Below are 113,947 nucleotides of genomic sequence, written 5' to 3'. Positions count from 1 at the left end.
GTGTAGGCCAGGCGGGCGGGACCGCCTGCCCCGCCGCCGGCCCGCACGTCCTCGGGGACGACCACCACGGGCGGGAACAGGACCGACCGGCCGCAGGCGGCGGGCACCGTCGACTCCAGGAAGGCGCGCAGCTCCTCGGTCTGGCAGAGCAGGAACCGCGACGCCAGCGCGATCTCGGTGAGCTCGGCGGTGGCGGTCGCGGTCAGCTCGCCCACGCTGTGCGGGAAGTCGGTCAGGTAGGTCCACAGGCGGCCCGCCAGCGCCTCCTCCTGGGCGGCCAGCCCCGCCAGGCGGCGCCCGCGCACGACGACGAGGTCGAAGGGCTTGCGCTCGTGGTGCCTGGTCATGAGGGTGACGGCCTGCTCCGGGGTGAGCCCCCTCGGCCCCAGGTCGGGCAGCGCCTTGTCCTCGTAGGGCCGCAGCAGCCGGACCCCGGGCACCCTGGTGAGCGGCTCGGTGAGCCGGTCGGTGCGCACGGGCGCCTTCAGCAGCAGGGTCACCTCGCATCCGGCGGCGGCCAGGGCCTGCGCCATCGACTGCGCCCAGATCGCGGAACCGTCGATGATGTTGAGGTCCACGTCCCCGTACAGGAGTGCGCGCGGAGGCGGTGTGCTCACGTTCTTCCCTTCGGATGCTTTCTCGTTGCCCGTACGGCTCATCCGACGGCGCCGGTCGAGGCGTCGGCCGCGTCGGACACGGGGTCCTCCGCGTCGTCGCCCGTGCCGTGGTCGGGGCCCAGGGCCAGGAGCCGGGTGCCGCGGCGGTTCCACTCCGCCGGGTCCCAGGCGCGCCTCAGCAGCGTGGTGCGGACCAGTTCCGGCACGACCGCGCTGACGAAGACGTACTGACGGTCCGCGGTGTCCGGACGGTCGAAGAAGCCGTGCTCGCCCGGCTCGGCGGCCGACGCGTCGACGGTACCGACCGCGTCCGCGTCCGTGCACTCCACCGCGCACACCAGGTCGGCCAGGCGCCTGCGGCCGACCGGGGCGGTCCACAGGTGCGACCATGGCGCGGTGGCGCGCTCGGCCAGGGCGGCCCAGGGCTCCCCGGCGCGGACGCCGGGCTCGTCGCGGGTGAGTTCCTCTGGGGTGTCCGGGGCGTTGAAGCGCACCGAGCGCACGGTGACGCCCTCGGCCCGCAGCCGCTGGATCCCGGGCAGGCGGGAGGCCGTGCCGGGCACGACCACCTCGGCGGGCCTGAGCGCGGCGGCCAGCAGGTCGTCGGCGAGCCGGTCGGCGTCGGCCTCCCCCGCGGGGTCGGCCAGGACGGCCACGGACCGGCCGCGCAGCGGCAGTTCACGGCCGGGCGTGCCGGGCGGGAAGTCCAGGCCGTCCAGGACCTCGGCGAGGCGGACCGGGGTGGCCTCGCGCAGGAAGACCTGGCGGAGCATGCCCCGCTGCTCGGCCGCGGTGGGCTCCTCGGCGCGCATGCGCGGCACCGTGACGGCCAGGCCCTCCCCCGCGGTCACCGCGCGGGTGCCGCAGGCCCAGGCCCTGCTGTGCAGCCGGGGCTCCTCGGCGGTCAGGGGCGCCACGACGGCGACGTTGGCGGCGCGCAGGGCGTCGGCCAGGCCGCGCGAGTCGGCCTCCACCACGCCCGCGCCCAGCTCGGCGAGGACGCCGGGGACGGGCTCCTCGCGGTGGACCCGCACGAAGACCGTCTCGGGTCCGGGCGTCAGGTCGGCGGCCACGGGGTTGAACAGGTGCAGGGGGACCCCGGCGTCGCCCCGGTGGACCCTGTCGAAGCCCAGCTCGCGCAGCGCGGGCGGCGAGGGGACGTCGTCGAGCAGGACCGTGGGGATGCCTCGGGAGGCGGCGGACTCCAGCACCCAGTGCAGGGCGCGGGTGCGGTCGGCGGCCGCGGGGTCGCCCACGTGGGCCCACGGCGAACCGGGGGCGGCGGCCGAGGCCGAGACCAGGACCAGGTCCACGTCGACGCCGTCCATGACGATCTGGGCGTCGTGCGGGCGCAGCGGCACCGCGCGCACGTAGGGGTCGATCGCCTCCGCGATGGAGGGGCCGACGACCGTGGCGACGACCAGCAGGTCCTCGCTGCCGCCGCTCAGGCCGGTGAGCAGGCGCGACTCCTGGCGCTCGGCGTCGAAGGAGCGGACCGGCTCGGCGCCGCCGCGGCGGCGCTCGGTGTGCCGGGTGTTGCCGCTGCTGCGCCAGAGGCGGTAGAGGTCACGGGGGAGTTTGACCAGGGACCGGCCGGGGCGCTTGGCGGCGGCCGTGAGCGCCTTGCCCACCTGGAGCGAGGTGGAGCCCTCCAGGGCGGCGAGCCGGCTGCGCGCCTCCTGGAGCTGGGCCTCGCGCTCGGCCAGCGCCTGCCGGAGCTGTTCGGTCTGGCTCTGTTCACGCCGTTTCACGGTCTGCCACCTTGTGTTCGGTTCGGTTCGGCGAAACCACCGCGCCGTGCGTCGGGTCCGACTGCCACGTGCGGTGCACCCTACGAGCTCCCGGCCGGGTGCGGATGCCCTTGGCCAGGCGTGTCGCGGACCCGGCGGGGCCCCTGGGGTGCGGGACGGTTGGAGGGACGTGTGCCATGGTGGATCACCTGGACCGCTGCGGGGGAATCGGGGCCGCTCCTCGGCGCGCCCCGCGTGCCTGGACCGGGACCGCGCCCCGTACGGCGCGTTCCCTCGCGCTGGCGTTCCTGGGGGCGGGAACGGGTGCGCGGTGTTCGTGTGTCATCGGGTTCACCTCGACCACTGGGTGAGCACGGAGGCGATGCGCTCCCCGGCGCGGCCGTCCCACAGGGGCGGGGTGTCGCCGATCCGCTCCGGGCCGCGCCCGTGCAGGACCTTGGTGACGGCCTGGAGGAGGTCGGCCTCCGTGACGAGCTGGTTGGTGCCGTGGGTGATGGTGACGGGGCGCTCGGTGTTGGGGCGCAGGGTCAGGCAGGGGACGCCGAGGATCGTGGTCTCCTCCTGGACGCCGCCGGAGTCGGTGACGACCGCGGCGGCGCCGCGGGTGAGCGCGACGAAGTCCAGGTAGCCCAGGGGTTCGAGGAGCCGCACGCGGGGGTGGTCGCCGAGCCCGGCCCGGTCGAAGGCGGCCTTGCCCCGCGGGTGCACGGGCATGACCACGTCGGCGAGGTCGGCGATCTCGTGCAGGCGCTCGGCGAGGCGGGCTACGGTGTCGGGGTCGTCCACGTTCGCGGGCCGGTGCAGGGTGGCGGCGACGTAGCGCTCGGGCAGGTCCAGGCGCTCGCGCAGGGCGTCGGCGTCGAAGCGGTCGAGGTTGCCCAGGAGGGTGTCGATCATGGGATTGCCGACCAGGTGGACGCGGGAGGGCGGGACACCCTCGGCGGCCAGGTGGCCGACGGCCTCCGGGCTGGTGGCGAAGCACACGTCGCTGAGCTGGTCGGTGACGCGGCGGTTGATCTCCTCGGGCATGGTGTTGTCGAAGGAGCGCAGCCCCGCCTCCACGTGGGCGACGGGGACGTGCAGCTTGGCGGCGACCAGGGCCGCGGCCACGGTGGAGTTGACGTCTCCGTAGACGACCACCATGCCGGGCCTGCGCTCGGTGAACTGCTTCTCCAGGCCCACCATGAGCGCGGCGGTCTGGGCGGCGTGGGAGCCCGAGCCGACGCCGAGGTCGACGTCGGGGGTGGGCAGGCCCAGGTCGCGGAAGAACACCGCGGACATGCGGTCGTCGTAGTGCTGGCCGGTGTGCACGACCGCCTGGTGCGCACCGCGTCCGCGCAGGGCGGAGACCACGGGCGCTGCCTTGACGAAGTTGGGGCGCGCGCCGACGACGTGCACGATCCCGGTGTCCTGGCTCCCCAGGGGGGCACTCGTTGCCACGGCTCTCACGTTTCCTTCTGTTGGGGTGGTGTTCCCGCCGTGACCGGCGGGACTGGTGTGGTCCGGCGGCGTTCCTTGCCCGAGCCGTCCCGTCCGTGTCGCCGTGGTGTCACCGTACGGTCACGTCCGCGTGGTTGTGTGACTGACCGTGCATGACACCCAAGCTTCCGAATCCCAGGTTCCGCGTTCGCGCACCCGCTGGCCGCGAGCGGCGACGTTCACCCTCTCGTTGGCCTGGCGACACCTGCGGGCCGAACCGGCCCGGCTGCCGCTGCTGGCGCTGCGGCTGACGCCCGGTCCGCCCCGGCGCGCGGTGCGCGCCCTGGCCTCCCGGGCGGGCGGCCGGGCCCGCGCCTACGCCCTGTGGGACCAGGGCCGGCGCGCGGACGCCCGCGAGGCGGTGCTCGCCGCGGCGAGCGGTGCCTCCCCCCGCCGGGTGGGCCGCCTGGTGGCGTCCTGCCTGGCGGCGGGAGACGCGGCCACCGCCCGGGAACTGGTCGAACAGCTTCCGGAGGGCGCTCTTCGAGAGGCCGCGGAGCATCGGACGGCCCTGGCCACGGGACGCGCTGTCGCCGCGTCCCCGTCCACGTCGCCCGACCGTCACGCCATCACGTTAACCCGCGATCCACGAACGCCGCCCGACGCCACGGTGAACGCTCGGCGACCGGAGGCGTCGGAGGGTGAACGGTGGCGTGTGGCCGGGGACCCCGCGTCACCCGGAGCGGGTCTGCGGGTGCTGCACCTGGTGACCAACGCGCTGCCGCACACCAACGCGGGCTACACCCAGCGCACCCACAAGATCGCGGTCGCCCAGCGCGAGGCCGGGATGGACGTGCACGTGGTCACCAGGGCGGGGTACCCCCTGGTCAAGGGCGTTCCCGACCCGCGCACGCTGGTGCGGGTGGACGGCATCCCCTACCACCGGCTCCTGCCCTGGACCGCGCCCGCCGACGCCGCCCGGGAGCTGGCCGCGGGGGTGCGGCTGGGCTCGGAGCTGGTGGAGGCGCTGCGGCCCGACGTGCTGCACGCCGCGAGCAACCACCACAACGCCCGCCTGGCCCTGGAGCTGGGCCGCAGGTTCGGCCTGCCGGTGGTCTACGAGGTGCGGGGCTTCCTGGAGGAGTCCTGGCTCTCTCGCGACCCCTCGCGCAGCGTGGACGACGCCTTCTACCGAGCCGAGCGCGCGAGCGAGACCGAGTGCATGCTGGCCGCCGACCTGGTGGTCACCCTGGGCGAGGCGATGCGCGCCGACATCGAGGCGCGCGGCGTGCCGCGCGAGCGCCTGCTGGTGGTGCCCAACGCGGTGGACGCCTCCTTCCTGGCCCCGCTGCCCCCGGGTGCCGGGGTGCGCGCCGAGCTGGGGATCGGCGGTGAGGACTTCGTGGTGGGCACCACCACCAGCTGCTTCGGCTACGAGGGCCTGGACACGCTGCTGGAGGCGGTGGCCCTGATGCGCGAACGCGGGGAGGCGGCGCACGCCCTGATCGTGGGGGACGGCCCCGAGCTGCCCGCGCTGCGCTCCCTGGCCGGCTCCCTGGGCCTGGAGGGGGCCGCGCACTTCACCGGCCGCGTCCCGGCCGCGCGGGTGCGCGACCACCACGCCGCGCTGGACGTGTTCGCGGTGCCCAGACGCGACGAGCGGGTGTGCCGTCTGGTCACCCCGCTCAAACCCGTGGAGGCCATGGCGGGCGGGCTTCCGGTGGTGGCCAGTGATCTCCCGGCGTTGCGAGAGATCGTGGAACCGGGAGTGACAGGAGAGTTAATTCCGGCGGGCGAATCGGCGACTCTAGCCGATGTGCTGACAAAGCTCGCTTACAGTCGTGAAAAGCGGATCTCCTACGGCGGTGCGGGTCGCGATCTCGTCAGCGACCGCACCTGGGCCGAGGCCGCATACCGCTACAACCAGGCGTATCGGGTTCAGATTCGCGAAATGACCGAACCAGGCCAGAACCCGTAAGTGTGGACAACACGTGCCTACACTCAGACGTCTAACGCACTGAGCAATGGCAGTTCCCGCTATTTACGCCCGTTCACGAGATGAATGCGAGTGTGACCACGAGTGGATGCCGCAGCCTCCAACCCAGCCCTTGTCTCCGAGCAGTCCGCCGGTGCGGTCAGCGACCTCGTCGTCCTCGGCCTCGGCTACGTCGGCCTGCCGCTCGCGGCCGAGGCCGTGTCCGCTGGCCTGAAGGTCACCGGTCTGGACGTGAGCAGCCGCGTCGTCGACGGGCTCAACAGCGCCGTCTCGCACGTGGACGACCTCTCCGCGGAGGACGTGCGCCGGATGCTGGACCGCGGTTTCACCGCGACCACCGACCCGGCCTGCCTGGCCGCCGCGCGCACCATCGTGATCTGCGTGCCCACGCCCCTGTCGGCGGAGGGCGGCCCGGACCTGGGAGCGGTGACGTCCGCGGCCGAGTCGATCGCCGCGCAGCTGCGGCCCGGCACACTGGTCATCCTGGAGTCGACCACCTACCCCGGCACCACCGAGGAGGTGGTCCGCCCGCTGCTGGAGAGGTCCGGCCTGGTCGCGGGCGCCGACTTCCACCTGGCCTTCTCGCCCGAGCGCATCGACCCCGGCAACCCGACCTTCGGCGTGGCCAACACGCCCAAGGTGGTCGGCGGCCTGACGCAGGAGTGCGGGGAGGCCGCGGCGGAGTTCTACGGCGCCTTCGTGAACACGGTGGTGCGGGCGCGCGGCACCCGCGAGGCGGAGATGGCCAAGCTGCTGGAGAACACCTACCGCCACGTCAACATCGCCCTGGTCAACGAGATGGCCATCTTCTGCCAGGAGCTGGGCGTGGACCTGTGGGACTCCATCGCCGCGGCGGCCACCAAGCCGTTCGGCTTCCAGGCCTTCTACCCGGGCCCGGGCGTGGGCGGCCACTGCATCCCCATCGACCCGAACTACCTGTCGTACAAGGTCAAGACCCTCGGCTACCCGTTCCGGTTCGTGGAGCTGGCCCAGGAGATCAACGGCCGCATGCCCTCCTACGTCATCCAGCGGGCGCAGGAGCTGCTCAACGACTCCGGCCTGGCGCTGTCGCGCTCCAAGGTGCTGCTGCTGGGCGTCACCTACAAGGCCGACATCGCCGACCAGCGCGAGTCCCCGGCCCGGCCGGTCGCGCGCAAGCTGGCCGCCAAGGGCGCCACGCTGACCTACCACGACCCGCACGTGGAGTCCTGGCAGGTCGACGGCGTGGACGTGCCCAGGTCCACCGACCTGGACCGCGCCCTGGCCGAGGCCGACCTGACCATCCTGCTCACCGACCACGCCGAGTACCGGCCCAAGCGGCTGGAGGAGTACGCGCGGCTGCTCCTGGACACCCGGGGCGTACTGCGCCGACCCGACCCCGAGACGGACTCCGCGGTCCCCTCGCAGGTGCGGCGCCACGTCACGCGGGAGGGCATCGAGGTCCTGTGAGCTGAGGGACACGTCCCGACGGGCACGCCGATCCGCGAGCACACCGCGTTCATCGGCGTGCCTTCCGGCGTTCACCTCCCCCCGGCCGAAGGTTCACCCGCTGCACTCCGTGCGGCCACCGGGCTTTCCTCGGCGCGTCTTTCCCGCTGAATACCGTGACGAAGAGCTGATACCGCTCCGACCGGAGCGGCCAGGCCGATCCGCCCGAGAGGGCCTCAGACGGCGACACAGGTAGGTGAACTCGATGCACGCGCTCGTGGCCACGGTGGTGCACCACCCGGAGGACGCACGGATCCTGCACCGGCAGATCCGCGCCCTGTTGGACGCCGGACACAGCGTGACCTATGTGGCGCCGTTCCGCGAGTGCGGGGTGACCCCGTGGTCGGAGCTGCGTTCGGTGGACGTGCCGCGCGCCTCGGGGCGCGAGCGGCTCGCCTCGCTGCGCGCCGCCCGCGCGGTCCTCGCCGAGCAGGCGCCCCTGGCCGACCTGCTCCTCTTCCACGACCCCGAACTCCTGCTGGCACTGCCGTCCAGACGCCCGGTGACGGTGTGGGACGTGCACGAGGACACGGCGGCGGCCCTGCTCACCAAGGCGTGGGTGCCCCGGTCGCTGCGGCGTCCGCTGGGCACGGTGGTGCGCTCCTTCGAGCGGCACGCGGAGCGGCGGATGCGGCTGATGCTGGCCGAGGAGGGGTACCGCTCCCGGTTCCGCATGGAGCACCCGGTGGTGCCCAACACCACCGAGGTGCCGGAGTTCCCGGCGCGCGAGCCGGGCGACGACCGGATCGTGTACCTGGGCCAGGTGTCCGAGGCGCGCGGCGCGCGCGAACTGGTGGAGCTGGGGCGCATGCTGCGCCCGCACGGCGTGCGCCTGGAGGTCATCGGCGGTGCCGACTCCGGGGTGCGGCCGCTGCTGCGCGAGGCCCAGCAGGAGGACGTCCTGCACTGGTACGGGTTCGTGCCCAACGACCGGGCGCTGCGGATCTGCGCGGGCGCCATGGCGGGGCTGAGCCTGCTGCACGACACGCCCAACTACCGGCACTCGATGCCGACCAAGGTCGTGGAGTACATGGCGCACGGCCTGCCGGTGGTGACCACGCCCAACCCGGTGGCGCAGGAGCTGGTGACCGGCCGCCCGGAGGGCCCGTCGGGCCTGGTGGTGCCGTTCGGCGACGTGTCGGCCGCGGCGGAGGCGGTGCTGCGGCTGCGCCGGGACGCGGAGCTGCGCCGGGACCTGGCGCGCACAGGGCACCGGATCGCGCGGACCTCCTTCCACTGGCCGGTCCAGGCGCGCCTGTTCGTCAAGCGCTTGGAGGCGTGGGCGGACGAGGCCTCGGGCGAACCGCTGCCCGTGGTGCCGCCCCCGCGGAGTCGCCAGCGCACTCCCGTGCGTGATTGACCCCACTTCTAGCTCTCTAAGAAATATCTTCCTCGTCAACAAGTGTTGTGGTCCGTGTCGGAGCCGACTCCGCACGGCCCCCCGCCACACCACGAGCACGACCGAGGAAACACATGACCGACGCGCTGGTACTCGACAAGGCGGCCCAGGACCTGCTCTTCCGGGACGCCCGTACCGCGAACAGCTTCACCGACGAGCCCGTGACCGAGGAGCAGGTCCGCGCGATCCACGACCTGGTCAAGTACGGGCCGACCGCCATGAACAACCAGCCCCTGCGGGTCACCGTGGTGCGCTCGGCCGCGGCCCGGGAGCGCCTCGTGCCGCACATGGCGGGCAACAACGCGCCCAAGACCTCGACGGCGCCGCTCACCCTGATCCTGTCCGCGGACTCCGACTTCCACGAGCACTTCCCGAAGACCTTCCCCGTCGCGCCCGACGCCCGGGACAACTTCTCCGGGATGCCCGTCGAGGCCCGCGAGAGCATGGCCCTGCAGAACGCGTTCCTCCAGATCGGCTACCTGCTCCTGGGCGTGCGCGCCGCCGGTCTGGCGGCCGGGCCGATGACCGGCTTCGACGCAGAGGGCGTGCGCCGCGAGTTCTTCGGCGAGGACTCCACGCTGCGGCCCCTGGTGGTCATGAACGTGGGCAGGCCGGGCCCGGACGCGTGGTTCGACCGCCTGCCGCGCCTGGAGTACGACGAGGCCGTCACCGAGGTCTGACCGGCGTCCCCGTCGTCCGCCGGACCTGAGAGGGCGGACGAGCACGGGGCGGAGCACCGTGTGTCAGGGGGCCGGGCGCCGAGGGGGGCGCCCGGCCCCCCGCGCGCGGCCCCGGAGCGCCGCTACCCGTCCCGCTCGGCGGCGAGGAAGACCAGCAGGCAGACGTCGTCGTCGCAGTCCTGGTACTTGACCATGGCGTCCAGCAGGTCGTCGGCCGCCTTGTCCGGGCCGCCCCGCCAGTACGGCGGACCCCCGAAGCCCTCCACCAGGCGCGCGATCCCGTCGTCGATGGACTCTCCGCGCCGCTCGATCAGGCCGTCGCTGTACAGCAGCAGCGCGGCGCCCGGAGGCAGTTCGACGGTGTGGTCGGTGTAGGTCAGCTCGACCGGCAGGCCGAGCATGCCGCCGGACGGCAGGGGCACCGCCTCCGCCGTGCCCTCTCCGTCGCGCCACAGCGGCGGCGGGTGCCCGGCCCCGGCCATCACCACCTCGGGGTCCCCCGGCCGGAAGCGCACGATGACCGCGGTCGCGAACAGGTCCGGTTCGAGGTGGCCCAGAAGCCGGTGCAGGCGCTCCAGCAGCACGGCCGGGCTGCGCTCCTCCAGCGCGTACGCGCGCAGGGCCGTGCGCAGCTGGCCCATCATCACCGCGGCGTGGATGCCGTGCCCGGTGACGTCGCCGACCACGCCGATGAACTCGCCGTCACCCCGCGAGAAGACGTCGTACCAGTCGCCGCCCACGTTCATCCCGCGCGTGGCGGGCAGGTAGCGGGCCGTCATCTCCATCCCCGGGGTCTCGGGCAGCTCGGTGAGCATGGCCCGCTGGAGGGTGGCCGCCGTGTCGCGCTCGCGCTCGAAGCGGCGCGCGTTGTCCAGCGACGCGGCCGCCCGCCGCGCGAGTTCGTCCAGCACGACCCCGTCGTCGGCGTCCAGGGGTTCGGTGCGGCGCAGCAGCAGCACCCCGAGCAGCCCCGAGCCCGTGAGCAGGGGGAGTGCGAGCTGCCCCTCCCCGGCCAGGGCGTCCGCCGGACGGCGCCGGGCCGCGGCCAGGAGCACTGCGTCCGGCACGGCGGCCTCACGCGCGTCGGAGGCGCACAGGCCGCCGTCCTCGTCGGTGAGCCACACCTCGACGGCGTCGGCGCGCTCGGGCACGAGCAGGTCCCGCAGGCGGGCGAAGATCTCCGCCTGGTTCAGGGAGGTCATTAGCCTCGCGCTGGCCGTGGAGAGGAACGTGAGCCTGTTGCGGGCGGCCTCGGCCTGGTCCCGGGCCGAGCGCTCGGCCGCCAGGAGCCTGCGCTGCTCGTCGCTGGCCTCGGCGAGCTCGGCGTGCAGGGCGAGCACGCCCTGGTTGGTCTCCTCCAGCTCGCGCTGGTGCCACTCCAGTTCGCGTGCGCGCTCGGCCGCGACGGCGGCCACCCTCCCCGCGCGCTCGGAGGTGCGAAGCAGCTCGGCAGCCAGGAGTTCGGCGTCGGCTTCCCCGGGGTCCCCGCCCGCCGCGGCCCCCGCGTCGAAGGGCTCGGAGAGGGGCAGGTCGGACTCCCACCGGCTCTCCCCCGCGCCGTCGCGGACGGTGGCGCGCAGCACGAGCCCGTCCTCGGACAGGTCCACCGCCAGCGCGGCCGGACCTCCGGGCCTCGCCGCGCGCAGCGCCCACGAGGAGGCGCCGTCCAGGAACTCCAGTTCGGCCTCGTCCCCGGCGCACGCGGCGTCGAGCACGCGCGCCACGGCGGCGCGGGCCCGCGCCGCGTCGACCGCGCCGCGGACCCGCAGTTCGAGCAGCGGTTGCGTCATCGTCCTCCCCCGTCAGGGCGTGCGGTGTGCGTGACCACGGCGACGCTCGTGTCGTCACGCAGCGGACGGGCGGCGCTGCCCGAGTCCCGGAACACCGCTCCGGCCACGACCGCGGCGTCGTGGCCGCGCAGGGCCTCCACGCCCTCGGGCTTCCATCGTCCCGGCACCCCGTCGCTGTGCAGGATGAGCATGTCCCCCGGGGACCACTCCCGACGGGCCGGGGCGGGCGTGCGCAGGGAGAAGGCCCCCACGATCCCGGGTTGGGAGAGCAGGGTCTCCCAGCGCCCGTTCCGGTACAGGCGCGCACCGATGTTGCCGACCCCGCAGAAGGTGAGGCGGCCCCGGGGCTCGTCGATCCCGGCGATCGCCACGGCCGCCCCGCGCGTGCGCCGCAGCGCCTCGTGCAGCCCGCGCAACAGCGTGTCGGGGGCCCCTCCCCTGCTGCCGGTCACGAAGCGCGCCGCCGTTTCGGAGGCCTCCGCCGCGGCCTCACCGTGCCCGAGCCCGTCCGCGAGCATGACCGTGCGCAGACCCGCGCCGCTGCGGAAGGCCAGAGCGTCTCCGGAGAGCTTGTAGCCGCCCAGGGGGACGTGTACCCCGCCGGTGGCCGCGCGGGCGCCGAACAGGTCGCGTTCGGCGGGCCGGGCGAACCGGGCCACCGCCACCGTCCCCCTGCCCGGGCTGCTCTGGACCTCGAAGAAGTCGGCGGCGCGCGCGCAGGCGCCGAGACCCGCGCCCAGGGAGTCCTCCGAGGTGGAGAAGCCGTCCCTCATGGCGCGCGGGACGTCGGGGATCCCGGGGCCGTGGTCCAGCGCGAGGATCTGCAGGGCCCGGGCCGTTCCCCACGGCTCCCTGGCCTCCTCCGCCACGAAGCGCCCACCGCCGGCGTACCTGCACATGTTGGTCGCCAGTTCGGACGCGGCGAGGGCCGCGGCGTCCGCCGCGGCCCCGTCCAGACCGATGCCGAACGCGGCCTTGCGGGCGGTCCGGGCCGCGTCGGACACGCGCGTGGCGTCGGTGACCGCCAGGTCCCAGACCCTGGTCATCGGGCTCCGCGCCCGTAGGGGTCGGCCCAGGAGGTGATGGTCACCCTGGTCCCCCCCTCGGGGAGGTTCTCGATCTCGAACTCCTGCACGAGGCGTTTGGAGCCGCTCAGGCCCATCCCCAGGCCGCCAGCGGTGGAGTAGCCGTCGGTCAGGGCCCTGTCCACGTCGGGGATACCCGGCCCCGAGTCGACGAAGGACACGCGCACGCCCTGTCCCGTCTGGCCGTGCACGACGCGGATCTCGGTGGAACCGCCCCCGCCGTGCAGGAGCGTGTTGCGGGCCAGCTCACTGGCCGCGGTCACGAGCTTGGTCTGCTGGACCAGGCCGAATCCGGTCCGCTGCGCCAGAGTGCGCACCTGCTGGCGGACCGCCGTCAGGTCGGTGTCCCTGCGGATGGGCACGTGGATCGGCTCCGCGGAGGCCTGGCTCACGTCGTGCCCCGTTCCGGCCGTTCCTTCCGTTCGATGGTGACCCCGAAGCTGGCCGCCGCCTCGGTGACCGTACGGGCGGTGTCCATGCCCGGCAGGGTAAGGCCCAGTTCGACCAGGGTGATGGCCACCGCCGGGCGCATGCCGACCAGGACGGTCCTGGCGGCGAGGAGCCGTGAGGAGGCCGCCACCTCGGCGAGCACGCGCGCGAGGAAGGAGTCGACCATGTCGAGTGAACTGATGTCGATGATGAGTCCGCGCGAACCGGTGTCGGCCACCGCGGCGGTCACGTCGTTCTGGAGGTCCACCGCGGCCTCGTCGGGGAGCTCGCCCTGGATGCTCACGAGCAGCAGTCCGCCGATGTCGAGGACCGGGATGGTGGGAGGGCTGGTCACGTACCTGTCCAATCAGCTCTCGGGGCCCTTGACGGACGGCGCCCTGTTCTGGCGCCGCTCCAGGGCCCACTCCAGTGCGTCGGCCAGGCTGGCCCTGGTGGTGACCGGACCCAGGTCCAGACCGAGCTGGACGATGGTCTGGGCGATGGCGGGGCGGATGCCCGAGATGACGCACTCCGCCCCCATGAGCCGCGCCGAGGCGACGGTCTTCATGAGGTGCTGGGCCACGAGCGAGTCCACCGTGGACACACCCGTGATGTCCAGGATGGCGATGGTGGCCTTGTGCTCGACGATGGCCTCCAGGAGGTTCTCCATCACCACCTGGCTGCGCGCGCTGTCGAGCATGCCGATGAGCGGCACGGCGACGAGGCGGTCCCAGAGCTTGACGACCGGGGTCGCCATCTCCAGGAGCTGCTGGCGCTGGCGCTGGATGATCTCCTGGTTCTCCTGGAGCATGCTCTCGACGACCATGACCCGCAGGGTGGCGAACAGCGTGACGAGCTGGACGCGGATGTCGCACAGTTCGTCGGGGCCCGTTCCGGGGGCATCCGCGACCAGCAGTTCCATCGCGGCCTCCCCCAGGACGCCGACCTCGCGGTCGACCTGCGCGGTGGACAGGCCCGACCTCGCGCGCGAGGCGGTCATGGCGACGAGCTGTTCGCGGACGGAGTGGAAGCCCGGGGCCTCCAGGTCGTCGACGCGTCCGCTGTCGGCGACCACCGCGAGGGAGTCGACGACGGCGTGGCACGCCTCGACGGCCTCGTCCCGGGTAACGGTGAACACCGTCTGGAAGAGGGGCAGGTCGGCCCAGCGCTGGGCGATCTGCTCCCTGCGGCGCCGGAGGAAGGCGGACACGATCCGCGCGCCCGACCCGGAGTGGTCGGATACTCCGTCAGTCATACATCTCCTCGTGGTCCTGCGTGTCGCTGGAAGGGGGGTCCTGCGTTGTTGCCGCGTGGCAATTGTCTACCAGACCTGAGGCGGGCGGGCACGGGGCGCGGCGCCTACCCCGGCTCGCCCCGGCCCCGCCAGTCCAGGCACACCACCAGCGCGTCGTCGAGGGACTCGCGGTCGCCCCGGTACTCGGCCAGGTGGCGCAGGACCTCCTGGGGCGCGGAGGAGCTGGGCACCAGCCTGGTGGCCAGGATGGCCAGGGGCAGGGCCCGGGTGCCGAAGGTCTCGCCCTCGGACTGCCCCTTGGCGTCGAACACGCCGTCGCTGACGAACACCAGCCGGTCGCCCGGCTCGACCCGGAAGCCCTCCGCGGTGTAGACGGTGTCCTCGGCCATGCCCATGGGCAGCTGGGCCTCGAAGGGCATCTGCTCGACCCGGTCGCCGCGCAGGCGGTAGAGCAGGGGCGATCCCGCGTCGACCACCTGCACCTCGCCGGTGGCCAGGTCGAAGCCGAGCAGGAGGACGTCCAGGTAGCGCTCTCCCCGGTAGTGGGCGTAGACGGCCTTGTCGGCGAGGGCGACCTGGTCGGCGAGCGGGATCCCGCTGCGGCGGGCGTTGCGCAGGGCGTTGACCCCGAGGCTGGTGAGCAGCGAGGCGTCGATGCCCTCGCCCATGCCGTTGGTGATGCCCAGGGTCAGGCGGTCCGGCGCGGCCGACCAGTCGAAGTTGTCGCCGCGTATGGAGTAGGCCGGTTCGAGCTGGGCGCCGATGCTGTACTCGGGGCACTCGAAGCCCCGGCCCGGCAGCAGGTCCCACTGGACCTCGGCGGCCAGGGTGAGGCGGTCCCTGCGGCGCAGCGTCCGGTAGACGTCGGTGTCGCGCTCGGCGACGAGGAGTTCGTGGCCGAGCAACGTGGCTACCTGCTCCAGTTCGGCGAGCACCCCGGCGGAGTAGTCGTCCGCCTTGAGCTCGACGGTGAGCACGCCCAGCCGGTCGCCGCGGGCGCTCACCGGGAGGTGGACGGTGACGGCCTCGGCCCCGAAGCTGTCCTCGACGAAGGTCTCCTGCGCGCCGAAGACCCTGCCCACGACACTGTTGAAGACGGAGTACTCCCCCGCGCACTCCCCGGGCGGATCGGGGACGTGGCAGAGTACCTTGAGTCCGTAGTCAGCGAGGAAGAGTTCGGCGGACACCGCCGCGTAGTCTTCGGAGAGGGCCCCACGGAGGACCACCATGAGCCCGTGCGGCTGGGCCTCGCGAAGGGACCGCGCTACGGTCTCGTATCTGTTCACTGGCTCGACCTGTGTTTTCTGTGCCGATTGGAGAAGTATCCCGCACACCGGCACGGGTACGGTCGGCGGGCGCGGAACGGGGCGTTCCGTTATGGTCGTAGAGGTACCCCATTTCCGATGCCGGATGGGTGCAACTCACAGACGCGACGCGTGAGAGTGGAAAGTGAGTCCTGAATCGCAGGAACCGACAGCCGAAGCAGCCCGTGCGGCCTCCACCGTCACCGAACTCATGGAAGTGCTCTGGGGGCGCGGCCGTGAGGTCGCCTCCTCACCGGTCTCTCCTCCGCAGCTCAAGGTCCTCTTCATCCTCGAGGAGGAGGACGGCGTGAACCTGCGTACGGTGACCGAGCGCCTGGGTTCCACCCCTCCGTCCGTCAGCAGGCTGTGCGACCGCCTCCAGGCGGTCGGCTTCGTGACCCGGACGCCGAGTCCGAACAGCCGTCGTGAGCTGAGGCTCTGGCTGAGCGAGAGCGGCCGGACCTTCCTGCGCGACCTGAGAGCCCGGAGGGAGGCCGAACTCAACGAGGTCATCGCCCGCATGCCCCCGCGCAAGCGGGTGATGCTCCTGGAAGGGCTCATGTCCTTCCGCGAGGCGGCGAGCCGCTCCGAGGAACGCTCCGACAGCTCCGAGCAGCCGAACTTCCGCACGGCCTGAGCCACTGGTACGGACCGGGCGGTCGGTCCGGCGCCACGTGTGGGTGGAACCCCGGCGTCCCCGCCCTGCCCTGGGCAGCCGCCACCTCGGGGCGGGCTTCCCAACCGTAAACAATGCCGCCAGAGTCAACTATTGTCAAGCGGCAACAGTTTTCCGACACCGCGCCGAGCCCCGCCCGCAGCCCTGTCCCCGCCGCGTCCCGTTCCGGGGAATCCGTGTCGAAAACACCGGGCCCTCGGCCCCTCGGAGACCGCTCCCCGGGCCTCACCCCCGCTTGGGCCACACCGGCTCGGGAGCTGTCCCCTCCCCCTCCGAACGACCGGCCGGGACCGCGCATGGTTCGTCCACCGCACCCGGGCAAGGAGGCGGAATCCGCGCTCCGGGCGGCGGAGGCCGGACAGTGCAGGACCGAGCGCAGGAAGAAGTACTACAAGACGTACTGCCCGTGCCCGGAGCAGCACCTCAAGACCGTTGAGCTCACGCCCTCCGGGGGCAAGTCGCCTCGAGGACCTGCTGGGGCGGCTGCTTCGGCACGCACGCTGGGAGGAGTGGGCCCCGGGAGCACACACCGCCTCGTGGCCGGCCTTTCCTCCGGAGCACGGAACGGCGCCGACGGTCACGGGGACCTCGACGGCTTCGTCGACGAGTCGGACGACCTACAGGGGTGCGATCCCGGCGTCGTCGATCCCGACGTGGTGCGAGGCCTGGCCGACCGCACGCTCTCGGTGACGACGGGCGTGGAGGCCCGCGGCCCCGGAGGGCGGGCGCCTCCCGCCCGTTCTCCGCCAACGTGCGCGCGGCAACGCACGCGGCCCAGCGCGGAACGCCGACCCGGCCCCGCTTCGCACCGAAGGAGCGCACCCGCAGGACGCGCCACCGCGCCGCGGCCACCGACTGAGCGAAGAGCCCCCTCGACCACTGGGTCCGAGGAGTTCTGGAACTCCGGGACCCGTCGGTCGAGGGGGCTCTTCGCTGTCGCGGCCGGGCCGTCTACGGGCGTCCGGGCCGGCCGGGGCTCAGATGATCGGCGGGCGTCCGGCGCGGGTCATCCTCCACGCGGTCGACCAGCTGATCGGGGTGCGCTGACCGGCCTCCTCGCGCCAGCCCTCCCGGAAGCCCCCGAACCACGAGCGCAGCGCGTCGCGGTCGCGCTCGCGCAGCACGGTCAGCCCGACCCAGGTGCCGAGGTAGGCCGCGGCCAGGGGCCAGGGCAGGTTGCGGCGGGCCAGCCACACCCGGTTGCGGGCGTTGAGCCGGTAGAAGTTCTCGTGCCGGGTCGGCGCCACCGCCGGGTGGTACATCACCGCGTCGGCGTCGTACTCGATCCCGTAGCCCGCGTCCATGATCCGCCAGGCGAGGTCGGTCTCCTCGTGCGCGTAGAAGAAGTCGCCCGGCAGACCGCCCCCGGCCTCGAAGGCGGTGCGCCGGATCGCGCACGCCCCGCCCAGGAACGTGGTCACCACGCTCGACTTGCGGGAGTCGCCCACGCGCAGGCGCGGCACGTGGCGGCGCTGGTCGGGGCCTCCGTCGGGGTCGGCGATGCGGAAGGACAGCGCGCCCAGCGACGGGTCGGCGGCGAAGCGCTCGCGCACGTGGCGGGCCAGGTCCCTGGAGCGGTACCAGCCGTCGTCGTCCAGGAAGAGGATGATGTCGCCGCTGGTCGCGCGCACCCCGTGGTTGCGCCCCTCGGGGATGCCCACGTTCTCCGGCAGGCGCACCCGCGTGACGCCCTCGGGCAGCTCCGGCAGGTCCGCGCCGTTGCCGACGACCACGACCTCGACGTCCGCGTCCTCCTGCTCGAACACGCTGGTGATGGCCCGGCGCAGCTCGGCGGGACGGTTGCCCATCGTCAGCAGGACGCAGGACAGGGTGGGCGCGGACACCTGGGGGCGGCTCCGTTCGGCTCTGGGCGCTGGGGAGACCGTCACCTCCGGCTTCTCCGGGCTCGGTGAGGACGGAATCACGGGTGTGGCCATGGTTGCGACCGTTCAGTGGACGAGACGTTACTGGAAGGTTGACACACGGCCAACGATCGCAGGAACAGACTAACGAAGGAATAAAGGGAAGGTGGACGGGACCGTGGACAGGGTAACCTGCACGGCCCCGTTCGTGACGTCAACGTCATCGGCGCGTCGTTCGTGACGTTCCGACCCGGTTCGGGACGGGGGCGCCCGAACCGTCCGCGCTATTCGAGGCGGCGCGAGGCGAGCACGCTCACGAAGTGCGCGAAGCTCATCAGCACGCCCACCGCGGCGCACGCCGCGACCAGGACCCGGGTGGCCGTCAGGTCGCCGAGGAAGGCGTCCACCACGGCCGCCACCACGACGATCAGGGACAGTTCCACGGCCTGGATGAGGCGGTGCACCATCAGCGCCGAGGCCAGGCGGCGGGCCAGGCTCAGACCGGACGAGCGCGGACGCATCGCCTCGTCCGAGACCTTCTCGGGCAGGCCCGCCTTGGCGCGTGCCACTACCACGTTGTCGGTCTCGGCCTTGATGAGCGCCACGCCGATCGCCGCGGCCATGCCCAGGACCACCCAGCCGCCCGCCTCCAACTCGCCCTGGGCGCGCACGCCCAGGCCGATGAGGAGCGCGATCTCGGACACGTAGTGGCCGATGCGGTCCAGGTAGATCCCGGCCACGCTGGTGCGTCCGGTGTAGCGGGCCACCTCGCCGTCGGAGCAGTCCAGCAGCAGGTACACCTGCACGAACAGCGCCGCCACGATCGCCGACCACAGGCCGCCGAAGGCGACCACGACCCCGGCGAGCACGCCGAAGGCCATCATCAGGTAGGTGATCGGGTTGGGGGGGACGCCGAGCCGGACGAAGAACGTGGTCAGGTACGGGGACAGGTCGCGCATGTAGAGGCGGCCCGCCCAGTGCTCCTCGTTCGTCCTCTCCTTGATGCCGGCGGGCTGGCCGCCCGCGCGGACCTCAGCGACCGACGGCTTCGACATAGTCCTTGACGCTCCGTCCGATCTCGTCCTCGGAGAGGTTCAGGTGTTCCAGGATGGTGAACCGGCCCGGACGGGTGTCCGGGGCGTGGACCACCGCCCGTGCGAACTCCGCCTCGTCGAGTCCGACGTCGGAGGGCACGACGGGCAGCTCGTGACGGATCAGGCAGTCGCGGATCTCGTTCATCCGCGCCTCCGACCAGTCCAGGTGCCGCACCCGCAGGAAGGACGCGTACAGCGCGCCCAGCCCGGCGAGTTCGCCGTGGTTGCTGGTGCCCGGGTGGAGCTGGGTGACCGCGTGCAGGATCTCGTGGCACGCGCCGCTGGCGGGGCGGCTGGACCCGGCCACCGACATGGCCATACCCGAGAGCACCAGGCCCTCGGCCAGCACCGTGAGGAAGGCCTCGGACTCCACCGAGTCCGGGCGGTGCAGGACCGCCTCGGCCGCGACCCTGGCGAAGGTGACGGACATGCCGTCCACCGGCTCGCCGTTGACCCGGCCCGCCAGTTCCCAGTCCTCGATGGCGGAGATGTTGCTGACCACGTCGCCGATGCCCGAGCGCACCAGGTGCGAGGGGGCCGCCCGGACGTAGTCGACGTCGATGACCACGGCGATGGGCATGGTCACGCCGATGGAGGGCTTGCCGCCCTCGTGCTCCAGCGAGCTGACCGGCGAGGCGATGCCGTCGTGCGCCAGGTTGGTGGCCACGGCCACCATGGGGATGCCCGCCATGGTGGCGGCGAACTTGGTCACGTCGATGGTCTTGCCGCCGCCGATCCCGGCGACCGCCTCGTAGGCGCCCGAGCGGAGCTTCTTGCCCAGCTCGGTCGCGGCGTCGACGGTGCCCTCCTCGACGTGGAAGACCTCGCAGTTGGGCAGGTCCAGCTCGGAGGCGATCTGCGCCCCCTGGCCCGGGCCGACGGCCACGGCGATGCGGCCCTCGGTGGCGATCCTGCGGTCGGCGAGCAGCGTCCCGAGGGACGCGACGGCTCCCCGGCGCACGTCGATGGCCAGCGGGGAGGGGAGCATGCGGGCTAGTAGCGGCATGCGATCTCCCTCGCCTTGGCCAGGTCGTCGTGGTTGTCGACCTCGACCCAGTCCACCTCGCCGATCGGCGCCACGGCGACCTTCTCGCCGCGGTTGACCAGCTCCTGGTAGCCGTCCTCGTAGTACAGCTGCGGGTCGCGCTCCCAGGTGGCCTTGAGGGCGTCGGCCAGACGGGCGTCCAGGGAGCCCTCGATGAGGGTGGCGCCGATGTACTCGCCCGCAGCGGTGGCCGGGTCCATGAGCTTGGTGATCGTGCGCAGGTGGCCCTCCTCGTCGAGGGTCACCTTCATCTCCTCGTCAGCGAGGCTTTTCACGCTGTCCACCGCGAGGAGCAGTTCCGGTCCCCGCGCGGCGAGTAGCGTTTCCTCGACGCTCACGGGGTGAACCGTGTCGCCGTTGACCAGGAGGACGCCCTCGGAGAAGAACTCGCGCGCGGTCCACAGGGAGTAGGCGTTGTTCCACTCCTCGGCCTTGTCGTTGTGGCTGAGGGTGAGCTTGACGCCGTGGCGCTCCTCCAGGGCCTCCTTGCGCGCCTCGACCGCCTCCGCGCGGTAGCCGACCACGACGACGACGTCGGTCAGCCCGGCCGCGGCCAGGTTGCGCAGCGAGATGTCCATGATGGTCGTCTCACCGTCGACGGGCACCAGCGCCTTGGGCAGGGTGTCGGTGTAGGGGCGTAGACGGCGCCCCGCGCCTGCGGCGAGAACCATTCCGAGCATGAGGGCGTGTTCCTCCTTAGTCGGGGAGGGCTCTCACGCCTCCCCGTTCGTTCCGGCGGCCGGTTGGCCCCCGTCTGCGTGGCCTGGTCGGGGGATCCGCGGATCCCCCGGGTCCGTGTCGCCCTCGCCGGGGGCGGCGCTGGCGCGTACGTCGGCCACCGGTGTCGCGCTCCAGGTGCGCACGGCCTCGCGGACGAACAGCACCGCCAGGTATCCGGCGAGTATGCCGTAGGCGGGGGCGAGCGCGTGCAGCGCTCCTCCGACCGCGATGACGAGCATGCGGCCGTCCCAGCCGAGGGCCGCGGCGCGCACCCCTGCGGGGCGGGCCGCGCCGACCGCGGGACGGGCCACGTCGTCGCCGTGGTGACAGGCGACCGCCATCAAGAGTACGAACACCAGTGGACCCGGTACACCGGACGCCAGCCCCAGGACCGCCAGGTATCCGTACTCGGTGACGCGCAGGACGGGTGGCACGAGCCAGTCGAACCGTCCGTCGTGGGGATGGCTCGAGGCCAGTCCGGACAGTAGCAGGGCAGCGACCGGTGCGAACAGGGTAATGCCTGCCAGCCGTCCGTGGCCTGCCGCCAGGAGCGTTCCGACGACCAGGAGTCCGGTGAGCGCCGTGAGCAGGGGCGGCGCTCCCCCCGGGGCGATCCGGCCGAGCAGCAGCGCCATGTGACTGTCATCACGGAGAAACCGCAGGTCGGGACGGACCGGGACGTACCGGGCCCGGTCCGAACCCCCGTGCGCGGCGCTCGCGTTCACCGTCGGCTCCGCGCGGGATCGGCGAGTCGGGCGGTGGCCGCGACGACGCAGCCGACGACGAGGGTGACGAAGGCGACGCGCGCGTCCCAGAGCGTGGCGGTCACCGCGATGGCCAGGAAGCGCACGGGTTGGGGGAAGTCCGTGATCCGGCGCAGCGGCGAGGGGGCGGGCAGGTGGGGACGGGCGTCGGCGCCGTCCGAGGCGCGGACCCGGTCGGAGGCCCCGTTCGGCGAGGCTCCGTCGGAGCGGGCCCCCTCCTCGGGGTCTCCGTACGAGGGGGCCCCGTGCCTGACGGCCCCGTTCACCCGGGCGCCGTTGGCGGGGACGGCGTTCACCGCGGGCCCGTTCACGGCCGTCGCGTCGGCACGGGCCCCGGCGGGGGCGCGGACCGGGCGCGAGCCGCCCGCTGTGCCGTCCACCACAGTGGCGCCGAACAGCCGCGCGGTCAGTCCCGGGTCGCTGACGCGCGGCCCCTGGGTCGGGCGGGGCGCCAGACCCCCCAGGAGGCCGCCAGCGGGCCCCTGAGCGGACGGCTGGGGTCTCCTTCGGCCCGGCCCCGGCTCGGGGCCGGCCGGAGCGGACCCGGCCGCCAGGAGCGAGTCGCGCAGGGCCAGGGCGACGAGCGCGCCCGCGGCCCACCCCCAGGCCCCGCCGATCCCGGCTGCCACGGCGCCCGCCGCCAGGCCGAGGTAGACCGCGTACTCGCGCAGCTGCGACAGCATGGCCGCGAGCCACAGGGTGAGGGCGTCGTGCCGGTCGGCCCGCATGCGCTCGCGGACCGCGTCGCAGAACAGGACCGCGCCGAGGAAGGCCGAGCCCGCCAGGCCGCCGACCGCGTCGGCGCGGGAGAACCAGACCGCCGCGCCGACGGCGCCCAAGACGCCGATCCGGGCCATCCCGGCGCGGGTGACGTGTCGGCGTTCGAGCATCCGCGCGGCCAGCCGCGCCACGGTGCCGCTGTGGGCCATGGACGTGTCCTCTCCCAGCTCTGATGGGAGACACCGTTTCTCACTCTTCGTAACGGTTCAATCACTGACACACGCGAGGATCGTCGCGACGGGACGGGGCGGCGCGGCCCCCTGTCCGGACATGCGGTGAAAAGCCGGACGCGCACCGCCGGACGGACTCCGGTGGTGCGCGTCGGTGCGTCAGCGCGTTCGGGGGGCCGGGCGGGCCCGGGCGGCTCAGGCCGCCTGGCCGTCGTCGCCGCCGCCCTTGTCGGCCTCGGCGGCCTCGGCGGCCTTCCTGGCCTTCTCCTCCGCGCGCTTCTTCTTCTCGGCGTCGCGCTTCTTGCGCTCCTCGATCTCCGCCTGGGTGTCGTCGTTGTAGGCGGCGAGCGCGGCGTCGATGTCGGTGTCCAGGGCGAGCCCGCCGTCCTTGACGTAGAGCCCGCGGTTGCAGAACCGGCGCAGGTCCCTCTCGCTGTGCGACACCAGGACCATCGTGCGCTGGTTGGCCAGCATGCGGTCGATGGCCTCGTAGCACTTGCGCTTGAAGGCCTTGTCGCCGACCGCGAGCACCTCGTCGACCAGCATGATCGGGTGCTCCAGCTGGGAGATCAGCGCGAAGCCGAGCCGGACCTTCATGCCGCTGGAGTAGTGGCGCACCGGGGTGTCCACGAACTTGGGCTTGATCTCGGCGAAGTCGATGATCTCGTCGAAGCGCTCGTCGATCTGCTTCTCGGTCATCCCGTGCAGGGATCCGACCAGGTACACGTTCTCGCGGCCGGTCAGGTTGTCGTTGAACCCGGCGCGCAGCTCCAGCAGCGGGGCGACCTTGCCGTGGACGTGCACCTCGCCCTCGTCGGGGATGAGCACCCCGGCGATCAGCTTGAGCAGGGTCGACTTGCCGGTGCCGTTCTTGCCCACGATGCCCACGCACTCGCCGCGTCCGATCTCGAACGCGACGTCGCGCAGCGGCCAGAACTCGTCGCCCTCGGCGTTGGGGTCGCGCTTGGTGCCGTGGATGAACATCTCGCGCAGGCTGCGCTTGCGTCGGCGGTTCACGGCGAACTTGACGCCGAGGCCCTTGGCCTCGATGACCGGACCGGTGGTCCCGGCGCCGTAGGTCGTCTGCGCCATCACAGCTCCTTCAGGACGGACATCTCCAGACGGCGGAACGTCCAGTATCCGATGATCAGCATGAGGACCGAACCGACCACCGACGAGGTCAGCGCGAGCGTGCTCGGGGTGAGTTCGTCGAACCCGGCGAACCACACGGCACGGTGCATCTCGAAGATACCCAGCAGCGGGTTCAACTGGAAAAGTGTCTTCGCCCACTCGGGAACCGTGGTCGAGTCGAGGACCATCGTGGCCGGGAAGAGGATCGCCGAGCCGTAGAACAGGATGCGGGAGGCGATGCGCACCAGGCGCTCGACGTCGCGCAGCAGCACGTTGACCGCGGACAGGAAGAGGGTGAGGCCCAGACCGAAGGCGAACTGGAGCACGACGGCCAGCGGCAGCCACACCAGCACGCCCTCCCACGAGGGCCTGCCGCCGAGGAAGATCACGAAGATGATCAGCACGGGCCAGGTGAGCAGGTATTCGGCGAACTTCGTGCCGACCGTGGCGATGGGGAAGATCTCCCGCGGCACCTTCATCGTGGTGATCAGCTTGGCGTGCGTGATCATCGCGCGGGGCGCCTCGGACAGGATCGCCCCGAAGGTGTTCCAGGGCAGGATCCCGGCCACGAGGAACAGCAGGAAGCCGCCGGGGGCATCCTCCGGCATACCCCGTTGTGCGTTGAGGATGACGCCGAAGACGACGAAGTAGACCCCCGTCAGAGCCAGCGGCTCCAACATCGTCCACGCGTACCCCAGTACGGACTGCTGGTACTTGACCTTCAGGTCGCGCCGGACCAGGAGGCCGACGACCTTCCGGTGCTCCCAGACGGCCAGCGCCCTTGACGCCACCGCCACCTCCAAGGGTTGATGTCTCGTCCGGTCCACGCTGAGGCCGGACGGGCGTGCTCGTACTCGCCTGTGCGCACCGGCCGGGATACGCGGTCCACCCCGTACGGCGTACCGAAACGGGGGAGCGTGTCCGGGCGACCGGGGGATGTCACGGACCGCGCCCGGTTCAACGACCGCTTCCGGGAGGAGGTCGGCACCGGGCACGCCATACAGGCGTCCATAGGTTACCGCTGCGAACGACGGGCTGTGCCACCCCACCTGTCACCAATGCGTGTTTTGTACCTTCGCCCAGAGAGGCCGGAAGAGGCGTGCGGAGGCCGTGCGGGGACGGAGGGCCGTGTGGAACGGGGCGCCTTGCCGGTCGGAGGCGCCGTCGGGCGGGGGTGCGCGGACGGGTGCGGCACCGGCGGAAGCGGTGTCGTGCTGCGGAGTCGCCGGGCGGAGGCGCCGCGCGGCGGACCGTCGGCTAGCCTCGGCCGGGAGGGCACCGGGCCCGTGGAAGCGCGCCGGATCGCGGAGGCGCGGAACCGCGGGCCGCACGTCGTCGTTGGGCGGCACGGTGTACGTGGACAGCACGGCGCTCGGGCGGCACGGTGTCGGCGGGTCCGGAGGAAACTGCGCTCGGAGCGCGTCCGTTGAGGGTGCTGGAGGGCGACAGGCGGGACCCCTGTACATCCAGGAAACCCGAACGCGACCGGGCGCACCAGGGGTATCCGGCCGCTGTGGACGGCGGCCGTGGACGACGGAAGAGGTGGAGCCATGCGTCCGCGCGTGATCGCGGCGGTTCTGGCCGGAGGGGTGGGCGCGCGGATGGGCGCGCCCGCGCCCAAGCAGTTGCTGCCCTTGGAGGGCCGACCCATCCTGGAGCACGCGATCGCCGCCTTCGAGGCGTGCCCGGACGTCGACGAGATCGTCGTGCTCATGGTGGAGGAGTACCTCGACCGGGTCCGGGAGATCGTCGACGCGGCCGGGTTCACCAAGGTCACCGCGGTGCTCCCCGGCGGAGCGACCCGCACCGGCACCTCCCTCGCCGCCCTGGCCGCGATGGGCGGCGCCGCCGACACCGACCTGGCTCTGCTGCACGACGCCGCGCGCCCGCTCGTGAGCCCGGCCGTCATCAGCGCGTGCGTGGCGGCGCTGGCGGAGGCGGGCGCGGTCGGGGTGGCGGTGCCCAGCGCCGACACCGTGGTGCGGGTGGCCCCCGGCGGCTCCGGCGGCGAGGTCATCGCGCAGGTCCCCCCGCGTGCGGAGCTGCGCAGGATGCAGACCCCGCAGGGCTTCCGGCTCGGCGTGGTCCGCCGCGCCTACGAGCTGGCCGCGGCCGACCCGGACCTGGTGGCCACCGACGACTGCGGCGTGGTGCTGCGGTACCTGCCGGAGGAGGAGGTGCGGATCGTGCCGGGAGAGGAGACGAACATCAAGGTGACGAACCCGGGCGACGTGGAGGTCGCCGAGACGCTGCTGCGCCGCGCGCGCGAGCGCGCCGCCCTGTCGGGGGCGGACGCGTGAGCCGGGTCTTCGAGGCGACCGAGGTGGTCGGGCACCGCGGCGCGGGGCGCGGCGTGGTGGACGGCGCCCGGGAGAACACGCCGGAGTCCTACGCCGCGGCGGCGCGGGCCGGGGCGCACTGGATCGAGATAGACGTGCGCCGCACCGCCGACGACGCGCTGGTGCTCTACCACAACGCCGCCCTGGACGACGGCCGCGCGGTCGTGGAGCTGACCGCGCGCGAGTGCGCCGGTGCCGGGCTGGTCGGCCTGGAGGAGGGCCTGGCCGCGATCCCGGCCGGGGTGGGCCTGGACGTGGACGTCAAGTCGGTGATGGAGGACGCGGTCGACGCCCCCTCGCGCCGGACGGTCTCGCTGCTCCTGCCGTACCTGCGCAGGGAGGCCGGGCGGCGCCGGGTGTTCGTCTGCTCCTTCGATCCGGGCGTCCTGCTCGCCGTCCGAGAGGAGGCTCCGGCGGTGCCCACGGCGTGGATGCCGTTCGTGCGCAACCCGCTGGACCAGGCCGTGGCGGGCGCCGCCGGGATGGGGTGCCCGGTGGTGGCGATCGACGCGCGCTCGTTCGGGCTGTCCGGTGACGCTCCCCGCCCGGACCGCCGGTCGGTGGAGTACACCGTGGACCTGGCGCACCGGGCGGGGATCGAGGTCGTCTCCTGGTGCCCGGACCCGGTGGACGCGGCGCGGTTCGCCGAGGCGGGGATGGACGCGGTCGTGGTGGACGACGTCCCCGGGGCGGTGTCCGCGCTCAAGGGCGGCGCCTCCGCGGAGTCCTGAACCGGGTTCCCGTCCCGCCGCGCCGACCCCGCCGACCGGGTTCCGCCGCCCGGTCCCGGGACCGGGCGGGGCCTCAGATCCGGCCGAGCAGCTCGGCCTTCTTGGCGGAGAACTCCTCGTCGGTGAGCAGTCCCCTGGCGTGCAGCTCGCCCAGGCTCTCGATCTGCCGGAAGATCCACTCGGTGTCGGGTCGACCGCTCTCCTCCTCCGCGGCGGCCCCGGCCCGCAGCGCCGGGGCCGTTCCGCCCTCCGCCGCCGGTCCCGCCCCGGGCCCGGCGCCCTCCCCGGTGTCCACGCCCGCGTCCGCGTTCGGAGCCGCGGACCCCGCGGACAGGCTCCGCAGCTGGTCGGTCGAGCGCACCGCCGCGTCCAGCCACCACCTCGGGTCCCTGAGCCTGGCCGCGACGCCGCGCCCGTCCCGTCCCCCGGGCCCCGACGCCTCCGCGGCCCACACGTGGGCGGTGACCGCCGCGGCCATGAGCAGGGTGTCGTAGCCCTCCGCCCCCTCCTCGGCGACGAGGGCGTGCAGGTCCTGCTTGGGCTTGCCGGTGTCCTTGCCGCCGGTGTCGGCGGTGACCAGGCGCATGTAGCCCCACTCCCAGCCGTCGGAGGGCGCCCAGTCGACCCCGGTGATCTCGGAGAGGTCGTACTCACGGCGCTGCGCCCTGCGCTTGCGCCCGCCCGCCTCGCCGCCGGACCAGACCAGGCGCACGGTGGAGCCGTCCAGGGTCGCGGTCCCCTCGGAGGTCTGGATGTGGAAGGGCAGCCGGGGCACCAGGCGCACGGCCGTGTCCGGGGCGGGCGGCCCGCTCTGCTCGGCGGCGAAACGGATCTGGTCGGCCAGGTACTCGGCGACCAGTTCTCCGCTGGCCTGGCCGGTGAGCCGGAAGGGCTGGGACTTCTCCTTGAGCATCGCGCCGACCGCCGCGTAGGGGTCGGTCCGCTCGTGCAGGCGCAGTTGCAGCAGCCACCCCTTCCTGGGGCCCGCTCCGGGCTGGAAGTCGACCTCGGCGATCGCGGCCACGGGGAGTTCGAGCTGTCCGATCCGTTTGAGCAGGGGGTCCTTGAACCAGCCCTGTGCCTCGTACCTGATCGCGACCGTCTCACCGTCGAACCGCCACACGGCCTGGTTGCCGCGCAAGTCGTCCATGACACCCGCTTTCCCTCGCCCGTCCCTCACCCCTGCTTAGCAGAAGGCCCCCTCCCGTACGAGAGGGGGCCGAGGCCGGAAGCGGCCGGAGGGGAGGGCGGCTCAGGTCCGGGCGGCCTGCGCCGTGCGCGAGTCCGAGCCGAGTCCGGGTGGGCTGGTGATGAACCCCGCGCCCCAGGACATGTGCATGGTGGCCAGCGCGAGCGGGATCATCGGCAGGCTGGCGGCGGGCAGGCCGCGGCCGAGCGGCACCGACGCGGCGGTGACCAGGGCCAGGTAGGCGGCCGGGACCAGGAACAGCGGCCAGAGGAAGAAGCCGCCCACCAGCCCGGCGACCACACCGGCCAGGGCGACGGGCGGGGCCAGGTAGCGCAGGTTGATGGTGCCCTTGTGCTGGCGGGAGACCACCCTGCGCCAGCGGCCGTAGTGGAAGTACTGCTTGGCGAGCAACCGCACGTTGCGCCGGGGGCGGTAGGACACCCGCATGCGCGGCTGGAACCACACCGTGCCGCCGGTGGTGCGGATGCGGTGGTTCATCTCCCAGTCCTGGGCCCGCAGGAACGCCTCGTCGTAGCCGCCGACCCGCTCCAGCGCCGAGCGCCGGAAGACGCCCAGGTACACGGTGTCGGCCGGGCCGCCCTCGCCGCCGGTGTGGAAGCGCGCGTTGCCCACGCCCACCTTCGAGGTCATGGCGGCGGCGACCGCCTTCTCCCACGGGGTCGTGCCCTCGGCGGCCATGATCCCGCCGACGTTGTCGGCGCCGGTCTCGCGGAGCGTCTCCACGGCCACCCGCAGGTAGTCCGAGGGCATCATGGCGTGCCCGTCGATGCGGGCGACGATGTCGTGCGAGGAGGCCCCGATGGCGGCGTTGAGCCCGGAGGGGGTCCTTCCCGTGGGGTTGTCCACCACCTTCACGCGCGGGTCGGCGGCGGCGATCCCGTCGGCGACCTCGCGGGTGCGGTCCGAGGAGGGCCCGACCCCGAGCACGACCTCCAGTTCGCCCGGGTATTCCTGGGCGAGGACGTGCTCCACCGCGGCGGCGAGGTGGCGCTCTTCGTTGAGTACGGGCATGACGACGGAGACAGGCGGCCAGGACACGGGCACTTCCCAGGGTCAAGACGTGTCGGGACTGCGTAGGAGGGTGTCGTACGCGCGTCAACGGTACTGCACGACCGCCGCGGCCCCGGCCCGGCTGAGTCCGCCGGGCCGGGGCCGCCGTGGTTCAGGCCTGGTTCTTGACGGGCCTGCCCTCGGCGTCCTTGAACGAGCCGACGATGATCATGATCAGGTCGATGAGCGTCCACACCCCGGCGCCGCCGCAGGTGAGGATCATCAGGACGCCGGTGCCGATCTTGCCCGTGTAGAAGCGGTGGACGCCGATCGTGCCCAGGAACAGGCAAAGCAGGAGGGCCACGAGCCAGCTCCTGCTGGAGACGGCCTCGGGGTAGGGGTGGGTCACTGGAACTCCGTGCTGCGAGAGGGATGTGTGAGGGGAACCGCGAGCGGCTGGTGCGCCCGTGCGGACCCTGCCGGACACGGCAGGGGCCCCGTTCGGCCGTGGGCCGGGCCCGGCGTGGCCGGGCCAGGACATTGTCACCGCATCGGAGCGCGATTTCGGTCACGTGGAGGTACCGGATACGGCTCAGGATGACACCGCCCACGCGGAACCCCCGCGCAGTTCACGGCGTCACAACAAGGAGAGGGACAGGCAAAGAGGAGGACAACACGCCGGGGGTTGACATCCCGCGCGCTTCGGCGAATCGGGTGACAACCTAGAGATAAGGACACCGTTGACCGGTTGGGACGGGGACGCCGATGAGCGATGACAGGGCGGGACGGCAGGGACCCGCGAAGGAGTTCCGCCGCCGGCGCTCGCAGCCCCTCCCGCCCGAACGCTCCCCCAGGTCCGGCCGGGTGACCGTGCCCAGCGCCGCCACGCGTCGGCGCCGCACCGGCCTGCTGGTGATGAGCGCTCTGTCGGCTCTGGTCCTGCTCGCCTCGGGCACCTCGTGGGCGCTCACCGGTTGGATGTCGGGGGCCCTGAACCGGTTCGACGTGTTCGGCGGCCTGTCCGAGGAGGGCCGCCCCGAGCAGACCGGCGGCCTGACCTTCCTGGTGATCGGCTCCGACAACCGGGACGAGATGAGCAGTGAGGCCCAGGAGGACCTGAGCGTGGGCTCCACCCCGGGCCAGCGCTCCGACAGCATGATGCTGGTGCGGCTCAACCACGACCGCGACCAGCTCACCGTCGTCGGCATCCCCCGGGACCTGTGGGTGGACGTCCCCGGCCAGGGCCCCGACAAGATCAACGCCGCCTACGCCCACGGCGGGCCCCAGCTGGCCGTGCGGACCGTGGAGTCGGTGACCGACGTGCGCGTCGACCACTACGTCGAGGTGGACTTCAACGGCTTCGTGGACGTGGTGGACGCCCTGGGCGGCGTCGAGGTGTGCCTGCCCGAGGCGATCCACGACCCCAAGGCCCAGCTGGACATGGAGGCGGGCACGCACCGGGTGGACGGGGCGGGGGCCCTGGCCTTCTCCCGCACCCGCGCCACCTCGCGCGGCGACCTGGACCGGATCGAGCGCCAGCAGCAGGTCCTGTCCGCGATGCTCGACCAGGCCATGAGCACCGAGACGCTCTCCGACCCGGCCAAGCTGACCGACTTCCTGGACAGCGCCCTGTCGTCGGTGACCGTGGACCAGGGGCTGGACACCAGCACCATCAACGAGCTCGCCTACCAGATGCGCGACATCGACCTGGGCGAGGTCACCTTCACCCAGGTGCCCATCGCCGACATGGAGTACTGGACGCCGCGCGGCGACGTCGCCGTGCTGTGGGACGAGCCCGCCGCCCGCGAGCTGTTCGCCGCGGTCCGGGCCGACCGGCCCGTCGACGGGTCCGGGGAGGAGGACCGGTCGGGGTCCGAGCCGCGGCCCGACGACATCCGGGTCCAGGTGTTCAACGGGATCGGCACCGCGGGCCTGGGCGCGCAACTGGACGCCGAACTGGCCGCCGCCGGGTTCCAGGTGGCCTCCCCGGCGCAGAACTGGAGCAGCCTCGACGTCGCCACCACCCAGGTGCGCCACGGCCCCGACGACGCGGCCGCGGCCGAGTACGTGGCCGGGATGATGCCGGGCTCGCAGACGGTCGAGGACAACGCCCTGGGCGGTGAGCTCCAGATCGTGATCGGGTTCGACTACACGGCGTTCGAGGCCCCGCAGACCGCGGACGCCGCCCCGGGGGAGGAGCCATCGGCCACGGAGGAGGCCGGTTCGGTCTCGACCGCGCGGGAGAACGTCTGCGGGTGACGCGAGGGAAGGAATCACCGTGCTGCACCATCTGGCAGGCCTGCTCGGCGGCGTCGCCCTGACCCCCGTGCTGTGGGTCGCCGCGGCCTGGTCGTCCGGCCTGCTCCCCCGGTTCGCCGAGGGGGAGGTGACCGTGGCGACGGTGTCGTCGGCGGTGGTGCTGGGGCTGCTGGGGGCGGTGTGCGCCTACCTGGTGGCGTCCCGGCTGTCGCCGCTGGTGGCCGGGGCCAGCGGCGCCCTGCTCACGGCGCTGAGCCTGTGGCCGGTCGCGCACCCGGCGTCCATGGGGGCGGCGCTGTCCTGGCTGAACGAGGACAGCTTCCTCTACCCCTCGGGCGCGGGTCTGGCCGTGGCGCTCCCGCTGGGGACGCTGCTGCTCTTCTCCGCCGCGATGCCCCTCCGCTGGCGTGCCGCGGGCGACGGGGCCCCGCCCTCCGAGCGCCGGGTCGTGGCCCGCGCCAGCCGGGAGGAGTACCGGCGCGGGGCGGTCGGTGACACGGTCCCCGACGCGGTCCCCGGCGTCCCGGACCCGGCGTGGCCCGCCGACGACCCCGCCGCCGGCCCCGGTGCCGGGTTCGGCGGCGATCCCGGCGGCTTCGAGGACGACCCGGACAAGACGACCACGCCCTTCAGCCGCGGGGAGGACGGCTCCGGGTGGACGCCCCTGGACGGGGGCGGGCGCGGGCGCGGGCCGAGATTCGGTCGGAGGCGCTGAACACGCCCCCGTGGCCGATACGCCGCGCCCACCGGTAGCCTGAGCGCCTGACTGTTCACGCGGCGTTCGGTCGTGCGCCACGCCCCGGCGCGTAAGGTGATGCATCGCGCCCCCGGGCACACCCGTAGGCTGAACAATGTCCGTTTTCTGCCCTCAAGCAGGGTGTTGACCGCCTTCAGCGGGCACAACCAGCGAAACGGGAGCGGACGAAAGCGAGGAAGGACACCACCAGTGGTCGAAGCGGACCGTATGCGCGTCTCCGTCATCGGTACCGGGTACCTGGGTGCCACCACCGCGGCCTGCCTGGCCGAGATGGGGTTCGAGGTCCTGGGACTCGACGTCGACGACGCCAAGATCGACATGCTCCGCTCCGGCAGGGTCCCCTTCTTCGAGCCCGGGCTCGAAGAGCTGCTCACCGCCAACCTGGGGACCGGCCGCCTGCACTTCACGACCTCCTTCGCCGAGGCCGCGGAGTTCGCCGACCTGCACCTGATCTGCGTGGGCACCCCTCAGCGCGACGACTCCGGCGCGGCCGACCTGCGCTACGTCAACGCGGCGGTGGACCAGTTGGCCCCGCACCTGACCCGCCCCACCGTGGTCGTGGGCCGCTCCACCGTTCCGGTGGGCACCGCGGCCACCCTGGCCGCCCGGCTGTCCGCGCTGGCCCCCGTCGGCGAGGAGGCCGAGCTGGGGTGGAGCCCGGAGTTCCTGCGCGAGGGCTTCGGGGTGGAGGACACCCTGCACCCGAACCGGATCGTGATCGGCACCGACTCCCCCCGGGTCGAGAAGGCCGTGCGCGCCCTGTGGCAGCGCCAGATCGACGACGGCGTCCCCTTCCTGCTGACCGACCTCCAGACCGCCGAGCTGGTCAAGGTGTCGGCCAACGCCTTCCTGGCCACGAAGATCTCCTTCATCAACGCCATGGCGGAGGTGTCGGAGGTGGCCGGGGCCGACGTCATCCAGCTGGCCGAGGCGCTGTCCTACGACGACCGCATCGGCGGCAAGTTCCTCGGCCCGGGCCTGGGCTTCGGCGGCGGCTGCCTGCCCAAGGACATCCGCGCGTTCATGGCGCGCGCCGACGAGCTGGGCGTGGAGCCCGCGCTGTCCTTCCTGCGCGAGGTGGACGCGATCAACCAGCGCCGCCGCGCGCGCACCATCGACATAGCCCGCCAGCTGATCGGCGGGAGCTTCGCCGGGCGCACGGTGACCGTGCTGGGCGCGGCGTTCAAGCCCAACTCCGACGACATCCGCGACTCGCCCGCCCTGGACGTGGCCTCCACCATCGCCTCCCTGGGCGCACAGGTGACGGTGTACGACCCGCGGGCGCTGGAGCGGGCGCGCGAGGCGCACCCGGAGCTGAACTACGCCGACTCCATGCTGGCGGCGGCGCGCGGCGCCGACGTGGTGCTGCTGCTCACCGAGTGGGCGGAGTTCCGCGAGGCCAACCCGGAGGAGCTGGCCGGGGTGGTGGCCCGCAAGCGCATCGTGGACGGGCGCAACGCGCTCGACCCCACGTACTGGCGCGCCTCGGGGTGGACCTACCGGGCGCTGGGCCGCCAGTAGCCCCTCCCCCTCGTCACGCACGACGGCCGGGCCCGCGCGGGCCCGGCCGTCCGCTTTTTCGTCCGGAACCCCGATCGCGACGCGTCGACCGTGGTTGACTTCACTCCGTAGTTGCCCGTGTACGCCCGGCACCGTGCCGGGTGTCCGAGGACGGACGGAGTCCCACCCGTGAAGCTTTCCGTGACGGTCGGCACCGCGCTGGCCCTGCTCATGGCGGCCCAACCCGCCCACGCGGTGCCCGCGCCCCCCGCGCCCCCCGCGCCGTCGGCGCCGTTCGCCCCGCAGGAGGCGCGGTGCCCGGTGCTCGACCCGCCGCCGAGCGAGGAGGACCTGGAGCGGTACCTGTGCGGCGACCCCCGCCTGGGCCCCGCCGAGCTGCCCGGGGACGGTCCGGTCGGCGCGCTGCTGGAGGGGTACGAGCGGCTCGGCGGCCTCTCCCCCGACGCGTTCCTGGACCGCTGGGCCGCGCCCGAGGGCTGGGACTACCCCGACCACATGGGCTTCGTGGTGGAGGACGGCGAACCGGTGACCGAGCTGCGGGTCCTGCCCGAGGGGTGGATGCTGGACCGCTTCGGGTCCCCGCGCGGCACGTTCCTGGCCCCGGCGGGGGCTCCGTACGAACGGCGCGCCCTGCCGCCGGACTCGCTGAACACGTGGCCGGACGGGCCCGAGCACAACTACAACTGCTACGAGGTGACCGAGGAGTTCACCGCGCTGGTGGGGCCGATCGCCCCGCACTTCGAGCAGCCCGGCGGCGGCGAACAGGTGCTCGTCCCCGCCGAGGGGGTCGTGGAGGCGCCCGAAGCGGAGTACGCCTCGGTCAACCAGCTCCTGGAGGGCGGCCACCTGGAGCAGCGCCCGGCCGGGGAGTGCGTCCCGGCCGAGGGCTCCGCCGGACGCCCCGACACCGCACCCAGGTGAACGGGCGCCGGTGCGGGCCCGGCGGCGGGAACGGCGATCGGCGCGCCGGGCGCTCCGGCCACGGACCGGCCGGGGCTCCGTCGGCCGGGGCCAGGACCAGGGTGTCGGCCAGGGTTCCGACGACGCCGATCCCGGGAGTGGACAGGGTGTAGCCGCCGACGAACACCGCCAGGTGGGTGAAGGCGAGGTTCAGGAGCCCCGGACCGGCTGCGGCGAAGGACACGACGGCGCTGCCGCTGACCGCGGCGGCGAACGCGGGGCGGGCCAGGAGCGCGACGTCCACGAGCGGATGCGCGGCGCGGCGCTGTCGGCGCACGAACAGCGTCAGCAGGAGGGCTCCGACCGCCGGGGAGGTGAGGGCGTGGACGTCGACCCCGAGGCGCTCCCGACCGTCGACCGGGCGGTCGAGGGCCTGCGCCTCCTCCTGCCCGCCGAGGGCTGAGCGGGCACACGAGGGCCCCGGCACCCGCGGACGGGTACCGGGGCCTTTCGGGCGCCGGCGGGCTAGCGGCCGAAGCCGGTGGGCCTGCCCCCGCTCTCCACCTCGCGGCGCAGCCGCTCGCCCTTGGCGTGGGCCTGCTCCTTCAGCTCCTGCTGGAAACGGGCCATGCGCTCGGTGAGCGCGGGGTCGCCCGCGGCCAGCATCCGCACCGCCAGCAGACCCGCGTTGCGGGCCGCGCCCACGGCCACGGTCGCCACCGGCACCCCGGCGGGCATCTGCACGATGGACAGCAGCGAGTCCATGCCGTCGAGGTACTTGAGCGGCACCGGGACGCCCACCACCGGCAGGGTCGTCACCGAGGCCAGCATGCCCGGCAGGTGCGCCGCCCCTCCAGCGCCGGCGATGACCACCTTCAGGCCGCGACCGGCGGCCTCGGCCCCGTAGGAGACCATCTCGTGCGGCATGCGGTGCGCCGAGACCACGTCGGCCTCGAAGGGGACGTCGAACTCGCGCAGGGCCTCGGCCGCCTCACGCATCACCGGCCAGTCGGAGTCCGAGCCCATCACGATGCCCACCACGGGGCCCCTCGCGTCCCGCCCGTTGGCGCTGTCGGTCACTGTTCGTCTCCTCGCAGGTAGGCGGCGGCGTCTCGCGCGCGCGCCAGCAGGTCACGGTAGTCCTCGCCCATCACGGTGACGTGCCCGATCTTGCGGCCCGGACGCACGTCCTTGCCGTAGAAGTGCACCTTCACCTCGGGGTCCTTAGCCATCACGTGCAGGTAGCGGCGGTAGACCTCGGGGTCCTCGCCGCCCAGCAGGTTGGCCATGACGGTGTAGGGCGCGTTGGTGCGCGGCGAACCCAGCGGCAGGTTCAGCACGGCCCTCAGGTGCTGCTCGAACTGGGAGGTGCGCGCGCCCTCGATGCTCCAGTGGCCGGAGTTGTGCGGGCGCATGGCCAGCTCGTTGACGACCACGCCGTCGGCGGTCTCGAACAGCTCCACGGCCAGGACCCCGGTCACGTCCAGCGCCTGGGCGATCTCGATGGCCAGCTGCTGGGCGCGGACGGCCTTGTCCTCGGACAGGCCCGGGGCGGGGGCGATCACCTCGTGGCAGATGCCGCCGCGCTGCACGGTCTCCACGACCGGGTATACCGCGACCTGCCCGTGCGGGGACCGGGCGACCTGCACGGCCAGCTCGCGCGAGAAGTCCACCTTCTCCTCGACCAGGAGCGGCACCTCCTCGGCGGCGGCGCGGTCCACGACCCCGCGCGCCTCGTCGGCGCCGCCGACGACCCACACGCCCTTGCCGTCGTAGCCGCCGCGGGCCGCCTTGAGCACGACCGGCCACCCGGTCTCCCCGGCGAAGGCGGTGACGTGCTCCAGGGCGGTGACGGCACGCCAGCGCGGCGAGGGCGCGCCCAGCTCGGCCATGCGGGTGCGCATGCGCAGTTTGTCCTGGGCGAAGCGCAGCGCGTCGCGGCCGGGGCGCAGCAGGCCCCCGGCCTCCTCGACCGCGCGCAGGACGGGCTCGGGCACGTGCTCGTGGTCGAAGGTGACCACGTCGTGGGCCTTGGCGAAGGCCAGGACGTCGTCGAGGCCGCGGTCGTCGCCCAGGGAGACGTCACCGCACACCAGCGCGGCGCTGTCGGTGGGGCTGGCCGCCAGGACGGAGAAGTCGACCCCCAGGGCGATGCCCGCCTGGTGGGTCATCCGGGAGAGTTGGCCCCCTCCCACCATTCCCACGCGCGGGACGGTGCGGTTACGCTCGCTCACAGTTCCTCAACTCACATGCTGCTCGTCAACCGCGGTGACGGGACGGCCCCGCGCGGCGGGACCTGGCCGGATCGGCTCGGAACCCGCGGCCGGGGTCCTGGTGCGACCCCCGGCTAGAGTCTAGGGCGTGCGGACGCGGCGGTCCCGGGCCCCCTCCGCCCCTGGTCGGCGACCCGGCCGGGACGGGCCCGCGCGGAGGCGGACCCGACCACCCAGACCACAGGACCGGAGGCGCAGAACGTGCGCGACTTCCCCTCCCGCCATCCCGGGACCGCCAAGCTCGTCCGGGAGGTGGGCAAGTTCGGCTCCGTGGGCGCAGTGGCCTACGCGGTGCAGCTGGGGACGACCAACCTGCTGTGGAGCGCGGCCGGGGCGGGCCCGCTCACGGGGCAGGTGATCGGGACGCTGTGCTCGATCGCGGTGGCCTTCGTGGGCAACCGGTTCTGGACCTTCGGCGACCGGGCCCGGACCGGTTACGGCCGCGAGACCGCGCTGTTCCTGCTGATGAACGGCGTCGGGATGCTCCTCCAGCTGGCCTGCCTGGGTTTCTCGGTGTACGTGCTGGGGTTCGACGGCCCGCTCGCGAGCAACATCGCGGGCAACGTGGTCGGGGTGGGCCTGGGCACGCTCTTCCGGTTCTTCTCCTACCGCACGTGGGTCTTCCCCGAACAGGGCGGCGACGCGGTCCGCGAACCCGGGGAGGCCCCTCTGGACGAGCCGGTCGCCCGGCCCGGAGCCGACGGGGTCTAAGTCTTTGGGCCGCCGCCCCGCTTCACCCCACCCGCCGCCCGCCACCACCCTCATCGGACGCCTGCGGCGCGGTCCTGCTCGCAGCCTCACCTCCGCCACCTCCAGAACCCCGCGGGCGCCCGAACCAACCCCCACAAGCTGGGACCAGCCCAGAAGACGGACCCTAGCGGGCGGCGGCCGCGCTCCTGCGCCGCACCCCGCGGCGGCCCGCCAGCCACACCACGGCCAGCGCGTACAGCCCCACCTGGATCAGGGTCAGCACCAGCACCAGCGGCGTGCCCGCGCCCAGGGGCAGGCCGGAGCCGACCATGACCCCCGTGCCGATCTGCTCCATGCGGCCCTCGAACACGCACAGCGTGAACTGCACGAGGCTGTTGACCACGTGCAGGCTGATCGCCGCCTCCAGGCCGCCGGTGCGCCAGGTCAGCCAGGACATCCCCAGCCCCATCACCGCGAGCGCCGCGGTCGTCCACGGGTCGCCCGGGTGCGTGGCCAGGTACAGCGCCGCGAACAGGGTTCCGCTGGCCAGGATGGCCGGGCCCGGGGAGCGCAGGACCCGCGAGACCGCCGACCGGCCGCGCCGCTCGTCGGGACGGGCGCCGAGCGCGCCCACCAGCTGCATGAGCAGGCCGCGCAGGGTCAGCTCCTCGGCCGCCGACTGCAACGGCACCAGCAGCACGATGGCGGTCATCGCCGCGGCGAACACCTCGGTTCCGCCGGAGGCCTCCCGGGGCACCAGGTCGGGCTGGAGGAGTTCGGCCAGCGGCAGGAAGGCCACGACGCACAGGGCGACCGGGACGACCGCCACCGCCGTGCAGCGGGCCAGCCATCCCCGGCGCAGCCGTCCCTCGACCGAGAACAGGGAGCCGATCCGGCGCCACTGCACGACGCGGACCAGGAAGATGACGATGGGGATGAACAGCGCCGACGACAGGAGCCCGAAGGCCATCTCGGCGATCACGCTCAGGGTGACCGAGTCCGGGGCCAGCCCGCTGCCGTTGACGATCGCCACGATCGTCACCGACAGGATGATGGCCATCCACAGGAAGAAGACCAGCACCGCGAGGACCGCCAGGGTGAGCGGCGTGAACCACCAGCGGAAGCGGGACGTGCGGCCCAGCCTGTGGTAGGACTCGTCCGCGGGGAGTTCGGCGCGGGCGAAGTGGTTCCTGCGCACCGGCCGCGGCGGCGGCCAGGCCCACACGTCCGGATCGGCGGCGGCCACGGCGTAGCCCCCGGGCGGCGTCAGCCTCCCCCCTCCGGGAGGATCCGCCCAGGTCTGCTCCTGCGTGTAGGACCCGGCTGTCCGCCCCTCCGGCCCCTCGGGCGCGGCGGGCCAGGACGAACCAGGCGGTGGCGGCACATTTCCCATCGTGGGCCGAGACTACTATCCGGGCATGTATCGCCAGCGTTAAGGCCACGCCGTTATCGCCTGGTCACGACACGCACAGGGTGGTGCGCACGGCGCCGGACGAGGCCCTCCCCCACTCCCTCCTCCTCCGCGACATCCCTCACACCTTTCTCCCCCGCCCCTTGCGCGACGCCCTCGCCGGGCCGTCCCGGCGGCGGTGTGCGACACGGCCCCGCGGGGCGCGGAATGCGCGGCGCGGCGCCCTCGTTGAACCAGGTGGCCCGCGGGAGCGATCCGGCAGGCCGCCGTCCCGTCCCGCTGACCTACGATTGAGCACATGTCCTCCACACCATCCACCGAGCAGGTGCACAAAGCCCTGGCCACGGTGCAAGACCCGGAGATCCACCGCCCCATCACCGATCTCGGCATGGTCAAGAGCGTCGACGTCGCCGACGACGGTGCCGTGAGCGTCGGCGTCTACCTCACGGTGGCCGGATGCCCGATGAAGGGCCGTATCGAGAAGGACGTGACCGCCGCGGTGACCAAGGTCGCCGGGGTCACCTCCGTGCGCGTCGAGCTCGACGTGATGAGCGACGAGCAGCGCAAGGAACTCCAGACCAAGCTGCGCGGCGGCCAGGCGGAGAAGGAGATCCCCTTCGCCAAGCCGAACTCGCTCACCCGCGTCTTCGCCGTCGCCTCCGGCAAGGGCGGTGTCGGCAAGTCCTCCGTCACCGTGAACCTGGCCGCGGCCATGGCCGCCCAGGGCCACAAGGTCGGCGTCGTGGACGCCGACATCTACGGCCACTCGGTGCCCCGCATGCTCGGCGCGTCGGACTTCCCGACCAAGGTCGAGGACATGATCCTGCCGCCCACCGCGCATGACATCAAGGTCATCTCGGTCGGCATGTTCACGCAGGGCAACCAGCCGGTGGTGTGGCGGGGCCCGATGCTGCACCGCGCCCTCCAGCAGTTCCTGTCGGACGTGTTCTGGGGCGACCTGGACGTGCTGCTGATGGACCTGCCCCCGGGCACCGGAGACATCGCCATCTCCACGGCGCAGCTGCTGCCCAACGCCGAGCTGCTCGTGGTGACCACCCCGCAGCAGGCCGCCGCCGAGGTGGCCGAGCGCGCGGGCGCCATCACCGCCCAGACCCACCAGCGGATCGCCGGCGTGATCGAGAACATGTCGTACTACCTGCCGCCGGACGGCGGGGAGCCGGTCCACCTGTTCGGCGAGGGCGGCGGCCGCACGGTCGCCGACGCCCTCACCCGGACGCTGGGCACCGACATCCCGCTGCTGGGCCAGGTGCCGCTGGACACCCGCCTGCGCGAGGGCGGCGACGAGGGCAAGCCCCTGGTGCTGACCGAGCCCGAGGCCGAGGCCAGCAAGGTGATCGCCTCGATCGCCGACACCCTGGTCGGCAAGCCCCGCGGACTGGCCGGTATGCAGCTGGGCATCTCCCCGGCGGGCCGCTAGGCGGCGTTTTCGGACCTCCGCTCCGCTTGGGTCCGTGTCCGGGCGCCCGGACGGCGCTCCGTGCGGGGCTCGCGGCCCTGAACGGCGACGAGGCCCCCGAGCTCCGTGCTCGGGGGCCTCGCGTGTGTCCGGAGCCGGTCCCGTCGGGCCGGTCAGTCCGACGAGCCCAGCGTGACCGTGGCGGTCTCCCGCTGGCCGTCGCGGTCGTACTCGACCTCGACCTCGTCGCCCGGGCTGCGGCTGCGCAGCATGGCGAGCAGCTCCTGGCCCGAGTTCACCGGGCGCCCGTCCAGGGACAGGATGACGTCGCCCGGCTCCAGTCCCGCCGCGTCGGCCGGGCCGCCGCTCTCCACCGCGCCCCCTCCGTCCGCGATGACCGCGCCCGCGACCGGGCTGTCCAGGTCGATCTCGGCCCCGATGTCGGCGTAGCTGGTCTCGCCGTACTCGATGAGTCGGTTCACGACGCGTTCGACCTCCGCCGACGGGATCGCGAAGCCCAGACCGATGTTGCCCGTGGGCTCCCCCATGTAGCCCATGGTGACGATCATCGAGTTGACGCCGATGACCCGGCCCTCCAGGTCCACCAGCGGGCCGCCGGAGTTGCCCGGGTTGATGGCGGCGTCGGTCTGGAGCGCGTAGAAGCGGCTGGCGTTCTCGCCCTCTCCGGAGCTGACCGGGCGGTTGACGGCGCTGATGATGCCCTGCGTGACGGTTCCGGAGAAGCCCAGGGGCGCGCCGATGGCGATCACCTCGTCACCGACGATGACCTGCTCGGAGTCGCCGAACTGGAGCGGCTCGACGTCGATCGGGTCGGCCAGCGACAGCACCGCGAGGTCGGAGCTGGGGTCGGAGCCGACCACGGAGGCGTCGGAGAGGCTGCCGTCGCTGTACTCCACGACGATGCCGTCCGCCTCCAGACCGGCGGAGACGTGGTCGTTGGTCACCACGTAGTTCCCGTCGATGACGAACCCGGAGCCGCTGCTGGGGACGCTGGGGTCGGCGCTGCGGATGAACACGACGCTCGGGCTGACCCGCTGGGACACACCGGCGATGGTGTCGGGGTCGCGCTGGGGGGCCTCGGGCGGCGGCTCGTTCATGACCGGGCCCTCCTCCTGCGCGGTCTCGCCGCCGGAGGAGCCGTTGAGGAGGTTGCCCGCGACACCGCCCGCGCCTCCGGCGATGAGCGCGACGACGAGCATGCCCGACAGCACCATCCACACCGGGACGCCGCGCCGCGGACGCTTGGGCGCGGTGGGCCGCGGGGCGGTGTGGTGGCCGCTCGTGTGGGGTCCGGGGACGCCGGGGGGCGGGACGCCCGGACCGGGGGCGCCGGGCTGCCCCGAGGGGGCGGCGTGCCCCGCCTGGAAGGCCGCGGCGTAGCCGCCGTGGGCGGCCGACTGGCCGGTGGGACCGGTGTACTGTCCGGGAGCCGAGGGAACGCCGGGGTTCATGGGGCTGCCGGGGTGGGCGCCAGGGTTCATGGGGCTGACAGGACCAGAGGGACCGCCGGGACCGGGGTAGGCGGGACCGGAGGGATTGGCGGAGCTGGTGTGGGCGGCGGGGCCCGAGGGGTCACCAGGGCTGGCGGGGTTGCCGGGGTGGGTGTATTCGGCGGGACCGGAGGGATTGCCGAGACCGGGGAAGCCTCCGGTCACATGGTCGGGCCGGGGGGTGCCGGGCTGCTCGCCCGGTCCGGGGTCAAGGTTCATGGGGTCTCCACTGCCGGGAGGCGGGGTGGGGGCGGCCTGCGCGCCGGGGACTCCCTGTCCGGGCCGCGGGGCCGACCCGGAGTGAGGCGGGGGCGCGGGGTCGCCCCCCTCTTCCTCGGAGGTGTTGCGGGAGGGCGTCGGCGGCGTTCCGGCGGCCCGGGCGGGCCACCGGGGGCGCTCCGGCCGGTCGGGCCACTGCGGGCGCTCCGCGCGGGCGGGCCACCGGGGGCGCTCAGCGGGCGCTCGGTCCGGCGCGTTCGCCGGATCGGGCGCGGCGCGCTCGGGGGGTGTTCCACCGCCCGGCGGGGTCGCCCGGCCGGGCTCTCCCCCGTGTTCCGGGCGGCCGTTTTCCTCGCTCAAGACCTGCTCCGTAAGTCGCTCGGCTGTGGGACGGCACGGGACCGGCCGGGGCCTTAGAGGAACCCCAGCCGGGACAGACCGCGGTGCACCCGGGCCCAGAAACCCGAACCCGGCCCGGGCAGCGCGGTCACGGCGGACGAGGCCAGCCCCGCGGGGGCGTCCGCTAGCACCGTGTAGACGAAGCCGTTCGCCTGCCACATGCTCTGGTACTGGCCCGCGTCACCGCCGAAGATCGTGCCGTGCTGTGGTGTGACGCCGCTTCCCCCCGCCCCGGTTCCGGCGTATCGGTTCGGTTCTGCGGGGGAATGCTTGCTGTCCAGCTTCCCACGTTGGGTGAAAACCGACACCTGGGACAGACCGTCCGAGTAGACGGCGTGCACCACGCGGTGCCCGCCGTGCTCGGTGGACCGGGCGTCGACCAGCCGCAGGTTCCAGGCCAGGTACTCCGGGAGGGGCCACTCCTCGGCGCGCAGGTCCTCGCGCTCGGTCCGGGTGAGGGCGTCGCTCCAGGGGGAGTCGCCGAGCGCCTCCTCCGGCCAGTCCTCCTCCCCCAGTTCGAGCCCGGTGAGGCGGAAGCCGATCGCGTGCTCGCCGCCGGCGCCGTAGACGGTCCTTCCCAGGAGCAGGCCGGTGGCGGTGTCCACCCAGAACCGCCCGGCGACGGTGCCGTCGGCGTGCCTGGCCTCCACCAGGCGGGCCTCCCGGCCGTCGAGGCGGGTGGGGCCCGCGTCCGAGACGGCGTAGGTGTCGCCGAGCATGCTGAGCAGGCGGTCGTCCAGCGACTCCAGGGCCGAGGAGGCGTCCACCACGAGGGCGGACTCCTCGTCTCCGACGGGGGACAGGGCGATGCCGTCGCCGGGCCTGCTCACCACCCGCACGCGCAGCGCGCCGCCCCCGGCGGGCTGTCCGCCCTCCGCGTCCTCCGGTCCGGTGATCTCGCGCACGGCCGAGTAGGCGACCTCGTCCTCCGCGGCGGCGGCGCGGTGCAGCACCGACATCCCGTCGTCGTCCCCCTCGGCCGGGACGGCGGTGGGGTGGGGGTGCGCGGCGGCCGTGAGCAGCAGCGCGCACAGCAGTACCACGACGAGGATCGTGACCGGGGCGGAGGGCGCGGAGGAGGGTTCCTCCGCGCTCACCGGGTGGTTTCGGTGGGGCCGTAGGGGGCTTCGGCGGCGGTGGGCAGAGCGTCGGGCACCGGGATGTTGCGGCTGGTCAACGCGTGCTCGACCGCGTAGTCGGCCAGACGTGGCTCGACCACGGGCGTCTCCTCGGCCTCGCCCCCGGCCACGAACGCGCTGCCGAGCAGGGCCGTGGCCACGGCGAAGCCCGCGACGGCGTAGCGGCCGCCGGGGAAGGCCGGGAACAGGTGAGCGAGGCGGTCGCCGCGGCGGCGGCGCTCGGGCGGCGCGGCGCGCTCCGGCCGTGAGGGGCCGGGCCGCCCGCGGCGGGCGGCGTGCCCCCGCGGCCGGGGGCGCGGCGGCCAGGGCGCCGCCGGGGAAGCCCCCCAGGGGGCGCGAGGACCCCAGGGGCGGGCTGCTGCCGAAACCGGTTCCGCCGATGGAGGGGCCGGAGGGGCCCCGGTCCGAGGACCCGTGGTCGCGGGACAGGCTGGTGAGCCGCCCCATGAAGTCCATGTCGGGCTCGGGCTCGCACAGGCCGTTGAGGCGGCGCTTGAGGCGGCGCATCATGTCGGCCTCGAAGCGGCACGACTCGCACTTGGCCAGGTGGATGAGGGCGCTCTCGTGGTCGACCGGTCCGAGCTCGCCGTCGATGAGCGCGGAGAGCCGCTCTCCGAGGTGGTCCATACTCACTCCGCCTCCCCGTTGATGACGTTTCCGCCGCTGCGCGCCTCGTTGTCGGCGGCCAGGGACCGCCGGTGCTCCAGGGCCCGGCGCAGCTGGGCGCGGCCCCGGTGGATCCGGCTGCGGACGGTGCCGAGCTTGACGTCGAGCGTCGCCGCGATCTCCTCGTAGGAGAGCCCCTCGATGTCGCACAGGACGACCGGGGCGCGGAACTCGGCGGGCAGCGCGTCCAGGGCGGACTGGATGTCGGCGTCGAAGTGCCGGTCGTCGTAACGCTGCGCGGGGGAGGGCTCGCGGCCCTCCAGGCGCTCGTCGGCGTTCTCGGCCAGGCCCTCGAAGCGGATGCGGGCCCGGCGGCGGGCCATGTCGAGGAAGAGGTTGGTGGTGATGCGGTGCAGCCACCCCTCGAAGGTGCCGGGGGTGTAGTTGGCCAGCGAGCGGAAGACCCGGATGAAGACCTCCTGCGTGAGGTCCTCGGCGTCGTGCTTGTTGCCGGTCAGCCGGTAGGCGAGCCGGTACACGCGCGGAGAGTGGGTCCGCACGACCTCGTCCCAGCTCGGGGGTTCCCATGCCTCGAATTCCACGGCAGGGCCGGACTCTGGCACCGCTGCTCCCTTCATCCCGTCGATTCGCCGCCAGGTTGGTCGGGGGGAGTTTGCTTCGTGGCGATCAACGTACGTTCATCCCGTTTCAACGCCCGGGGACGTGGATTAAGTTCCCGCCGCAACGCTCGGAGTTCGGTCCGGTTCAGGCTAGTCTTTTGCCAGGGACATGACCTGGCCGCGACCGACATTCTACGGTGGGTGACCACCCCCTGGTCAGAGCCCCACCAGACACGTGAACGCTGTGGGAGGCCGTTATCGTCAGCCCGGAGGAGACCGCGGCCCGGATCACCTGGGTCCGCGCCGAGCAGTCCCGATTCGAGCAGGACGCCATGGAGGACGAGCCCCTGGCGGACGCCTACGAGGCGGGGAGCCGGTCGTCGGCCCCGCCGGTGGACGCGGCGACGGGCACGGCCCTGCGCTTCCTGGCCGCCTCCATCGGCGCCCGCTCCGTGGTGGAGATCGGCACCGGGTGCGGGGTGTCGGGGATCTGGCTGCTGCGGGGGATGACCCCGGACGGGATCCTGACCACGGTGGACGCCAACGCCGCCTACCAGGACTACGCGCGCTCGGCGTACGCCCGCGCCGGCTTCGGCCCCGGACGGGCCCGGCTGATCCGCGGGACGGCCCTGGAGGTGCTGCCGAGGCTGACCGACGGCGGGTACGACCTGGTGTTCGTGGACGCCGACACGGTGTCCTACCCCCTGTACATGGACGAGGCGCTGCGCCTGCTGCGCCCGGGCGGGATGGCGGTGTTCAACGGCGCCATGGTGGCCTCCAGCGAGCCGGACGGGCCCCTGCGAGTGCCCGACCCCCGCGAGACGGCCGTGCGCGAGGTGATCCGCCGCGTGCGGGAGGGCGAGGAGTTCATCCCCATGCTGATGCCGGTGGGCGAGGGCCTGCTGGCCGCCATCCACCAGGGAACCCGCCAGCGGTGATCAGCCGCGTCGACAGCGCGGACCCCGCCGCCTTCGACTCCTGGTACGCGGCCGTGCGGGAGGCCTCGCTCACCGACCGCGACCCCGGCGTGGTCCCGCTCCCCCACCCGGACTCCCTGCGCGCGGTGCTGCGCGGACGCGGGGGCGAGCGGCGGGCACTGGCCTACTCGGCCCACGGGGAGGACGGCGGGGTGGTGGGCGCGCTCCTACTGGAGTTCGGGGACCGGGACAACCTGCACCTGGCCGAGGTCGACGTCAACGTGCCCGTCCGGACGCGGCGCCGCGGCCACGGGAGGCGCCTGTGGGAGCACGCGGAACGCGTCATGGCCGAGGAGGGGCGCACGACCGCGCTGGCCGAGGTCCAGCTGCCCTCCGGCCGGTCCTTCGAGGACTGGCCCGGCGCACGCTTCGCGCTCGCGCTCGGGTTCGGCGTGGTCCACGAGGAGGACTACTACGTCCTGGGGCTTCCGCTGGCCGCGCGGACGCGCGAGGAGGTCGGCGCCGACGTGCTCGCCCTCGAATCCCGCTACGAGCTGCTGACCTGGACGGACTCGTGCCCGGAGGAGCTGCTGGAAGACTACGCGCGGCTGCGCACGCGGATGGAGGCCGACGTCCCGCTCGGGGAGACGGCCTTCGAGCGGGGGCTCTGGGACCCCGCGCGCGTGCGTGCCCAGGAGGAGCGCCGCCGCGCCCAGCGGTACCGCACGCTGGTCTGCGCGGCCCGGGCCGCCACCGGCGGCCTGGCCGGGTACAGCGAGCTCGCCCTACCCGAGGGGGAGGGCGCCGCCTATCAGGAGGACACCCTGGTGGCGCCCGAGCACCGGGGCAACCGCCTGGGCTCGGCGCTGAAGCTGCGCAACCTGGAGGTGCTGGCCGCGGAGTTCCCCGAGCGGGTCCAGGTCCGCACCTGGAACGCGCCGGGGAACGCCCCCATGCGCCGGGTCAACCTGCGCCTGGGCTTTCGCCCGGTGGAGCGCATGCACGAGTTCCAGCGCGTCCTGCACGGCGGGGAGCCAGGTTCTGCTGTTTGAACCGAAGCGGAGTGCAGGCCCGAAAAACACCGTCTAGCGCCCGGCGAGCCAGCGCAACAGCGTGCGCGTGGCGAAGGCGGTGCCGCCCTTGCTGAGCAGGCCGCTCTCCTTGGTCGACCGGCCGGGACCGGCGATGTCCAGGTGGGCCCAGGGCACGCCGCCGGTGAACTCGCGCAGGAACAGGGCCGCGTCGGTGGCTCCGGCCGGGCCGAACTCGCGGCGGGTGCCGATGTTGGCCAGGTCGGCCACGCGGGACTTGGTGGTCTCGGCGTACTCCTCGGTCAGCGGCATCCGCCACAGCGGCTCGCCGGAGGCCCGGCCCGCGGTCTCGATCTCGGCGGCCAGCGCGTCGTCGGTGCTGTAGAGGGCGCCCGTGCCGGTGCCGAGCGCGACCTTGGCCGCGCCGGTGAGCGTGGCCACGTCCACGAGCACGTCCGGGGCCAGCTCGGCGACCGCGTAGCCCATGGCGTCGGCCAGGACCAGGCGGCCCTCGGCGTCGGAGTTGAGCACCTCGACGGTCGTGCCGCCGTAGGTGGTGAGCACGTCGCCGATGCGGGTGGCGTCGCCGCCGAAGGCGTTCTCGGCCAGGGCCAGCAGACCTGTCACCCGTACCGAGGCGCCCACGGCCGACAGCGCGGACAGCACGGCGAGCACGACGGCCGAGCCGCTCATGTCGGTCTTCATCAGCGACATGTTGTCGTTGGGCTTGAGCGAGAGGCCGCCGGTGTCGAAGGTGATGCCCTTGCCGACCAGCACCACGTGCGCGGTGGGGTTCTGGGGGGTGTAGGAGAGCTGGACCAGCCGGGAGGGGCGCGAGGACCCCCGGCCGACGGCGAGGATCGCGCCGAAGCCGTCGCGCTCCAAGTCCGCCTCGTCCCAGACCCGCACTTGCAGGCCGGCGTCCGCGGCGACCTCGCCGGCGCGCGCGGCCATCCACGCGGGGTCCTTCGTCAGGGACGGGGTGTTGATGAGGTCGCGGGCCAGGGCGGTGGCCGCGGCCAGCCGGGTGCCGCGCTCCAGCGCGTCGGCGAGGTCCCCGGCGCCCGGGTCCACGACCTCGACCGCCGGGGCGGGGCGCTTGTCCGCCGGGGGCTCGGCGGTCTTGAGGCTGAAGGTGTAGGAGGCCAGGAGGGCGCCCTCGGCGAAGGCGGTGGCGGCGTCGGCGCCGGCCCCCGGCCAGGCCAGGGCGACCCGCTCTCTTCCCCGGGCGGCCCGGGACAGGGCTGCGCCGGCCTTCCGGAGGTCGTCGGGGGAACCCGAACCGACCCCCAGAAGGGCCAGCCGTACCAGCCCCTGGTCCCGGGGCACCGGGAACTGGGCCAGCTCACCGGGTTTCCCGGTGAGCGAGTAGTGCGCGAACAGCTCGGTGAGCGGAGCCGGAAGCACCTGTGTCAGGCCGCCCTCGGCGACCCCTTCGACCTCCGCGGGTCCGCCGTCTCCCGAGAGGACGGGAAGGACCAGCAGGTCCGCGGTGGATTCGGCGAGGCTCCCCGAACGGGGCTGGATCTCCGTGGCGAATGGCACAGGCCGCTCACAATCGTTCGCTGTCATGGGGGTCTACGACCTCGGGGGGCCGTCGGGCGTTCCGGCCCGGGTGGGGGAGGGAGAACGTGGTGCCGGACCTAGCCGACGACACCCTTGAGCGCGTCCCGGAGTTCGGTCGCCTCGGCCGGCGTCAGCTCGACGACCAGGCGTCCGCCCCCCTCCAGCGGGACCCGCATGATGATGCCGCGACCCTCCTTGGTGACCTCCATCGGCCCGTCGCTGGTCCTCGGCTTCATCGCCGCCATGCCATTCCCCTTTCTAGGTGTTCCTCGCGGGTGACCGGGGCCGACCCACAGCACCGGCGCCGATCCGCTTGGCCCGTCTCGGCTCCGGAGCCGTAGGCCGGTTCCGCGTGACTCGCGCCCGTGTGGCTTAAGGGACGTGAATCACTCTTCGACCATTATCTCGGAGGTTGGCCCCCGTGTGTGCGCCAGTCGACGGCCGGGCCGCCTCCGGCGGTTTCCACCAACGAGGAAACGTCGGTCAGTAAGGTTATATCGGTACTGGCCGAAACCCGGTGTGCGCACGGAGATCCGTGCGAGCCCCGCCCGGAGGCGGCGGGCCGGACCCGACAGTCCGGCTACACCTGAACAACATCTCCGACGTGGGCTTTCGTCCCCGTGGGGAACTCTTCGCCCCAGGGACCGCGGTCGGACGGCTCCGGAACGGTACCGCCTCCCGGCGGCCGGACCAGCGCCCGCGGCGGGCGGCGATCCGGACGACCGGATCAGCTCAGGGGTCCCGTCGACGTCATCCGGGTGCCCTCATCGGTGACAGAGGACCACTCCGCCCTCAGTCCGCCGTCCGCGACGGGCGACACGGTCAGCTCGGCCTCGTCGACGCAGCGGTCCTCGGGGTCGGCGGTCTCGGTGTAGGCGTAGACGCGCCGGTCGTTGTCGCCAGCGGACAGCACGAGCGTCCCCGAGCAGGCGAAGGTCGTCCAGGCGGTGCTTCCGCGCTCGGCGCCCTCCTCGATCCGCACCTCGGCGTGCCAGTCGGCGACGTGCTGGCCCTCGGTGTTCACCTGGACCATCTCGCCCGCCCAGGCTCCGACGAAGTCCTCCGCCGGGGCGAGGGCCTCCTGCGCGGTCTCTTCGCCGTCGGCCAGCAGGGCCCACGCGGTGGCCCCTCCGCCGATCAGGATGACGGCCAGCGCGACCGCGCCCAGAACGGTGAACTGGCGGCGGCGCCTGCCGCTGTGCCGGGTCGACCTGGGCGGCGGCCACAGGGACAGCTGCACGGGGGAGGCGGCTGTCACGGAGGAAGCGGGCTCTTCGCGCCGGTCGGCGGCTCCCGACTCCAGTTCGGCTGCTGTGTCCATCCTCGCCATCCTCAACGGTGATGCACCCGCTCCGGCGGAGCGGGGGAACGCGGATACAGCGACCGAGGATAGAGCACCCGAACCCGCAGGTTTCGCCCTACAACAGCGCGGGAGCTGTGATGCACGACATAGAAAAAGGCGAAGGCCAGGTCAGGACGGCACCGCCAAACGTGACCCGCGCCACAGGTTTGGGTGCGGGGTCAGCGCTCGTCTCCGCGCGACAGGGAGGCGTCCGAGGCCCCGGACCCTCCCGTCGCACCGGGGCGCTCACCGGTCCCGCCGGAGCTTTCCGCTTCCCCGGAGCCCGGCGCGGACCCGGAACCCGCGGCGGTTCCGGGGTGCCGGTCGAACTCGGAGCTTTCGCCGAACTCTGGCCCCGGTGGGGACCCGGGGTCCCCGGGACCTTTTGAGCGCGCGGCGCTCTCCGCGTCGTCCCCGGCCCCCCGCTCGTCCGCGACCTCCGGGGTGTCCTCGGCCCCGACGCCATCGATGACCTCGGTGGGCGCGGTGGCCCCTGCGGCACCCATGGGCGCGGTGGTCCCCTCGGCTCCCGCGGGCGCGAGGCCCCGGGCGGCGGGGTCCGCCGGTCCGGTCGCGGTTCCGGGCCGGAGGGCACCGCTCCCGAGATCCGCGACCGCGGTGCTCCCGGCCGCGGCGGGGCCGCGCGCGCCCTGCTCGGGAGCGTAGGCGTCGCCGGGCAGGTGCGCCCCGGGGACCGGGCCGGTGCCCGCCGGAACGTAGGAGGGGTCCAGGCGCGACAGGCGCCACTCCAGGTCCTCGATGCGCTCCTCGCGCTCGCGCAGCGTGGCGGTGAGGCGCAGCAGCAGCTCGTCCACGGCGCGCACGTGGTAGCCCCACATGGCCAGGGGCAGCATCAGGCGGCCCAGGTCGAACGCCTTGACGGGCCGGTCTTCGGGCAGGGCGAGCGGGGGGTGGTCGGCCTCGAAGCGGGCGAGCTGGCCGCCCTTGCCAAGCACGACGTAGACGACGCCCACGAGGACGGCGAGCGCGGCGGCGGCGACGAGGACCATGATGAGAACAGGCACGGACACGATCGTGCCACACGCCGCCCGGGCCGGGTACGGCCGTCGCGGTCGGCCGCGGCCGCACCCCGCCGGGGCCGTGCGCCGCGGCCGTCCGCCCGACGCCCCTACTGCTCGGGTCCGGGGTGGACCTCCGACTGCTCGTGCTGGCGGTGGATGTCCAGATGGGACTTGCGGATGATGTCGACCACCTCGTCGAGGTCGTCGGTCACCTGGACCAGTTCCATGTCGTGCGACTTGATGAGCTGGTTCTCCAGCAGGCTGGAGCGGATCCAGTCCCGCATCCCGCCCCAGAACTCGGTGCCGACCAGCACGATCGGGAAGCGGGTGACCTTGTTGGTCTGCACGAGGGTGGCCGCCTCGAACAGCTCGTCCAGGGTCCCGAAGCCCCCGGGCAGGACCACGAACGCCTGGGAGTACTTCACGAACATCGTCTTGCGGACGAAGAAGTACCGGAAGGTCACCCCGATGTCGACGTAGTCGTTGAGCGTCTGCTCGAACGGCAGCTCGATGCCGAGCCCGACCGACAGCCCGCCCGCCTGCTGGGCGCCCTTGTTGACCGCCTCCATCATCCCCGGCCCGCCGCCGGTGATGGTGGCGTACCCGGCCTCCGCCAGCTTGGCGCCCATCTGGACGCCGATGTCGTAGTAGCGGTTGCCCGGGCGCAGGCGGGCCGAGCCGAACACGCTCACCGCCGAGGGCAGTTCCGAGAGGAGGCCGAAGCCCTCCACGAACTCCGACTGGATGCGCAGCACCCGCCAGGGGTCGGTGTGCACCCAGTCCGTGGGGCCCCGCTGGTCGAGGAGGCGCTGGTCGGTCGTGGTGTTGGGGATGGAGTCGCCCCGGTAGGTGAGGGGCCCGGCGCGTCGTACGGTCTCTTCTTCTTCCGTCATGACGTAAAGCTATCCGTGTGGAACCGGCTCACACCTGAACCACACGTTTCACACGGGTGGCCGCGAACGGCCTTTTCGCCGCCCCGGCCGGTGTCGGGACTGGTCACGGACCGGCCGACCGGGGCGCGGCGGGGCTCAGCGGGCGCCCGACAGCCAGGCGACCATGCGCTCCTCGGCCTCGCGGATGCGGGGGATCTCGGCGTACTCGTCCTTGGTGTGGGCGAGCGTCGGGTCGCCCGGGCCGTAGTTGACGGCCGGCACGCCCAGCTCGGAGAAGCGGGAGACGTCGGTCCAGCCGAGCTTGGCGCGGGCGCTGCCCTCCCCCACCGCGGTGACGAACGCCGCGGCCGAGGGCTCGTCCAGCCCGGGCCGGGCGGGGGCGGCGGCGTCGACCACGGCGACCTCGAACCCGTCGAAGACCTCGCGCAGGTGCGCCTCGGCCCCGGCGACGGACAGGTCGGGGGCGAAGCGGTAGTTGACCCGGACCACGCACTCGTCGGGGATGACGTTGCCCGCGACCCCGCCCTCGATGGCCACGGCGTTGAGGCCCTCGTGGAAGCGCAACCCCTCCACCTCGGGTTCGCGCGGGGTGTAGGCGCGCAGGACGTCCAGGACGGCTCCGGCGCCGTGGATGGCGTTCACGCCCATCCAGGAGCGGGCGCTGTGGGCGCGCTTGCCCCGGGTGGTGACCTCCACGCGCATGGTGCCCTGGCAGCCGCCCTCGATGACGCCGTCGGTGGGCTCCATGAGGACCGCGAAGTCCCCCGCCAGCCACTCGGGATGGTTGCGGGCCAGGCGGAGCAGGCCGTTGCGGGAGGCGTCGACCTCCTCGTTGTCGTAGAAGACGTAGGTGACGTCGTGCACCGGCTCGGCGACCAGGGCTGCCGTCCTGAGCTGGACGGCGACACCGGCCTTCATGTCCGAGGTGCCGCACCCGTAGAGGCGGTCGCCGACGACGCGGGAGGGCACGTTGTCCACGATGGGGACGGTGTCGATGTGCCCGGCGACGACGACGCGGCGGGGGCGGCCCAGGTCGGTGCGGGCGACGACGGCGTCGCCGTCGCGGCTGACGCGCAGGTGGGGCAGGGCCGACAGGGCGCCCTCGACCGCGTCGGCGAGGACCTTCTCGTCGCCGCTCTCGGATCGGATGTCCACGAGTGCGGCGGTCAGGGCCGCGGCGTCCGAGGTCAGGTCCAGCATGTGTCGCCCCGTTTCGGTGAGGTTGGAAGCCGTCGGACCGGGGGTGTCCCCCCCGGCCCGGATCACTGTCCCCCCAGTCTGGGGCAACCGGGGGCGCGACCAGAACTCACCGTGGAACGCGACGGGGCGCCCTCCCGCGCGGAAAGGGCGCCCCGGTCGGGTGCGGACGGGTCAGGCGTTGACGCCGTGCTCGCGGAGCAGGTCGTTGAGCGCGAGCTTGTCGTGCTCCTCGCCCTCCTTCAGGCGCCTGAGCACGAGCAGCACCGGCATGCCGAAGTCGCCGCCGGGGAAGCTCTTGGCGCGGTTGGCGGTGACGCACACCGACCAGGCCGGGGCCTCGCCGCGCGGCAGCTCCTCGCCGGTCTCGGCGTCGAATACGCGGGTGGAGGAGGTGAGGATGGTGCCCGCGCCGAGCTTGGCGCCCCTGCGCACGCGGGCGCCCTCGACGACCATGCTGCGGGAGCCGAGGAAGGCGTCGTCCTCGATGACCACCGGGGAGGCCTGCGGCGGTTCGAGGACGCCGCCGACGCCGACGCCGCCGGACAGGTGGACGTTCTCGCCGACCTGGGCGCAGGAGCCGACCGTGGCCCAGGTGTCGACCATCGTGCCGGAGCCGACGTGGGCGCCGATGTTGGTGAAGGACGGCATCAGGACGACGCCGGGGGCGAGGTAGGAGCCCCAGCGGGCGATCGCGCCGGCGACGACGCGGACGCCGTCGAAGCGGGTCTTGAGCGGCATGCGGTCGTGGTGGTAGAAGTCGCCGACGTGCGACTCCTTCATCTCCAGGACCTTGAAGCCGAGGAGGATGGAGCGCTTGGCGCGCTCGTCGACGACGACCTCGTCGGTGGAGGGGTCGACGAAGGCCACGCGGGCCTTGCCCTCGTCGATCTGGTCGATCGCGCCGATGATGGTCTCACGGGCCTCGGTGTGGCCGGGCGTGAGCTCGGCGCGGCTCTCCCAGAGTTCGTCGATGCGGTCGGGCAGCGGGCTGGAGTACGAGCTGGTCATGTGCACACACGTTAGCCGCTCGCTCCGGGTGCGGGGGCACGCCCTCCCCGAGGCGGCCGTCACCTCCGCGCACGGCCAGCCACCGCGGCGGGCGGCGGCTACAATGCGGCCGTGGCGCCGCGTGCGCCCCCGCGCGACGCCCCCTGCCGGTGCGGAGCGCCCACCTGTCGCCGACCCTTGGTTCGCCCGTGCCCAGTAAGCGCCGGAGGCTCTCCGCCTTCGTCAAGATCCTGCTCTCCCTGGTCCTCGTCTGCGGTTCGCTCGTCGCCGGGGCCTACTACGTGCTGACCACGTTCGAGCCGATCGACACGACTCCCCCGCCCGAGCCCGGCTGCCGCCTGACGATGTCCGACGGCCGGTACCCGATGGAGAACGCGCAGGCCGCGAGCGCGGCCACGGTGGGAGGCGTGGCGTTCGGCCAGGACCTGCCCCCCGAGGCCGTGACGATCGCCTTCGCGACGGTGTGGCAGGAGTCGGCGTTCTACAACGTGGAGTACGGCGACCGGGACTCCCTGGGGCTGTTCCAGCAGCGGCCCTCGCAGGAGTGGGGCGACCCGGAGCAGATCCTGGACCCGGTGTACGCCAGCAGCTCGTTCTACGAGGAGCTGGTCGAGGTGGAGGGCTGGAGGTCCATACCGGTCTACGAGGCGGCCCAGGCGGTGCAGCGCAGCGCCGACGGCTACGCCTACGACCAGCACGAGCGCCTGTCCACGCGGATGGCCGAGGTCTTCACCGGCACGCAGGGGGCCGCGCTGACGTGCTGGTACGGCACCGAGGCGCTGGCGGACCTGCGGTCCGGCGAAGCGGACACCGAAGCCGCCCTGGAGGAGATGGAGCGGGTGTTCGGCACCGCACCGGCGGACCTGCCTCCGGACGGGGACGAGGAGCCGCGGACCGGCGACCTGGGCTGGGCGATGGCCCTGTGGGCGGTGGCCCACGCCGAGGAGTACGGACTGACGTCGGTGTCCTACGACGGGCAGCGCTGGCGGGCCTCGGACGGCACGGACGACGCCGAGGACTGGGCGGCGGCCGACGGGGGCGACACCGGGGGCGGCCTGGTCCTGGAGTGACCCGGTGGTCCGGGACGGTTCGCGGGCCCGCTTCCGCGCCGGTCGGCTGACTGACTCGGCGACCGGTGCCGCGCCGGTGGCCGGACGGCGGGGCACGCCGCATGGCACCGGGGCGGGCGGGCCCCCGATACGACAAGGGGACCACACCCCGGTACGCGGCGGCCACCGCCTTCCGTCCGCCTGTGGACGAGCGGCGGGGCGGCGCGGACGGCGACCCGGCCTCAGGCCAGGCGCTCGGCCGCGGCCTCGACCCGCTCGTCGGTGGCGGTGAAAGCCACGCGCACGTGTCCGGCGCCCGCCGGGCCGTAGAAGTCCCCGGGGGCGACCAGCACGCCGCGTTCGGCGAGGTGGGCCACCGCGCCCCAGGCGTCGTGGTCGGGGTGGGCCGCCCACAGGTACAGCCCGGCGTCGGAGTGCTCGATGCGCCAGCCCGCGCCCTCCAGGGCCTCGCGCAGCCTGGCGCGGCGGGAGCGGTAGCGCTCCTTCTGCTCGGCGGCGTGCGCGTCGTCGTCCAGGGCGGCGCCCATGGCCGCCTGGACGGGCGCGGGGACGATCATCCCCGCGTGCTTGCGCACCGCCAGCAGCTCCTCGACCAGCGCGGGGTCCCCGGTGACGAAGGCCGCTCGGTACCCGGCCAGGTTGGAGCGCTTGGACAGCGAGTGCACGGCCAGCAGGTTGTCGTGGGAGCCGCCGCACACGTCCGGGTGCAGGATGGACACCGGTTCGGCGGCGTCCCAGCCCAGGTCGAGGTAGCACTCGTCGGAGGCCACGATCGCGCCGCGTTCGCGGGCCCACTCCACCACCTTGCGCAGGTGCGCGGTACCCAGGACCCGGCCGGTCGGGTTGCTCGGCGAGTTCACCCACACCAGGCCGACGGGGGCGGGGCCCAGGGTGGTCAGGCCGTCGGAGGCCACCGGGGTGGCCCCGGCCACGCGCGCGCCGATGTCGTAGGTGGGGTAGGCCAGCTCGGGGTGGACGACCGTGTCTCCCGCGCCGAGGCCCAGGAGCGTGGGCAGCCAGGCCACGAGTTCCTTGGAGCCCACGGTGGGCAGGACGGCGCCCTCCTCGACGCGCACGCCGTGGCGGCGCTCCAGCCAGCCCGCGACGGAGGCGCGCAGCGCGGGCGTGCCCCAGGTCTGGGGATAGCCGGGCGCGTCGGCGGCGTCGGCGAGGGCCTTGCGCAGCAGGGCGGGAACCGGGTCGACGGGGGTGCCCACGGACAGGTCGACGATGCCGTCGGGGTGCTCGGCGGCCCTGCGCTTGTAGGGCGCCAGCCGGTCCCACGGGAAGGTCGGGAGCCGCTTCGCCACGGGTCGCCGCTCGGCCATCGCACTTACTCCATCCAGGTCGGGTCTGTTGCCACAGGTCACACAGGACCACACGTCACACAGGAATCGCGCCGACCCCCGCCACGGGGGTCGGCGCGAGACGTCGTCCACACCGGACCGCTCTGGCCCGCGCACCCTCTGCGCCATAGGGGTGCCGCGGGCGTCCCCGGCCCCGGAGCGCCGGAACCCGCCCGGCGCGCCGCCGGGCTACTCGGCCTGCGGCGGCAGCTTGGCCACGAGCGGGTGGTCGCGGTCGATCTTGCCGACCTTGGAGGCGCCGCCCGGCGAGCCCAGGTCGTCGAAGAAGTCGACGTTGGCCTTGTAGAAGTCGGACCACTGCTCGGGGAGGTCGTCCTCGTAGTAGATGGCCTCCACCGGGCAGACAGGCTCACACGCACCGCAGTCAACGCACTCGTCCGGGTGGATATAGAGCATGCGGTCGCCCTCGTAGATGCAGTCCACGGGGCACTCGTCAATGCACGCCTTGTCCAGTACATCAACACAGGGCTGCGCGATGACGTAGGTCACGTCGTACTCCTTGTCTCACCCCCGCGTCCCACGGGGGAGGCGGGGATCTTCGCAGACTCCGGGCCGGGACCGGCGTGCGGGCGCCCTAGCCCCTGTTCCCGGGCTCTGCAAGCAATTGGCACAGATGTCGTAGTCCTAGTATGACGGCGGAGAACACCCAGCGCACAATCGGGGGGCATTTCCTTGCACATGGGAGGACGTCTGGTCCACAGGATCACTCCCGCCGACATCGGTCGGCGCGTCTCCGTACGAATACGCCTCCCCGAGGGCGGGTTCACCGATATCGTCGGTGTCGTGGAGTCCTGGGACGACGGCGTCCTGACCGTGCGCCGCCGCGACGGCTCCGCGGTGCAGGTCGCCGAGCCGACGATCGCCGCGAGCCGGGTCGTTCCCCCCGTACCCCCTCGCCGCCGCGGCGGGAATCCGCCGCGAACGCCCTGAGCCCCGTGCGTTCCGGGTTCCACGGAGTGAGGCGGCGTCCGTCCGGCGGGCGTCGCGAGGCGCGCAGGTCGCGTCTGGACAGTGGCATTCTTCGGGCCCTGCGGGGTAGAAAACGCACAGTTCCGCGGCGGGTCCAGCCGGTCCGCCGGGGAACCGACAACGAAGCATCGCGCCCCCCGGCGGCACATCCACGCGGAACGGGCGCCGGTACGCGGGGAGGTGGTGAGCGCCCGTCATGCGCGAAGCAGTAGCGTCCGCCCTCGCCGAGCTGGCACGCCGGGACGAGCGGGCGGCCGACATGGCCCGGTCGGCCCTGGACACGCTGGCTCCGGAACAGGAGATCGAGAGGCTCAACCAGCACGCCGTCCAGCGGTTCTGCTGGTTCGAGCTGCCGGTCCGCTTCCACGACCGCGCCGAGGACCGGCTGTTCGCGGTCAGAGCCCTGGGCAGCCTCTTCGCCCTCCTCCAGCTGCACCGGTACGCGCAGATCTGCTCGGCGCCGGAGACCGCGGCCCTGCTCACCGTCTACGACGGCGACCACGCCGCGGGCCTGGCGATGTACGAACGGCTCATGTGGGAGTCGGGCGTGGAGCCGCCGGACCTGCCCGAGCTGACCTGGGGGACGGCGGTCGGCGACGCCGAGATCGTGGCCCGCGACGAGACCGCGTCGGCGCTGGAGCTGGCGATCACCCTGGGCGACGTGCGCCCCGGCAAGCGCGGGTGGCGGCCCGCCCAGGAGCGGTTCGCCCGCTCCTTCCTCACCCAGCCGGACAACCGGGGACTGAGCCACCTGGACCGCGTCCGCGAGGAGCGGGTGCGCGCCTGGTTGAGCTCGTCCGCGCACCCGCACCGCCAGCGCCTGTGGCCGCTCGTGGGCCAGATCATCGCGGGCGCCGACGTGCCGCGCGGGGCCGAGGCCGCGATGGCGCCGCTCCAGCGGCTGCTGGACCTGGCCGCGGAGGGCATCGCGCTCACCCAGATCGGCTACATCTCGCCGGGCGTGGTGCGCCAGATGTGCGAGGACTTCGGGTGGCGGACCACCCCCGAGCCGCCGCGCAGCGAGACCGACGCCACGCAGCTCATCGCCCTGCACCAGGCGCTGCGGGGGATGCGCGCGGTGCGCAGGTCGGGCCGCCGCCTGGTCCTGACGCGGCGCGGGCGCCAGTTGCGGGAGGACCCCGAGGCGCTGTGGCAGGCGGCCACCGAGACCCTGTGCCGCACCGGGGGCCTGGACCAGGCCGCGGCGGAGACGCTGCTGGGCATGCTGCTGGCGCGCACCCCGCAGGGCAGCGGTTCGCACGCGCGCCGCGGCGAGTCGGACGTGGAGGCGGCAGAGAGGGCGCTGACCGAGTCGGGGTGGGTCCCGGCGGAGCCCCCGGCTCCCTCGGGCAGGCACGCCGCGTCGCACCGGCGCACCGCGGAGGCCGCCTCGGACCAGGTGCGCGCGCTGGTGATGGCGGTGAGCTGGCTGCTGGAGACCCTGGGCCTGCTCACCGACGACGACGGCGCGGGACGCCGGGAGCTGACCGCGCCGGGGCGGGCGTTCGCGATCGCCTGCCTGCACCAGTCGGCGGTGGCGCCGCGGGCCGTGGTCTGACCGGCGGGCCGCCTCCTGCCGCGCCCCCTGATCGGCCACCCGCTGCGAACGGGCGCCGACCAGGGCCTAACCTGGAGCGCGAACCATCCGAGACCAGCAGGAGCACCATGCCCGCGCCCGAGCCGCCGCGCAAGGCGGAGACGACCGACGTGCCCGAGGCCGGCGGGGCAGTCGCCGACCCGTGGGAGCAGATGCCCGAGGACGCCCTCAACCGGCCCGACCTGGGGCGGGACACCGAGGGCGCCGGGGACTCCGGAACCGGCGCCCGTCCCCGGGAGGCCGCGGGGGCGGAGGACGCGAAGGCCCCGGAGGCGCCCCCGGAGGTCGCCGGGGACGCCGCCTCACCGAGCGGCCCCGACGCCGCCCGCCCCGGAAGCTGGGCGGACTTCCTGCCCAGCCCGGTGTTCGTGCTGCTGCTGGGCCTGGCGGGGTTCGCGGGCTGGCTGTCGTGGACCGCCGCGGAGCTGGAGTGGGCCGCCGAGGGCACCAGCGTCACCCCGCTGGTCCCGCCGCTGTTCATCCTGCTCTGCTGGATCGCCTCCCTGGCCGTGCACGAGTTCGCGCACGCGCTCGCCGCCTACCTGGCCGGTGACCGCTCGCTGCGCGGAAGCGCCTACCTGAGGCTGAACCCGTTCGCCTACCGGCAGGCCTTCGCGGGGCTGGTCCTGCCCTCGGCCTACCTGGGCCTGGGCGCCTTCGGCATGACCGGTCCGCCCGCCTACGTGGACTGGGACCGCATCCCCTCACGGGGCCGCCGCGTCCTGGTGGCGCTGGCCGGACCGCTGGCCAGCCTCCTGGTGGCGGCCGCGTTCGCGGTCACCGTGTCCGTCCTGGTGCCCCCGGGCAACGACACGACCAACTGGGCGATCTCGGCGATGGCCTTCCTGTGCTTCGCGAACCTGACGGCCGCCCTGATCAACCTGCTGCCCGTGCCCGGCCTGGACGGCTTCGAGGTGCTGGCCGCTTGGACGCGCGGCACGTGGGTCGCCACGGCCCGGGCCAACGCGCTGTTCGGCTCGGTGGCCGTGTTCGCGGTCCTGTGGTTCCCGGGCCTGAACGACCTGCTGGTGGACGCGGTGTACGGCCTGTTCGACCTGGTGCTGCCCAACCCGGTGTTCCGCGGCATCGCCTTCTACGGCGAGCTGCTCCTCCAGTTCTGGGCCTGACCCGCGGCCTGGCGTCCGCCAGCGGGTGCCGGACGTGTACTGGCCGGAACCGTCACTGACGTGACGCAGGGGGCTCTGAACTGCGATGATCTTGTACTTATAGCGAGTTTGGGCCACCCCGGCCGAGGCCCTCAACAAGTTCCTCGTTGCAACAACCGCTTGACAGCAAGCCGTCGAACCCCGCTATAAGTACAAGATTCACGGCGCGGGGAGCGGGTTCTGGGGTCGCGGTCCTAGCCCTCGCGCCAGGGGCGCGCCTTCGCGGAGGGCCGCGCTCGCCGGTAGCCCCCGGCGGCGGGCGGCGCTTCGGATCCGGGCGCCGCGGCCCTCGGGGAACCGGGCGGCGGGGCGAACGACCAGCTGCGGATCACGGCGAACACCAGCACGAGCATCACCCCGAAGAGGTATGCGTTGTGCATGATGTGGTTCGTGAGCACGATGTCGCCGCCGGGCATGTAGCCGATCATCCCGATCAGCGCGGCCAGGTAGCCGAGCGCGAAGGCCGCCGCCCCCGAGGCGCGGCGGCTGCCCCACGCACACAGGCGGCAAGCGCCGTACAGCAGCGCCAGGAAGGCCAGCAGCCCGACCGCGCCCACGGCCTGGACCGCCGTTCCCGCGCCCCAGTAGAGGGTCAGCCAGCCCGCGCCGGTGGTGGCGAGCATGCTCGCCGCGGCGCCGAGCAGCAGCAGGACCGCGAGGGTCGTCCCGGTCAGTACCGGTGACAGGAAACGGGCGGAGGTCTTGCCCTCGGCGGGCGGGGCGGTCTCAGGTGTGGTGGTCACAGCGACGAGGTTAGACGCTCGCTCCCACCGGCCGCGGTCACAGCCCCGCGAACAGGTCGGTCTCGTACTCCCCGTGCTGGATGCGCTGCGTCGGCCCCACCAGCAGGGTGAAGTACTCCACGGCGTCGATCTCCTGGGCGATGTCGTTGGACAGGGCGAAGCGCTCGCCCTCCACCGTGATCTGCGTGGCGTGGGCGCGCATCGCGAGCGCCTTGGCCGCCCAGTGGTCGGTGGCGTCCACGCGGGTGGTCACCGCCGTCTCGGGGGTGCCGCGGGCGATGTCGGACACCCGGGCGGGCGGGGTGAAGGAGCCGGACTCCTCGCGCAGCCGCGCGATGGACTCCTCGATGCGCGAGACCGGCTGGGCGATCGCGTAGAGCTTGCGGACCTGCCAGGGCGTGCCGGGCATGGACCGCTCCCCCGCCCGGAGGAAGGCCCGGCGCGCGACCCTGTGCGCCTGGACGTGGTCGGGGTGCCCGTAGCCTCCGTGCTCGTCGTAGCTGACCAGCACGTGCGGGCGGACCTCGCGGATGACCTGCGCCAGGAGTGTGGCGGCCTCCTCCACGTCCGCGCCCCAGAACGCCCGGGGGTGCTCGTTGGTGGGCGCGCCCATCATCCCCGAGTCCCGGTAGCGGCCGGGGCCGCCCAGGAAGCGGTGGTCGCGCACGCCGAGCGCCAGACAGGCCTTGTCCAGCTCGCCGATCCGGTGCTCGCCGAGGGTGTCCTCGCGGTCGGAGGCCAGGTGCGCGAGGTCGTCCGGGATGACCTCGCCCTCCTCCCCCAGCGTGCAGGTCACCAGGGTCACACCGGCCCCCTCGGCCGCGTACTTGGCCAGGGTGGCTCCGGTGACGATGCTCTCGTCGTCGGGGTGCGCGTGCACCATCATCAGTCGCCTGTCAGTCACGTAGCGAACGATACCGGTCGCATCCGCCCGACACCTCCCGCACCGCACTCTCCCACCGGAGGGCGTCGGGCCGCCCGTCCGGCTCCCCGCGCGTGTGCGGCATGGGACACAATCGGCCTATGAGCTTTCCTCGCCAACAGGCCCGCACGCAGCGCTTCTCCATCGGTGTCCCCCGCGCGTTCCAGATCTCGCCGGACGGACGGCGCGTCGCCTTCCTCCGGGGACGCGACGGGGTGGACAAGGCCACCTGCCTGTGGGTGCACGACACGGAAGGCGCGGGAACGGACACGGTGGTCGCCGACCCCCGCTCCCTGGGCGCCGACGACGAGAACCTTCCGCCCGAGGAGCGGGCCCGCCGCGAGCGGCTGCGCGAGAGCGGCGGCGGGATCGTGTCGTACTCGGTGGACGAGGCGTTCACCCGCGCGGTGTTCACCCTCTCCGGGCGGCTGTTCTACGTCGACCTGGTCGGCGACGACACCGCTCCGCGCGAGCTGCCCGCCGCCACCCCCGTCGTGGACCCGCGCATCAGTCCGGCGGGCGACCGGGTCGCCTACGTCAGCGGCGGCGCGGTGCGCGTCCTGGACATCGCCGCCGCCGAGCCGGACCACGGCGACCGCCCGGTGGTCGAACCGGACGGCCCCGACGTCACGTGGGGCCTGGCCGAGCTGGTGGCCGCCGAGGAGATGGGGCGCTACCGGGGCTTCTGGTGGGCGCCGGACGGCTCCGCGCTCGCCGTCGCGCGCGTGGACGAGTCCGGGGTGAACACCTGGTACGTCTCCGACCCCGGCAGCCCCGCGCAGGAGCCGACGGCCCTGCGCTACCCGGCCGCGGGCGGCGCCAACGCCGACGTGCGCCTGGCCGTGTTCCGGGTCGGCCCGCACGGGGGCGGGCGACCCGAGCCGGCCTGGATCGAGTGGGACCGCGATGCCCTGCCCTACCTGGCCACGGTCGGCTGGACGACAGGGCCGGACGGCACGCCCACCGTGGTGTTCACCGCGCAGAGCCGCGACCAGCGCACGCTGACCCTGTTCAGCGCCGACCCCGCGACCGGCCTGGCGGTGGAGACGCGCACCGAGTCCGACGGCGTGTGGGTCGAGCTGATGCCCGGCGTTCCCGCCTTCACCGGTGCGGGCGACCTGGTGTGGATCGGCCGCGAGGCCGGGGGCGAGCGCAGGGTCTACGTCGGCGACGCCCCGGTCAGCCCTCCGGACGTGTACGTGCGCGGCGTGGTGGACGTGGACGGCGACCGGGTCCTGTACTCGGGGTCGCCCGCCGGGAACCCCGGGGACGTGTCGTTGTGGCTGGTCGAGCTGGGCACGGGCCTGGCCGCGCCGGTGGAGGTGCCCGGGCACGGGTGCAGCAGGTCCGCGGACTCGGGCGCGCACAGCGGCGTGCGCTCGGGGCGGCTGCGCGGCGACACGCTGGTGGTGCAGCACCGGTCGATGGACTTCCCCGGCGCGCACACGGTGGTGCTGCGCGGCGCGGGCACCGAGACGCGCCGGTCATGCTCCGAGATCGAGAGCCTGGCCGAGGCCCCGGACCTGCCCGAACCGCGCGTGGAGTTCTGGCGCGCCGGTGAGCGGCGGATCCCGAGCGCCCTGGTGCTGCCGTCCTGGTACCGGGAGGGGCTGCGCCCGCTGCCGGTGCTGATGGCGCCCTACGGCGGTCCGCACGCCCAGCGGGTGCTCAACGCGCGCGGGGCGTACCTGACCGCCCAGTGGTACGCCGAACAGGGGTTCGCGGTGCTCATCGCGGACGGCCGGGGCACGCCGGGCCTCGGCGTGGAGTGGGAGCAGAGCGTCCACCTCGACTTGGCCGCGCCGGTCCTGGAGGACCAGGTGGCGGCGCTGGAGGACGCGGCGGAGCGGTTCGACTTCCTGGACGTGTCGCGGGTGGGCATCCACGGCTGGTCGTTCGGCGGGTACCTGGCGGCGCTGGCGGTGCTGCGCCGCCCGGACGTGTTCCACGCGGCGGTGGCGGGCGCTCCGGTCATCGACTGGGAGCTGTACGACACCCACTACACCGAGCGCTACCTGGGCACCCCCGGGGGCGAGCCGGAGGCCTACGGGCGCAGCTCGCTCCTGGCGGAGGCGGCCAAGCTGGAGCGCCCGCTGATGATGGTCCACGGCCTGGCGGACGACAACGTGGCCTTCGCGCACACGCAGCGGATGTCGTCGGCGCTGATGGCGGCGGGGCGCCCGCACACGGTGCTGCCGCTGTCGGGGGTGACGCACTCGCCCTCGGACCCGACGGTCGCGGAGAACCTGATGCTGCTCCAGGTGGAGTTCCTCAAGGAGAACCTGCGCGGCGAGGGGTAGCGCCCGTCCCGCCCCGGTGCCGCGCGCGAGGGCGCGGCACCGGGGGGTTCGGCGGTGCGACCGCCCCCGGAGCCCCTCCGGGTCCTCACGGGCGCCCGGGCGCGGCACGGCGCTCAGCCGGTCCCGGTCCGCGGGGCCGCCTCCTCCTGGCCGGCGGCGATCTCCGACTCCTCGGGCACCTCGATCTCCACGGGTCCGTTGAACTGGAGGAAGCCGACGGTCGTGGAGTACCCGGTCATGAAGGCGCCGTTGACGCCCTCCTCCTCCGAGGACTCGTAGGTCTGGAAGTGCTGCGGGTAGCCGTCCTTGCCGATCCACAGGTCGAAGGTGAGTTCCGCCTCCTGTCCCGGAGCCAGGGCCGACTCCCCGGCGTAGGTTCCGGTGTAGTGGTGCCCCGTGCGCCCGCTCAGGTCGATGCCCTCGGTCAGGTCCTCGGGGTAGTCGGTGACGGGGGGCGCCGACTCCCCCTGGTAGCTGGCCCGGCTCCCCTCGCCGAGGACGGCCCGGAGGGACCCCACGTCGGACGTCCAGCCCGCCCGGGGACCGTCCTCCAGCTCCTCCGGCGCGGGGCGGTAGTAGGCGCCCTCGACCAACCCGACCAGGTTGGAGTCCGTGCGGGCCAGGACGTCGTCGGGCCCCTCGCCGATCTCCAGGGTGACGAAGGTGGCCGGTCCCGCGTAGACGCTCTGGAAGTACCTGGGTTCGGGGTCCTCGGTGTAGGAGTAGCTGGTCGTGCTCCCCGTGCCCATCTCGGCGTCCCTCGTCGCGGAGTAGGCCGTGAAGCTCGACGCGCCGAGGGCCAGCTCGACGGCCTCGCCCAACACCGCCTCCGTGTTCTCGGGATCGGCCAGCACGGCGGGTTCCCCGGTGTCCGCCGCGCCCTCACCGCCGTCCGCCTCGTCCCCGGTCGCGGAACCCCCGTCGGCGGCTCCCCCGCCCGCGGTCTCCCGGCCGTCCTCGGGGCGCACGACCAGCCAGGTGGCGACCAGCGCGGCGGCCAGGACGGCCGCGGTGGCCGCGAGCAGCGGCGTCCGGCCGGACCGGCGGACCCGTCGGGGCGCGGGCGCTTCCACCCCCCGCCACTCGGTGGCGAGCAGGCCGGGGACGACCTCGGTGACCGGGTCGCCCCGGAGCGGCTGGACACGGGTGGCGTTCCAGCCGGAGGTGAGCTCGGTGACCACCTCGGCCGCGGTGGGCCTGCGTCCGGGGTCCTTGTCGAACGCCCGCCGCACCGGCTCCAGGAGTTCGGGCGGCACCCCGTCCAGGTCGGGCTCGCCGTTGCGGACCCGGTGGGACACCACCTCGGCGGACTCCCTGCCGAAGGGATCGCGGCCGGTGGCGGCGAAGGCGACCAGGCCCGCCCAGGCGAACATGTCGGAGCGGTCGCTGGCGGCCCGCCCCTCGTACTGCTCCGGCGCCACCCACCCCGGGGTGCCGAACAGGCCGCCGGTGCGTGTCAGGGCGGTGCCCTCCACCGCGCGGGCGATCCCGAAGTCGAGCACCTTCGGACCGCTCGGGGACAGGATGACGTTGCCGGGCTTGAGGTCGCGGTGCACCACGCCCGCGTCGTGGATAGCGGTGAGCGCCTCGGCGAGGCCGACGGCCAGGGCGAGCAGGACGCCCCCGGAGAGCGGTCCGTGCCGCCGCACGTGCTGGCGCAGGGTCAGGCCGGGCACGTACTCGGTGGCCAGCCACGGAGTGTCCGCCTGCGTGTCGGCGTCCAGGAACGCGGGCGCGCAGGCCGCGCGCACGCGCCTGACCATCTCCACCTCGCGGGCGAAGCGGGCCCGGAAGTCGGGGTCGGCGGCGAAGTGGGCGTGGACGACCTTGACCGCGGCGCAGCCGTCGCCCGGGTCCAGGCCGGCGTAGACGGCTCCCATGCCGCCCGCGCCGACGCGGCCGACCACGTGGTAGCCGCCGATGCGCTCGGGGTCGGCCCCGGTGCGCGGTTCCACGCCGGGGGGAAGGCGCTTCCGATCGAAGGCGGGAGTGGTCGCTGTGGTCAACGTGTGCCCTTCCTGGGGGTCGGGGGTCGAAGGCGGCGGGCGCGGCTCAGGAGAACGGGTCGGACTCCTGGTACGCGCAGCTGTTGACGGGGACTCCGGTGACAAGAGTGGCGTCGTGCGGGGCGAGCCCCGGCGAGTCGGTGAAGCCGGGGTGGGTCTGTTCGCCGCCCGGGTTCGGCGCCACGTGGCAGAAGCCGCCGGGGTATCCGGGGCCGATCCGCTGCTCCTCGTCCAGGACCTCGGCGGGCAGGTAGTAGAAGACGCCGAAGGTGACGGCGCCGACGATCGTCACGGTGAACTCGGCCACGGGGTCGTCCGGGTCGAGTTCGGCGAGCACGCCCCGGCTGCCGGGCCGGGAGAAGTCGAGGCGGCCCTGGTCGGGGGTGATCTGCCTCACCCAGGCGAAGTCGTCGCTGTGGACGTTCAGGCCGCCGAAGTCGGGGAGGTACTCGGCGGTGGCCGTGACGGTGACCGAGTTCGTGAAGCGCTCCCCGCGGGTGAGGGTCAGCCGCAGCTGGTCCAGCGCCTCACCGCTCCCCTCCACGGGTTCGAGCGTGCGGACCAGTTGGGCGCTGTCGCCGGGAACGGGCTCCACGGCCACGGTCCCGGTGGCGTACAGGTCCCGGTACTCGGCGGGCACGTCCTCGCCCGCGCCGCCCTGCAGCGCGCCGTCGCCGTCGGCGGTGCCCGAGGTGGCGGTCCCCCCGTCGGCGGCGGCGCCTCCGGTCGCCGCGGATCCCTCATCCCCGGCCCCGGAGAGGACGGTCAGCCCCGTCCCGGCCAGCACGGCGAGCGCGAGTCCGGCCGCGCCGACCGCCAGCGGCCGCTGGTTGCGGCGCGCCCAGGAGCGCCGGGGCGGGGCGTGGAAGCGCCAGAGGTCGGTCCGGCCGTCGTCGGGGGCGACGGCGCCGGTCCAGGCCCGGGCCACGAGCCCGGGGAGGTCCGCGCCTGGGTCCGTACCGGGGCCGGTGGCACCGCCCCCGGAAGCGCCCGTCCCGCCCCGGGCGGCGCGCAGCAGACCGGCCGTCTCCCGCAGGGCCGCGGCCGCGTCCGGACGCCGCGCGGGATCCTTGTCCAGGGCCCGCTCCACCAGCGCGCGCAGGGCCCCGGGAAGGCCCTCCAGGTCCGGCGGCTCCGACAGCACGCGCGGCACCGTGGTGTCGGTGCCGCCCGCGCCGAACGGGTTGCGTCCGGTGGCGGCGAAGGCCGTCAGCCCTCCCCAGGCGAACATGTCGGAGCGGTCGGTGGCGTCACCGCCCGCGTACTGCTCCGGGGAGGTCCAGCCCGGCGTGCCGACCAGCCCGCCGGTCCGGGTGAGCGCGGTGCCGTCGACCGTCCGGGCGATACCGAAGTCCAGCACCCTCGGACCCTGCGGGGACAGGATGACGTTGCCGGGTTTGAGGTCGCGGTGCACCACGCCCGCGCCGTGGATAGCGGTCAGGGCCTCGGCCACACCCAGCGCGAACGCGGTTAGGGCCGCGCCGGTGAGCGGTCCGTGGGCCCGCACGCGGGCGTCCAGGGTCGGTCCGGGGACGTACTCGGCGGCCAGCCAGGGGACCTCGGCACGGGTGTCGGCGCCCAGGAGACCGGGCACGCAGGCCGCGCGCACCCGGCGCAGCAGGGCGACCTCCCGGGCGAAGCGCTCCCGGAACTCACCGTCGGCCGCGTAGACCCGGTGCACGCACTTGACCGCCACCCGCCGGTCGGCGTCGTCCAGCGCCGCGTAGACCACGCCCATGCCGCCCGAGCCGATCCGGCCCACCACACGGAAGGGGCCGACGCGCCGGGGCTCGTCGGAGGCGAGCGGCCGCACGCCGGGCGGCAGGGGAGGCCGCGCGGAGCCGGGGTGCATGGGCGAGGGGGCTGCGCTCATGTGGCGTGGACGACCTTCTGTTGTCGGGGGGGTCCGGGTGGGGCTGGGGGCACGAACGGCGCCGGAGAGCGGAGCCGTCGGCGGACACCAACCTAGGACACGGCCGCGACGATCGTGGTTCTCGCGCACTCCACCCGAACCACTGTTCTCCCGTCCCCGCCGTTGCGCCCCGCTGGCTCCCGCCCGCACCACCGCCCCCGGCCCCGCATCCCCCGCCGGACCGGTCCGGGCCCCGGGCCGCCGACACGTCGCGACGCTCGGCCCGCCCCGCCCGGACGTTCCCTCGACCCGGGCATAGCCTGGCCGTATGCGTTCCTCCACCGCGCCGCGCGCCCTGGCCGCGCTGCTGGCCGACCTGGTCTGCGTGCTGGCCTTCGTCGTGATCGGCAGGACCGACCACGGGACCGGTACGGCCCTGGCCGAGATCGCCTGGACCGCCTGGCCCTTCGCCGCCGCGACGGTCCTGGGCTGGGCGGTCACCCGTGCCTGGACAGCCCCTGTCCGGATCTGGCCGACGGGGTTGTTCGTGTGGGCCGTGACCGTGGTCGGGGGGATGGCGGTACGCGTGTTCCTCGGGGAGGGCGCCCCGACCAGCTTCGTCATCGTCACCTCCCTGTTCCTCGCCGCGACCATGCTCGGCTGGCGCTGGGTGGCGCTCGTCGTCGCGAAGAGGAGACAGCGCCGCGCCTGAGGGGGAACACTGGGTGGTGGAACACAACCTCCCTCGCGAAGGAGCCCCCCGTGGCCGACCCCGTCACCCTCGCCATCGCCGCCGCCGTCGTCACAGGCGCGGTCGGCAAGATCACCGAAGCGGCGACCGAAGGAACCGTCGCCGCCTTCAAGTCCCTGCGCAAGGCGGTCTTCGCGCGCTTTCGCTCCGACCCCGAATCCCAGCAGGTACTGGACGACGCCCTCCTCGAGCCGGAGGACCCCCAGGCGCTGGCCGCCGTCGCCGAGCGCCTGGAGCGGGCTGAGGCCGAGGAGCCCGCGATCCGCGCGCTGATGGCGGAGCTGCGCGGCGAGGTCGTCCAGGAGGGCGACGGGGCCGTGCACAACAGCATCCAGGGGGACGTCAGCGGCAGGGCGCGCGTGTTCCAGGGCCGTGACTTCCACGGGGACATCCACCTGTAGGAGGTCCCACCGCGGAGCGTTCGTAAGCTGGAACAGATGAACGAGCACCCCGCACCCCAGTCGCCTCCCTCCGGCTCCGTCCGCGGTCCCGCCTCCCCCGCGTCCGCGGACGGAGCCGGTGAGGACGAGGCGCGCGAGGTGGGCGTGGGCCCGTGGGAGGGCCCCTGGCCCGAGGGCGACCACTACGATCCCGACCTGCTGGCGGGCGGCGACCGCCGCAACGTCGTGGACCGCTACCGGTACTGGCGGCGCGAGGCGATCGTGGCCGACCTCGACACCGTGCGCCACCCCTTCCACGTCGCCGTGGAGAACTGGACGCACGACTTCAACATCGGCTCGGTCGTGCGCACCGCCAACGCGTTCGGGTGCGCGGCCGTGCACATCGTGGGCCGCCGCCGCTGGAACAAGCGCGGCGCGATGGTGACCGACCGCTACCAGCACGTCCACCACCACCCCGACACCGAGGCGCTGGTGGCCTGGGCCGAGGAGCGCGGGCTGGCGCTGCTCGGTGTGGACAACCTGCCGGGTTCGGTGCCGCTGGAGACCTATCCGCTGCCCAGGAACGCCGTGCTGGTGTTCGGCCAGGAGGGCCCGGGGCTCTCCGAGGAGGTGCGGCGGGTGTGCCGGGCTGTGCTGTCGATCTCCCAGTTCGGTTCGACCCGGTCGATCAACGCCGGGGCCGCGGCCGCGATCGCCATGCACGCCTGGGTGCGGGCCCACGTGTTCGACCAGCCGGTCCCCGCCGCCTTCTCCGCGGACGCCCCGGCCCCCACCACGGCACTGTCGTGATGGTTCCGTGATCTACCATGGCCGAAAGGCCCCTACCAGAGAGATTCCGGGATGAGTCCGACCGTCACAGCAGCCTCCCGTACCGCCACGATCGACGACGTCGCCGGTGTCGCGCGCGTTCTGGCCAGGTCAGCGCAGGAGGACCCGCTCTTCCGGTGGCTGTTCCCCGACGACGAGCTGCGGATGGCCCGGACGCGCCGCTTCTTCGCCCTGACCGCGGGCTTCGGCTACGTCCCCTCGGGCGACACCCGGGTCGCCGAGACCCGGGACGGCAGCGAGGACGCACCGGTGGTGCGCGGCGCGGCGCTGTGGGCTCCGCCCACCGCCAACCCGGAGGGCCAGCTGGTGTCGCTGCGCACCTGGCCGCACTGGGGTCCCCTGATCGGCCGCACCCGCCTGGCCGCGTTCGTGCGCGTGTTCGCCGAGTGGAAGCTGGCCGCGCCCCAGGAGCCCCACCTGTACCTGGCGGCGCTGGGCGTGGACCCGGCCGCCGTCGGCACGGGCGTCGGCGGCGGGCTGCTCACCTCGGGTCTGGACCGCGCCGACTCCCAGGGCCTGCCGGTGTTCACCCAGACGCTCAACCCCAAGACCGTCGGCTTCTACGAGCGGTTCGGGTTCCGGCTGGTCAGGGAGACGGAGAGCCCCGAGGCGGGAACCAACTACTTCCTGCTGCGCGACCCCTCCTGAGGGCCAGCGGGCCCGCTGGCCCTTCCCGGGGAGCCGCCTCTCACCGAAGGGCCTCCCCTTCCCGGGGAAACGCCCCACCCGCGACGGTCGCCCGCCCTACCATGAGCGGTGATCGGAGCCCCGGGCACAGGGGTACCCCGGCCCAAGGGAAGAGGCAGCCCCCGTGACCCCCACAGCGGTACAGGCGGTCCGCACCGCGACCATGAACGACGTGCCCGCCGTGGCCCGGGTGCTGAGCCGCGCCCTCTACCACGACCCGCTCTTCCGGTGGCTCTTCCCGGACGACGGCCTGCGCATGGCGCAGAACCTCCGCGCGTGCGCGCTGCTGGCCGGGTTCGGGCACGTCCCCGGCGGCCACACCACCGTGGCGGAGTCCCCGGAGGGCCCCGGGCGCGTCCCGGTGGTGCGCGGCGCGGCCCTGTGGACCCCGCCCGACGCGGGGCGGGAGGGAGCGGCGGTCCCGCTGAGGTCGCTGCCGCACTGGTTCAGTCTGGTGGGGCTGTCCCGGCTGCCGGAGCTGACCTGGTACAAGGGCGAGGTCAGGTCGTCGGCGCCGGAGGTCCCGCACTGGTACCTGTGCGTGCTGGGCGCCGACCCCGCGGCGGACGGGGCCGACGCGGGGGCGCGGCTGCTGCGCCAGGGCCTGGCGCGGGCCGACGCGGACGGGGTGCCGGTCTACCTGGAGACGGCGGACCCGGCGGACATCGGCCGCTACGAGGACTACGACTTCCGGGTGGTGCGGACGGTCCGCCCCCCGGCGGCCCCCTCGACCTACTGCATGCTGCGCCCCGCCGCCCCCTGAGGCCCGTCCGCCGGGCGGCCCCGCCTCCTCTGGCGTACCGGCGCACGCGGAGACCGGCCGGGAACGGGCCGCGGGCGGGCCCCGGAGGCGGCGCGGACCGATCGGGGTCTTCTGATCCACCGGGCCCCCTGACAGGATGGGCGCGTGGACATCCGAGGAATCTCCCACCACACCGACGGCGTGTCCGAGGAGGCGGCGGCGCGCGACATGCGCGTCATCCGCGAGGACCTGCACTGCACCGCTGTGATGCTGATCGGCGCCGACACCGGACGGCAGCGGGCCGCCGCGCGCGCCGCGCTGGAGGCGGGCCTGGACGTGTGGGTGCGCCCGCAGCCGGAGAACCCGCCGGTCGCCGAGCGGCTGGAGCACCTGGACGCCACCGCCCGCATGGCCGAGCAGCTGCGCCTGGAGCACCCCGGCCGGGTGACCCTCATGGTCGGCACCGAGTTCTCGCTGACCTCCCCGGGCCTGCTCCCCGGCGGGAGCGAACTCGTCCGCCTCCAGTTCGTCACCCGTCCGTGGCTGCGCCGCCCCTTCGAACGGAGGATGCGGCGCAGGCTCGCCGCGCTGCTCGCCTCGGCCCTGGACGTGGCCCGAGAGCGCTTCGGGGGGCCGGTGACTTACGGAGCCGGGGGCTGGGAGGAGGTGGACTGGTCGGGATTCGACCTGGCCGGGGTGAACCTGTACCGGTCCGGGACCGACGCCGACGCCTACGAACGGCGTCTGGACGCGCTCCGGGACGGTTGCGGCAGGCCCCTGGTGATCACCGAGTTCGGCTGCGGCGCCCACGACGGGGCCGACCTGCGCGGGGCCGCGTCCTTCCTCGCGGTGAACTGGTTCGCCGACCCGCCGCGCCTGCGCCGGGGCACCTCGCGCAACGAGGCCGTGCAGGCCGGGTACCTGGACGCGCTGCTGGGGCTGTACCGGGAGCGGGGGGTGCACGGCGCGTTCGTGTTCACGTTCGCCATGCCGGGCTTCCCGCACAGCGAGGACCCCGTGTACGACCTGGACGCGGCCGGGTTCGGCGTGGTGCGCACGGCCGGGGACGACCCGGCGTCCTGGGAGCCCAAGGAGGCCTTCCACACGGTCGCGCGGCGCTACCGGACCTGAGGGGGCCCGCCGCCCCCGAGGCAGGGACCGCTGATCCGGCCACGGCACGGCCGCCGGTCGGCACACCGCGAACGCCCAGCTGACACGCCGCGGACGGGCGCGGCCGCCGGACCCGCGCGCGGTTAGGGTCCTGAGCCATGACGGGTAGCGAACGGCGGCGGCCGGGGTGTCCCCGCGGGCCCCGGGTCCTCCTCGCGCGGTGCGCGCCCGCCGCCCTGGCGGCGGCCCTCGCACTGGCGTCCGCGGGTTGCACCGCCCCGGCGCTGACCGCGGACGCCTACCGCGACGACGCCCGGCGGACCACCGGGGACCTGCTGTCGGCCGTCCGCACGGGGACGCTGGTCGCGGAACTGGCCGGGGACGACCGGGCGTTCCAGCCCTACCTGGAGGTCAGCGCCGAGGACGCGGAGGACTCGGCCCGCTCCCTCACCGACACCTTCGGCTCCCTCCAGCCGCCCTCTCCGAACTGCGACGGCCTGCGGGACGAGGTGACGGACCTGTCCGACGCCGCCGTCCACGGCCTGTCCGACCTGCGCGTCGCGCTGGGGAGGGAGGACCGCGACGGGGTGGCCGGGGCCGCCGAGGCGCTCCGCGGGACCGCCGACGCGCTGGCGGGACTCCAGGAGGAGCTGCGGTGAGAATCCTCCTGTCCTTCACCCTGGGCATGCTCACCGCCGTCGGCGGGTTCCTGGACATCGGCGACCTGGTCTCCGCCTCCGTGGTCGGCTCCCGCTTCGGGATGTCCCTGGCCTGGGTGATCCCAGTCGGCGTCATCGGGATCATGCTCTTCACCGAGATGGCGGCGCGCGTCACGGCCGTCAGCGGCCGGGCCGTCTTCGACCTGGTCCGCGAGCGGCTCGGCGCCCGCGCGGGCCTGGCCAACCTGCTGGCGTCCTACGTCATCACCCTGCTGACCATGTCGGCGCAGATCGGCGGTATCGCGCTCGCCCTCGAACTGGCCAGCAGCGTCCACTACCTGCTGTGGGTCCCGGTGGCCGGGTTCCTGGTCTGGGTGGTCGTGTGGCGGATGCCGTTCGGGTGGATGGAGAAGACCTACGGGCTGCTCGGCCTGGCCCTGGTCGTGTTCGCCGTCGCCCTGTGGCGGCTGAGCCCCGACTGGGGCGGTCTCCTGGCCGACGCCGCGAGCTTCTCCCCTCCCCCGGAGGAGGAGTGGCCGGTGTGGTCCTACTACGCGATCGCGCTGTTCGGCGCGACGATGACCCCCTACTCGGTCCTGTTCTTCTCCTCCAGCGGGGTGGAGGAGAAGTGGGCCCCCCGCGACCTGGCCACGGCCCGGATCAACATCTTCCTCGGCTTCCCGGTGGGCGGCCTGCTCGCCCTGGCCATCATGGGCTGCGCGGCGGCCTGGCTCATGCCCGCCGACGTCCACGTGGAGGACCTGGGCCAGGTCGCGCTACCCGTGGTCGCGGCGCTGGGCGGGCTCGGGCTGGTCGTGGTCCTCGTGGGCTTCTTCGCGGCCACGTTCGGCGCCGCGCTGGAGTCGGCCCTGGCGTCGGGCTACAGCGTGGCCCAGTACTTCGGCTGGCCGTGGGGCAAGACCCGGCCGCCCGTGCGGGCGGCGCTCTTCCACTCGGTCATCCTGCTGGGCCTGGTGGCGGGCACCCTCTTCGTCCTCACCGGGATCGACCCGGTCAAGGTGGTCGAGTACAGCATCGTGCTGTCGGCGGTGGCGCTCCCGCTCACCTACCTGCCGATCTTCGTGGTCGCCAACGACCGCCGCTACCTGGGCGACCGGGTGAACTCGCGGTTCACCAACATCGTGGGCTCGGTCTACCTGGTCCTGCTGCTCGCGGTGTCGGTCGTCGCCGTCCCCCTGATGCTCTACACGAAAGCGGGGCAGTGAGATGCCGGAGGACCGGGAGCGCGAGTCCGTGTTCCGGATCGGCTTCACCGTGCTGGACCGCCAGATCGTCGACCGCGACGGGCAGCCGGTGGGCAAGGCGGACGACGTCGAGTTCTCCTGGGAGGAGGGCTCCCCTCCGGTCATGACGGCGCTGCTCACCGGCTCCGCCGCCCTGGGCCCCAGGCTCTCGGGGCGCCTGGGGAGGCTGTGGCGCACGGTGTTGAGCAGGCTGCGGCCCTCCGAGCACGAGCCCGTGCGCATCCCGGTGGGCGACGTCGAGGACTTCGCCCCCACGACCCGTCTGTCCACTCCCGTGCCCGAGGGGAGCCGCGCGGCGGAGAGGTGGCTGAGCCGCAACGTCATCGGCCGCATCCCGGGGGCGGGGCGATGAGCGGATTCCTGTTCAGCGAACTGCTCGGCCGCCGGGTCACGGACAGCTCCGGCCGGACGGTCAGCGAGGTCCAGGACGTGGTCGTGCGCCGCGACGGGGAGGTCTACACCGTCCTGGGCCTGGTGCTGGGACGGGGCGCGCTCGCGGGCCGCCTCGGCTACGGGGGCTCGCTGGAGCCGCCCTCCCCGTGGCACCGGGTGCTGGGCTGGATGCGCCGCCACGAGCGCTACGTGGCCTGGGATGACGTCCGGAGCCTGGACGGGGACTCCGTGGAGATCGGCGTCGGATACGGGGACCTGCCCCGGCACTGGCGCGAGCACGAGGGCTGAGCCGCCCCGGAGGGGGCCGCGTTCCCGCCCTCCACCGTGTACCAGAGAGTGATACCACTTCCAGGTATCATTGCGGCATGAACATGCATCTACGCCTGCCCGACGACGTACACGCGGAGATCAGGGAGGTGGCCGAAGAGGACGGCAACAGCGTCAACACCGAGGTCGTCATCGCGCTGAAGGAGTTCCTCGCGGCCCGTCAGACCGAGAGGATCCGCCGGTACGCGCTGGAGATCGCCGAGGAGGACGCGGAACTGCTGGCGAGGCTCGCCGAGTGACGCGCTACCTCACCAAGGCCGATGTCCGCGTGATCATCGAGGTGACCCTTCCGTCCTATGTGACGGTGCGGGACATCGGCCAGCTCCACGCGGCACTGCTGCGCCCGCAGACCACGGCCTTCGGTGACGACGCCTATCCGGACGTGTGGCAGAAGGCCGCCGCCCTCATGCAGTCGGTCCTTATCGGCCATCCCCTGTCGGACGGCAACAAGAGGCTGGCCTGGATCAGCGCCAAGCTGTTCCTCCGCCTCAACGGCCAGAAGGTGGGCAGACCCGACCAGAACGCCGCCTACGACCTGGTCATCGCGGTCACCACCGGCGACCTGGCGGACGTCCCCGAGATCGCCGACCGGCTGAGAGGACTCATGCCTCCCGCTGAGTGACCCCGAAAGCGGCGACGGCCCGCGGCCGGGCCCGGAGGCGCCGGTCTCCGCGTTTTCCCCTCGCCCGGGCCCGGCAGCCGCTACCTTCGTGCCATGGACATGCGCCTGCACATGCACGACGGCCTCCACGCCCTGCTCAGGGAGGTGGCGGAGCGGGACGGCGTCAGCGTCGAGGCCGCGGTGATCACCGCCGTCGAGGACTTCGTCGCGAGCCGCCAGGCGCGCAGGGTCCCGGAGCAGTCCCGGAAGACGGTGGAGCAGGGCACCGAACCGCCCCGCCGTCCGGCGGAGTGACCCCCGGGAACGGCGACGGGCCGCGCCCCCGAAGGAGCGCGGCCCGTGCGGTGCGACAGGGGGCGGCGGTCAGCCGACGCCCTTGCTGAGCGAGCCCAGCAGGTCGCGGTTGAGCTGCGAGATCGTGTCCAGCGGGATGCCCTTCGGGCAGACCGCGGCGCACTCACCGATGTTGGTGCAGCCGCCGAAGTCCTCCTCGTCCTGCTGGTTGATCATCTTCACCACGCGCGAGGACCGCTCGGGCTGCCCCTGCGGGAGCATGCCCAGGTGCGTGACCTTCGCGGCGGTGAACAGCATGCTGGAGGCGTTCGGGCAGGCCGCCACGCACGCGCCGCAGCCGATGCAGGTCGCGGCGTCGAACGCGCGGTCGGCGTCCGGCTTCGGGATCGGGTTGGCGTGGGCGTCGGGCGCGGTACCCGTCGGAGCGCTGATGTAGCCGCCCGCCTGGATGATGCGGTCGAACGCGCCGCGGTCCACGACCAGGTCCCTGACGACCGGGAACGCCTTGGCCCGCCACGGCTCCACCGTGATGGTGTCGCCGTCGTTGAAGCTGCGCATGTGCAGCTGGCAGGTCGTGGTGCGCTCGGGGCCGTGCGCCTCACCGTCGATCACGACACCACAGGCGCCGCAGATGCCCTCGCGGCAGTCGTGGTCGAAGGCGACCGGGTCCTCGTTCTCCAGCGTGAGCTTCTCGTTGAGGACGTCGAGCATCTCCAGGAACGACATGTCCGGGGAGACGTCGGTGAGCTTGTACGTGGCCAGCCGACCCTCGTCGTCCGGCCCCTTCTGACGCCATACGCGCAGGGTGATGTTCACTTGTAGCTCCGCTGCTTCATCTCGACGTACTCGTACTCCAGGGCTTCCTTGTGGAGCACGGGCTTGCTGTCATCGCCGCCGAACGCCCAGGCAGCCACGTAGGCGAACTCGTCGTCGTGGCGCAGCGCCTCGCCGTCCTCGGTCTGGCTCTCGGCGCGGAAGTGGCCGCCGCAGGACTCGCGGCGGTGCAGGGCGTCGATGCACATGAGCTCGCCCAGCTCCAGGAAGTCCGCCACGCGGTTGGCCTTCTCCAGGGCCTGGTTGAACTCCTCGTTGGTACCCAGCACCTTGACGTCGCGCCAGAACTCGGCCCGCAGCGCCCGGATGAGCTCGATGGCCTTGGTCAGGCCCTCCTCGCTGCGCTCCATGCCGCAGTACTCCCACATGATGTGGCCGAGCTCCTTGTGGAAGGAGTCGACGGTGCGGGAGCCCTGGACGGACAGCAGCTTGTCGATGCGGGAGGTCACCTGGTCCTTGGCCGCCACGGCCTCGGGGTGCGACTCGTCGAGGGCCTCGAAGGGACCCGACGACAGGTAGTCGTTGATGGTGTTGGGCAGGACGAAGTAGCCGTCCGCCAGCCCCTGCATCAGCGCGCTCGCGCCCAGGCGGTTGGCGCCGTGGTCGGAGAAGTTGGCCTCACCGGTCACGAACAGGCCCGGGATGGAGCTCTGGAGGTCGTAGTCGACCCACAGACCGCCCATGGTGTAGTGCACGGCCGGGTAGATGCGCATCGGAACCTCGTACGGGTTCTCACCGGTGATGCGCTGGTACATGTCGAACAGGTTGCCGTACTTGGCCTCGACGGCGTCCTGCCCCATGCGCGCGATGGCGTCGGCGAAGTCCAGGTAGACGCCCAGACCGCCGGGGCCAACGCCGCGGCCCTCGTCGCAGACGTTCTTGGCGGCGCGGGAGGCGATGTCGCGCGGCACCAGGTTGCCGAAGGCCGGGTAGATGCGCTCCAGGTAGTAGTCGCGCTCCTCCTCCGGGATCTGGCGCGGGTCGCGGGTGTCCCCGTGCGCCTTGGGCACCCAGATGCGGCCGTCGTTGCGCAGCGACTCGCTCATCAGGGTCAGCTTGGACTGGTAGTCGCCGCTGACCGGGATGCAGGTCGGGTGGATCTGCGTGTAGCACGGGTTGGCGAAGAGCGCGCCCTTGCGGTGCGCGCGCCAGGTCGCGGTGACGTTCGAGCCCATCGCGTTGGTCGACAGGAAGAACACGTTGCCGTAGCCGCCGGTGGCCAGCACCACGGCGTCGGCGAAGTGGGTCTCGATCTCACCGGTGACCATGTCCCGGACGATGACGCCGCGCGCGCGGCCGTCCACGACGACGACTTCCAGCATCTCGTGGCGGGTGTGCATCTCGACGCTGCCCGCCGCGATCTGGCGCTCCAGGGCCTGGTAGGCGCCGATGAGCAGCTGCTGGCCCGTCTGGCCGCGCGCGTAGAAGGTGCGCGAGACCTGCACGCCGCCGAAGGAGCGGTTGTCGAGCAGGCCGCCGTACTCGCGGGCGAAGGGCACGCCCTGGGCGACGCACTGGTCGATGATCTCGACGCTGGTCTGGGCCAGGCGGTAGACGTTCGACTCGCGGGAGCGGAAGTCGCCGCCCTTGACGGTGTCGTAGAACAGCCGGTAGATGCTGTCGCCGTCGTTGCGGTAGTTCTTGGCGGCGTTGATGCCGCCCTGGGCCGCGATGGAGTGCGCGCGCCGCGGGCTGTCCTGGTAGCAGAACGAGGTGACCTTGTAGCCCGCCTCGCCCAGGGTCGCGGCCGCGGAGGCGCCGGCCAGGCCGGTGCCCACCATGATCACGGAGAGCTTGCGCCGGTTCGCGGGGTTGACCAGCTTCGCCGAGAAGCGCCGCTTGTCCCAGCGCTCGTTGATCGGGCCCTCCGGGGCCTTCTCGTCCCGGATCGGGTCGCCGACGCGGTAGAAGTCGTTGTCAGACAATTAACTCACCAGTCCAAAGGTGACCGCCAGAGGCGGGAGCAGGAAGCCGACCGTCACGATCAGCGAGATGCCCAGCGCGATGGCGTTGAGTCTGGGCTGCCGACGCGACATGTTGGCGCCGAGGGTGGCCAGGGCGCTCCAGATGCCGTGCCGCAGGTGCAGGCCCACAGCGATCACGGACAGGACGTAGAACAGGGTCACGTACCAGAACTCGGGCTGGAACCCGTTCACGAGCCGCTCGTAGGGGCTGTCGGACGCGCCGCCGGGGGCGATGGTGTTCGTGGTCAGGTGCAGGATGTGGAAGACCACGAACAGCGCGACCAGGACGCCGCCGTAGCGCATGGTGTAGGAGGAGTAGCTGCGGACCACCCTCTTCTTCACCTGGTAGCGCTGGGCGGCCGGACGCGCTCTGCGGGCGCGGGCCCACAGCGTCACCGCCGCGTAGATGTGGATCAGGACGCTCGCCAGCAGGACGATGCGGAAGATCCACAGGAATCCGCTCTCGGGCAGCAGCGGGTAGCCCAGCTCCCGGAGGCTGTGGGCGTAGCCGTCGAAGGCCTCCTGGCCCGAGAACACTTTCAGGTTGCCGTACATGTGCGCGATCAAATACAGCACGAGGATCGCCCCGGTGATCGCCATCGCTGCCTTGAGCGCCACCGTGGACCCGTAGGCCGTAGACCGCTTCTTGGTCAAGGTACTGTTCGCCACAGCCTGTCACTGTAAGTTCTGGGTAAGCCTGGAGTCCAAGTCATCAGGACGCTGGAGTCGATAGACGTAGGCTATGGAACATGCAGTTCCAGCAGCTGGCCTACTTCGTCGCGGTGGCCCGCACACGCCATTTCACCCGCGCAGCAGAGCTTTCGCGCGTCGCACAGCCCAGTCTGAGCAAGCAGATCCGCAGCCTCGAACAGGAGCTGGGTGCGCCGTTATTCAGTCGTGCCCGGGGAAACATCACACTCACACCGGCCGGCGAGGCGCTGCTTCCGCTCGCCCAACGCATGCTCGCCGACCTGGAGACGGCCCGGCGCGAGGTCGCCGAGCTGGCCGGGGTGCGCCGGGGCCGCGTACGGCTCGGCGCGACCCCGTCGCTGTGCGCGGGGCTGCTGGCCGACGTGCTCGCCGACTTCCATACCCGCTTCCCCGGCATCGAACTCCAGGTGGAGGAGAGCGGCTCGCGCGACCTCATCCGCGACCTGGGGCGGGGCGAGCTGGACCTGGCGCTGATCATCCTGCCGCTGCACAGCAGCGACCCCGACTTCTCCACGACGCCGATCCTGCGGGAGAACCTGGTGGTGGCGAGCCCGATGTCGGGCCCCTCCCCCAACGGGCGGGCCTCGATCCGCATCACAGAGCTGCGGGGCCGCCCGCTGGTGATGTTCCGGCGCGGCTACGACGTGCGCGAGGCGACGCTGCGCGCGTGCCGTGCGTCGGGGTTCGAGCCCGAGCTGGCCGTGGAGGGCGGGGAGATGGACGCCGTGCTGCGGTTCGTGGAGGCGGGCATGGGGCTGGCGGTGGTGCCGAGCATGGTGCTGCGCAACCGGCAGAGTCTGCGCGGGACCCCGCTGACCCGGCCGCGCCTGCTGCGGACGGTGGCGCTGGCGCGGCGCCGGGACGTGGAGCCCTCGCACTCGGCGGAGGCGTTCCGCCGCCACCTCAACGGCTACCTGCTGGGCATGTCGCCGCAGGACCTGGGCCCGGACCTGGAGGTCCTGCTCTCCCCCGAGGACGGGGCGGACTGACCCCGCCGCCGCACACCCTCGCCCCAAGCCGCCGACAGCCGCGCGGACCCCGACGATCGGCCGCGATCCCGGTATCGCCGCCAGACACACGCACTCGGTCGAAGGCCCTCGGCCCGGCCCCGCCTCCGACCGCGCGGACCCGCCGCGGCACTCCGGTCCGGCGTCGTTCCCCACCGGTTTCCTGCGGCCACTCCCAATACCACACGCCACTGGCACCCCTGAAGCAACCCGATCGTCATAAGGGATTTCTGGCCACTTGAGCCGACAAAACGCCCCAAATAAGCGCTCGAAAGTGGCGCATTTCACATAGCTTTCCCCGACGCCTCCCTCTCGCCGGGACGTGACCGTGATCACAACGCCCTAACGTTGCGTTGCGGGACGGTTCGCCACGGCTCCTCCACGCAGCCGTCCTGCGCGGCGGTCGCGGCCGAAGCAGGCGGGTACCGCGCCCCGCCCGACCGGGACCTTCCTTCCCACAGGAGGTGCAAGACAACGGTGACAGCGACCGAGAACGCAGGCCCCGGGGGCGGCCGGGCACGCATCCCCCAACGAACCCTGCGCACCGACAACTGGTGGCTGGGACCCCTCCTCACCGCGCTGGGGCTGGCCACCTTCGTCGTCTACGCGACCCTGCGGGTGTTCCAGCAGGACCACTACTGGGTCCAGGAACACCACTACCTGACCCCGTTCTACTCGCCGTGCATCGCGCAGCAGTGCGCGCCCGACGCGGCCCTGTTCGGGCGCCTGCCGGTGGAGTTCCCGCCGCTCTTCCCCTACGCCCTGGTCAGCCTGCCGATCCTGCTGCTGTTCCGGCTGACCTGCTACTACTACCGCAAGGCCTACTACCGCTCGTTCTGGTTCTCGCCCCCGGCGTGCGCCGTGCGCGAGCCCCACGGCGCCTACACCGGCGAGACCCGCCCCCTGATGCTGGTCCAGAACGGCCACCGCTACTTCTTCTACGCGGCCTTCGCCATCACGCTCATCAACACGTGGGACATGCTGATCGCCTTCTTCCACGGCGCCGGAGGCGGCTTCGGCATCGGGCTGGGCAACCTCATCATGCTCCTCAACGTGCTCATGCTGTGGGGCTACACGCTCAGCTGCCACTCGTGCCGCCACATCTTCGGCGGACGGCTGCGCAGCTTCGGCAGGCACCCCGTCCGCTACTGGATGTGGGGCCGCCTGTCCGTGCTCAACCACCGGCACATGTACTTCGGCTGGCTGAGCATCGCGACCCTGATCCTCACGGACGCCTACATCGCCCTGATCGCCAGCGGCGCCATCAACGACCTGCGCATCCTCAACTGAGCCAAGGGGAAGGAAGGCACGACCAGATGCCCCCCACAGCAGAACCCGGGATCACCCGGTACGCCTACGACGTCGTGGTGATCGGGGCGGGCGGAGCCGGGCTGCGGGCCGCGATCGCCGCCCGCGAGCAGGGCAAGCGCACCGCGGTCATCTCCAAGTCGCTGTTCGGCAAGGCCCACACCGTGATGGCCGAGGGCGGCGCCGCCGCCGCTCTCGGCAACGCCAACCCGGAAGACGAGTGGCGCGTGCACTTCCGCGACACCGTGCGCGGCGGCAAGTTCCTCAACGACCCGCGCATGGCCGAGCTGCACGCCCGCGAGGCGCCCGAGCGCATCCTCGAACTGGAGTACTGGGGCGCGCTCTTCGACCGCACCGCGGAGGGGAGGATCAGCCAGCGCAACTTCGGCGGCCACGAGTACCCGAGGCTGGCGCACGTGGGAGACCGCACCGGCCTGGAGATGATCCGCACCCTCCAGCAGCGGGTCGTCGCGCTCCAGCAGGAGGACGCCGCGGAGCTGGGCGACCCCGAGGCGCGCATCCGCGTGTTCGCCGAGACCGCGATCACCCGCCTCGTCACCGAGGACGACGGACCCGGTGCCGGCGCCACGGCCGTGGACGCGGCCGGGAGCGCTGGCAGGGGCGCGGGCGGGGCAACCGCCGTGGACCCGGGCCCGGGCGGAGCCGGGGGCGCGGGCCCGGCCGGGAACGCGAGGACGCCGGGCCGGGTCGTCGGCGCGTTCGGCTACCGCCGGGTGGACGGCGGGTTCGTCCTGTTCGAGGCGCCCTCGGTGGTCCTGGCCACCGGCGGCATCGGCAAGGCCTTCCGCACCACCTCCAACTCCTGGGAGTACACCGGCGACGGCCACGCGCTGGCACTGCGGGCCGGGGCCTCCCTGATCAACATGGAGTTCGTCCAGTTCCACCCCACCGGGATGGTCTGGCCGCCGTCGGTGAAGGGCATCCTCGTCACCGAGTCGGTGCGCGGCGACGGCGGCGTGCTGCGCAACTCCGAGGGCGAGCGGTTCATGTTCGGCTACGTGCCGGACGTGTTCCGCTCCCAGTACGCCGAGAGCGAGGAGGAGGCCGACGGCTGGTACGACGACCCCGGCGAGCACCGGAGGCCGCCGGAGCTGCTGCCCCGCGACGAGGTCGCGCGGGCGATCAACACCGAGGTCAAGGAGGGCCGGGGATCGCCGCACGGCGGCGTGTTCCTGGACGTGTCCACCCGCCTGCCCGCCGAGGAGATCGTCAAGAGGCTGCCGTCCATGCACCACCAGTTCAAGGAACTGGCGGACGTGGACATCACCGCCGAGCCCATGGAGGTGGGCCCCACCTGCCACTACGTGATGGGCGGGGTGCGGGTGGACGCCGACACCGCCGCCTCCGACGTGCCCGGGCTGTTCGCGGCCGGTGAGGTGGCGGGCGGCATGCACGGCTCCAACCGGCTGGGCGGCAACTCCCTGTCGGACCTGCTGGTGTTCGGGCGCAGGGCCGGACTGGGCGCGGCGGCCTACGTGGACGGGCTCGGAGACCGGGCCGCACCGGCCGGGCTCCTGGACCGGGTGGCGGAGGAGGCGTCCTCGTACGCGCTGCACTTCCTCAGGGCGGAAGGCGGCGAGAACCCGTACACGGTGCACGCCGACCTCCAGGAGACCATGAACGACCTGGTGGGCATCATCCGCAAGGGCCCGGAGATGGAGCGGGCCCTGGAGCGGCTGGACGAGCTGGCGGAGCGGTCGCGCGCGCTCAGCGCGCCGGGCGACCGGGTCTACAACCCCGGTTGGCACCTGGCGCTGGCGCTGCCCAACATGGTCCTGGTCTCGCGCGCGGTCGCCGCGGCCGCCCTGGAGCGCACCGAGTCGCGCGGCGGGCACACGCGCGAGGACTTCCCCGGCATGTCGGCCGAGTGGCGGCGGGTGAACCTGGCGGTGCGGGCCGACCGCTCCGACCGGGTGTCGCTGTCGCGGCTCGCGCTCGCCGACATCCCGGCCGGGCTGCTCGCCCTCTTCGAACGCGACGAGCTGGCCAAGTACCTGTCGGAGGAGGAGCTGCCCGCGTCGGGGGCGGCGGACGACGCGGCCGAGGAGGGCCAGTCATGAGCGAGCGTGTGTTCCGGGTGTGGCGGGGTTCGGGCGAGGGCGGGCTCGCCGAGTACCGGGTCGAGGTCAACGAGGGCGAGGTGGTGCTCGACGTGCTGCACCGCCTCCAGGCCACGCAGACACCGGACCTGGCGGTGCGGTGGAACTGCAAGGCGGGCAAGTGCGGTTCGTGCTCGGTGGAGATCAACGGACGTCCCCGGCTGTCCTGCATGACGCGGATGAGCGTGTTCGAGGACGACGAGGTGGTGACGGTGACGCCGATGCGCGCCTTCCCGGTGGTCCGGGACCTGGTGTGCGACGTGTCGTACAATTACCAGAAGGCGCGGGAGATCCCCTCGTTCACCCCGGATCCGGCCACGTCGCCGGGTGACTTCCGGATGAGCCAGGAGGACGTGGAACGCCAGCAGGAGTTCCGCAAGTGCATCGAGTGCTTCCTGTGCAACAACACCTGCCACGTGATCCGCGACCACGAGGAGAACAAGGAGCACTTCTCGGGTCCGCGTTACCTCATGCGGGTGGCGGAGCTGGAGATGCACCCAGAGGACACCGCCGACCGCAGGCTCATCGCCCAGGAGGAGTTCGGGCTGGGGTACTGCAACATCACCAAGTGCTGCACGGAGGTGTGCCCGGAGAACATCCGCATCACCGACAACGCGCTGATCCCGCTCAAGGAGCGGGTGGTGGACCGCAAGTACGACCCGCTGGTGTGGCTGGGGTCCAAGATCGGTGTGCGGCCCAAGGACACCCCGCCGGTGCCCAACGTCGGGCGGTACTCCGACCTGGCCTGAGACCGGTCCCGTCCGCCGACCAGGCGCCGTGTTGCCTGGTCGGCGGACGGGGCGCTCCCCCGGGGCGGTGGCGTTCACGCCGTCGCCCCCTGCCGCTGCTGGAGCAGGAGGCGGATGCGGGTGGAGCGCCATCGTCGACGCCACGCGGCCAGCAGTCTCCCGTTCGCTTCCAGCTCGGCGTCCAGTTCTTCCGCCATGGGCGGTTGGGGAAGCGCGTGCCCATTCGCCCATCGGGAAGCCGAGGCCACAGACGTGTATACACGGTGCGCGAGTTGCTTCTGGGTAAGCCCGTTCAGCTCTCGGAACTTGGTGAGCACATCGGAAAAAGGTGCGGGCGCGCCGGGTTCCACCGGTTCTTCGCGTCTCAGGCGGTGCTCGGGTCGACGGTGCCGTCACGGCCCGACGGAGAGCGGGCCTGATCGGGTCCGGTTCCTAAGCGGCGTCCCGCATGTCCACCACGAACCAGTCGCCGGAGTTGTTGACGGCGAAGCACCTGTACTCGGCGCGCTCCACCTCGCCGGAGTCGTTCTCCGTATCGGCGCTGGCGACGACCTCGTACTCCCACGGGTCCTCGGCGCTGGTCACGGTGATGTCGGAGGAGGTGTCGAACTCCGCGCTGACCAGGGACTCCCACGAGCGCTCGACGTGCTCCTGGCACGTGGCCGCGGCCGTCGCCTTCTCGCTTTCGGCGGTGGGCTCCGGGCCGCACGCGGTGGCGGCCAGGGCGAGGAGGAGGGCGGCGGGGGCGAGACGGGTGGGGTACATGGTGCTCCGATCCAGGATGTGCGATCCGAGCGTAGAGGACCGTTTCGGAAGGGGCTGATCGGCCCGGGTGTCCCGGACGGTCCCGACGGAGCAGCCCGCCCGGTGCCGGTCGGCACCCGGCTCAGAACCCCCGGGACGCCCAGGCGTCGAGGTGCTCGGCTGCCTCGGCCACGGTGGTGGACTCCCCGTGGCCGGGGTGGACGACCGTGTCCGGCGGCAGGACCGCGAGGTGCTCGCGGATCGAGGCGATGATCGTCGGGAAGTCCGAGAACGGCTGCCCGGTGGCGCCGGGGCCGCCCGGGAAGAGGGTGTCGCCGGTGAAGACCGCCCCGAGCGCGGGCGCGTACAGGCACACCCCGCCCGGCGTGTGGCCCGGGGTGTGCAGCACCTCCAGCTCCACTCCCCCGACCACCAGCGTCTCGCCGTGCAGCAGCAGGGCGTCCGGCTCCCGGTGCGGGTGCACGCGATACCACAGTTCGGCGTCGTCGGGGTGCAGCAGGATCGGGCAGTAGGCCAGGTCGGCCAGCGCGGCGGCCGCGTTGACGTGGTCGTTGTGCCCGTGGGTGGCCACGATGGCCATGAGTTCGCGGTCGCCCAGGCCCCGGGCGATCGCCTCGTGGTCGTGCGCGGCGTCGATGACGATGGCGCTTTCGTCGTCTCCGACGATCCAGACGTTGTTCTCGACGTCGAAACCGCTGCCCTCAAGGCTGAAGACACCCGAGGTGCGCAGACGCTGGACGGGGGAAGCGGCGGTCACCGGCTCACCACCTGACCTCTCACGGACTGGTGTGACGCCTTCGAGCCTATCCCGTCGGGTCGCGGCGCACACGGTGATCGTGGAGGAAGGCGGGGTTCTCAGCCGACGGGCTCGAAGTTGCGGCGCAGGGCGTAGGGCTGGATGAGGCCGAGCCCGTGCGCGTGCCGGGCGCGCACCCGCACCACCTGGAGTCCCTCCTCGTCGGCGAGGCTCTCGGCGAGGCTCTCGTCGATGAGGACGGTGCCGGGTCTGGCGAAGGAGGTCAGGCGGCTGGAGCGGTTGACGGTCGTGCCGAACACGTCGCCGTGCAGGGTCAGCACCGGCCCGGCGGCCAGGCCGACCCGGACGTCGGGCACCTCCACGTGGGTCTTGACGCCCGAGGCCAGGCGCAGCGCGATGTCGGCGGCCTCGGCCGGGGAGTCCGCGACGTAGAGGATCTCGTCGCCCAGGGTCTTGACCACGCGGCCGCCGCCGGAGGCGACGATGTCGGCGGCGGTGGCCTCGAAGCCCTCGACGACCCCGGCCAGTTCGACCTCGTCGAGTTCGCGGCTCAGCGTGGTGAAGGAGACCAGGTCCGCGAACCCGACGACCAGCGGGTAGTAGTTGGGCACGGCGTCGTTGTCCGACATCACCGCGAGGGTGCGGGCCGAGGAGGCGGCGAGCTGTCTGCGCCAGATGTGCAACAGGAGCCGCTCCACGTCCGGCAGCAGCTCCTTGACCTGGTTCATCAGCGGGCTGACGGAGTCCTCGCCCTCCTGGTAGATGAGGGTGCTCAGTATGCTGGTCTGCCAGTCGGCCAGGCGGGCCATGGTCTGGCCCATCGCGCGGGCGAAGCGGACCACGCCCTCCTCGTCCAGGACACCCTCCTGGACCAGGGAGTTGGCGATGCGCAGCGACTCGACGTCGCTCTCGGCGAAGGTGACCGTGTCGTCGCCCTGGTTGGGAAAGCCCAGGGCGCGCCAGATGCGCCCGGCCAGCTCGTTGTCGGCGCCGGCGAGCTCGATCGCCTGCTCCCTGGTGTAGACCGCTTCACCGCCGAGCAGGGCGGACTCGATCGCTTTCGGGTCGGGACGCGACGGCATACGTTCTCTTTCACGGGCCATCCCCGCCGGGGCGGGGAACAGTCACTTCGGCACCGGCCGACGGGCGGCACGGGGTTCCACTCCAGCTTACGCCCGCGGTTCTTCCCCTGACAGGGTGCCTGCCGACAGGCCCGCGCGGCCCGCGGTCGGCGGCGGCCGCACCCGGTGATGATCGCACACGAGGGGGTCGCCGCGGGAGTGCCCGAAGGCCCCTGTGGACGGCGGCGGAGGGCCGGGCGGCGGGGCTCAGGAGCCTGGGCGCACGTGGACGACGTCGCCCGCGCTCAGGGCCCGCTCCCCGCCGGGTCCGCGCACCAGCAGCTGGGCGTCGCCGTCCACGCCGGTGGCGGCGCCCTCCAGCACCCGGTCCCCGGGCAGGTGGACCCGCACGCGGCGCCCGATGGTGACGCACGCGTCCCGGTAGGCGGCGGCCAGCCCGCTGGCCTCGGCGTCGCCTCCGGCGGCGGTCCACACCGTGTACAGCTCCTCGAACCCACCCAGGACGGCGGCGAGCAGGGCTCCCCGGTCCAGGGCGTCCGACCCCTCCCCGCGCAGGGAGACGGCGGTGTCCACGGGGAGTTCGGCGCGCTCCTGGGACACGTTGAGGCCCATCCCCACGACCACACACGGCTGGCCGGAGGAGAAGTCGGCCTCGGAGAGGATGCCCGCGAGCTTGCCGTCGGCCGTCGCGGGCTCCGAGCGCAGGTGCGCGGGGACGATGACGTCGTTGGGCCACTTGAGCGCGGCCTTGACCCCCGTCACCCGGTGCACGGCGCCGACCGCGGCCACGCCCATGAGGGCGGGGAGCCAACCCAGGCCGGTGACGGGCACCGCGGGGCGGACCAGGAGGGAGAAGGTGAGGGCGGCGCGGGGCGGGGTGGAGAAACCGCGGCCGAGGCGCCCGCGCCCGGCGGTCTGGTGCTCGGTGACCAGCACGCTGCCGTGCGGGGCGCCCTCCACGGCGCGCGCGGTCAGCTCGGTGTTGGTGGACGCGGCCTCGGGGAGCACCTCGATCCGGTGCCACATGCCGCCCGGTCGGACGAGGGCGGCGTCGAGGGCCGCCGCGTCGAGCGGGGGTCGCGGGAAGGGATCGTGTGCGCTGGCCATGCCCCCATTACAGCAGCGCCGCAACCCCGTCCGGAAACCCCTGTGCGGCAAGGGGCCGCCCTCTGAGCTGAAACCGGCACATAGGTGATGACGCGTTGCTACGTTCAGTTACCGGAGGTGGCGCCGGGGATGAGCATCGCAGAGGCGGAGACGGCGACCCGAACGCCGTCGCACTGGGAAGTCCTGCTGCGCGCCTGGAAACAGTCGGACCTGCCGGAGGGCCGGCGAGCCGAGGTCATCGAAGGGGCTACGCCCACGCCGGAATCCCCCTGTGCCTGCTGGTGGACCGCTGGGACCCGCAGACCGGCGGGGGCTCTACTCCGATCCGGAGGACGGCAGGTACAACAGCTCCACGAAGGTGCCCTTCGGCAAGGAGATCCACCTCCCCGAGCCGTTCGACCTCACGATCGACACCAGCGCTCTTGCCGGGTAACGGGACTCCGGCACGCGCGGGGGCGCCCCGCGACCCCCTCCCGGGTGCGGGACGCCCCCGCGCGTGCGGGCCGGCCGGCGGTCAGCCGGTGTTCTGGAGCCCGGCTGCCACGCCGTTGACCGAGAGCAGCAGCAGCCGCTCCAGGTGCTGCTGGTCCTCCTCGGACAGGGAGTCGGCCTCCTCGCCCCGCAGCGCCTCCAGCGCGCGCAGCTGGAGGTGGGAGAGCGCGTCCACGTACGGGTTGCGCAGGTCCACCGCGCGGGAGAGCACCGCCCGGTTCTCCAGCAGGCGGCTGTGCCCGGTGACCTCGAGCACCAGGTCGCGGGTGCGGTCGTACTCGGCCAGCACCAGCTCGGTCAGCTCCGGCCGCCCGCCCAGCGCCAGGTAGCGCTCGGCGATGGTGCGGTCGGTCTTGGCCAGGCTCATCTCCGCGTTGTCCAGCAGGGACGAGAACATGGGCCACTCGCGGTAGGCGGCCTGGAGCACGCTCAGGTCCTCCACGGCGGCCAGGCCCGTGCCCAGGCCGAACCAGCCCGGCAGGTTGACCCGGGTCTGGGTCCAGGAGAACACCCACGGGATGGCGCGCAGGTCGCCGAGCCCCCGAGCCGCGCCGCGCCGCGAGGGACGCGAGCCCAGCCGCAGCTCGCCCAGCTGCTCCAGGGGGGTGACCTGGGAGAACCACACCGCGAAGTCCTCGGTGTTGATCAGCTCCAGGTAGGCCTCCTGGGCGGCGCGGGCGATGGTGTCGGCGTGGGCGCGGTACTCCCGCTCGGCGGAGCGCTCGCGCTCCTGGACGGCGTCGGTGGAGGCCATCAGCACCGCGTGGCCGACCTGCTCGATGTGGCGGCGGGCGATCGCGGACTGCCCGTAGCGGGCGAAGATGACCTCGCCCTGCTCGGTGACCTTGAACCGTCCGCCGACCGAGCCGGGCGCCTGGGCGAGCAGGGCGCGGCTGGCCGGACCCCCGCCGCGGCCGAGCGAGCCGCCGCGACCGTGGAACAGGGTCAGGCGCACGTCGTGCTCGGCGGCCCACGCGGCAAGGCGGGCCTGGGCGTCGTAGAGGCGCAGGGTGGCGCTGACCGGTCCGACGTCCTTGGCGGAGTCGCTGTAGCCGAGCATGACCTCGATCCTGCGGCCGGTCTCGTCCAGGCGCCTGTTGACCTGGGGCAGTTCGAGCATGCCGTCGAGCACGTGCGGCGAGGCGTCCAGGTCGGCGCCGGTCTCGAACAGCGGGACGACGTCCAGGACCGGCACGCGTCCCGCGGGCAGCGCGTGGGCGGCCAGTTCGTACACGGCCGCGATGTCCTCGGCGGAGCGGGTGAAGCTGACGACGTAGCGGCGGCAGGCCTCCACCCCGAAGCGCTCCTGGATCCAGGCGATCACCCGGATCGTGGCGAGGACCTCCTCGGTGCGCTCGGACGGCTCCTTGCCCTCGCGCAGTTCGGCGAGAGCTGCGGCGTGCACCTCGCTGTGCTGGCGGATCTCCAGTTCTGCGAGGTGGAAGCCGAAGGTCTGGGCCTGCCAGACCAGGTGCTGGAGCTCGCCGTAGGCCTGGCGGACCGCGCCAGCCCCGGCCAGGGACTCCTGCACGGTGCGCAGGTCGGCCAGGAAGGCGTCGGCGTCGGGGTAGGCCAGGTCGGCGTCGCGCTCGCGCGTGGCGCGCAGCCGGGCGGCGGCCAGCAGCAGGAGTTGGCGGTGGGGTTCGTTGGGCGAGCGCGCCCCGATCTCCGCCGTCAGCTCGGGCTGTCCCGCCTTGGCCGAGGCGAGCGCGTCGAGCAGCGCCGGGCTGGCGGGGGTGAGGTTGGAGTAGGCGGTGAGGGTGCGGGCCACCTTGGTGCAGGAGGCCTCCAGGCCGCGCAGCACGTGCTCGGACTGGATGAGCACGGCCTCTCGGGTGATGTCGGAGGTGACGTAGGGGTTGCCGTCGCGGTCTCCGCCGATCCAGCTTCCGTAGCGCACGAAGGGCGTGGCGCGGGGCGGGCGCACTCCGGTGCCCTCCGGGTCGATGGCGGCGTCCAGGCTCCGGTAGACCTGCGGGATGACGGAGAAGATGGTCTCGTCGAACGCGGCGAGGGCGGTGCGCACCTCGTCGAGCGGGTTGAGCCTGGTGTAGCGCAGCTGGGAGGTGCGCCAGAGCAGGTCGATCTCCTCCAGCAGGCGCCGGTGCGCCTCGGCGGCGGCGCTGCTGCCCTCGTGGGAGGCGTGCCAGGCCTCCAGCTGGGCGCTGACGCGCAGGATGGAGGTGGACACGGCGCGGCGGCGCGCCTCGGTCGGGTGGGCGGTGACCACGGGGTGGAACTCCATGCCCGCGATCAGCTCGTTGAGGCGCTCCTCACCGCCGTCGCCCTCTCGGATGGCGCGGACGGCCGCCGCGAGGGACTCGCGGGGCGGGTTGGCGGCGTCGTCGCGCTCGCGCAGGGCCCGCATCCGCTGGTGTTCCTCGGCCAGGTTGGCCAGGTGGAAGTAGACGGTGAAGGCGCGCGCCACCTGCTTGGCGCGCTCCAGCGGCCAGGCGGCGACGATCGCGGTGATCTCCTCCCCCGTGACCGACCCGTCGCGGGCGCCGATGACCGCTCTCCTGAGCTTCTCGACATCGGCGAGCAGATCCTCGCCGCCGCTTTCGGCGAGAACCGTTCCGAGCATCTCGCCGAGCAGTTTGACGTCATTCCTGAGCTGCTCGGGAACTTCCTGCCGTGCACTGTCGCGTTCCGCGCTTACCGCTGTCATGGTCACCGACCCTACAGAGATCGCACCCGCCGCCAGGTGCGCGGGGGCGTATTTCCGATGTTTTGCCCGGGCGTTAAGCATTGTTGCTCACGAGAAAGTAGGGCACATTTCCTCACGCGTTTTCGGTGATACCGCCTTCCGCGCCGCGGGCCCCGGGTGTACGTTCCGTGCGCTTCGCGCACGCTCCGGACGCGGGCTCGGGCGACGTGCCTGCTCGGGGGCGCCGCCGCCGCCTAGTTACTCGCCGGTAACCAGGGCTGGGTTCCCGTGTGACGGCACCTCGCGGTTAACCTGCGTAGTTATGGCCACCGAAGCCCCTGAACCGCTGTCCGCGGACGAGATCGACATCCACACGACCGCGGGCAAGCTCGCCGACCTGCAACGACGCCGGTACGAGGCCGTACACGCAGGGTCTGCTCGAGCCGTTGAGAAACAGCACGCCAAAGGCAAGATGACCGCCCGCGAGCGGATCGACGCACTGCTCGATCCCGGCTCGTTCGTGGAGTTCGACGCCTTGGCCCGACACCGCTCCACCAGCTTCGGCCTGGAGAGCAACCGCCCCTACGGTGACGGCGTCGTCACCGGCCACGGAACGGTCGACGGACGTCCCGTGGCGGTGTTCAGCCAGGACGTCACCGTCTTCGGCGGATCGCTGGGCGAGGTCTACGGCGAGAAGATCGTCAAGGTCCTCGACCACGCCCTCACCAACGGGTGCCCCGTCGTGGGCATCAACGAGGGCGGCGGCGCGCGCATCCAGGAGGGCGTGGTCGCGCTCGGCCTGTACGCCGAGATCTTCCGGCGCAACACCCACGCCTCGGGCGTCATCCCGCAGATCTCCCTGATCATGGGCGCCGCCGCGGGCGGCCACGTCTACTCCCCCGCCCTCACCGACTTCGTCGTGATGGTGGACGAGACGTCGCAGATGTTCATCACCGGCCCCGACGTCATCAAGACGGTCACCGGCGAGGACGTCTCCATGGAGGAGCTGGGCGGCGCCCGCACCCACAACACCAGGTCGGGTGTGGCGCACTACATGGGCGCCGACGAGCAGGACGCGATCGAGTACGTCAAGACGCTGCTCTCGCACCTGCCCGACAACAACCTGGAGGAGGCGCCGCCGCTGCCTCCCGAGGACGCCCCGGGCGACGGGGCCACCGACACCGACCTGGCCCTGGACGCGTTCATCCCGGACTCGGCCAACCAGCCCTACGACATGCGCACGGTGGTCGAGGCCGTCCTGGACGACGGCGACTTCCTGGAGGTCCACGCCCAGTTCGCCACGAACATGGTGGTGGGCTTCGGCCGCGTGGACGGCCAGTCCGTCGGCATCGTCGCCAACCAGCCCATGAGCCTGGCGGGCTGCCTGGACATCGACGCCTCGGAGAAGGCCGCGCGCTTCGTGCGCACCTGCGACGCCTTCAACGTGCCGGTGCTGACCTTCGTGGACGTGCCCGGGTTCCTGCCCGGGACCGACCAGGAGTGGGACGGCATCATCCGCCGCGGCGCCAAGCTGCTGTACGCCTACGCCGAGGCCACGGTGCCCCTGATCACCGTCATCACGCGCAAGGCCTTCGGCGGCGCCTACGACGTCATGGGCTCCAAGCACCTGGGCGCCGACGTCAACCTGGCCTGGCCCACGGCGCAGATCGCGGTCATGGGCGCCCAAGGCGCGGTGAACATCCTGCACAGGCGCACCCTGGCCGCCGCCGACGACGTCGAGGCCGAGCGCACCCGGCTGGTCGGCGAGTACGAGGACACCCTCCTCAACCCCTACTCCGCCGCGGAGCGGGGGTACGTGGACGGGGTCATCATGCCCTCCGAGACCCGGGTCCGGATCGCCAAGTCCCTCAAGGCCCTGCGCAACAAGCGCAAGCAGCTGCCGCCCAAGAAGCACGGGAACATCCCGCTGTGAGCGCGCCGAGGAACCCGCCGCACCTGGCCGTGGTCCGTGGCGAGCCCACCGCCGAGGAGCTCGCGGCCCTGACCGCCGTACTCAGCGCCCGCGCCCGGGCCGCCCGGACCGCCGAGGAGCCCGCCCCCGAACGCCCGTCCGGGTGGCGTGACCGCTCGCGCCTCATGCGCGGCGCACCGCCCCGCCCGGGCCCCGGCGCCTGGCGGCTGAGCACGCGATGACCCCGCCATCCCCACCCGCAGACTCACCACGGAGCGGTCGGCGCGCTGTCCGCCCCGCGCCGAGCAGAAGGATTTCCCACCGTGCGTAAAGTACTGATCGCCAACCGCGGCGAGATCGCCGTGCGCATCGCCCGCGCCTGCCGCGACGCCGGACTGGCCAGCGTCGCCGTCTACGCCGAGCCCGACCTGGACGCCCTGCACGTCAAGGTCGCCGACGAGGCCCACTCGCTGGGCGGGGCCACCCCCGCCGACTCCTACCTGGACATCGCCAAACTCCTGGCGGTGGCCCAGGCCTCCGGGGCGGACGCCGTCCACCCCGGCTACGGGTTCCTGGCCGAGAACGCCGACTTCGCCCGGGCCGTCATCGACGCCGGGCTGACCTGGATCGGCCCGCCCCCCGCGGCGATCACCGCCCTGGGCGACAAGGTCCAGGCCCGCCACATCGCCCAGAAGGTCGGCGCACCGCTGGTGGCGGGCACCGCCGACCCCGTCGAGTCGGCCGAGGAGGTCGTCGCCTTCGCCGAGGAGCACGGCCTGCCCATCGCGATCAAGGCCGCCTTCGGCGGCGGCGGGCGCGGCCTCAAAGTCGCCCACACCCTGGACGAGGTCGCCGACGCCTACGAGTCCGCGGTGCGCGAGGCGGTCACCGCCTTCGGCCGGGGCGAGTGCTTCGTGGAGCGCTACCTGGACCGGCCCCGGCACGTGGAGACCCAGTGCCTGGCCGACACCCACGGCAACGTCGTGGTGGTCTCCACCCGCGACTGCTCGCTCCAGCGGCGCCACCAGAAGCTGGTGGAGGAGGCGCCCGCGCCGTTCCTGTCCGCGGAGCAGATGGAGCGGCTGCACGCCTCCTCCAAGGCCATCCTCGCCGAGGCCGGGTACACCGGCGCCGGCACCTGCGAGTTCCTGGTGGGCGTGGACGGCACCATCTCCTTCCTGGAGGTCAACACCCGCCTGCAGGTCGAGCACCCCGTGACCGAGGAGGTCACCGGCATCGACCTGGTCCGGGAGATGTTCCGCATCGCCGACGGCGAGGAGCTGGGCTACGGCGACCCCGAGGTGCGCGGGCACTCCTTCGAGTTCCGCATCAACGCCGAGGACGCCGGGCGGGGCTTCATGCCCGCGCCGGGCACCATCACCGAGCTGAACCTGCCCGGCGGCCCGGGCGTGCGCGTGGACACCGGCTGCGAGGCCGGGTTCACGGTGCCCCAGGCCTTCGACTCGATGGTCGCCAAGCTCGTGGTGACGGGCCGCACCCGCCAGGAGGCTCTGCAGCGCTCGCGGCGGGCCCTGGCCGAGTTCACGGTCGGCGGTATGCCCACGGTGATCCCGTTCCACCAGGCCGTGGTGAGCGACCCGGCCTTCGCCCCGGCCGACCCCGAGCAGCCGTTCGGGGTCCACACCCGGTGGATCGAGACCGAGTTCGAGAACACCATCGAGCCGTGGTCGGGCACCCCGGGCGAGCCCGTCGAGGACGAGCGCGAGAGGGTCACCGTCGAGGTGGGCGGCAAGCGCGTCGAGGTGGTCCTGCCCGCGGGCCTGGGCGCCTCGGCCGCCGCCCCGGCGGCGGGCGGCCAGCGCCGCGGCAAGCGGACCGCGCGCAAGGGCGGCGGGAACACCGCGGCGGCGGGCGGAGACTCGCTGGTCTCACCGATGCAGGGCACCGTGGTCAAGCTGGTGGCCGAGGAGGGCCAGCAGGTCGCCGAGGGCGACACCGTGGTCGTCATCGAGGCCATGAAGATGGAGCAGCCGCTCAACGCGCACAAGGCCGGGACGGTGACGGGCCTGAGGATCACCGCGGGCGAGGCCGTGGGCAACGGCGCGGTGGTCTGCGAGATCAAGGACGCCTAGCGTCCGCGCCACGCGAGGGTGAGCCACGCGCGGGCGAAGGGGGGAGGCACCGGCGGCCGGTGCCTCCCCCGCGCACGTGGCCAGCGGTCCCGGACGTCGGTCAGGTCGATGTCCAGACCGCAGGGCGCGCTGACCCGCACACGTTCCCTGTGGACACCGGCGTTCACGTACCCGCTGTTGACGGGGTCGAGTTCGCACACGTACACCACCTCCCCCTCCCTCTCCACGAGCCGGAAGTGGGGGATGCCCGCCTGCGCGTGGAGCTGGGGCTTGCGCTCGCGGTCACGCACCTCGGAGTCGGTCACCGCGCCCCTTCTCCAGGACACCGGGCGTTCCGTTCAGGACGGAGCGTGGCCATCCTGGGACGGTCCGCGCGGGCCTTTGCGGCTTCTGCCCTGCGGAACGAGTGATCCTCGACGCATCCGGGCCGGGCGGGACGCGCCGCATTGCCCGTGGAGTGGACGTTGTGGCGCCAGGGACAGGAAGTTGTCGACACCCGCGTATGGAATAGATAAGGAACGAACGTTATTGTCCTTGTCTGTGACGAACATCTGGGGACTGACGCGACGGTGGCACATCGACCTGTGCCGCCGCGGCTGTCAGGCGTGTCGCTAGGTCCACGCGCGCCCTTCGGGGCAGCGCGCCGCGCACCCTTGTTCCCCGTGTCACCATCCCCTCGGTGATGCCCGCCGTTCCCCGTGCCGGAAACCCCGGCGGCGCCGACCGCTCCGCCGTGCGTACCCCTCCGGCTGCCTTCACCACCACTGGAGTCCCATCCCGTGTCCGCACAGAGCACAGACGCGCCCAAGAAGCGCAGGACCCTCCGTTTCCCGTTCGCGGCACAGGTCCTGGCGGGCCTGGTCCTCGGCGTCGTCCTGGGCGCCGTCGCCTTCCAGATCAGTCCGCCCGACGCCGAGACCGGTGACGCCACCAACTGGCTGGCCGTCACCCTCGACACCATCGGCTCGACCTTCGTCACCCTGCTGCGGACCATCGTCCCGCCGCTGATCGTCCTCGCCGTCATCTCCTCCATCGCCAACCTGCGCAACGTCACCAACGCGGCGCGGCTGGCCTGGAAGACCCTGCTGTGGTTCGGCGCGACCGCCCTGGTCGCGGTGGGCATCGGCATCGCCCTGGGCCTGATCGTGCGGCCCGGCGTCAACAGCGGCGTGGACGCCACCACCGCCGCCGAGCCCTCGGGCACCGGCTCCTGGATGGCGTTCATCGAGAGCATCGTCCCCGCCAACTTCCTCGGCTTGGGCGCGAGCGTCTCCGGCTCCGACGACGGCAGCTTCAGCGCCTCGCTGGACTTCAACGTCCTCCAGCTGATCGTCATCGCCATCGTCCTGGGCATCGCCGCGATCAAGGTCGGCAAGGCCGCCGAGCCCTTCATCGCCTTCACCGACTCCGCGCTCCAGATCGTGCTCAAGGCCCTGTGGTGGATCATCCGCCTGGCCCCGATCGGCACCGTGGGCCTGCTCGGCAACGCCGTGTACAGCTACGGCTGGACCACCATCGGCGCCCTGGGCAAGTTCGCGCTGACCATCTACATCGGCCTGGCGCTGGTGCTGTTCGTCGTCTACCCGGTGCTCGCCCGCGTCAACGGCCTCTCCCCGCTGAAGTACTTCAGCGGCGTGTGGCCCGCGGTCCAGCTGGCCTTCGTGTCCCGCTCCTCGATGGGCACCATGCCCGTCACCCAGCGCGTGACCGAGCAGAACCTGGGCGTGCCGCGCTACTACTCCGCGTTCGCCGTGCCCTTCGGCGCCACCACCAAGATGGACGGCTGCGCCGCGATCTACCCGGCGATCTCGGCGATCTTCATCGCCCAGTTCTTCCCCGGCATCAGCCTCGGCCTGACCGACTACCTGCTGATCGTGTTCGTGTCGGTGATCGGCTCGGCCGCGACCGCCGGAACCACCGGCGCGACCGTCATGCTGACCCTGACCCTGTCCACCCTGGGCCTGCCCCTGGAGGGCGTGGGCCTGCTGCTGGCCGTCGACCCGATCCTGGACATGGGTCGCACCGCGGTCAACGTGGCCGGTCAGGCGCTGGTCCCGGCCATCGTGGCCAAGCGCGAGGGCATCCTGGACGTGGCCCGCTACCACGCGCCGCGCGACGCCTCCGGCTTCGTGCCGCTGGACGAGTCGCACGACGACGTCGAGGGCGAGGTCGGCGAACCCGGCGTGAAGAAGGTTCCCGCCGGGGCCTCCGGTCAGGGCTGACCCACAGCCTCACCCCGTCCGCAGCGGCCCGCCGGAGCACCTCCGGCGGGCCGCGCCGCGTGTACGGCGGGAAGACCGTCCACGGACGGGTGTGCGCCGCCGCGCGTGTGCGACAGGCGTGTACGACCGGTGAGGCCGTGTACAACGGGTGAGTTTGTGTACTGCCGGTGAGTTCCGGCACAGGGGGAACCACGCGGGGGCACCCGTTCGTCTAGGTTGGAGAGGGAGGCGAGAGGAACGATCATGTTGCGCCGCTTGGTAACACCCACAGTGCTGACCGCCGGACTCGCGGCGGCGATGGTGAGCGCCGCGGCGGTGCCCGCCTCGGCTGACGCCCAGCCCCAACCGCCCGAGGCCCAGGCGATCGCCGAGGAGCTCGGGAACGACAACGTCTTCATCGACCCGAGCATCGACGCGATCCCCGAGGCCGAGCAGGGAATCCTGGAGTCGACCGCCGCCGATGCGGACGTCCCCGTCTACTACGTGGTCCTGCCCACCGACAGCATCTCCTCCCAGGCCGGGCTCGACGCCCTGATGAACCCCGTCATGGACGAGGTCGGCGACGGGGTCTACGGCGTGTTCGCGGGCAGCCAGACCTTCCAGGTGCTGTCCCCCAACGTCGAGGACACCGAGGCGATCCGGGAGGTGGCCATGCGGGAGGGCGGCGGCAACCAGGTCGACACCCTCGTCGCCGTCCCCGACGCGGCCACCCAGGTCGAGGAGGCCGAGCAGGCCGGGGCCACCTCCGGTTTCGTGCTCCTGGGGGTCCTGCTGGCGGTCGTCGCCGCGGGTGCGTGGTTCGTCCACCGCAGCCGCAAGAGGCGCGAGGCCGAGAAGGCCAAGCAACTGGAGGAGATCCGGCAGATGGCCACCGAGGACGTCGTGCGCCTCGGTGAGGACGTCGCCCGGCTGGAGATCGACGTATCCAAGGTCGACGACGCCACCCGCAACGACTACTCCCAGGCCATGGACGCCTACGACCAGGCCAAGGCCCAGTTGGACAACATCCGCGAGCCCGAGCAGGTCCGGCTGGTCACCAGCTCCCTGGAGGACGGCCGCTACTACATGACCGCCACCCGGGCCCGCCTCAACGGCGACCCGGTGCCCGAGCGGCGCGGCCCCTGCTTCTTCAACCCGCAGCACGGCCCGTCCGTGGAGGACGTGACCTGGGCCCCGCCCGGCGGCGCGCCCCGCGAGGTCACCGCCTGCGCCGACTGCGCGCGTGCGGTGCGCACCGGCGGCCAGCCCGACGTCCGGCTGGTCGAGGTGGACGGCGAGCGCCGCCCGTACTACGACGCCGGTCCGGCCTACTCGCCCTACGCGAGCGGCTACTTCGGGATGAACATGATGATGGGCATGTTCACCGGCATGATGATGGGCTCCATGATGGGGTCAATGATGGGCATGGGTATGGGCATGGGCGCCGGTGAGGTCGGCGCCGGAGAGGACTTCGGGGGAGGCGACTTCGGAGGCGGGGACTTCGGGGGAGGCGACTTCGGGGGCGGCGACTTCGGCGGCTTCGACTTCTGACCCGCACTCACCAGGCAGAACGATGACGGGCCCAGGGCCCCGGGCGGACCGCTCGGGGCCCTTCTCGTGTCTCCACGTTTTCCACAGGTGGGAATTGGGGCTGGTCGTGGGTGGTGCGGTGATGGTTTCCTGAAAATAGGGGGGATCCCACCCAGTGAGCTTTTCGGCGTGCCCTGAAACATCCCGCGTCCCATGCCCCGCGCCCCATGCCCCGCAGTTCACAGGCCAGCAGGGATAAATAAGCGAGGGGCAGGGAGAGGCCGTCCACAGGTTTCTCCTCTACGCGTTTCTTGGCGGGGGTTTCCGGCGGCAACGAAAGCGCGCCAGCTGCCGCGAAAGGGCACGGACGGCGGGGAACGGCCGGGGCCGGGTGGGGGTGTGGGTGGCCGACGAAAAGCGGCACCAAAGGCGGGAGCGACCACCGGAGGGCGACCAACGCCCGGGGCGTGGAGGTGGCCGGGCTCTGCTGTGTCGGCACCAACGGCAAGCGGACCCTCCGGCCTCGGGCAACGATCCCGGCACCTGCGGCCGGGCAGCTAACGGCATCCAAGGCCAAGGTGCCATTTTGGCTGAGCAATTTCAGGAGCCTTTCGGTTCGCCTGAAATGCGGTCTGTAAATCGAGAGTAGCTCCGGGAGAGAAACGCGTCGAATTCGACGTTGTGAACAGTGGAGGAAAGGGCGGGTGCTGGCCTATAATAAGAAGTATGGAGATGATGATCGCAGCGCCCGAGACGGCCCCCGGGGAATGCTCCCCGGCCGTGGCCGCGCTGGCCGGTGCGCGCGAGATCATCCACCAGGCGTTGAACACCGAGGTCCCGCCCGGAGCGGACGAGGCGGCCGCTGAGGAGATCGCGGCGCTGTGGGCCCAACTGGACCAGATCCGCTACCAGGCTCTGGCGCGGATGGCGCGTTTGTACGCACGCGGTGCGGTGGCCCGCTACAGCGGCTACTCCACGTTGGACAAGTGGATCACCCATCGGTGCAAGGTCCCTACCGCCCAGGCCAAGGATTTGGCCCGGCTGGCCCAGCACGTGCACGAGGAAACCCTGCCCGCCACCGCCCAGGCCGTGGCTGAGGGCCGGGTGGTGTTGGGTGAGGCGGTGGTGATCGCCAAGGCCACCGACACAGCCGTCCAGACCCGCGACGCCCAGCATTTCCCCGACCAGGCGCAGTACCGGCAGGGATTCGAAGCGGCGCTGGTGGCGGCCAAGGCGGAGCGGCCCGCGTTGTCGGTCAACCAACTCCAGTCGGTGGCCCGCCAGGTCGCGCATCGTTTGGATCCGCACCGTTTGGACCGCGACCACGAGGCGGCTCACGCCGCACGCGGCCTGACGGTCCATGACACGTTCCAGGGCAGCTACCAGTTGCAGGCCTGGGGCGGATCCGGGGACGCGTTGATCGTGCGCGCGGCCATCGACACCTTCACCACCCCACCTTCGGAGGAGGACACGCGCAGTCGTTCGCAGCGTGAGCACGACGCGCTCATCGCGGCGCTGCGTTTCGCCACGACCCACACCGGATGCGCCAACGCCCCCGCCCCGCTGGCGCAGATCCGCATCGTCGTACCCGTACAGACCTACCTGGACGCTCAAGGTCAGGAAGTTCCGGCGCTGGACGAGCACGGCCGAGTCATCCCGGTCGGGCTGGTGCACGAGTTGGCCGCCGACTCCGAGGTGGTGCGGATACTCACCGCCCCACCCACCGGCCAGGTGCTGGACGTGGGGCCCGGTCGACGCCTGGCCTCAGCGCGGCAACGGGCGGCCGCCTTCCACGGGCACACCACCTGCGCCCACCCGGGCGGGTGTGAGGTACCGGTCGCCCTGTGCCAGGCCGATCACGTGCGGTCGTTCTCCCGGGGCGGGCGCACCGTGGTGGCGAACCTGCAACCGTTGTGCGGGCCGCACAACCGGGCCAAGTACCAACGCGAACTACGCACACACCAACACCAACACCAGGGACGGGGACGAGACCACCCGCCCGACAGGGACCCGGTTCCACCGCTCCGGGAGTGACCCCCGGGTCGTGCCGGTCCCCGGCATGTCCGTGTCCGGCACGCCCGCGTAAGACAGGCGGCCCGGGCCCCGCGCCCACCCTCGTCGCTGCCACCGTCGCCCGCCCCCGCCCCGGGGGCCGGTAGCGCTGCCCGAGGCCCGCCAGCCCCGCCGCCTTCGCTGCCACCGCAGCAGAGCCCGACCATCACCCAACCCCGGGCGTTGGTCGCCCTCCCGCACCACTACGCGGCAGCAGGCGCCGCTGCCTCGTCCACCACCCGGAACCAGGGCGTTGAGCAGCTTCCTGAGACACCCGCCGCCTTTGGTGCCACCGCTGGAGCGAGCAACCACCTCCGCACCTCGACCGCTGATCGCCCTCACGCACCCGCGGCCAGTCCGGGGGCCTCCCGCCGACGACGTCAGTTCAGGAGGCGGCGGCCCGCACGTGTCGTTCCTCGATCCACCGGCACACGGCGTCGGCGGTCTCGCGGGGCTCGGCGCTAGTGGTGTCCAGCAGGTCGACCGGGGGCTCCAGGCGCGCGGCCTCGGACTCCACCCAGGCCGCGTACTCCAGGGCCTCGGCGATCCGCTCCTCGTCCCACTCGCGCCAGGCGGGGCGGGCCCGCAGGCGCCCGGCCAGGACATCGGGCTCGCAGGTCAGCGCGAGGTAGTGGACGTCGGTGAACAGGGCTCGCTCGGGCAGGTGCTCCAACTCCGGCGGCACCACCGTGCCGCACAGCACGACGGGCCGCCCGCTCTGCTGGACCATGGCGGCGGTGCGCAGCCAGGTGGAGCGGAACAGGCGGTGGTGGTCGGCGGGGTCGCGGAGTCCGCCGACCCAGAGGAGGTCCTGTTCAAGGACGACGAAGCGGTCGCGGAGCCGCTCCAGCAGCGCCCCGGCGATGGTGGACTTGCCGGTGCCGCTCGGCCCCGACACGCAGTACAGGGGCAGGCGCAGGAACGGGCGGGTGCGCTGGCAGAAGGCGCAGCGCAGCACGGAGACCCCCGCGGCGGTGTCGGGGGTCTCGTCCCATTCCCCGCAGTGGGTACAGATCAGCGGGTGCACGGGTTACTCGTCCAGGTCGTCGGGACTGCTCGGCTCAGTCGAAGAGGCCTTCGAGGAAGCTCTTCTTGCGGCGTCCGCCATAGCCGCGCGGGGAGTCGGGGTAGCCGCCGTGACCGCCCCGGTAGCCCTTCGGCGAGTCCGGGTAGCCGCCCCGGTATCCCTTCGGGGAGTCGGGGTAGCCGCCGTGACCGCCCCGGTAGCCCTTCGGCGAGTCCGGGTAACCGCCCCGGTGCTGCTGCGGGTAGCCGTGGGGCGGAGCCTGGTGGGGGTCGGGCGGCGGCGCGACACCGTAGTGGCGCTGCTCAGCGTTGACGACGCGCTCCAGCTCGCCCCGGTCGAGGAAAATACCCTGGCATCCGTCACACCGGTCGATGTGGACGCCCTGGCGGTCGAACGTGCGCATGGTGCTTTGACACTTGGGACAGATCACGAAACGACATTACTCGATTCTTGTCAGGAGCGGATAAAAAGGGGCTTCCTACTCCGGGGACGCCAGCATGAGCGAGCGGGCGGCCTCGGTCACGCTGCCCGACAGCGACGGGTACACCGAGAAGGTGTGCGCGATGTCGTCCACGGTCAGGCGCTGCTGGACGGCGATGGACACGCCCAGGATGAGCTCGCTGGCGCGCGGGCCGACGATGACCCCGCCCAGCACGATGCCGGTGTGCTGGCGGCAGATCAGCTTGACGAAGCCGTCCTTGACCTCGTTCATCTTGGCGCGCGGGTTGGTGTTGAGCGGCAGGGTGACCGACCGGCCGTCGATCCGGCCGCTGCGCACGTCGTCCTCGCTGGCGCCCACGGCGGCCAGTTCGGGGTGGGTGAACACGGTGGAGGCCACGGTGGAGAGCTTGAGCGGGGACACGGCCTCGCCGAGCGCGTGCCACATGGCGATGCGGCCCTGCATGGCGGCCACGGAGGCCAGCATGTTCACGCCCGTGCAGTCGCCCGCGGCGTACACGCCGGGGACGGTGGTGCGCGAGACCCGGTCGACCTCGACGAAGCCGCCGTCGCCCAGGCGGACGCCGGCCTCCTCAAGGCCCAGGTCCTGGGTGTTGGGGATCATGCCGACCGTCATCAGGCAGTGGCTGCCCTCCACCGTGCGGCCGTCGGAGAGGGTGACGAGCACGCCGTCGTCGGTGCGCACCACCGACTCCGCGCGGGTCTTGTTGAGCACGGTCATGCCGCGGCGCATGAAGACCTGCTCCAGTACCTCGGCGGCGTCGGCGTCCTGGGTGGGCATGACGCGGTCGCGCGAGGAGACCAGGGTGACCTCGGAACCGAGTGACTGGTAGGCGCTGGCGAACTCGGCGCCGGTGACGCCGGAGCCGACCACGATCAGCCTCTCCGGCAGCTCCTCCATGTCGTAGAGGTGGCGCCAGGTGAGGATGCGCTCGCCGTCGGGCTTGGCGGACGGCAGTTCGCGGGGGTGGGCGCCCGTGGCGATGAGGACGACGTCGGCGCGCAGGCGCTGGTCGCCCACGGCCACGATGTGCGGGTCGACCAGGCGGGCCTCGCCGCTGATCACCTCCACACCCTCCTTGACCAGGCGGGCGCGGGTGTCGTCGGACTGCGCCCGGGCCAGGAGTTTGATGCGGGAGTTGATCCGGTCGGTGTCCACCCGGACCGCGTCCTCGTCATGGGCGTCGCGGATACGGATGCCGAGGCTGTCGGACTCGCGTACGTAAGTGGTGCGGGTGGACGTGGCGATCAGGCTCTTGGACGGCACGCAGTCGGTGAGGACGCAGGCGCCGCCGATGCCGTCGCGTTCCACCACCGTCACGTCCGCGCCGAGCTGCGCGGCGACCAGTGCCGCCTCGTAGCCCCCGGGTCCGCCACCGATGATCACGACCTTCGTCACGCTAGCCTCACTCCCTCTGCGGCCTGGCCGCCACGCGCGTCCCCGGTCCGGGTGATATGCGGGCATGGCGCGGCACCACCTGTTTTCGTCGCTTGCTCCCATTGTCGGCCATGCCGACCGGGGGAAATAGCAGGCACCCCGGGCCAACCGGTCTACGATGGCCCCGTGTCCATCTACGCGGCGTACGGAACCAGTCTCCACCCCGGGCAGATGGCCCGGCGGGCCCCGCACTCGCCCCTCATCACCACGGGCTGGTTGGAGGGTTGGCGGCTGACCTTCGGCGAGTGCCTGCCCGAGCCCGGTGGCGCGCTGGCGACCCTGGTCGAGGACGCCGGCCGGCGGGTCTTCGTGGCGCTGTACGACCTCATGGAATGGGACGAACCCCACTTGGACTTCTGGCAGGGCGCCCTGGAGGTGCCGCGCGGGGGTCACCGCCGTCTGCGGGGCGTGTCCGAGGACGAGTACGAGGAGCTGCGGCGCAGGCGGGCGCTGTGGTCGGTCGCGGGCGACGGGCGGGCCTACCGCAAGGTCACGGTGCGCGCCCGGACGACCGACCACGGCGTGGTGACGGCCTGGGCCTACGTGCTCGACGGCTACGAGGGCGGGATGCCCTCGGCGATCCAGCTGGGCGAGCTGGCGGTGGCCGCCGAGAAGGCCGGGGCGCCCGACTGGTACGTCTCCGAGCTGCTCGCCAGGGAGTGCCTGCCCACCGAGCTGTGACCACCGCGTTCCCCTTCGGGCCGGGCGCGGGAACACACGTGCGCACGCTCCCGGACGGCGCGGTCACCCGGGGGTAGCATCCGTCGTGTGACGGAACCAGAGCAGCAGCCGAGGACGACCGGCGAGGCCAGGGAGCTGGCGGCCGACGCGGCGCGCGAACTCCTGTCCCGTACCGGTGCCGACAGCTTCGACGCGCTGGTGGTGCTCGGCTCGGGCTGGGCGGGCGCGGTGGACACGCTGGGCTCGTACGACATCGAGCTGGACGCCACCGACCTCCCCGGCTTCCACGAACCCGCCGCCGAAGGGCACTCCGGCAAGATCCGCAGCATGTGGGTGGGCGACAAGCGCGTCATCGTGTTCATGGGGCGCGTCCACCTCTACGAGGGCCGCGGCCCGTTGGAGGTGGCCCACGCGGTCCGCACGGGCGTGGCCGCGGGTGCGGCGACCGCCGTGCTGACGGGCGCCGCCGGGTCGCTGCGCACCGACTTCGCCACGGGGCAGCCCGTGGTGGTGCGCGACCACATCAACCTGACCGCCCGGTCGCCGCTGGTGGGGCCCTCGTTCGTGGACCTGTCGTCGGCCTACAGCCCCCGGCTGCGGCGGGCCGCCCAGGAGGCGGACGCCTCGGTCCCCGAGGGCGTTTACGTGTGCACGACGGGGCCGCAGACGCAGACCCCGGCGGAGCTGAAGGTGCTGCGCCAGGCGGGCGCGGACCTGGTGGGCCACTCGATCGCCCTGGAGGCGGTCGCGGCGGTGGAGGCGGGCGCCGAGGTGCTGGGGCTGGCGGTGGTCAGCAACGACGCCGTGGGGGCGGTGTTCGAGCCCTTCGAGGCCGAGCGCGCCCTGGAGGTGGTCACGCAGCGGGCCCGCAGGCTGGGTGAGCTGCTCAACAGGGTGATCGGCCAGTCCTAGGGACCGGCCTCGACGGCCCTGGGTGGTGGAGGTGGGGTGGGGCGCCTCCGACCGGGCCCGTCCGGTACCGGCGTGGCGAGCGTACACCCCGAGGCCTGGGGTGGACGGTACCGACCGGGTTCCGGTCGGAGGCAGTGCTTGCCCCGGTGCCCGCGCCGCGCGGAATCCCCGCAGATCCCGTTGGACTCGCGACCTGGGCACCCTGTACTTCCGTTATTCAGTTGAACCGCGCGCGTCACCCTCGGGCAGGGTCCGGGCGGACGGCCATCCGCGCGAAGTCGTCCGCCCGGAACACTGTCCCTTAGGCATGCCTTACCTAACCAGAACTCGGAGGGCGCGTCAACCCCCGACAAGGCGGACCCGGCCGCCACACGGGGGTGGGGCCGGGTCGGATCCGGGAGGGGCGGTGCTCAGGCGAGCAGGAACACCGCCGCGAGCAGGGCCGCGGTCGCGCCGATGACCACGATCACCTCCAGGGGGACCATGGTCTGCGGCTCGTCCTGCGCGCCCAGCGCGGCGGGGCCCGCCCCGTCCACGTCCCTGACCGGCCCGCTGAGCGGTCGCGCCTTGTGGCGCTCGGCGTCCTGGCGCAGCTGCCGGGCGGCCAGGTCCACCGGGCGCGTGGAGGCGGGGTCCCCGTCGTCGTCCGGATCGAGGAATCCACCCTCCCGGCGCATGTTGTCGCGGACCCGCTGGCGCTTGGTCTCGCGCAGCGGCCACGAGCGCACCACGCCCCCGGGCGTGTGCACCCGCAGGACGTCGGTGACGTCCACCCAGAGCACCGCCGCCCACGGCACGAAGGTCTCGCGCAGGGGGTTGACCACCCTCAGGCCGCGCTCGGTGGAGACCACGCGCGGGCGCAGCCAGACCAGGTACACCGCGGAGGCGGTCGCGATCAGCAGGGCCCCCGCGATCCAGGCCTGACGGCCCTCGCCGCGCAGGAGCACGTCCACCAGCAGCAGGGCCGCGATCACGATCCACACGATCGCCGCCACCCGCGTGAAGGTGGAGTAGTGGGTGGTGGGGTTGGGACCGTCCATCAGGAGGTCGTCCACTTCAGCTGCGCGAAGCCGGGCTTGATGACCCCGTTGATCAGCGCCAGGCGCTCGTCGAAGGGCAGGAAGGCCGACTTCATCGCGTTGACCGTGAACCACTGGATGTCGTCCCAGCCGTACCCGAAGGCCTCGGAGAGCCGGGCGAACTCCTCCGACAGGCTGGTGCCGCTCTGGAGGCGGTTGTCGGTGTTGACGGTGACGCGGAAGCGCAGGTCGCGCAGGAGCCGGATGGGGTGGTCGGCGATGGACTCCGCGGCTCCGGTCTGCACGTTGGAGCTGGGGCACATCTCCAGCGGCACCCGCTTGTCGCGCACGTACTGGGCCAGGCGGCCCAGCCGCGGGGCGCCGCCGTCGGTGTCGATGTCGTCGATGATGCGCACGCCGTGGCCCAGGCGGTCGCACCCGCACCACTGGAGGGCCTCCCAGATGGAGGGCAGGCCGAACGCCTCACCCGCGTGGATGGTGAAGTGGAAGTTCTCCCGGCGCAGGTACTCGAACGCGTCCAGGTGCCGGGTGGGCGGGTTGCCCGCCTCGGCGCCCGCGATGTCGAACCCGGACACGCCCGCGTCGCGGTAGCGGACCGCCAGCTCGGCGATCTCCGAGGAGCGGGCGGCGTGGCGCATGGCGGTGACGAGCTGGCCGGTGCGGATGCTGCGCCCCTGGTCGGCTGCGCGCTTCTGGCCGAGTTCGAGGCCCTCCTGGACGGCCTCGACGACCTCCTCCAGGGTGAGCCCGGCCTCCAGGTGCTGCTCGGGGGCGTAGCGCTGCTCGGCGTAGACCACGCCGTCGGCGGCCAGGTCCTCCGCGGCCTCGGCGGCGACCCGCACCAGGGCGTCACGGGTCTGCATGACCGCCGTGGTGTGCGCGAACGTCTCCAGGTAGAGCTCCAGCGAGCCGGAGTCGGAGGCTTCGCGGAACCACCGCCCCAGCTCCTGTGCGTCGTAGGTGGGCAGACCGGTGTAGCCGGTCTCCCGGGCCAGTTCCACGACGGTGGCCGGGCGCAGCCCGCCGTCGAGGTGGTCGTGCAGCAGTACCTTCGGCGCCCGCCGGATCTGGTCGACTGTGAGTGGCTGGTTCATGGATTCAGGATGCCACCAGCCGGGGAGCAGCCCCGACAGGCGGACGCGGGTCGCCGCACCGGACGGCCGGGCCGCGGCCGGAAGCGGTACGGCGGGTCGGCGGGCGGGGAGCCGGGCGGTGCTATGCGCTCGGGCGCGCTGGGGTCCGCCGCGGTGCGCGCGGCGGCCGGGGGCTCCCCGCCCGCGGGCCGTCTCAGGCCATGGCCTCCTCGGTGCCCACGCGCGTGTCGCGGCGCGAGCTCTCCCACAGCGCGGTCAGCGCGGTGGTCACCATGAAGCGGGTGCCCGTGCCGATGGCGCGCTCGTCCACGTCGAAGGTGCCCCGGTGCAGGTCCAGCATGGGTCCGTCCCAGTCCGGGGAGTGGGTGCCCAGGCGGGCCAGCGCGCCGGGGACGTGCTCCAGGTACCAGGCGAAGTCCTCGCCGCCCAGGCTCTGCGGAGTGGAGGCCGCCGCCTCGGGGCCCAGGGCGGCGGCGACGGCCTCGCGCATGAGGGCCACGCTGGTCGCCTCGTTGATGGTGGGCGGCACGCCCCGCCGGTAGGTCACCTCGGCCTCGGCGCCGTAGGCCGAGGCCACCGACTCCACCAGACCCTTGATGATGTCGGGGGCGGCGTGCCACGCCTCGTCGTCCAGGCAGCGCACGGTGCCCTCGGCGACGGCGTCGTCGGGGATGACGTTGGGCGCGGAACCGGCGCTGATCCTGCCCCACACCAGGCTGAACCCGGCCCGGGGGTCGATCCGCCGCGACAGCGCGGCGGGCAGCTCGGTGACGACCTTGCCCAGGGCGTAGACGAGGTCGGAGGTCAGGTGCGGGCGCGCGGTGTGCCCGCCCGGGCCCGACAGCCGCACCATGAGCTGGTCGCAGGCGGCGGTGATGCCGCCGGTGCGCAGTCCGACCCGGCCGGTCATCAGGCGGGGGTCGCAGTGCAGGGCGAAGATGCGGTCCACACCCTCCATGGCACCGGCGTTGACCACCTCCACCGCGCCGCCGGGGAGCTCCTCGGCGGGCTGGAAGATGAGGCGGACCCGGCCGGGCAGCGCGCCCGCCCGCTCCAGCTGCGCCAGGAAGACCCCGGCCGCCAGCACGACCGTGGTGTGCACGTCGTGCCCGCAGGCGTGGGCGACCCCCGGCACGGTGGAGCGGTAGGGGACGTCTTTCTCGTCCGTCAGGGGCAGGGCGTCGATGTCGGCGCGCAGGGCCACCAGGGGACCGGTGCCGGATCCGACGTCGCAGACCAGACCGGTGCCCTGGGGCAGTTCCCGCGGTTCGAGGCCCACCTCGCGCAGGCGTTCGGCGATCCGCCCCGTGGTGCGGTGTTCGGCGAAGGCGAGTTCGGGGTGCATGTGCAGGTCCCGGCGGAAGCCGCTCAGCTCCCGCCCGTGCCGCGCCAGGAAAGCGGTCAACTGTTCCGGCAGGTCATGTCCCTGCATGCGAGGGTCCCCTCTTCTCCACGTCTCAGCGCGTACCGGCTCCGTCGCCGGCACCGACCCTTGCGCGGGTGGGAGGACCGCCCTGGAGCTCGGCGGCGAGCATGTCCACGACGTCGTCGAGGGACCCGCCCTCGGCGATGACCGCGCGCTGACGTTCGTAGGAGGCGCCCTTGTCCAGGATCTCGGAGATCAGGTCCAGGTCCTCGGCGCAACCCAGGCGGGTCGCGACCGGTTTCAGCTCGCGGACAAGCTCGTACAGGTCGTCGCGGAGCGGAACCGTGGTTCCGCGCGCGTCCGTGATGACACGAGCGTCGAGTCCGTAGCGGGTGGCACGCCACTTGTTGTCCTTCACCACCCAGGACGGCGGGCTGGGCAGACCGTACCCGCGGTCGAGCTGGTGATCGAACAGCTCCACCAGGCTCTGAGAGAGCGCGGCGGCCATTCCCACCTCGCGCAGGGTGGGAATACCGTCGAACATCCGGATCTCGATGGTGCCGAAATCAGGGTGCGGACGGATGTCCCACCACACTTCCTTGATAGAGGCGATGGTACCTGCCCGGAGAAGCGTTTCGAGGTATTCCTCGAAAGCGGCCCAGTGCGGGAGGTTCGGCGGCGGCCCAGCGGTGGGCAGCGTGCCGAAGATGACGGACCGGGAGGAGGCCAGGCCGGTGTCCTGTCCGCCCCAGAACGGGCTGGACGCGCTCAGGGCGAGGAAGTGCGGCAGGTAGTGCGACAGGGCGTTGACCATGGGGATGGCCTTGTCCCTGTCGCGCACGCCGACGTGGACGTGGACGCCGCACGTCAGGATGCGCCGGACCAGCCACTGCATCTGCTCGACCAGCTCGCCGTAGCGCTTGCCGGGGCTGAGCTCCTGGTCGCGCCAGTCATCGATGGGATGGGTCCCGGAGCAGGTCAGCGTGGTCCCCCAGGGCGTGAGGACCTCCCTCATGCGGTCGAGGTTGCGGCCCAGGTCGCTCTTGGCCTCCTCGACCGTCTCGCAGATCCCGGTCACGACCTCCACCTGGGACTGCATGAGCTCGTGGCGCAGCGGCGGGGCGGAGTCGGAGCTGAGCTCGGGGAGTTCGGCGAGGAGCTTGGGCGCCTCCTGCCTCAGGTGCCGACTGCGCCGGTCGACGAGCTGGAGTTCCCACTCCACTCCGATCGTCGCGCGTTCGGACGAGTTGAATGCGATTCCCATCTGCCCTCCGAAGGGGGTGTTTGCGGCCGTCCTCGGCCGTCGCACCGTCGCGCCCCGGAGAACCGGTCAACCGGGACAGGGGAGGACTACCCCTCACGCACCGCACACATACGGGACAATCGACTCGCTTAATGCGAATTCCGTGGAAAGAATTTCTGTTTCGGGTGCGTCGCCGGAGCGCCTACGCGCGCTCGCCGCGGCGTCGGCGCAGCGCCCACGCCGCGGTGCCCGCGGCGCCGGCCGCCCCCAGCAGGGACAACATCCCGGCCAGCGCGCGCCGGGCCCGGCGGCGCTCGGCCGCCTCACTGGCCGACACCCGAGCCGAGACCCCCGCGGCCCAGTCCGGGCGGGTCCAGTCCATGCCGTACTCCTCCGGCAGGGGCAGGGAGCCGGTGTAGGGCGGCGGCATCGGCAGCCACGTGGCCGTCCACGCCGCGCTGAACATCACAAGGCGCATCACGAGGTTGATCCACACCAGCAGCCCCACCAGGACGGCGAAGGACGCGTAGACGGGGTTGCTGAGCGTCCCGGCCAGCAGCACCGCCGCCGCGGCCTTGAGGACCTCGAACCCGACCGCGCCCAGCAGGGCTCCCCTCCACATCATCCGCGTGGGCCGCCCGCTGCCCGACAGCAGCGCGAAGGCCAGCACGAAGATCGCCATGTTGGCGCCGACCGCGATGGCCAGGGCAAGCACGCGCAGGGAGAGGTTGGCCAGGAGGGAGCCGTCCAGGCCCACCAGCCCGAGGAGCCACTGCGTGGCGGTCTGGGCGACGCTGGTGAAGGCCACCGCGAGCAGCAGCGCCGCGCCCAGGCCCAGCATGACCAGCAGGTCGGCCAGCTTGCGCAGGAGGAGGTTGGGGCCCTCCTTGAGGTTCTTGAGCCAGATGGAGTGCAGGGCCTCGCGCAGCGCGGACACCGCGTTCAGGCCCGCGTAGAGCAGACCGAGCACACCGATGACACCGGCGCCCACGCGGGCCTGGGCGATCTCGTCGATGGGCAGTTGCCCGGACAGGCCCGGCAGGACGCCGTCCAGCGCCTGCTGGAGGTAGTCGCCCACCTCGACCTGCACGGCGGCGAGGTAGCCGACCGCGGCGAAGGCCAGCGCCAGCAGGGGGAAGAAGGACAGGAAGGCGAAGTAGGTGACCGCACCGGCCAACTGGTTGCCGTTGCGGTCGGCGTAGCGCTCGTAGGCCCGGACCAGGTGGTCGACGGCGGGCCTGCGCCTGCGCAGCTCCCAGTACGTGTCCATGCCCAGGTTCCGGTAGTGCCTGCCGGTGTCCCTGGCCCTGTCCAGCGCTGCGGCCACGCGGCCTCCCTCTCCGTCGCACGTATCACCCGTGTCCCTACCCCGCGCGGCCGCGCGGTCACCGGTGGCCCGCAACCGTAGCGGCGCCGCGCTCCCCCGTGAAGTCCCCGTGCCGGGTCCGGCGGCGTACACCCCCTACGGGGACGAAGCGCTTCAGCGGGGGTGATCACGGACACGTCCGGGCCTTGGGCAGACTTGGGGGACGAAGAACCGTCCGGCGGAAGGGGGCCTCGGTGGGGGGCGCGGGGGCGCGGCTGCGTGCCGTGTTGGGTGTGCGGTCGGCGGGTCCGCGGGGGGCCTGGCCCGAGGAGGCGCCGGACGCCGACGCACTGGTCGGTCGGTTCCGGGCGCGGTTCCAGGCGCCGCCCGCGGGCGTGTGGCACGCGCCCGGGCGCCTGGCGGTCATGGGCGAGCACACCGCGGCCGGCGCGGGGGCCGGGCTGTACGCCGCCCTGCCCTGGGGCGTGACGGCCGCCGTGGGCACCGCTCCGGACCCGGGCGTGCACGTCGCCGCCCCGAGCGGCCCGCTGCGCCCCGGGACGCGGCGGCGCGCGCGGTGGCCGGGGCCGTGGCCGCCGCGCGCCGGGCGGGTGTCCTGGACGGCGACACGGGTGTGCGCGCGGTGCTGGACGCGGACCTGCCCGAACACGCCTCCCTGGGCTACACGGCCGCCGTGGGCGCGGCGGTGGCGCTGGCCCTGGCCGACCTGGGCGGCGGCCCCCCGCCCGAGGGCGCCACCGCCGACCAGCGGGTGGCCCTGGCGGCCCGCCCCGGGTGCGCGGTCCGGGTGAACCTGAGGAGCCTGCGCACCACCGTGCTGCCCTTCGACCTCGCCGGGGCCGGGCTGAGGCTCGTGGTGGTGGACACCGGCGCCCTGCCCCGGCGCGACCTGCGCGCGGCCCGCTCCGCCGAGCTGGAGCGCGCGCAGCGCACGCTCGGGCCGCTGCGCGCCGTCCAGGACCTGTCCGGGGCGCTGGCGAGCCTGCCGGACCCCGTGCTGCGCCGCCGGGTCGAGTACGCGGTGACCGAGGTGCACAGGCTCAACGCGGCCGTGGGGCTGCTCCGGGCCGGGCGCTTCGGGGAGGTCGGTCCGGTCCTGTCCGCCTCCCACCTGTCCCTGCGCGGCTTCGGGCTGCCCACGCCGGAGGTGGAGCTGGCCGCGGAGACCGCCGCGCGGGCCGGGGCGCGCGGGGTGCGGATGTCGGGCTGGGCGGGGACCGTGCTGGCCCTGGCCGCCGAGGAGCGGGTGGAGGGGATCGGCGAGGCGCTGGCCCGGGAGTTCCGCGCCGACGGCCGGGTCCCGCCGCGCGTGCGCGCCGCCGTGCCCTCCGCGGGCGCCCACCGGCTGCGCTGAGACCGGTCGGGCCGGCGGGCCCGGGGCCCGGACACGGCGCGGAGGCGGTCGCGCGGCGGGAGCCCGCGGGGTTCCCGGAGGCCGAACCGGGACATTGCGCCGAACCCCGCTACCCTTTTCGCGATCACACAGGGTGGAAGTAAGCGACGAGGCGATCCACGACGCTGAGCAGATGGGCGATGCGATGGCTGACCGACGGAACCGTGACGACCCCGGTCGCACCGGCGAGCACGACAGACAGGGCGTGTTCCGGCGCGGCGGGTCCCCGGACAGGCCGGACGAGTTCGAGAAGCTCTACCGCCCGCGCGAGTCCGAGCAGAGGGTGGTCGGCGAGACGCGTCGGCTCCCGCCCGCCGAGGACGTGCCCCCCGTACGGCCGAGGCGGTCCCAGAGGCCTCAGCAGTCCCAGAGGTCCAGGCGCACACACAGCGCCGGACGCGTCTACGACGGCCGCGGCCTCGAACGCAGGCGCAAGGAGCGCAAGCGGCGGCTGGCCACGACCGTCACGGTGACCGTGCTGGTGCTGTTGCTGGTCGTCCCCCTGGTCTTCGTCGGCGGGTTCTACGTGTACGCGAACTCGCGGCTGGAGCGGGTGGAGGCCCTGCTGGACTACGAGGGCCGCCCGGACGGGCAGCCCGGCACGACCTACATGGTCGTCGGCTCCGACAGCCGCCAGGGCCTGTCCGAGGAGCAGATGGACGAGATGGCCACCGGCTACGCCGAGGGCCGCCGGACCGACACCATCATGGTGCTCTACATCCCCGACGAGGGCGACCCCACCATCGTCAGCGTCCCCCGCGACTCCTACGTCCCCCTCGCCGTCCCCGGTTACGCCGACAACAAGATCAACACCGCCTTCGCCGACACCGTGTGCGGCACGAACGACGCGGGCGAGGAGGTCTGCGGCGGCCCCGCCCCCCTGGTGGAGACCTTCGAGCGCGCCTCGGGCGTGCACATCGACCACTACGTGGAGATCGGCATGGGCGGCTTCGTCGACATCGTGGACGCGGTGGGCGGCGTGGAGCTGTGCCCTGAGGAGGCCATGGCCGACCCCAAGGCCGGGCTGGACATCGAGGCGGGCTGCCAGACGATGGACGGCGGCACCGCCCTGGGCTACGTGCGCACCCGGGCCACGCCGCGCGCCGACCTGGACCGCATCGCCCGCCAGCGCGAGTTCT

105 protein-coding genes and 3 pseudogenes (2 of these 108 only partly in view) are annotated in these 113,947 nt (G+C 73.0%); 49 read left to right on the top strand and 59 right to left on the bottom strand.

The window, feature by feature from the left end; all coding sequences use genetic code 11:
• From KGD83_RS05965 to wecB, 3 genes are all read right to left on the bottom strand, one after another.
• Window positions 1-617, bottom strand: the 5' portion of a protein-coding gene (locus KGD83_RS05965; protein ID WP_249352174.1) for a glycosyltransferase. 1,597 nt of this gene lie to the left of the window's left edge; only the first 617 of its 2,214 coding nucleotides appear in the window; the start codon lies at window positions 615-617; the stop codon falls past the left edge of the window.
• 38 nt (window positions 618-655) lie between these two features.
• Window positions 656-2,368, bottom strand: a complete 1,713-nt coding sequence (locus KGD83_RS05960; RefSeq protein ID WP_212642895.1) for a hypothetical protein — start codon at window positions 2,366-2,368, stop codon at window positions 656-658.
• A 330-nt stretch (window positions 2,369-2,698) separates the two neighbouring features.
• Window positions 2,699-3,808: a non-hydrolyzing UDP-N-acetylglucosamine 2-epimerase gene (wecB, locus tag KGD83_RS05955; protein ID WP_212642894.1), complete on the bottom strand. Its 1,110-nt coding sequence runs from the start codon at window positions 3,806-3,808 to the stop codon at window positions 2,699-2,701.
• A gap of 229 nt (window positions 3,809-4,037) precedes the next feature.
• Between wecB and KGD83_RS05950 the strand changes: the two genes are divergently transcribed.
• The 4 genes from KGD83_RS05950 (at window position 4,038) to KGD83_RS05935 (ending at window position 9,350) form a co-directional block, all read left to right on the top strand.
• Window positions 4,038-5,765 (top strand): glycosyltransferase family 4 protein, encoded by a 1,728-nt coding sequence (locus KGD83_RS05950; RefSeq protein WP_212642893.1) that lies wholly within the window; start codon window positions 4,038-4,040, stop codon window positions 5,763-5,765.
• A 102-nt stretch (window positions 5,766-5,867) separates the two neighbouring features.
• Window positions 5,868-7,232 (top strand): nucleotide sugar dehydrogenase, encoded by a 1,365-nt coding sequence (locus KGD83_RS05945; RefSeq protein WP_212642892.1) that lies wholly within the window; start codon window positions 5,868-5,870, stop codon window positions 7,230-7,232.
• Window positions 7,233-7,476: 244 nt separating this feature from the next.
• The gene (locus tag KGD83_RS05940) at window positions 7,477-8,631 is read left to right on the top strand and encodes a glycosyltransferase (protein ID WP_212642891.1); all 1,155 of its coding nucleotides are present in this window, start codon (window positions 7,477-7,479) and stop codon (window positions 8,629-8,631) included.
• Window positions 8,632-8,744: 113 nt separating this feature from the next.
• Complete coding sequence (locus tag KGD83_RS05935) at window positions 8,745-9,350, top strand: malonic semialdehyde reductase (protein WP_212642890.1); 606 nt, start codon at window positions 8,745-8,747, stop codon at window positions 9,348-9,350.
• Between the two features lie 122 nt (window positions 9,351-9,472).
• Here the strand turns inward: KGD83_RS05935 and KGD83_RS05930 are convergent, their stop codons facing one another.
• The 6 genes from KGD83_RS05930 to KGD83_RS05905 all read right to left on the bottom strand — a co-directional run bounded on the left by KGD83_RS05930 (window position 9,473) and on the right by KGD83_RS05905 (window position 15,138).
• Window positions 9,473-11,140: a PP2C family protein-serine/threonine phosphatase gene (locus KGD83_RS05930; RefSeq protein WP_212642889.1), complete on the bottom strand. Its 1,668-nt coding sequence runs from the start codon at window positions 11,138-11,140 to the stop codon at window positions 9,473-9,475.
• Complete coding sequence (locus tag KGD83_RS05925) at window positions 11,137-12,186, bottom strand: SpoIIE family protein phosphatase (protein WP_212642888.1); 1,050 nt, start codon at window positions 12,184-12,186, stop codon at window positions 11,137-11,139. Before KGD83_RS05925 ends, KGD83_RS05930 begins: the two co-directional genes overlap by 4 nt.
• Entirely contained in the window at window positions 12,183-12,617 is a 435-nt protein-coding gene (locus KGD83_RS05920) for an anti-sigma regulatory factor (RefSeq protein WP_212642887.1), read from the bottom strand. Before KGD83_RS05920 ends, KGD83_RS05925 begins: the two co-directional genes overlap by 4 nt.
• Window positions 12,614-13,009: an STAS domain-containing protein gene (locus KGD83_RS05915; RefSeq protein ID WP_212642886.1), complete on the bottom strand. Its 396-nt coding sequence runs from the start codon at window positions 13,007-13,009 to the stop codon at window positions 12,614-12,616. Before KGD83_RS05915 ends, KGD83_RS05920 begins: the two co-directional genes overlap by 4 nt.
• 12 nt (window positions 13,010-13,021) lie before the next feature.
• Window positions 13,022-13,909 (bottom strand): STAS domain-containing protein, encoded by an 888-nt coding sequence (locus KGD83_RS05910; RefSeq protein ID WP_212642885.1) that lies wholly within the window; start codon window positions 13,907-13,909, stop codon window positions 13,022-13,024.
• Between the two features lie 104 nt (window positions 13,910-14,013).
• Window positions 14,014-15,138 carry a PP2C family protein-serine/threonine phosphatase gene (locus KGD83_RS05905; RefSeq protein ID WP_212644286.1) on the bottom strand — a complete coding sequence of 375 codons (1,125 nt, stop codon included), beginning with the start codon at window positions 15,136-15,138 and terminating at the stop codon, window positions 14,014-14,016.
• Between the two features lie 286 nt (window positions 15,139-15,424).
• On the opposite strand from KGD83_RS05905, the gene KGD83_RS05900 reads away from it, so the two are divergent.
• Window positions 15,425-15,850, top strand: a complete 426-nt coding sequence (locus KGD83_RS05900; RefSeq protein ID WP_249352172.1) for a MarR family winged helix-turn-helix transcriptional regulator — start codon at window positions 15,425-15,427, stop codon at window positions 15,848-15,850.
• A 1,016-nt stretch (window positions 15,851-16,866) separates the two neighbouring features.
• Here KGD83_RS05900 and KGD83_RS05895 read toward each other — a convergent pair.
• The 8 genes from KGD83_RS05895 to KGD83_RS05860 all read right to left on the bottom strand — a co-directional run bounded on the left by KGD83_RS05895 (window position 16,867) and on the right by KGD83_RS05860 (window position 24,258).
• A complete protein-coding gene (locus tag KGD83_RS05895; RefSeq protein WP_047867982.1) occupies window positions 16,867-17,733 on the bottom strand; it encodes a glycosyltransferase family 2 protein in 867 nt (288 codons plus the stop codon).
• 302 nt (window positions 17,734-18,035) lie between these two features.
• Window positions 18,036-18,806, bottom strand: coding sequence for a CDP-alcohol phosphatidyltransferase family protein (locus KGD83_RS05890; protein WP_212642883.1), 771 nt, complete (start codon window positions 18,804-18,806; stop codon window positions 18,036-18,038).
• Window positions 18,784-19,833, bottom strand: a complete 1,050-nt coding sequence (locus tag KGD83_RS05885) for an iron-containing alcohol dehydrogenase family protein (protein ID WP_047867984.1) — start codon at window positions 19,831-19,833, stop codon at window positions 18,784-18,786. Before KGD83_RS05885 ends, KGD83_RS05890 begins: the two co-directional genes overlap by 23 nt.
• A gap of 5 nt (window positions 19,834-19,838) precedes the next feature.
• Complete coding sequence (locus KGD83_RS05880; protein WP_013154871.1) at window positions 19,839-20,570, bottom strand: phosphocholine cytidylyltransferase family protein; 732 nt, start codon at window positions 20,568-20,570, stop codon at window positions 19,839-19,841.
• Window positions 20,571-20,603: 33 nt separating this feature from the next.
• Entirely contained in the window at window positions 20,604-21,245 is a 642-nt protein-coding gene (locus KGD83_RS05875; protein WP_394358095.1) for a DUF5941 domain-containing protein, read from the bottom strand.
• 86 nt (window positions 21,246-21,331) lie between these two features.
• The gene (locus tag KGD83_RS05870) at window positions 21,332-22,303 is read right to left on the bottom strand and encodes a hypothetical protein (RefSeq protein ID WP_212642881.1); all 972 of its coding nucleotides are present in this window, start codon (window positions 22,301-22,303) and stop codon (window positions 21,332-21,334) included.
• A 216-nt stretch (window positions 22,304-22,519) separates the two neighbouring features.
• Window positions 22,520-23,416: an ABC transporter ATP-binding protein gene (locus KGD83_RS05865; RefSeq protein ID WP_212642880.1), complete on the bottom strand. Its 897-nt coding sequence runs from the start codon at window positions 23,414-23,416 to the stop codon at window positions 22,520-22,522.
• Window positions 23,416-24,258, bottom strand: a complete 843-nt coding sequence (locus KGD83_RS05860; protein ID WP_212642879.1) for an ABC transporter permease — start codon at window positions 24,256-24,258, stop codon at window positions 23,416-23,418. The genes KGD83_RS05865 and KGD83_RS05860 overlap by 1 nt, the downstream gene beginning before the upstream one ends.
• A 747-nt stretch (window positions 24,259-25,005) precedes the next feature.
• Between KGD83_RS05860 and KGD83_RS05855 the strand changes: the two genes are divergently transcribed.
• Window positions 25,006-25,755, top strand: a complete 750-nt coding sequence (locus KGD83_RS05855; RefSeq protein ID WP_212642878.1) for an IspD/TarI family cytidylyltransferase — start codon at window positions 25,006-25,008, stop codon at window positions 25,753-25,755.
• Complete coding sequence (locus KGD83_RS05850; protein WP_212642877.1) at window positions 25,752-26,525, top strand: glycerophosphodiester phosphodiesterase; 774 nt, start codon at window positions 25,752-25,754, stop codon at window positions 26,523-26,525. The genes KGD83_RS05855 and KGD83_RS05850 overlap by 4 nt, the downstream gene beginning before the upstream one ends.
• Window positions 26,526-26,598: 73 nt before the next feature.
• Here KGD83_RS05850 and KGD83_RS05845 read toward each other — a convergent pair whose 3' ends face one another.
• The 3 genes from KGD83_RS05845 to KGD83_RS05835 all read right to left on the bottom strand — a co-directional run bounded on the left by KGD83_RS05845 (window position 26,599) and on the right by KGD83_RS05835 (window position 29,134).
• Window positions 26,599-27,675, bottom strand: coding sequence for a DUF4429 domain-containing protein (locus tag KGD83_RS05845; protein WP_212642876.1), 1,077 nt, complete (start codon window positions 27,673-27,675; stop codon window positions 26,599-26,601).
• A 102-nt stretch (window positions 27,676-27,777) separates the two neighbouring features.
• Window positions 27,778-28,773 carry a glycosyltransferase family 2 protein gene (locus tag KGD83_RS05840; protein ID WP_212642875.1) on the bottom strand — a complete coding sequence of 332 codons (996 nt, stop codon included), beginning with the start codon at window positions 28,771-28,773 and terminating at the stop codon, window positions 27,778-27,780.
• Between the two features lie 124 nt (window positions 28,774-28,897).
• A complete protein-coding gene (locus tag KGD83_RS05835; protein WP_212642874.1) occupies window positions 28,898-29,134 on the bottom strand; it encodes a TM2 domain-containing protein in 237 nt (78 codons plus the stop codon).
• A 356-nt stretch (window positions 29,135-29,490) separates the two neighbouring features.
• On the opposite strand from KGD83_RS05835, the gene KGD83_RS05830 reads away from it, so the two are divergent.
• From KGD83_RS05830 to KGD83_RS29215, 5 genes are all read left to right on the top strand, one after another.
• A complete protein-coding gene (locus KGD83_RS05830; RefSeq protein ID WP_212642873.1) occupies window positions 29,491-30,984 on the top strand; it encodes an LCP family protein in 1,494 nt (497 codons plus the stop codon).
• A gap of 19 nt (window positions 30,985-31,003) precedes the next feature.
• Entirely contained in the window at window positions 31,004-31,699 is a 696-nt protein-coding gene (locus KGD83_RS05825) for a YIP1 family protein (RefSeq protein ID WP_212642872.1), read from the top strand.
• 231 nt (window positions 31,700-31,930) lie between these two features.
• Window positions 31,931-33,262, top strand: a complete 1,332-nt coding sequence (locus KGD83_RS05820; protein ID WP_212642871.1) for a UDP-glucose dehydrogenase family protein — start codon at window positions 31,931-31,933, stop codon at window positions 33,260-33,262.
• A 168-nt stretch (window positions 33,263-33,430) separates the two neighbouring features.
• Entirely contained in the window at window positions 33,431-34,183 is a 753-nt protein-coding gene (locus KGD83_RS05815; protein WP_212642870.1) for a TNT domain-containing protein, read from the top strand.
• 172 nt (window positions 34,184-34,355) lie between these two features.
• Entirely contained in the window at window positions 34,356-34,625 is a 270-nt protein-coding gene (locus KGD83_RS29215) for a hypothetical protein (protein ID WP_212642869.1), read from the top strand.
• Between the two features lie 62 nt (window positions 34,626-34,687).
• Here the strand turns inward: KGD83_RS29215 and purE are convergent, their stop codons facing one another.
• Together purE and KGD83_RS05800 are read right to left on the bottom strand one after the other, a co-directional pair.
• Window positions 34,688-35,242 carry a 5-(carboxyamino)imidazole ribonucleotide mutase gene (gene purE, locus KGD83_RS05805; RefSeq protein ID WP_394358094.1) on the bottom strand — a complete coding sequence of 185 codons (555 nt, stop codon included), beginning with the start codon at window positions 35,240-35,242 and terminating at the stop codon, window positions 34,688-34,690.
• A complete protein-coding gene (locus KGD83_RS05800) occupies window positions 35,239-36,396 on the bottom strand; it encodes a 5-(carboxyamino)imidazole ribonucleotide synthase (RefSeq protein WP_212642868.1) in 1,158 nt (385 codons plus the stop codon). The genes purE and KGD83_RS05800 overlap by 4 nt, the downstream gene beginning before the upstream one ends.
• Before the next feature lie 240 nt (window positions 36,397-36,636).
• Between KGD83_RS05800 and KGD83_RS05795 the strand changes: the two genes are divergently transcribed.
• A complete protein-coding gene (locus tag KGD83_RS05795; RefSeq protein WP_212642867.1) occupies window positions 36,637-37,146 on the top strand; it encodes a GtrA family protein in 510 nt (169 codons plus the stop codon).
• A gap of 163 nt (window positions 37,147-37,309) precedes the next feature.
• On the opposite strand, the gene KGD83_RS05790 is transcribed toward KGD83_RS05795, so the two are convergent.
• Complete coding sequence (locus KGD83_RS05790; protein WP_212644284.1) at window positions 37,310-38,371, bottom strand: CPBP family intramembrane glutamic endopeptidase; 1,062 nt, start codon at window positions 38,369-38,371, stop codon at window positions 37,310-37,312.
• Window positions 38,372-38,834: 463 nt separating this feature from the next.
• Here KGD83_RS05790 and KGD83_RS05785 point away from each other — a divergent pair, with 463 nt between their 5' ends.
• Window positions 38,835-39,974 carry an Mrp/NBP35 family ATP-binding protein gene (locus tag KGD83_RS05785; RefSeq protein WP_212642866.1) on the top strand — a complete coding sequence of 380 codons (1,140 nt, stop codon included), beginning with the start codon at window positions 38,835-38,837 and terminating at the stop codon, window positions 39,972-39,974.
• A 152-nt stretch (window positions 39,975-40,126) separates the two neighbouring features.
• On the opposite strand, the gene KGD83_RS05780 is transcribed toward KGD83_RS05785, so the two are convergent.
• The 5 genes and pseudogenes from KGD83_RS05780 to sigE form a co-directional block, all read right to left on the bottom strand.
• Window positions 40,127-41,425 (bottom strand): S1C family serine protease, encoded by a 1,299-nt coding sequence (locus KGD83_RS05780; protein WP_212644283.1) that lies wholly within the window; start codon window positions 41,423-41,425, stop codon window positions 40,127-40,129.
• Between the two features lie 671 nt (window positions 41,426-42,096).
• Window positions 42,097-43,179, bottom strand: coding sequence for a LolA-like protein (locus tag KGD83_RS05775; RefSeq protein WP_212642865.1), 1,083 nt, complete (start codon window positions 43,177-43,179; stop codon window positions 42,097-42,099).
• Entirely contained in the window at window positions 43,176-43,361 is a 186-nt protein-coding gene (locus KGD83_RS28465) for a hypothetical protein (protein WP_249352523.1), read from the bottom strand. Before KGD83_RS28465 ends, KGD83_RS05775 begins: the two co-directional genes overlap by 4 nt.
• 424 nt (window positions 43,362-43,785) lie before the next feature.
• Window positions 43,786-43,848 (bottom strand): annotated as a pseudogene (locus KGD83_RS28460) (hypothetical protein); the annotation flags it as partial.
• Between the two features lie 2 nt (window positions 43,849-43,850).
• Complete coding sequence (gene sigE / locus KGD83_RS05765) at window positions 43,851-44,465, bottom strand: RNA polymerase sigma factor SigE (protein ID WP_165435966.1); 615 nt, start codon at window positions 44,463-44,465, stop codon at window positions 43,851-43,853.
• 314 nt (window positions 44,466-44,779) lie between these two features.
• Here sigE and KGD83_RS05760 point away from each other — a divergent pair, with 314 nt between their 5' ends.
• Both KGD83_RS05760 and KGD83_RS05755 read left to right on the top strand, forming a co-directional pair.
• Window positions 44,780-45,385 (top strand): O-methyltransferase, encoded by a 606-nt coding sequence (locus KGD83_RS05760; protein WP_212642864.1) that lies wholly within the window; start codon window positions 44,780-44,782, stop codon window positions 45,383-45,385.
• Window positions 45,382-46,416, top strand: coding sequence for a GNAT family N-acetyltransferase (locus tag KGD83_RS05755; RefSeq protein ID WP_212642863.1), 1,035 nt, complete (start codon window positions 45,382-45,384; stop codon window positions 46,414-46,416). Before KGD83_RS05760 ends, KGD83_RS05755 begins: the two co-directional genes overlap by 4 nt.
• A gap of 33 nt (window positions 46,417-46,449) precedes the next feature.
• On the opposite strand, the gene KGD83_RS05750 is transcribed toward KGD83_RS05755, so the two are convergent.
• The 7 genes and pseudogenes from KGD83_RS05750 to KGD83_RS05720 form a co-directional block, all read right to left on the bottom strand.
• The gene (locus tag KGD83_RS05750) at window positions 46,450-47,940 is read right to left on the bottom strand and encodes a leucyl aminopeptidase (RefSeq protein WP_212642862.1); all 1,491 of its coding nucleotides are present in this window, start codon (window positions 47,938-47,940) and stop codon (window positions 46,450-46,452) included.
• Window positions 47,941-48,038: 98 nt separating this feature from the next.
• A complete protein-coding gene (locus KGD83_RS05745) occupies window positions 48,039-48,206 on the bottom strand; it encodes a DUF3117 domain-containing protein (protein WP_013154899.1) in 168 nt (55 codons plus the stop codon).
• Between the two features lie 482 nt (window positions 48,207-48,688).
• On the bottom strand, window positions 48,689-49,282 hold the full coding sequence (locus KGD83_RS05740; protein WP_212642861.1) for a hypothetical protein: 594 nt from the start codon (window positions 49,280-49,282) through the stop codon (window positions 48,689-48,691).
• Between the two features lie 685 nt (window positions 49,283-49,967).
• Window positions 49,968-50,328, bottom strand: a pseudogene (locus tag KGD83_RS05735) (hypothetical protein); the annotation flags it as partial.
• Between the two features lie 104 nt (window positions 50,329-50,432).
• Window positions 50,433-51,218: an LOG family protein gene (locus KGD83_RS05730; RefSeq protein WP_212642860.1), complete on the bottom strand. Its 786-nt coding sequence runs from the start codon at window positions 51,216-51,218 to the stop codon at window positions 50,433-50,435.
• A gap of 135 nt (window positions 51,219-51,353) precedes the next feature.
• Window positions 51,354-52,418 carry a succinyl-diaminopimelate desuccinylase gene (gene dapE, locus KGD83_RS05725; protein ID WP_212642859.1) on the bottom strand — a complete coding sequence of 355 codons (1,065 nt, stop codon included), beginning with the start codon at window positions 52,416-52,418 and terminating at the stop codon, window positions 51,354-51,356.
• 171 nt (window positions 52,419-52,589) lie between these two features.
• Complete coding sequence (locus KGD83_RS05720; RefSeq protein WP_047870545.1) at window positions 52,590-53,426, bottom strand: 2,3,4,5-tetrahydropyridine-2,6-dicarboxylate N-succinyltransferase; 837 nt, start codon at window positions 53,424-53,426, stop codon at window positions 52,590-52,592.
• A 188-nt stretch (window positions 53,427-53,614) separates the two neighbouring features.
• Here KGD83_RS05720 and KGD83_RS05715 point away from each other — a divergent pair, with 188 nt between their 5' ends.
• Window positions 53,615-54,496, top strand: a complete 882-nt coding sequence (locus KGD83_RS05715) for a hypothetical protein (RefSeq protein ID WP_212642858.1) — start codon at window positions 53,615-53,617, stop codon at window positions 54,494-54,496.
• A 221-nt stretch (window positions 54,497-54,717) separates the two neighbouring features.
• Here KGD83_RS05715 and dapC read toward each other — a convergent pair whose 3' ends face one another.
• Together dapC and fdxA are read right to left on the bottom strand one after the other, a co-directional pair.
• Window positions 54,718-55,824: a succinyldiaminopimelate transaminase gene (dapC, locus tag KGD83_RS05710; RefSeq protein ID WP_212642857.1), complete on the bottom strand. Its 1,107-nt coding sequence runs from the start codon at window positions 55,822-55,824 to the stop codon at window positions 54,718-54,720.
• A 207-nt stretch (window positions 55,825-56,031) separates the two neighbouring features.
• Entirely contained in the window at window positions 56,032-56,352 is a 321-nt protein-coding gene (gene fdxA, locus KGD83_RS05705) for a ferredoxin (protein WP_013154907.1), read from the bottom strand.
• Window positions 56,353-56,535: 183 nt separating this feature from the next.
• On the opposite strand from fdxA, the gene KGD83_RS05700 reads away from it, so the two are divergent.
• From KGD83_RS05700 to KGD83_RS05690, 3 genes are all read left to right on the top strand, one after another.
• Window positions 56,536-56,793 carry a putative acetyltransferase gene (locus KGD83_RS05700; protein WP_212642856.1) on the top strand — a complete coding sequence of 86 codons (258 nt, stop codon included), beginning with the start codon at window positions 56,536-56,538 and terminating at the stop codon, window positions 56,791-56,793.
• 235 nt (window positions 56,794-57,028) lie between these two features.
• Entirely contained in the window at window positions 57,029-58,390 is a 1,362-nt protein-coding gene (locus tag KGD83_RS05695) for a hypothetical protein (protein ID WP_212642855.1), read from the top strand.
• A gap of 107 nt (window positions 58,391-58,497) precedes the next feature.
• Window positions 58,498-59,556 (top strand): site-2 protease family protein, encoded by a 1,059-nt coding sequence (locus KGD83_RS05690; protein WP_212642854.1) that lies wholly within the window; start codon window positions 58,498-58,500, stop codon window positions 59,554-59,556.
• A 233-nt stretch (window positions 59,557-59,789) separates the two neighbouring features.
• Here KGD83_RS05690 and KGD83_RS05685 read toward each other — a convergent pair whose 3' ends face one another.
• On the bottom strand, window positions 59,790-60,338 hold the full coding sequence (locus KGD83_RS05685; protein WP_212642853.1) for a hypothetical protein: 549 nt from the start codon (window positions 60,336-60,338) through the stop codon (window positions 59,790-59,792).
• A gap of 37 nt (window positions 60,339-60,375) precedes the next feature.
• The gene (gene mshB, locus KGD83_RS05680; RefSeq protein ID WP_212642852.1) at window positions 60,376-61,242 is read right to left on the bottom strand and encodes an N-acetyl-1-D-myo-inositol-2-amino-2-deoxy-alpha-D-glucopyranoside deacetylase; all 867 of its coding nucleotides are present in this window, start codon (window positions 61,240-61,242) and stop codon (window positions 60,376-60,378) included.
• A gap of 119 nt (window positions 61,243-61,361) precedes the next feature.
• Between mshB and KGD83_RS05675 the strand changes: the two genes are divergently transcribed.
• Window positions 61,362-63,560 (top strand): S9 family peptidase, encoded by a 2,199-nt coding sequence (locus KGD83_RS05675; RefSeq protein WP_212642851.1) that lies wholly within the window; start codon window positions 61,362-61,364, stop codon window positions 63,558-63,560.
• Between the two features lie 113 nt (window positions 63,561-63,673).
• Here KGD83_RS05675 and KGD83_RS05670 read toward each other — a convergent pair whose 3' ends face one another.
• Entirely contained in the window at window positions 63,674-65,566 is a 1,893-nt protein-coding gene (locus KGD83_RS05670; RefSeq protein ID WP_212642850.1) for a serine/threonine-protein kinase, read from the bottom strand.
• Between the two features lie 46 nt (window positions 65,567-65,612).
• On the bottom strand, window positions 65,613-67,439 hold the full coding sequence (locus KGD83_RS05665) for a serine/threonine-protein kinase (RefSeq protein ID WP_249352170.1): 1,827 nt from the start codon (window positions 67,437-67,439) through the stop codon (window positions 65,613-65,615).
• 307 nt (window positions 67,440-67,746) lie between these two features.
• Here KGD83_RS05665 and KGD83_RS05660 point away from each other — a divergent pair, with 307 nt between their 5' ends.
• The 13 genes from KGD83_RS05660 to KGD83_RS05600 all read left to right on the top strand — a co-directional run bounded on the left by KGD83_RS05660 (window position 67,747) and on the right by KGD83_RS05600 (window position 75,497).
• Entirely contained in the window at window positions 67,747-68,130 is a 384-nt protein-coding gene (locus KGD83_RS05660; protein WP_212642849.1) for a DUF3054 domain-containing protein, read from the top strand.
• A gap of 50 nt (window positions 68,131-68,180) precedes the next feature.
• A complete protein-coding gene (locus KGD83_RS05655) occupies window positions 68,181-68,570 on the top strand; it encodes a hypothetical protein (protein WP_212642848.1) in 390 nt (129 codons plus the stop codon).
• A 36-nt stretch (window positions 68,571-68,606) separates the two neighbouring features.
• Window positions 68,607-69,359, top strand: coding sequence for a TrmH family RNA methyltransferase (locus tag KGD83_RS05650; RefSeq protein ID WP_212642847.1), 753 nt, complete (start codon window positions 68,607-68,609; stop codon window positions 69,357-69,359).
• A 51-nt stretch (window positions 69,360-69,410) separates the two neighbouring features.
• Window positions 69,411-70,046 carry a GNAT family N-acetyltransferase gene (locus KGD83_RS05645; RefSeq protein WP_212642846.1) on the top strand — a complete coding sequence of 212 codons (636 nt, stop codon included), beginning with the start codon at window positions 69,411-69,413 and terminating at the stop codon, window positions 70,044-70,046.
• A 163-nt stretch (window positions 70,047-70,209) separates the two neighbouring features.
• Window positions 70,210-70,848, top strand: a complete 639-nt coding sequence (locus tag KGD83_RS05640; RefSeq protein WP_212642845.1) for a GNAT family N-acetyltransferase — start codon at window positions 70,210-70,212, stop codon at window positions 70,846-70,848.
• A gap of 144 nt (window positions 70,849-70,992) precedes the next feature.
• Window positions 70,993-71,958, top strand: coding sequence for a hypothetical protein (locus tag KGD83_RS05635; RefSeq protein WP_212642844.1), 966 nt, complete (start codon window positions 70,993-70,995; stop codon window positions 71,956-71,958).
• 137 nt (window positions 71,959-72,095) lie between these two features.
• On the top strand, window positions 72,096-72,596 hold the full coding sequence (locus tag KGD83_RS05630; protein ID WP_212642843.1) for a hypothetical protein: 501 nt from the start codon (window positions 72,096-72,098) through the stop codon (window positions 72,594-72,596).
• Window positions 72,593-73,822, top strand: a complete 1,230-nt coding sequence (locus tag KGD83_RS05625) for an NRAMP family divalent metal transporter (RefSeq protein ID WP_212642842.1) — start codon at window positions 72,593-72,595, stop codon at window positions 73,820-73,822. Before KGD83_RS05630 ends, KGD83_RS05625 begins: the two co-directional genes overlap by 4 nt.
• 1 nt (window position 73,823) lies before the next feature.
• Window positions 73,824-74,213, top strand: a complete 390-nt coding sequence (locus KGD83_RS05620) for a hypothetical protein (protein WP_212642841.1) — start codon at window positions 73,824-73,826, stop codon at window positions 74,211-74,213.
• Window positions 74,210-74,542: a PRC-barrel domain-containing protein gene (locus KGD83_RS05615; RefSeq protein WP_212642840.1), complete on the top strand. Its 333-nt coding sequence runs from the start codon at window positions 74,210-74,212 to the stop codon at window positions 74,540-74,542. Before KGD83_RS05620 ends, KGD83_RS05615 begins: the two co-directional genes overlap by 4 nt.
• Window positions 74,543-74,619: 77 nt before the next feature.
• Complete coding sequence (locus tag KGD83_RS05610) at window positions 74,620-74,820, top strand: Arc family DNA-binding protein (protein ID WP_212642839.1); 201 nt, start codon at window positions 74,620-74,622, stop codon at window positions 74,818-74,820.
• Complete coding sequence (locus KGD83_RS05605) at window positions 74,817-75,203, top strand: type II toxin-antitoxin system death-on-curing family toxin (protein WP_212642838.1); 387 nt, start codon at window positions 74,817-74,819, stop codon at window positions 75,201-75,203. Before KGD83_RS05610 ends, KGD83_RS05605 begins: the two co-directional genes overlap by 4 nt.
• A 93-nt stretch (window positions 75,204-75,296) precedes the next feature.
• Window positions 75,297-75,497 carry a CopG family transcriptional regulator gene (locus tag KGD83_RS05600; RefSeq protein ID WP_212642837.1) on the top strand — a complete coding sequence of 67 codons (201 nt, stop codon included), beginning with the start codon at window positions 75,297-75,299 and terminating at the stop codon, window positions 75,495-75,497.
• A 69-nt stretch (window positions 75,498-75,566) separates the two neighbouring features.
• On the opposite strand, the gene KGD83_RS05595 is transcribed toward KGD83_RS05600, so the two are convergent.
• The 3 genes from KGD83_RS05595 to KGD83_RS05585 are packed head-to-tail and all read right to left on the bottom strand — an operon-like array spanning window position 75,567 to window position 78,913.
• Window positions 75,567-76,313 carry a succinate dehydrogenase/fumarate reductase iron-sulfur subunit gene (locus tag KGD83_RS05595; protein ID WP_017564106.1) on the bottom strand — a complete coding sequence of 249 codons (747 nt, stop codon included), beginning with the start codon at window positions 76,311-76,313 and terminating at the stop codon, window positions 75,567-75,569.
• Window positions 76,310-78,256, bottom strand: coding sequence for a fumarate reductase/succinate dehydrogenase flavoprotein subunit (locus KGD83_RS05590; RefSeq protein WP_212642836.1), 1,947 nt, complete (start codon window positions 78,254-78,256; stop codon window positions 76,310-76,312). The genes KGD83_RS05595 and KGD83_RS05590 overlap by 4 nt, the downstream gene beginning before the upstream one ends.
• The gene (locus KGD83_RS05585) at window positions 78,257-78,913 is read right to left on the bottom strand and encodes a succinate dehydrogenase cytochrome b subunit (protein ID WP_256448861.1); all 657 of its coding nucleotides are present in this window, start codon (window positions 78,911-78,913) and stop codon (window positions 78,257-78,259) included.
• Window positions 78,914-79,044: 131 nt separating this feature from the next.
• On the opposite strand from KGD83_RS05585, the gene KGD83_RS05580 reads away from it, so the two are divergent.
• The 4 genes from KGD83_RS05580 to KGD83_RS05565 all read left to right on the top strand — a co-directional run bounded on the left by KGD83_RS05580 (window position 79,045) and on the right by KGD83_RS05565 (window position 84,190).
• Window positions 79,045-79,995: a LysR family transcriptional regulator gene (locus tag KGD83_RS05580; protein WP_212642834.1), complete on the top strand. Its 951-nt coding sequence runs from the start codon at window positions 79,045-79,047 to the stop codon at window positions 79,993-79,995.
• 495 nt (window positions 79,996-80,490) lie between these two features.
• Window positions 80,491-81,303, top strand: coding sequence for a hypothetical protein (locus KGD83_RS05575; protein ID WP_212642833.1), 813 nt, complete (start codon window positions 80,491-80,493; stop codon window positions 81,301-81,303).
• A gap of 26 nt (window positions 81,304-81,329) precedes the next feature.
• A complete protein-coding gene (locus KGD83_RS05570) occupies window positions 81,330-83,402 on the top strand; it encodes a fumarate reductase/succinate dehydrogenase flavoprotein subunit (protein WP_212642832.1) in 2,073 nt (690 codons plus the stop codon).
• Entirely contained in the window at window positions 83,399-84,190 is a 792-nt protein-coding gene (locus tag KGD83_RS05565; RefSeq protein ID WP_212642831.1) for a succinate dehydrogenase/fumarate reductase iron-sulfur subunit, read from the top strand. Before KGD83_RS05570 ends, KGD83_RS05565 begins: the two co-directional genes overlap by 4 nt.
• Before the next feature lie 74 nt (window positions 84,191-84,264).
• Here KGD83_RS05565 and KGD83_RS28935 read toward each other — a convergent pair whose 3' ends face one another.
• The 5 genes from KGD83_RS28935 to KGD83_RS05540 all read right to left on the bottom strand — a co-directional run bounded on the left by KGD83_RS28935 (window position 84,265) and on the right by KGD83_RS05540 (window position 87,901).
• Window positions 84,265-84,507: a helix-turn-helix domain-containing protein gene (locus KGD83_RS28935; protein ID WP_256448847.1), complete on the bottom strand. Its 243-nt coding sequence runs from the start codon at window positions 84,505-84,507 to the stop codon at window positions 84,265-84,267.
• Between the two features lie 115 nt (window positions 84,508-84,622).
• Window positions 84,623-84,955: a GIY-YIG nuclease family protein gene (locus KGD83_RS05555; protein ID WP_212642830.1), complete on the bottom strand. Its 333-nt coding sequence runs from the start codon at window positions 84,953-84,955 to the stop codon at window positions 84,623-84,625.
• Window positions 84,956-85,076: 121 nt separating this feature from the next.
• Complete coding sequence (locus KGD83_RS05550; protein ID WP_212642829.1) at window positions 85,077-85,712, bottom strand: MBL fold metallo-hydrolase; 636 nt, start codon at window positions 85,710-85,712, stop codon at window positions 85,077-85,079.
• A 98-nt stretch (window positions 85,713-85,810) separates the two neighbouring features.
• Window positions 85,811-86,794 (bottom strand): adenylate/guanylate cyclase domain-containing protein, encoded by a 984-nt coding sequence (locus tag KGD83_RS05545; protein ID WP_212642828.1) that lies wholly within the window; start codon window positions 86,792-86,794, stop codon window positions 85,811-85,813.
• 246 nt (window positions 86,795-87,040) lie between these two features.
• On the bottom strand, window positions 87,041-87,901 hold the full coding sequence (locus KGD83_RS05540) for a biotin--[acetyl-CoA-carboxylase] ligase (RefSeq protein WP_212642827.1): 861 nt from the start codon (window positions 87,899-87,901) through the stop codon (window positions 87,041-87,043).
• 271 nt (window positions 87,902-88,172) lie between these two features.
• Here KGD83_RS05540 and KGD83_RS28450 point away from each other — a divergent pair, with 271 nt between their 5' ends.
• Window positions 88,173-88,334 (top strand): hypothetical protein, encoded by a 162-nt coding sequence (locus KGD83_RS28450; protein ID WP_249352168.1) that lies wholly within the window; start codon window positions 88,173-88,175, stop codon window positions 88,332-88,334.
• A gap of 81 nt (window positions 88,335-88,415) precedes the next feature.
• Here the strand turns inward: KGD83_RS28450 and KGD83_RS05530 are convergent, their stop codons facing one another.
• Complete coding sequence (locus KGD83_RS05530) at window positions 88,416-91,061, bottom strand: phosphoenolpyruvate carboxylase (RefSeq protein ID WP_256448846.1); 2,646 nt, start codon at window positions 91,059-91,061, stop codon at window positions 88,416-88,418.
• Between the two features lie 301 nt (window positions 91,062-91,362).
• On the opposite strand from KGD83_RS05530, the gene KGD83_RS05525 reads away from it, so the two are divergent.
• From KGD83_RS05525 to KGD83_RS05515, 3 genes are all read left to right on the top strand, one after another.
• Window positions 91,363-92,973 (top strand): acyl-CoA carboxylase subunit beta, encoded by a 1,611-nt coding sequence (locus tag KGD83_RS05525; RefSeq protein ID WP_212642826.1) that lies wholly within the window; start codon window positions 91,363-91,365, stop codon window positions 92,971-92,973.
• Window positions 92,970-93,194: an acyl-CoA carboxylase subunit epsilon gene (locus tag KGD83_RS05520; RefSeq protein ID WP_212642825.1), complete on the top strand. Its 225-nt coding sequence runs from the start codon at window positions 92,970-92,972 to the stop codon at window positions 93,192-93,194. Before KGD83_RS05525 ends, KGD83_RS05520 begins: the two co-directional genes overlap by 4 nt.
• An 81-nt stretch (window positions 93,195-93,275) precedes the next feature.
• Entirely contained in the window at window positions 93,276-95,045 is a 1,770-nt protein-coding gene (locus KGD83_RS05515; protein ID WP_212642824.1) for an acetyl/propionyl/methylcrotonyl-CoA carboxylase subunit alpha, read from the top strand.
• On the opposite strand, the gene KGD83_RS05510 is transcribed toward KGD83_RS05515, so the two are convergent.
• On the bottom strand, window positions 95,042-95,350 hold the full coding sequence (locus tag KGD83_RS05510) for a hypothetical protein (protein WP_212642823.1): 309 nt from the start codon (window positions 95,348-95,350) through the stop codon (window positions 95,042-95,044). The genes KGD83_RS05515 and KGD83_RS05510 overlap by 4 nt on opposite strands.
• A gap of 474 nt (window positions 95,351-95,824) precedes the next feature.
• Here KGD83_RS05510 and KGD83_RS05505 point away from each other — a divergent pair, with 474 nt between their 5' ends.
• The 3 genes from KGD83_RS05505 (at window position 95,825) to KGD83_RS05495 (ending at window position 100,810) form a co-directional block, all read left to right on the top strand.
• Window positions 95,825-97,267 carry a dicarboxylate/amino acid:cation symporter gene (locus tag KGD83_RS05505; RefSeq protein WP_212642822.1) on the top strand — a complete coding sequence of 481 codons (1,443 nt, stop codon included), beginning with the start codon at window positions 95,825-95,827 and terminating at the stop codon, window positions 97,265-97,267.
• 270 nt (window positions 97,268-97,537) lie between these two features.
• Window positions 97,538-98,797, top strand: a complete 1,260-nt coding sequence (locus tag KGD83_RS05500) for a chemotaxis protein CheA (protein WP_212644280.1) — start codon at window positions 97,538-97,540, stop codon at window positions 98,795-98,797.
• A gap of 714 nt (window positions 98,798-99,511) precedes the next feature.
• Entirely contained in the window at window positions 99,512-100,810 is a 1,299-nt protein-coding gene (locus tag KGD83_RS05495; RefSeq protein ID WP_212644279.1) for an HNH endonuclease signature motif containing protein, read from the top strand.
• A gap of 403 nt (window positions 100,811-101,213) precedes the next feature.
• Here KGD83_RS05495 and KGD83_RS05490 read toward each other — a convergent pair whose 3' ends face one another.
• The 3 genes from KGD83_RS05490 to KGD83_RS05480 are packed head-to-tail and all read right to left on the bottom strand — an operon-like array spanning window position 101,214 to window position 103,713.
• Complete coding sequence (locus KGD83_RS05490; RefSeq protein WP_019609746.1) at window positions 101,214-101,855, bottom strand: AAA family ATPase; 642 nt, start codon at window positions 101,853-101,855, stop codon at window positions 101,214-101,216.
• 34 nt (window positions 101,856-101,889) lie between these two features.
• On the bottom strand, window positions 101,890-102,285 hold the full coding sequence (locus KGD83_RS05485) for a TFIIB-type zinc ribbon-containing protein (protein WP_212642821.1): 396 nt from the start codon (window positions 102,283-102,285) through the stop codon (window positions 101,890-101,892).
• A gap of 48 nt (window positions 102,286-102,333) precedes the next feature.
• Window positions 102,334-103,713: an NAD(P)H-quinone dehydrogenase gene (locus KGD83_RS05480; protein ID WP_212642820.1), complete on the bottom strand. Its 1,380-nt coding sequence runs from the start codon at window positions 103,711-103,713 to the stop codon at window positions 102,334-102,336.
• 165 nt (window positions 103,714-103,878) lie between these two features.
• Here KGD83_RS05480 and KGD83_RS05475 point away from each other — a divergent pair, with 165 nt between their 5' ends.
• Together KGD83_RS05475 and KGD83_RS05470 are read left to right on the top strand one after the other, a co-directional pair.
• Window positions 103,879-104,433, top strand: a complete 555-nt coding sequence (locus tag KGD83_RS05475; RefSeq protein ID WP_212642819.1) for a gamma-glutamylcyclotransferase family protein — start codon at window positions 103,879-103,881, stop codon at window positions 104,431-104,433.
• An 87-nt stretch (window positions 104,434-104,520) separates the two neighbouring features.
• A complete protein-coding gene (locus KGD83_RS05470) occupies window positions 104,521-105,345 on the top strand; it encodes a purine-nucleoside phosphorylase (protein WP_212642818.1) in 825 nt (274 codons plus the stop codon).
• Window positions 105,346-105,755: 410 nt separating this feature from the next.
• Here KGD83_RS05470 and KGD83_RS05465 read toward each other — a convergent pair whose 3' ends face one another.
• From KGD83_RS05465 to KGD83_RS05445, 5 genes are all read right to left on the bottom strand, one after another.
• Window positions 105,756-106,385, bottom strand: coding sequence for a PH domain-containing protein (locus KGD83_RS05465; protein ID WP_212642817.1), 630 nt, complete (start codon window positions 106,383-106,385; stop codon window positions 105,756-105,758).
• The gene (locus KGD83_RS05460; RefSeq protein ID WP_212642816.1) at window positions 106,385-107,479 is read right to left on the bottom strand and encodes an adenosine deaminase; all 1,095 of its coding nucleotides are present in this window, start codon (window positions 107,477-107,479) and stop codon (window positions 106,385-106,387) included. The genes KGD83_RS05465 and KGD83_RS05460 overlap by 1 nt, the downstream gene beginning before the upstream one ends.
• Window positions 107,480-107,672: 193 nt before the next feature.
• Window positions 107,673-108,911, bottom strand: a complete 1,239-nt coding sequence (locus KGD83_RS05455; RefSeq protein WP_212642815.1) for a M20 family metallopeptidase — start codon at window positions 108,909-108,911, stop codon at window positions 107,673-107,675.
• Between the two features lie 25 nt (window positions 108,912-108,936).
• Window positions 108,937-110,109 carry a glutamate--cysteine ligase gene (locus KGD83_RS05450; RefSeq protein ID WP_212642814.1) on the bottom strand — a complete coding sequence of 391 codons (1,173 nt, stop codon included), beginning with the start codon at window positions 110,107-110,109 and terminating at the stop codon, window positions 108,937-108,939.
• Window positions 110,110-110,290: 181 nt separating this feature from the next.
• The gene (locus tag KGD83_RS05445; protein WP_212642813.1) at window positions 110,291-111,415 is read right to left on the bottom strand and encodes a YihY/virulence factor BrkB family protein; all 1,125 of its coding nucleotides are present in this window, start codon (window positions 111,413-111,415) and stop codon (window positions 110,291-110,293) included.
• Window positions 111,416-111,648: 233 nt separating this feature from the next.
• On the opposite strand from KGD83_RS05445, the pseudogene KGD83_RS05440 reads away from it, so the two are divergent.
• A pseudogene (locus tag KGD83_RS05440) lies at window positions 111,649-112,769 on the top strand (galactokinase family protein).
• A 184-nt stretch (window positions 112,770-112,953) separates the two neighbouring features.
• Window positions 112,954-113,947 carry the 5' portion of an LCP family protein gene (locus tag KGD83_RS05435; protein WP_212642812.1) on the top strand. 302 nt of this gene lie beyond the right edge of the window, so only the first 994 of its 1,296 coding nucleotides appear in the window; its start codon is at window positions 112,954-112,956; its stop codon lies beyond the right edge, outside the window.

Origin of the sequence: Nocardiopsis akebiae (assembly GCF_018316795.1) — a bacterium.
Lineage (GTDB): Bacteria > Actinomycetota > Actinomycetes > Streptosporangiales > Streptosporangiaceae > Nocardiopsis > Nocardiopsis dassonvillei.
Note: the sequence above shows the minus strand (reverse complement) of the source record. Positions and strands in the feature narration are given on the sequence as shown.

Bases quoted from the DNA above. Each gene is read 5' to 3' on its own strand.
- KGD83_RS05940 (WP_212642891.1), top strand. From the start codon at position 7,477: ATGCACGCGCTCGTGGCCACGGTGGTGCACCACCCGGAGGACGCACGG.
- KGD83_RS05935 (WP_212642890.1), top strand. From the start codon at position 8,745: ATGACCGACGCGCTGGTACTCGACAAGGCGGCCCAGGACCTGCTCTTC.
- KGD83_RS05930 (WP_212642889.1), bottom strand. From the start codon at position 11,140: ATGACGCAACCGCTGCTCGAACTGCGGGTCCGCGGCGCGGTCGACGCG.
- KGD83_RS05925 (WP_212642888.1), bottom strand. From the start codon at position 12,186: ATGACCAGGGTCTGGGACCTGGCGGTCACCGACGCCACGCGCGTGTCC.
- KGD83_RS05910 (WP_212642885.1), bottom strand. From the start codon at position 13,909: ATGACTGACGGAGTATCCGACCACTCCGGGTCGGGCGCGCGGATCGTG.
- KGD83_RS05905 (WP_212644286.1), bottom strand. From the start codon at position 15,138: ATGGTGGTCCTCCGTGGGGCCCTCTCCGAAGACTACGCGGCGGTGTCC.
- KGD83_RS05900 (WP_249352172.1), top strand. From the start codon at position 15,425: ATGGAAGTGCTCTGGGGGCGCGGCCGTGAGGTCGCCTCCTCACCGGTC.
- KGD83_RS05890 (WP_212642883.1), bottom strand. From the start codon at position 18,806: ATGTCGAAGCCGTCGGTCGCTGAGGTCCGCGCGGGCGGCCAGCCCGCC.
- KGD83_RS05885 (WP_047867984.1), bottom strand. From the start codon at position 19,833: ATGCTCCCCTCCCCGCTGGCCATCGACGTGCGCCGGGGAGCCGTCGCG.
- KGD83_RS05880 (WP_013154871.1), bottom strand. From the start codon at position 20,570: ATGCTCGGAATGGTTCTCGCCGCAGGCGCGGGGCGCCGTCTACGCCCC.
- KGD83_RS05875 (WP_394358095.1), bottom strand. From the start codon at position 21,245: ATGGCGCTGCTGCTCGGCCGGATCGCCCCGGGGGGAGCGCCGCCCCTG.
- KGD83_RS05870 (WP_212642881.1), bottom strand. From the start codon at position 22,303: ATGGCCCACAGCGGCACCGTGGCGCGGCTGGCCGCGCGGATGCTCGAA.
- KGD83_RS05865 (WP_212642880.1), bottom strand. From the start codon at position 23,416: ATGGCGCAGACGACCTACGGCGCCGGGACCACCGGTCCGGTCATCGAG.
- KGD83_RS05855 (WP_212642878.1), top strand. From the start codon at position 25,006: ATGCGTCCGCGCGTGATCGCGGCGGTTCTGGCCGGAGGGGTGGGCGCG.
- KGD83_RS05845 (WP_212642876.1), bottom strand. From the start codon at position 27,675: ATGGACGACTTGCGCGGCAACCAGGCCGTGTGGCGGTTCGACGGTGAG.
- KGD83_RS05830 (WP_212642873.1), top strand. From the start codon at position 29,491: ATGAGCGATGACAGGGCGGGACGGCAGGGACCCGCGAAGGAGTTCCGC.
- KGD83_RS05785 (WP_212642866.1), top strand. From the start codon at position 38,835: ATGTCCTCCACACCATCCACCGAGCAGGTGCACAAAGCCCTGGCCACG.
- KGD83_RS05780 (WP_212644283.1), bottom strand. From the start codon at position 41,425: ATGAACCCCGGCGTTCCCTCGGCTCCCGGACAGTACACCGGTCCCACC.
- sigE (WP_165435966.1), bottom strand. From the start codon at position 44,465: ATGAAGGGAGCAGCGGTGCCAGAGTCCGGCCCTGCCGTGGAATTCGAG.
- KGD83_RS05760 (WP_212642864.1), top strand. From the start codon at position 44,780: ATGGAGGACGAGCCCCTGGCGGACGCCTACGAGGCGGGGAGCCGGTCG.
- KGD83_RS05745 (WP_013154899.1), bottom strand. From the start codon at position 48,206: ATGGCGGCGATGAAGCCGAGGACCAGCGACGGGCCGATGGAGGTCACC.
- KGD83_RS05740 (WP_212642861.1), bottom strand. From the start codon at position 49,282: ATGGACACAGCAGCCGAACTGGAGTCGGGAGCCGCCGACCGGCGCGAA.
- KGD83_RS05730 (WP_212642860.1), bottom strand. From the start codon at position 51,218: ATGACGGAAGAAGAAGAGACCGTACGACGCGCCGGGCCCCTCACCTAC.
- dapE (WP_212642859.1), bottom strand. From the start codon at position 52,418: ATGCTGGACCTGACCTCGGACGCCGCGGCCCTGACCGCCGCACTCGTG.
- KGD83_RS05720 (WP_047870545.1), bottom strand. From the start codon at position 53,426: ATGACCAGCTCGTACTCCAGCCCGCTGCCCGACCGCATCGACGAACTC.
- dapC (WP_212642857.1), bottom strand. From the start codon at position 55,824: ATGGCCGAGCGGCGACCCGTGGCGAAGCGGCTCCCGACCTTCCCGTGG.
- KGD83_RS05695 (WP_212642855.1), top strand. From the start codon at position 57,029: ATGCGCGAAGCAGTAGCGTCCGCCCTCGCCGAGCTGGCACGCCGGGAC.
- KGD83_RS05690 (WP_212642854.1), top strand. From the start codon at position 58,498: ATGCCCGCGCCCGAGCCGCCGCGCAAGGCGGAGACGACCGACGTGCCC.
- KGD83_RS05675 (WP_212642851.1), top strand. From the start codon at position 61,362: ATGAGCTTTCCTCGCCAACAGGCCCGCACGCAGCGCTTCTCCATCGGT.
- KGD83_RS05665 (WP_249352170.1), bottom strand. From the start codon at position 67,439: ATGAGCGCAGCCCCCTCGCCCATGCACCCCGGCTCCGCGCGGCCTCCC.
- KGD83_RS05660 (WP_212642849.1), top strand. From the start codon at position 67,747: ATGCGTTCCTCCACCGCGCCGCGCGCCCTGGCCGCGCTGCTGGCCGAC.
- KGD83_RS05650 (WP_212642847.1), top strand. From the start codon at position 68,607: ATGAACGAGCACCCCGCACCCCAGTCGCCTCCCTCCGGCTCCGTCCGC.
- KGD83_RS05645 (WP_212642846.1), top strand. From the start codon at position 69,411: ATGAGTCCGACCGTCACAGCAGCCTCCCGTACCGCCACGATCGACGAC.
- KGD83_RS05630 (WP_212642843.1), top strand. From the start codon at position 72,096: ATGACGGGTAGCGAACGGCGGCGGCCGGGGTGTCCCCGCGGGCCCCGG.
- KGD83_RS05620 (WP_212642841.1), top strand. From the start codon at position 73,824: ATGCCGGAGGACCGGGAGCGCGAGTCCGTGTTCCGGATCGGCTTCACC.
- KGD83_RS05615 (WP_212642840.1), top strand. From the start codon at position 74,210: ATGAGCGGATTCCTGTTCAGCGAACTGCTCGGCCGCCGGGTCACGGAC.
- KGD83_RS05610 (WP_212642839.1), top strand. From the start codon at position 74,620: ATGAACATGCATCTACGCCTGCCCGACGACGTACACGCGGAGATCAGG.
- KGD83_RS05600 (WP_212642837.1), top strand. From the start codon at position 75,297: ATGGACATGCGCCTGCACATGCACGACGGCCTCCACGCCCTGCTCAGG.
- KGD83_RS05580 (WP_212642834.1), top strand. From the start codon at position 79,045: ATGCAGTTCCAGCAGCTGGCCTACTTCGTCGCGGTGGCCCGCACACGC.
- KGD83_RS05570 (WP_212642832.1), top strand. From the start codon at position 81,330: ATGCCCCCCACAGCAGAACCCGGGATCACCCGGTACGCCTACGACGTC.
- KGD83_RS05565 (WP_212642831.1), top strand. From the start codon at position 83,399: ATGAGCGAGCGTGTGTTCCGGGTGTGGCGGGGTTCGGGCGAGGGCGGG.
- KGD83_RS05555 (WP_212642830.1), bottom strand. From the start codon at position 84,955: ATGTACCCCACCCGTCTCGCCCCCGCCGCCCTCCTCCTCGCCCTGGCC.
- KGD83_RS05545 (WP_212642828.1), bottom strand. From the start codon at position 86,794: ATGCCGTCGCGTCCCGACCCGAAAGCGATCGAGTCCGCCCTGCTCGGC.
- KGD83_RS05540 (WP_212642827.1), bottom strand. From the start codon at position 87,901: ATGGCCAGCGCACACGATCCCTTCCCGCGACCCCCGCTCGACGCGGCG.
- KGD83_RS05530 (WP_256448846.1), bottom strand. From the start codon at position 91,061: ATGACAGCGGTAAGCGCGGAACGCGACAGTGCACGGCAGGAAGTTCCC.
- KGD83_RS05525 (WP_212642826.1), top strand. From the start codon at position 91,363: ATGGCCACCGAAGCCCCTGAACCGCTGTCCGCGGACGAGATCGACATC.
- KGD83_RS05495 (WP_212644279.1), top strand. From the start codon at position 99,512: ATGATCGCAGCGCCCGAGACGGCCCCCGGGGAATGCTCCCCGGCCGTG.
- KGD83_RS05465 (WP_212642817.1), bottom strand. From the start codon at position 106,385: ATGGACGGTCCCAACCCCACCACCCACTACTCCACCTTCACGCGGGTG.
- KGD83_RS05460 (WP_212642816.1), bottom strand. From the start codon at position 107,479: ATGAACCAGCCACTCACAGTCGACCAGATCCGGCGGGCGCCGAAGGTA.
- KGD83_RS05455 (WP_212642815.1), bottom strand. From the start codon at position 108,911: ATGCAGGGACATGACCTGCCGGAACAGTTGACCGCTTTCCTGGCGCGG.
- KGD83_RS05450 (WP_212642814.1), bottom strand. From the start codon at position 110,109: ATGGGAATCGCATTCAACTCGTCCGAACGCGCGACGATCGGAGTGGAG.